Genomic DNA, 115,343 nt, shown 5'->3' with positions numbered 1-115,343 from the left:
GTCACCATCACCGTGGTGGTGCCGACCTTGCGCTGGATGTCGCGCAGCTCGAACTGCATCGCCTCGCGCAGCTTGGCGTCAAGGTTGGACAGCGGCTCGTCGAGCAGCAGCACCGGCGGGCGGATGACGATGGCGCGGGCCAGGGCGACGCGCTGGCGCTGGCCGCCCGACAGCTCGCGCGGGTAGCGGCCGGCGTAGGGCGCCAGATGCACCAGCTCCAGCGCCTCCTCGACGCGGGCGCGCCGTTCGGATTTCGGCACGCGCTGCATCTCCAGCCCGAAGCTGACGTTGTCGAACACCGTCATGTGCGGGAACAGCGCGTAGGTCTGGAAGACGATGCCGAGGCCGCGCGTGTTGGCCTTGGCGCGCGTGATGTCCCGGCCGTCCAGATGGATCGAGCCGGACGTCACGTCGACGAAGCCGGCGATCATCTGGAGGGTGGTCGTCTTGCCGCAGCCCGACGGGCCGAGCAGCGACACGAACTCCCCCTTTTCGACCGACAGCGTGACGTCGGAAACGGCGTTCAAAGTGCCGTAGGTCTTCGTGATGTCTCTCAATTCGAGGAACGACACCGGGGTTACTCCCTCTTGCGACGTTGGGCCTCCTGCGTGGGACGGATGGTTCCGTGTATGACCGTTTCGCGTCAACGGTCATTTCCACGGAGAGAAAAGAATTTGCCAAAGCTTCCAACATGCGGAATAGATGCGCGGAACGAACGACCAGAGCTTACAACGGGGCAAAACCCATGACGGTTGATGATGCGGGTGCGAAATCCAGCCTGCAACGCGGCATCGCCATCCTCCGCCTTCTGGCCGAGGCCAACGAGGCGGGCGCGCGGTTGACCGACGTCGCCCGCGCGCTGAACCTGACGCCGCCCACCGTCCACCGCATCCTGAAGACGCTGGTCGAGGAGGGCATGGTGGAGGCCGACAAGGGCTCCAAGCGCTACCGGCTGGCCATCGACCTGTTCGCCATGGCGGCGCGCGCCGGCAACCCCAACAACCTGCGCGACATCTGCCGCCCGATCATGCTGCGGCTGTCGGCGACGCTGCGCGACACCATCTTCCTGCTGGTGCGCAGCGGCTTCGACGCGGTGTGCCTGGACCGCAGCGAGGGGCCCTTCCCGATCCGTTCCTTCACCGGCGACATCGGCGGCCGGGTGACGCTGGGCATCGGCCAGGGCAGCCTCGCCATCCTCGCCTTCCTGCCGGAGGAGGAGCGCGAGGAGGTCATCCGCTTCAACCTGCCGCGCATGCAGGGGGTGGGCATCCTCGACGAGGTGTATCTGCGCACGGAGATCGCGCGGGTGCGCGATCTCGGCTATGCCAGCCGCTCGACCGGGCTGCTGCCGGGCATGTCCGGCGTCGCGGTGCCGGTGCTCGACCGCGAGGGCCACGCGGTGGCCGCGCTCAGCGTCGGCACCATCAGCGAGCGGCTGAACGAGGAGCGGCTGCCGGTGGTGGTCGACATCCTGCGCCGCGAGGCCGCCGGGGTGCGCAACCAGCTCAACCCCTTCGATCCCGTCCTGCGCCGCCCGGCGGCGGTGCTGGGAAGCGGGGCGGCGTAGGAAGGTTCGGCGACGCACGCCCCCCTCCCCCCCGCAATCCAGCGAGGGGTTAACGCCGTCTCCGGGGCGCCCCTGACTTGGCGCCGCCATTCTCCAAAGTGGTAGACTGGGCGACCGTGGAAACGGAGGCCCGCGCCATGACCGACGACCGCCCCGCTCAGACGCCGGCCCAGCCCCTGGACGACGCCTCGCACGACCTGCTCATGGCGGCCCTGACCGCCTCGGGCCATCATTGGGCGTGGGAATGCGACGCCGCGCTGCGTTTCACCCGCTTCACCGACGGCTTCGCGCTGGCGACCGGACTCGACCCGGCGGAGTTCATCGGCCAGAACAGCGTCAAGGTCCGACTGCGCGGCATCAGCCCGGACTCCGTGGTCCGCCACGTCGCCGACATCGAGGCCCGCCGCCCCTTCCGCGACTTCTCCTACTGCATCCGCGACCCGCGCGGGAAGGCGCATCATTTCACCATCAGCGGCATTCCCTTCTTCGACGCGGAAGGCCGCTTCGCCGGCTACCGCGGCATCGGTTCGGAATCCACCGCTCATTACGAGCGCCGCCTCTACATCGAGCTGCTGGAGCGCGCCAAGGCGGAGAGCGACCGCCGGGTGAAGGCGATCTTCAACGGCGTCGGCACCTTCGTCATGCTGATGCTGATCGACGGCGCGGTGGTCGAGATCAACCGCGCGGCGCTCAGCTTCCGCGGTCTGGCGCGCGAGCAGGTGACCGGCGAGCCGCTGTGGGACGGCCCCTGGTTCGGCGACCAGCAGGCCGCCCGCGCCGCCATCCGCGACGCGGCTGAAACGGCCGCGTTGGGCGAGGCGACCGCGCTCGACCTGGAATTCGCCAACGAGGCCGGCGCCCGCCACGTCTTCGCGGTGAGCTGCAAGCCCGTCCGCTCGGCCGGCGGCGACGTGCATTACGTGCTGCTCGAAGCCCACGACATGACCGAGTTCGTCACCATGCAGGCCCGCAACCGCGAACTGGAGCTGGAGGTGATGCACGGCCAGAAGATGGAATCGCTGGGCACGCTGGCCGGCGGCATTGCCCACGAGATCAACACGCCGATGCAGTACATCGGCGACAACCTGACCTTCGTTCGCGATTCCTTCGCCGACATCGCCATCCGGCTGACCGAGGCGGCCGGTGCGCTCGACGAGGACACCCGCTATCTGGTGGAGGAGATCCCCGCCGCCCTGTCGGAAGGGCTGGAGGGAGTGGAGCGGGTGCGCAGGATCGTCGGCGCGGTCAAGGAGTTCTCCTACCCCGACAGCGGCCAGAAGGGCTGGGCCGATCTGGCCCGCGCGCTGGAGACCACCGCCACCGTGTCGCGCAACCAATGGAAATACGTCGCCGACCTCGCCTTCGACATCGAGCCCGGCCTGCCGCCGGTCTTCTGCGAACTGGGCGAGATCAACCAGGTGATCCTGAACCTGATCGTCAACGCCGCCCACGCCATCGAGGAACGCAACCAGGCCGCTCCCGAGACGGCGGCGCTGAAGGGCCTGATCACGCTGAGCCTGAAGCGCGAGGGCGACGCGGTGGTTCTCGGCGTCGCCGACACCGGGGCCGGAATCCGGCCGGAGCACCGCGACAAGATCTTCGACCTTTTCTTCACCACCAAGCCGCCGGGGCGCGGCACCGGCCAGGGCCTGTCGATCTGCCAGAGCATCGTCGTGCGCCGCCACGGCGGCCGCATCGCCGTGGAGACCGAGGTCGGCCGGGGAACCGTCTTCCGCGTGCAGCTTCCCATCCGGGGGCCGGGCTGCGAGTCCGCGGACGACGGGCAGCAGCAGGCCGCCTGAGCACCCGCTCGGCCGAAAAGCGCGGGTGCCGCGACCGGAGGACGTGTATGCTGCCGCCCCCGCTCCTCCACCCGCCGCGTTCCGTCCCATGCCGCGTTCCGACACGCTGTCCCTTCGCGAGGCCCGCCGCATAGCCATCGCCGCCCAGGGCTTCGCCGCTGCGGCCGCCGGCCCCCAAACCGGGGCCGAAGCGATGGAGGCGGTCGGGGCGCGCCACGCCCGCCGGATGATCGGCCGGCTCGGGCTGGTGCAGATCGATTCGGTCAACGTGCTGGTGCGTTCGCACTATCTGCCGCTGTTCTCGCGGCTGGGGGCCTACGAGGCGCCGCTGCTCGACCGGCTGGCCTATGGCGGCCGGCGGCGGGCGCTGTTCGAATATTGGGGGCACGAGGCCTCGCTGATTCCGGTTGAGCAGCAGCCGCTGTTCCGCTGGCGCATGGCGCGGGCCGAGCGCGGCGAGGGCATCTACGGCGAGCTGGCGCGCTTCGCCGCCGAACGCCGCCCCTACGTCGCCTCGGTGCTGGCCGAGGTGGCGGCGCGCGGGCCGCTCGGCGCCTCGGAGCTGAGCGGGGCCGGCCGGGGGGCCGGCGGCTGGTGGGGTTGGAGCGACGGCAAGCGGGCGGTGGAGTTCCTGTTCTGGGCCGGGCTGGTCACCACCGCCGGACGGCGCGGCTTCGAGCGGCTCTACGACCTGCCGGAGCGGGTGCTGCCCGCCGCCGTCCTCGCCGCCCCGACGCCGGAGGAGGCCGAGGCCCAGCGCGCCCTGCTGCGCATCGCCGCCCGCGCCCATGGCGTGGCGACGGAGCGCGACCTGCGCGACTACCACCGGCTCGACGCCGCCGACGCCCGGCTGCGCGTCGCCGAGCTGGTCGAGGCCGGCGACCTGCTGCCGGTGGCGGTGGAGGGCTGGGCGCAGCCGGCCTATTTGTCGCCCGACGCGCGCCGGCCACGCAAATCCGCCGCCCGCGCCCTGCTCTCGCCCTTCGATTCGCTGATCTGGGAGCGCCAGCGCACCGAGCGGCTGTTCGGCGTCCGCGTCCGGCTGGAGATCTACACCCCGGCCGAAAAACGCGAGCACGGCTATTACGTGCTGCCCTTCCTGATGGACGAGCGCATCGCCGGGCGCGTCGACCTGAAGGCCGACCGCAAGGCCGGCGCCCTGCTGGTCCAGGCCGCCCACCTGGAGGCGGACACCGCCCCCCAGGCCGGAGCCGCCCCCGGCGCGGTGGCCGAGGCGCTGGCGGCCGAGCTGCGGCGGATGGCCGGCTGGCTCGGGCTGGCGCGCGTCACGGTGGTTGGGGCCGGCGACCTCGCCCCGGCATTGGCCGATGCGCTCGGCGTCCCGGCGGGCGCCTCAGTCGAGGTGGGTTAGCGGCAGGCGGGTCTCGAACTTCACCTCCTTCAGGGTCACGCTGGACTTCACATGCGCGACCGCCGGGATGGAGAAGATCCGCTCGCTGAGGAAACGCCCGTAATCCCCGGTCGTCGGCACGACGATGCGCAGCAGGTAATCGGCCTCGCCGGTCACGGCGAAGCATTCCAGCACCTCCGGCATCGCCGCGATGGCGGTCTCGAACTGCTCGACCGCGTTCTCCTTGTGGCGCTCCAGCGTGACGTGGGCGAAGACGCATTCCGCCAGCCCCAGCTTGCGCGGGTCGAGATGAACGGTGTAGCGGCGGATCACGCCGATCTCCTCCATCGACCGCACCCGCCGCCAGCAGGGCGAGGCCGACAGGCCGACCGCCTCGCCCAGTTCCTGCATGGTCAGCCGGGCGTTGTCCTGCAGGGCCGCCAGGATGCCCTTTTCGTGCCGGTCGAGCTTGATCGTCCCCGCCATCCGCCATCCCTCCTGCACCGCCTGAAAAAGCTAAGCACAGCGCCGGGTTCGGGCGAAGCGGGATTCGGCGCTACGGCCGCCCCGCCTATTCACAGAAAATCAGGAAAGGTGCGACATTTTAACTCTACTTTATTAATAGATTTAAATTTGCATGCCACAGACCGATCCGCGCATCATTCCGGGGCGCGCCATGCGCCAATCCGCGATTTCCGAACCGGAGCACCGCCCCCATGACCGCCATCCAGTCCACCATCACCCCGCCGCCGCCCGATTTCCTGTGGTTCCTGCCGACCGCCGGCGACGGCGCCTACCTGGGCTCGGAAGTCGGCCACCGCCCGGTCGATCCGAAATACCTCGCGGAGATCGCGAGGGCGGCCGACCGGCTCGGCTATTTCGGCGTGCTGGTGCCGACCGGCCAGTCGATGGAGGATCCCTGGATCACCGCCGCCGGCATCATCCCGCAGACCGAGCGGCTGCGCTTCCTGCTGGCGCTGCGCCCAGGCGTCTTCACCCCGGCGCTGGCCGCCCGGCAGGCCGCCTCGCTCGACCGCCTCAGCAACGGCCGGGTGCTGTTCAACGTCGTCGCCGGCGGCGCGCCGAAGGAGCTGGCCGGCGACGGCTTCTTCCTCGACCACGACGCGCGCTACGACCACGCGCGGGAGTTCCTGCACATCTGGCGCGGCCTGCTGGCCGGCGAGACGGTGCGCTACGATGGGCGGTACGTGAGGTCGGACGGCGGCAAGCTGCTGTTTCCGCCGGTGCAGCGCCCGCACCCGCCGCTCTATTTCGGCGGTTCCTCGCCAGCCGCGCACCAGCTCGCCGCCGAGCTGCACGACGCCTACCTGACCTGGGGCGAGCCGCCCGAGCAGGTAAAGGCCAAGATCGAGGACGTCCGCGCGCGCGCCGCCGCGCTCGGCCGCACGCTGCGCTACGGCCTGCGCGTCCACCTGATCGTCCGCGAGACCGAGGCCGAGGCCTGGGCCGCCGCCGACCGCCTGATCAGCCACCTGTCCGATGAGACCATCGCCGCCGCCCAGAAGCGCTTCCGCGAGGAGTCCGACGCGGTCGGCCAGCACCGGATGGCCGATCTGCACGGCGGGCGCCGCGACCGGCTGGAGATCAGCCCGAACCTGTGGGCCGGCGTCGGGCTGGTGCGCGGCGGGGCGGGGACGGCGCTGGTCGGCGACCCCAAGACGGTCGCCGCCCGCATCCGCGAGTACCAGGCGCTGGGCATCGACACCATCGTCGCCTCGGGCTACCCGCATCTGGAGGAGGCGCATCGCGTCGCCGAACTGCTGTTCCCCGAGCTGGGCATCCTCCCCGAGGGCCGGCGCGACCTGCCCTCCACCGCCCCGACGCGCACGGAGGCCCGCGTGAACTGGGAGGGCTTCCCCGCCGACGTGCCGCTGGACGCGGCCCCCCTGGCCTCCGCCTCCTGAGCGGCGGGGGACCGGTATAATCGCCCTCTCCCCCCTGGGGAGAGGGAGGGGACCCGCCGCGGAGCGGTGGGGAGGGTGAGGGGGCCGGCGCGCGGCACGCGCGCCGCGAAGGGGCATCCTGCCCCTTCGCCCATTCTCTTTCGCTGATGTCCCGCCATGCATCCCCCTCACCCAACTCTCTCCCCGGGGGGGAGAGGGCTTGCAGGCGGTTCCGGCACGTCGAACACCCAAACGAAAAGCGGGGGAGCGTCTGGGACGCTCCCCCGTCAAGTCGTGCGTGGACGCTAAAGACAACCAAGCCATGTGGGACAAACGGGACACGGAACAGGAACGGAAGAGCGCGTCACACCTCCTTCAGGATGCGGGTTTCGAGGTCGGTCGCCGAGGCGCCGGGACGCTCCCCCGGACGGCCGATGTCGAGGTCCAGCGCCACCCGGCCCTCGCGCAGCACCAGCACGCGGTCGGCCAGCGCCACCGCCTCGGCCACGTCGTGGGTGATCAGGATGGCGCCGAAACCGTGCTCGTCGCGGATGCGACGCAGCAGCCCGTGCATCTCCTGCCGGGTCAGCGCGTCGAGCGCGCCGAACGGCTCGTCGAGCAGCAGCAGGCCGGGGTTGGAAACGAGCGCGCGGGCCAGCGCCACCCGCTGGCGCTGGCCGCCGGAGAGCACCGCCGGCCAGTCGTCGCCGCGCCCGGCCAGCCCGACATCGTCGAGCGCCGCCAGCGCCCGCTCGCGCCAGCCGGGGCCGCGCGCGATGCCGACGTTGCCGGCCACCCGCTGCCAGGGCAGCAGGCGCGGATCCTGGAACAGCAGCCGCACGTCGGGCCGCAGGCCGGAGACCGGGCGGCTGTCCACCAGCACCCGGCCGGCGGTTGGCCGGTCGAGCCCGACGATCAGCCGCATCAGCGTCGATTTCCCGCCGCCGGAGCGGCCGACCACCGCGACGAACTGGCCGGCGGGAACCCGCAGGTCGATGCCGTCGAGCACCCGGCGGCCGGCGAACTCCTTCACCACCCCGTCGAGAACCAGCGGCAGCGGCCGCGCCCGCTCGATGACGGCGTGTTCGGCGGGCGCAGCCGCAGCCGGGAACGGACGGGGGACGGTCAGCGGCAGGCGGCGCAAGGCCTGGGCAAAGGCGCTCATGTGGCGGACTCCAGCGCGGTGTGGAAGGAGGGGTTCCAGGCCAGCGCGCGGCGCTCCAGCCAGCGGGTCGCGGTGTCGGCCAGCTTGCCGAGCAGCGCGTAGACGATGATCCCCAGCAGCACCAGATCGGTCTGCAAAAACTCGCGCGCGTTCATCGTCATGTAGCCGATGCCGGACGAGGCGGAGATCGTCTCGGCAACGATCAGCGTCAGCCACATGATGCCCAGCGCGTAGCGCAGGCCCAGCAGGATCGACGGCAGGGCGCCGGGCAGGATGACGCGGGCGTAGAGCGCCGCCGTGCCCAACCCATAGACCCGCCCCATCTCCACCAGCCCGCGGTCGACCGAGCGGATGCCGTGGAAGGTGTTGAGGTAGATCGGGAACAGCACGCCGATGCTGACCAGGAAGATCTTGGCCTCCTCGCCGATGCCGAACCACAGGATCACCATCGGGATGATCGCCAGGTGCGGCACGTTGCGCAGCATTTGCAGGGTGCTGTCGAGCAGCGTCTCGGCCGGCTTCAGCGCCCCGTTGAGGAAGCCCAGCGCAAAGCCGAGCCCGCCGCCGATCAGCAGCCCCTGCGCCGCCCGGCCGGCGCTGACCGCGACGTGGTGCGGCAGGCTGCCGTCGAGCAGCGTCGTCCAGAAGGCGAGCGCGATGTCGCTCGGCGCCGGCAGCACGCGCGCCGACAGCCAGCCGCCCCACGCCGCCAGCTCCCACGCCGTCAGCACCGTGAGCGGCAGCAGCCAGGGCGCCAGCCGCCCGGCCACCCGCCGCAGGGCCGCGCGCCACAGCGCCGCGTTTGCGATCCCGCGCGGCGCCATCACATCGCCGCCTGCCGCAGTGCGGGCGGCAGGCCGTTGGCGATGCTCTCGCCGAACGGACCGTTGTTGGCCGCCGACCCGCGCGCCCGCCCGGTGGTGGTGGCCAGCGGCAGCAGGGGGAAGACCAGCTCGGCGAAGCGGTAGGCCTCCTCCAGATGCGGATAGCCGGACAGCACGAAGCTGTCGATGCCGATGTCCATGTACTCGCGGATGCGCGCCGCCACCGTCTCCGGGGCGCCGACAAGCGCCGTCCCCGCCCCGCCGCGCACCAGCCCGACGCCGGCCCACAGGTTCGGGCTGACCTCCAGCTTGTCGCGGCGCCCGCCGTGCAGCTCCGCCATGCGGCGCTGTCCGACCGAATCCATCCGGGCGTAGATCGCCTGCGCCGAGGCGATGGTGGCGTCGTCGACGTGGCGGATCAGGTCGTCCGCCGCCGCCCAGGCGGCCTCGTTCGTCTCGCGCACGACGACGTGCAGGCGGATGCCGAAGCTGACCTTGCGGCCCTGCGCCTCGGCCAGCCGGCGCACGCCGGCCAGCTTGGCGGCGACCTGCGCCGGCGGCTCGCCCCAGGTCAGGTACTTGTCGACGTAGGTCGCGGCGACCGCGTTGGCGGCGTCCGACGAGCCGCCGAAATAGAGCGGCGGGCCGCCGGCCTGGACCGGCGGGTAAAACAGCCGCCCGTCCTCGATGCGGATGTGCTCGCCCTCGTAATTGACCGGAGCGCCGGAGAACAGGCCCTTCCAGACGTCGAGGAACTCGCGCGTCACCGCGTAGCGGTCGGCGTGCGACAGGAAGATGCCGTCGCCCTTGTTCTCCACCGGGTCGCCGCCGGTGACGACGTTGATCAGCAGCCGCCCGTTGGACAGCCGGTCGAGCGTCGCCGCCATGCGGGCGGCCAGCGTCGGCGATTGCAGCCCCGGACGCACGGCGACCAGGAAGCGCAGCCGCTCGGTCGCCGGCACCAGCGAGGAGGCGACGACCCAGCTGTCCTCGCACGACCGGCCCGTCGGCAACAGCACCCCGAAATAGCCCAGGCTGTCGGCCGCCTGCGCGATCTGCCGCAGATAGCCCTGGTCGGTCTCCCGCGCGCCGATGGCGGTGCCGAGGTAACGGCCGTCGCCGTGGGTCGGGATGAACCAGAGGATGTTGGCCTCTCGGGCCGCGTGGGGCGAGGTCATGACTTGCTCCCCGGTGCTGCGGCGCTGACGTCGATCTTCTTCGGGATCAGCTTCAGGGCGAAGAAGGTGTCGGCGATGCGCTGCTGCTCGGCGATCACCTCGGCGTCGATCGGGCGCAGGCCGTAGCCCTGGCGGGCGGCGGCGACCTCGAGCACGGAGACCGGCAGGCCGACCTTCGGGCCGAGCTGCTCGGCGACCGCCTTGACGTTCTGGGCGGCCCATTCGTCGACCTCGCGCAGGCCGGCGAGAACGGCGTCGATCGCCGGCTGGTTGGCGGCGGCATAGGGCTTGGCGGCCAGGAAGAACTGGTGGTTCTTCACCAGCCCGGTGCCGTCCGTCAACGTGCGCGCGCCGGTGGCGGCCGAGGCGGAGGCGTAGAAGGGATCCCAGATGGCCCAGGCGTCCACGGCGCCGCGCTCGAAGGCGGCGCGGGCGTCGGCCGGCGGCAGATAGACCGGCTCGATGTCGGTGACGCTCAAGCCCTCCTTCTCCAGCGCCTTGACCAGCAGGTAATGGACGTTGGAGCCCTTGTTGAGCGCGACCTTCCTGCCCTTGAGCTGGGCGACCGACCGGATCGGGCTATCCTTCGGCACCAGGATCGCCTCGCCCTTCGGCGAGGGCGGCTCGTAGCCGACATAGAGCAGCGGGGCGCCGGCCGCCTGAGCGAAGATCGGCGGCGCCTCGCCGGTGGTGCCGAAGTCGAGCGCGCCAACGTTCAGCGCCTCCAGCAGCTGCGGCCCGCCGGGGAACTCGGTCCAGGCGATGGAGTAGCCGAGCGGGGCGAGCTTCTTCTCCAGCAGCCCCTGCTCCTTGAGGATGATGAGCGTGCCGTATTTCTGGTAGCCGATGCGGACCACCTTGTCGGCCGCCGCCGCAGGCAGCGACGACAGCGCCAGCCCGGCCAGGGCGGCGGCGCCGGCGAGCATCCCGAACATCCGTTTCATCGTTTCGTCCCTTCTTATGAATGCCCTCTCCCGCCCCGGGAGAGGGAGGGGACCCATGGCATCGCCATGGGGAGGGTGAGGGGTGACCCAAGGATCGACGCATCTGTTTCTTGGATACCCCCTCACCCTTCCCACGCTTCGCGTGGGCCCCTTCCCTCTCCCGGGGCGGGAGAGGGAGCTTCGTTTGCCCGACCGCCCTCACACCTCGGCCAGCGCCTGCTCCAGGTCGGCGATGATGTCGTCGGGATGCTCGATGCCGATCGACAGGCGGACATAACCGGGGGTGACGCCGCTCGCCAGCTGGTCCTCCGGCGAGAGCTGCGAGTGCGTGGTCGTTGCCGGGTGGATCGCCAGCGAGCGGGCGTCGCCGATGTTGGCGACGTGGTAGAGCAGCTTCAGGCTCTCGATGAAGCGGCGGCCGGCTTCCGCACCGCCGGCCAGCTCGAAGCCGACCAACCCGCCGTAGCCGCCCTTCAGGTAGGCGTCGGCGCGGCGCTTCGCTTCACCGCTTTGCAGACCGGGGAAGATCACCGAGGTCACCTTCGGGTGGTTCTTCAGGAAGTCGGCGACCTTGATAGCGTTCTCGTTGTGCTGGCGGATGCGCAGCGGCAGCGTCTCCAGCCCCTGGATGAGCTGGAAGGCCGAGGCCGGGCTGATCGCGGCGCCGGTGTCGCGCAGCAGCGTCACCCGCGCGCGCAGCACGTAGGCGATGGGGCCGAGCGGCTTGGCCGCCTCCGTCCACACCGCCCCGTGATAGCTGGGGTCGGGCCGGGTCAGCAGCGGGAAGCGGGCGGCGTGCTCCTCCCAGGGGAAGTTGCCGCCGTCGATGATGACGCCGCCGATGGTGGTGCCGTGGCCGCCGATGTACTTCGTCGCCGAATAGAGCGTCACCGCCGCGCCATGCTCGAAGGGCCGCACGGTCAGCGGCGCCGCCGTGTTGTCGACGATCAGCGGCACGCCGAGCGAGCGGCCGATGTCGGCGACCTCGCGGATCGGGAAGACGTTCAGCTTCGGGTTGGGCAGCGTCTCGGCGTAGTAAGCGCGGGTCTTGTCATCCGTGGCGCGGCGGAAATTCTCCGGATCCGACGGATCGACGAAGCGCGCCTCGATGCCGATCTGCTTGAAGGTGTTGGCGAACAGGTTCCAGGTCCCGCCATAGAGGTCGGTCGAGGTGACGAAATTGTCGCCGGCCTGCGCCAGGTTGAGGATCGCGTAGAAGGAGGCTGCCTGCCCCGACGCCACCACCAGCGCCGCCGCCCCGCCCTCCAGCGCCGCCAGCCGCTGCTCCAGCACGTCGGTCGTCGGGTTGGTGACGCGGGTGTAGATGTGGCCCAGCTCGGCCAGCGCGAACAGCCGCTCGGCGTGGCCGGTGTCCTGGAACTGGTAGGAGGTGGTCTGGTAGATCGGCACCGCCACGGCGCCGGTGGCGGGGTCGGAGCGGTAGCTGCCGGCGTGCAGGGCGAGCGTCTCGAAGCGCGGCGAACGGTCGGTCATCGGGGAATCCTCGGAAAAAGGGGGGACTCAGGCTGTCGCGGCCAGCAGGTCGGCGTAGTGGCGCTGCGCCACGTCGGGGTGCGAGCGCAGGCGGCTCTTCAGCGAATTCTCGCCGACGTTCCGGAGCAGCGGGTTGTCGGGGTCGCGCTCCGGCCCGCGCGCCTCGGCGGCGAGGTCCGGCGGCAGCGGCAGCACCGGCACCCGCACGTCGAGGCGGGCGCCGAGGAAGAAGGCGATCGACAGCCGGTCGATGCCGGCGGCCGGCGTCACCACCTGATGGACCGCGGCGCGGAAATAGCCGTCGGTCGCCAGCTCCAGCAGCTCGCCGGCGTTGACCACGAAGGTGCCGGGGATCGGCGGCACGTCGACCCAGCCGTCGGCGGTCTCGGCCTGGAGGCCGCTTTGCTGGTGCTGGAGCACCAGGGTCAGCAGCCCGCTGTCCTTGTGCGGGCCGACGCCCTGCCCCGACACGCCTTCCTCCCGTGTCGTGTCGTGGCCCGGGTAGCGGATCAGCTTGACGAGCTGAGTCGGCGCGTCGGCGATGATGGAGTCGAAGGCGTCCTCCGGCTGGCCGATGGCGAGCGCCACGCCGCGCAGCAGCCGGGTGGTGACGTCGGTCAGCGCGTCCTGTAGGCCCAGCACGGTCGGCCGCAGCTCGGGCAGCGCGTCCGGCCACTGGTTGGGGCCTTGCAGCCGCGCCCAGGCCGGGGCGTCCAGGCCGGTCGGCAGGGTCGGCCGTTCCGAGCCGATGTCGACCTGCTCGCGCCAGTCGGCGCGGCCCCGCGTGCGCTCCCAGCCGGCGCGGGTGTAGCCGCGGAAATGCGGCGAATGGACCATCTCGATCGCCAGCTTGTCGCGTTCCGGCAGGTCGAAGAAGCGGCGCGACAGGGCGAAGGCGTCGTCGAGAGTGCCCTGGCCGACGCCGTGGCCGGTCACGTAGAAGGCGCCGAAGCGGCGGATCGCCGCGCGCAGCTCGGACAGGAACAGCGCGCGCTCGGCCGCCAACCCATCGAGGCGGCTCAGGTCGAGGATCGGCAGCGGCGGCTCGGAGGAACCGGCTGCGAAAGGGGCAGGCTGGGCGGGGGATGTCGCGGTCACGGGAACACTCTCCTTCCGGAAGGGATCAGGCGGCCTTGCGGTGGCGGCACAGCCGCAACCAGGCGCCGCTCAGGTGGCCCCACAGCGTGTCGTCGCCGTCGTCGGCGCCATCATCGTCGGCGCCATTGTTGCGGGCGGCGGACGACACGGAACAGACCGGCAGGGCCATCCCCTCCGGCAGCGGAATCCACACCACGTTGGACGGGGGCGGCGTGTCGGCGGCGGCACGGGCAGTGGCGGGCAAGGCCATTGCTTTCCCTTTCGGAACAATGGGTTGAAAATCAGCGCCGAGACGGTTGAGCCGGCGGCGGCGTGATTTCACGGGATGATGGAATCGAAACGGGCTGTTTGTCTATTATTTTTATCGAGATAGGTGCGGGAATTTTTCCGTATCGCGTAAAAACCATGTATGATTCGAAAAATTCCACAATTCCGTTGACAGGGAGAAATCTCTATAAAATTATTAGAGATATCGCCGATCGCGGCACCGCTCCGTCTCGAGCGTCTCCACAGCACCGATACTGGGCCGATGGACACGAGGCCGGTGCGAGCCTGAAACGCGCGGCAGAAAAACAACAAACCTCACTTGCGGGAATCCACCATGCGTCACTCCCCCTCGTCCTCGCCCTCCACCCCGCCCGCCCGTTCGCCGAGCAAGGGGCCATCGGCGCGCTGGCTGCTGGCCGGCGCGCTCGGCGTGGCGCTCGGCCTCGCGCTGACCGGGGCGGCCAAGGCCGGGCCGACCATCGACGCCATCAAGGCGCGCGGCGCCGTCAAGGTCGGCGTCGGTTCGCAGCCGGGCTTCTTCGCGCCGGACAGCAACGGCCGCTGGCAGGGCTTCTTCGTCGATTTCGGCCGGGCGCTCGCCATCGCGGTCTTCAACGACCCGGAGAAGGTGCAGTTCGTCTCCTCCTCGCCGCAGCAGCGCCTGCCCTCGCTGCAATCGGGCGAGTTCGACATCCTGCTGTCGGGCGTGACCCAGACCTTCACCCGCGCGACCAAGCTGGGCTTCCATTTCGGCCCGGTGGTCTTCTACGACGGCCAGGGGCTGCTGGTGCCGAAGACGCTGGGCGTCAACAAAGGCAAGGATCTGAACGGCGCCACCGTCTGCGTGCAGACCGGCACCACGGGCGAGCTGAACATCACCGACTTCTTCCGGCAGAACAAGATCAGCTTCAAGCCGGTGGTGATCGAGGAGACGGCCGAGAACCAGAAGGCCTTCGCCAGCGGCCGCTGCGACGTGCTGACCCAGGACGCCTCGGATCTGGCGATCACCCGCACCCAGCTTCCCAAGCCCGACGACTACGTCCTGCTGCCCGAGCGCATCTCCAAGGAGCCGCTGGCCCCGGCGATCCGCTACGGCGACGACCAGTGGCTGGAGATCGTCAACTGGGTGGTCAACGCCACCATCCAGGCCGAGGAGTTCGGCATCACCCAGGCCAACGTCGACAGCTTCCTGACCAGCGGCGACCCGTCGATCCGCCGCTTCCTCGGCGTCGATCCCAGCCTGGGCGAGGCCGCCAAGCTCGATCCCAAGACCTTCTACACGATCATCAAGACGGTCGGGAATTACGGCGAGATCTTCGAGCGCCATGTCGGCCCGAAGACCAAGGTCGGTCTGGAACGCGGCTACAACGCGCCGTGGACGCAGGGCGGCCTGCTCTACGCCCCGCCCTTCCGCTGAGCCGGACGGTGTCGTGACGGAAGGCTGAGTCCGGTGCGAAACGAACACGGATCCACACCCGGCTCCGGATCGGCCAGGACGTTGGCCGGGGCGGCCGCCTCCTGGTGGGGCGGCCGTTCCGGCGTCCAGCTCGCGCTGCTTGGCGTCGTGCTGCTGGCGGCGGTCTGGCTGGGGAGCAACACGGTCGCCAGCCTGGAGCGCTTCGGCATCACGCCGGGCTTCGATTTCCTGCGCCGGCCCGCCGGCTTCGAGATCGGCGAATCGGTGATCGCCTACGCCCCGCAGGACAGCTACGGCCGCGCCCTCCTGGTCGGGCTGCTGAACACGGTGAAAGTGGCGGCGGTCGGCTGCGTCCTCGCCACCCTGCTCGGCGTCGCGCTGGGGGTGGCGCGGCTGTCGGGCAACCCGCTGCTGTCGGTGCTGGCGCAAGGTTACGTCGAGCTGATCCGCAGCACGCCGCTGCTGCTCCAGCTCTTCTTCTGGAGCGCCATCGTCCAGGCGCTGCCCGGCCCGCGCCAGGCGCTCAACCCGCTGCCGGGGGTCTTCCTGTGCAACCGCGGCATCCTGCTTCCGGCCTTCGCCGGGGAGGGGACGGGCGGCCGGGTGCTGGCGGCGCTGGCCCTGGCCCTGCTGCTGGCGATGGCGGGGACCGCGCTGCGACGACGCGCGGATCGGGGTGGCGGCACGTTGTCGGCCGTCGCGGTCGCAGCGGTCGCGCTGGGGGTGCCGGCCGGGCTGCTTCTCGGCTCCGGCCTGCCGCTGGCGGTCGAGTTTCCCGAGCTGGCCGGCTTCAACTTCGCCGGCGGGGCCACCGTGTCGCCGGAATTCTCGGCGCTGCTGGTCGGGCTGGTGGTCAACGCCACCGCGATGATCTCCGAGATCGTGCGCGGCGGCATCCAGGCGGTGCCGTCCGGCCAATGGGAGGCGGCGCGGGCGCTCGGCCTGACGCGCGGGCGGACCATGCGGCTGGTGGTGGTGCCGCAGGCGCTGCGGGTGATCGTGCCGCTGATGACCAGCAGCCACCTCAACCTGATCAAGAATTCGAGCCTCGCCGTGGCGATCGGCTTCCCCGATCTGGTCAGCGTCATCAACACCAGCGCCAACCAGACGGGTCAGGTGCTGGAAACCATGGCGATCATGATGGGCGCCTACTTGGCGGTGAATCTGGCGGTATCGGCCGTGATGAACCTTTACAACCGGCGGCTCGAACGGCGGGGGCGGCGATGACCGATCAAGCCCTCGGCGGGCTGGCGCCGCCGCGCATTACCCCAGAGCCGCGCTGGCGAAGCTTGCGCGACGGGCTGTTCGGCTCAAAGCGGAACGCCGTCATCACGCTGCTGTGCCTCGGGCTGCTCGCCTGGGCGGTGCCGCCGCTGCTGCGCTGGACCCTGCTCGACGCGGTGTGGTCCGGCCCCGCCGACCGCTGCGCCGAGGCGGCCGGCGCCTGCTGGGCCTTCATCGGCGAGAAGCTGCGCTACATCCTGTTCGGCTTCTACGACGCCGACCGGCACTGGCGGCCGGCGGCGGCGCTGGCGATCCTGGCCGGGATGACGGCGCTGAGCGCGACGCCGGCGCTCTGGCGGCGGACGACGCCCTTGCGCTGGGTGGCCGGCTGGAGCGCCGGGCTGGCGGTGGTCGTCCTGCTGCTGGCCGGCGGACCGGACGGTCCGTCGGTGCCCACCGAGCGATGGAGCGGCCTGCCCGTGAATCTGCTGCTGGCGACGGTCGGCATGATCGGCGCCTTCCCTCTGGCGGTCCTCTTGGCGCTGGCCCGGCGCAGCCCGCTGGGCGGGGTGCGGCTGCTGGCGGTCACGTTCATCGAGGTGATGCGCGGCGTGCCGCTGATCGCCGTGCTCTACGTCGCCACCCTGCTGCTGCCGCTGATGCTGCCGTCGGGCTCGGCCATCGACAAGCTGCTGCGGGCGCAGATCGCCATCATCCTGTTCGTCTCGGCCTATCTGGCGGAGATCGTCCGCGCCGGCTTGCAGGCGATTCCGCCGGGCCAGCACGAGGCGGCGCGCGCGCTGGGGCTCGGATACTGGGCGGCGATGCGGCTGGTGATCCTGCCGCAGGCGTTGCGCACGGTGATTCCGGCCATCCTCAACCTCGCCGTCGGCCTGTTCCAGGACACCACGCTGGTCATCGTCATCGGCCTGTTCGATGTGCTGAACACCGCGCGCAACGCGGCGAAGGATCCGGCCTGGCTCGGTTTCTACGACGAGGCCTTCGCCTTCGCCGCCGTGATCTACCTAATCTTCTGCGTGCTGGCCTCGCGCTACAGCCTGTGGCTGGAGGCCCGGCTGCGGCGCGGCGCCTGACCCGCTCCGCCGGTGAGTGAAGACGACGCGTCGGACCGGCGGAACCGCGCCTTCCCCGAACCGTTCCTCCGGGGCATGCAACCGCAGGAGCGTAAGCCTTGAGCGACGCCATCGGATACAACGGAGCGCCGGTGCCCGAACCGCTGCGCCCGATCCTGACACGGATCGACGGGATCGACGCGCACCTCCACGACGCCTGCACCGGCAGGGCCGGTGCGGTGGAGCAGGCCATTGCCACCGCGGGCCGTTACGTCATAAAGCGGCACATCCTGATTCCGGGCTTCGCCGCCACCTGGTGCGTCGGAATGCTCGCCGGAAACGACCGGCTGCGCCGGGCCGGGGGAGTGGGCGTGGTCGGGCTGATGGCGACCGCCGCCGCCAGCCGCTCCATCAAGGCGCGGATCCGCCGCCGCCGTCCCGACGAATGCCACCCGCGCCTGAGGGACGGCTACCGCATCAGCGCGCGCTCCTTCCCCTCCGGTCACGCGGCGAGCGCCTTCGCCGCCGCGACCGCCATCGCCTCGGCCGTGGCCACGCCGGGAGAGGCGGCGCTGGTCTATGGTTGCGCGACGGTCCTTGCAAGCGGACGCGTCATGCGTCACCGCCATTGGGTGTCGGATGTGATGGCCGGCGCCCTGCTCGGCACCGCCGTCACGCTGCTGGCACGAACCCTGTTGCCGGGATTGGCAGGAAACGACACGGACCGCTGAACGAGGAGCGGTCCGCCTCCACCATTCCCCGCCGCCGCTCAGTCCTCGTTCAGCGGCAGCGACACCTGCGCCGCGTCGGCGAGCAGCCGCCGGGCGCGCTTGCCGCGCATCTCGACCGCGTCGGTGGTCTTCAGCGGCACGAACCCATCCGGACGGCCGACATTGCCGACGATCGCCTTGAGCAGGTCGATGTTGGTCTTCTGCACGCGGCGGCCGCGACGCACCTGGTCGAGGAACTTGGCGGACGGCGTCAGCAGATAGTCGATGGCGTCGATGCGCTTGCCGACCTTGGTGTATTCCTTGTCGGCCCGGTCGAGGATGCCCTCGTCGACCAGCGCGTCCACCGCGGCCGTCACCACCCGCAGCGTGTCGCGCAGACGCGACCACTCGTTCATGCCGCTGTTCTTGATGATCTCGTCGGCGCTGATGGCGACCGGCTTGGCGTCGTCCTCGGCGGTGTCGTATTCGATCGACAGCCGGTTGTAGAGCCAGCGCGACACCGGCGACTTCAGCTTCATCAGCCAGGCGTAGGAGACCGGCTTGAACTCCAGGTCGCGGATGGCGGCGGAGACCAGCGGGTTGAACTCCAGATAGGTTTCCTCGACGCCGCCCTCCTCGTCGGTCAGGTCGGGGCGCGAGCGGATCGCCAGCACCGGGAAGGCGGTCGATTCCAGGATGTTCTGGCCCCGGCTCTTCTTTCCCGGCTCCGGCGTCGGGCCGGTGGAGATGATGATGCGCGAGCGCGCCAGGATGGTCAGCGATTCGCGGATGTCCTGGATCGACAGGGTGTGGTTGACCGCCCGCAGTTCCCGTTGGATCTCATAGAGGCTGAAGCGCATCTGCACCTTGTCGCGGTTCTCGCCGGTCAGCGACAGGCGCGAACGGTCCATGGCGAGGCGGCGCACCACCTGCTCGACCACCTGCTCGCGCTCCGACGGGAAGATCTCGACCTCAACCAGATCCGGGGGCGCGCCGGGCGCGCGCTCGCCCCCGCGCGGCGGGCCGTTGCGGTCGATGCGGGCGGGCTGCACGGTCAGGCGATAGTTGCGGCCGCGGAAGGAGAACTCGCGCCGCACCGACTTGATGAAGCTGTCCTTGGTGACGAGTTCGCCCTTGTCCCTGGCCGTCTTGTCCTTGGCGTCGTTGTCGCGCGAGACGAAGACGAAGCGCGGCGCCAGATCGTACAAAGCGATCAGGTGCGACTGCGACCGGTCCTCCAGCTCGAACAGGATGAGCTGGGCCGCGCTGGTCGGGGCCATCTTGGTCATTCGTCGTGTCTCCGCGTGTCGGCGACCACCATGGCGCGGCGGTGCCGACGGCGCAACAGAACCGAAAGATTCACCACCGGCGGGATGGAGCGGCAGCCCGCGATCATGACGCCTTTCCCCGCGATGCTGGAGCTTTTGCCCGCGATCATGGAGCGACAGCCCGCGATGGACGGCCCGCCGCCGCGAATCCGGGACATGACAGCGCCGACTCCGGAGCAACTCCGGAAGGAACCGATGGAATCGCGGGCTGCCGCTCCATGCGCTCTCCCCGGCGGGCGGCGCATTGGCGGGAATCGCGGGCAAAGGCTCCAGCGATCGGCAGTCCCCCTCCCTCCACCGCCACGCCACGGCCATGCTCAGGTCAAAACGGCTGGAATCGCGCGTGATGCCGGACGAACCTCCCCTCATTTCTTGCATCGGATGCCTGTCATCCTGCGCCGCGCCCGCGCTGTTCATGCCGGTCTTCGCCTTGATCTGACTCGCGATTTCGCCGGATTTCGGGAATCGCGGGCAAGCGCTCCATGGCTGGGGCAGCCAATCGCGGGCAAAGGCTCCAATTCCGCGGGGAACCGCGCCAGGATCCCGATTCGGGCGGCAAACGCGGGCAAGAACTCCAGGGTCGCGGGCTGTCGCTCCAAGGTCGCGAGGAAAGACTTCCGGTGTGCGGGCAAAGGCTCCATGGAGCGGTTGCCCGCGATTCGACTTTCCCGCCGCCCGCTCCGAATCCTCCGCACCGACTAGGAGCCCGCGACGGGTGGAGGACAGCAGCAGCATGACCGATCTTTGCAAGCACACAACGGCCGAACGGCCTGCCGGCGAACGCTGGGGCCGGATTCCGGCCTGGTGGCTCGACCACCCCGATCTCGACGCCGACGGGCTGGCCGTGCTGGCGGCGCTCAGCACCTTTGCCGACGAGGCCGGGGTGTGCTGGCCGTCGCAGGCGACGCTGGCCGCCAAGCTGAAGCGCAGCCGCCCCACCGTGAACCGCATCCTGGGCCGGCTGGAGGCTCTGGGCCTCGTCGCCATCGAGCATCGCAGCGCAACCAACGGCGGCCGCCTGAGCTGCCGCTACCGGCTCAGCCTCAGCCCCATCGCGAGCCGGGACTCCATGCCCTGCGGCCGAACTCCCCCTGACTCGGGGACTGACTCCCCCTGTCCAGCGGCGAGTCAGGAACAACCTCATCCAGAACAAATTCCGGACTCGCTCTCCTCAGGCGCGCCGGGTGGGCATCCGCGAGCAAGCCGACGGCCGGACATCGCCGTCGCCCGGACGGTGCCGGCCGACTGGATCCCGGGCGACGCAGACCGGCTCTGGGCGGCGAGCCGCTTTCCCGATGCCGATCTCGATGCCCACGCCGAACTGTTCGTTCGCCGTTGCCAGGCCCACGGCTACCGTTACCACGACGTCGGCGCCGCATGGCGCTCCTGGCTGTTGCAGGACATGCCGAAGACCGCCCCGCGGGCATCCCACACCCGCAAGACGGTTCCATCGGTCTCCGCGCCGGCCCAGCGAGCCGCCGAGGCCGAACAGCGCGTCTCCGCCTGGGCCAGCGTCGCGGCCCAACTGAACGGCAGCCTGGCGCACGCCGTTCCCACCTCTTCGCCCTGCCCCTCCTCGCCCCCTTCCTCGCCCTGGATGTGACATGAGCATTCCGCAACCGAGCCCCCTGCACACGCTGCCAGCCGCCTCGCCGCTGCCCTTCGACCCGGCGATGGCCCCGGCCCAGCGCAGCCGGATGCTGACCGAGGCGCTGCCCGAACCGCTGCGCGCGCTGCTCGCCGGCGGACGGGTCGAGCGGCGCAGCCGCTTCACCGACGACGGCTTCACCGGCATCGCCGAGGAATGGACGCCGCCCGACACCGTCACCCCGCGCCACGCCGCGATGGCCCGCCGCGCCCTGGCGGAGATCGACGGCGACATCCTGGCGCCCGCCCCGGCCAACCATCTGCTGGGCCGCGTGCTGGCCCTGCTCAGCCATTACCCGGCCAAGGCGACGACCCCGGATGTGGAGCGTTTGCTCGCGATGGACTGGGCCGACGATCTCGGCGAGTTTCCCGCCTGGGCCATCGACCACGCCGCGCGCGTCTGGCGCCGCTCGCGCAAATGGCGGCCGAGCATCGCCGAGATCCGCGACCTGTGCGAGGAGGCCTGCGCCGCCGAACGCGCGCTCGCCGACCGTCTGCGCGCCGTCGCGCAGGCCGGGGAGGCCGCCTCCAGCGACCGGCCGGCGCCCGTCCACCGTCTGGTGACCGGGGCGGTCCGCCGGATGCCGCGCTGACGGAACGCTCGGGCGCGTTCCCCTGCGGTCAAAGCTAAGACATGTCTTAGGTTTGAACCGTGGCGCGCGTCTGCTACACATCGGTCGAACGGTTCTTCTGCGAAAAAGGGTGTCGGGAATGACGGACGGCAAGGGCGCGGCGCCGGTCAGACGGTTGCTGGTCAACGGTCCGAAGGGCGGAATCGGCAAGACGACGCTGAGCCGCAACATCGCGGTGGCGGCGGCGCTCGACGGCTGTTCGGTGGCGACGCTCGATCTCGACCCGCAGCGCAGCCTGACCAAATGGTTCGCCAAGCGCCCCGACGGCATGGTGCCGATCACGCATTTCGAGGCGGGCATGACCCCCTCCGACATCCGCGACGCGCTCGCCGGGATCGAGGGCTTCGACCTGCTGGTGATCGACACGCCGCCCTCCATCGAGGACCATCCGGAGGAGTTCAAGCTTCTGGCGCTGTCCTCCGACCTGATCGTCGTGCCGACCGGCCAGTCCGACGACGACCTGGATTCGGTGCGGCCCTGGATGCGCTTCGTCCGCCGCTACGGCAAGAACGCCGCCTTCGTCATGAACCGCGTCAAGCCGCGCACCCGCGGCTTCACCGAGGCGCAGCGCAAGCTGCTCGGCGACGGCCGGATCTGCCCGGTCGAGGTGCCCGACTACGAGGACATCCAGTTCACCGCCGGGCGGGGTCTGGGCTTGCTGGAGCTGAAGGGCGGCAAGGGCGTCGAGCACATGGCCGGCGTCTGGGCCTTCGTCCGTCACGAGCTGGAGCTGATGCAATGAGCGGGTTCAAGCAGGTTTCCAAGGCGCAGGCCCGCCGTCACATGGCGGTGGACGAGCGGATCGAGCGCATGGCGGAAGCCCCGCTGGATCTGATCCGCCGCGAGGAGTTCGTCCACGAGATCGCGACTCTGTGGCGCAGCGCGCAGGAGAGATTCCTGCTGATCGGCCGTTACCTCGTGCAGGCACGCAGCCGGCTGCCCCATGGCGAGTTCCAGGCGATGGTCGAGAACGAGCTGCCCTTCGGCTATCAGGTCGCCTACCAACTCCGCATGGTCGCCGAGGCGGTGGACAGCGGCCGCCTGCCCGGCACCAAGCTGCCGCCGAGCTACGCCACCGTCTACCAGTTGGCGACCCTGACGACGGAGCAGCTCCGGCTGGCCGACCAGCGCAACCTGATCCGCCCCGACGTGACCCGGCCGGAGATCGTCCGTTTCAAGCGCGATCTGCGGCAGGCCGGCGTGATGGCCGCCGCCGGTCTGCCAGAGGCGCCCGGCCGCCGCGAGGCGCTGCTCGCCGAACGCGAGCGCCTGCGCGCCCGTCTGGCCGCGGTCGAGGCGGAACTGGCCGAACAGGCCGGGGACTGAGGGGGGATCGATTGGACGCCGCTCCAGCGCTTGCCATGCTATGCTGCGGTCCGTTCTGAACGCGGGTATGGGCGGTGGGGCGGGCGATGCTGGATCTGAAGTCGCTGGAGACCTTCATCTGGACCATGCGGCTCGGCGGGTTCCGTCGGGCGGCGGAGCGGCTCAACACGACGCAGCCGGCGATCTCCGCCCGCATCGCCCAGCTTCAGGACGAGCTGGGCGTCCTGCTGTTCGAGCGGGTCGGGCGCCGCGTCGCCCCGACCCCGCAGGCGATGGTGCTGCTGACCTACGCCGAGCGGATGATGGCGTTGCGCGCCGAGCTGCTCGACGCCGTCGCCGACCGCCAAGCCATCCGCGGCGTCATCCGGCTGGGCGTCGCCGAGACCGTCGTCCACACCTGGCTCAGCCGGCTGATCGAGCGGCTGAACGCGCTCTATCCCGGCGTCTCGCTGGAGATCGAGGTCGAGACCTCGCCCAGCCTGCGCGAGGCGCTGCTGCGCCATGAGCTCGACGTCGCCGTGATGCTCGGCTCCTACACCGACATCCGCTTCAAGACGGTGCCGGTCGGCAACTACCCGCTGGGCTGGGTCGTCAGCCCGTCGCTCCCCATCCCGGCGGAGCCGGTCTCGCTCCAGGATCTCGCGGCCTGGCCGATCATCACCTTCTCCCGCACCACCCAGCCCTACGGCGTGATCCGCGAGATGTTCTCCTCCATCGGGCTGCCGGTGCGGATGTTCGGCAACAGCTCGCTGGCCAGCGTGGTGCGGATGGCCCTCGATTCCGTGGGCGTCAGCGTCATTCCCACCGCCATCGTCCAGCGCGAGCTGGCCGACGGGCGGCTGCGGCTGGTCCGCTCGCAGTCGCCGCTGCCGAACCTGTCCTTCTCCGCCGCCTACCCGGCCAACCAGGACAACCACATGGCGGCGGTCGTCGCCCGGCTGGCGGTCGAGGTTGCCGCCGAGTACGGCGCTCTGCACGCGCTGACGGACACCGGGCAGGCGGCCGTCGAGCAAGGGGCAGGCGATCTGGCGGCCGATTGATAGAACCCGCTTATCAATCCGGATCAAAAGAAACGATTGGACGGCATCGTTACTGTTCGTGGCATCATTCGTTCAGGGCGCACTCACATCAGCCGCAAAGGCACGCGCCCCCGCCAGCGACGAAGAACGACGGCACTGAACAGAGGAGCATTCACGATGCGGTTTACGGTTGCGAAGGCCATCGGCCGGGGCGCCACCCGCCGGCAGGCGATCACGCGGATGATGGCGACAGCGGCCTTGTTGGCGACCACGGCCTTGGGGGGCCTGACGCTTGGTGTGGGCAGCGCGCGTGCGCAGGAGGAGATCCGCATCGGCGTGATCTACCCGCTGACCGGTGCGGCGGCCTCCACGGGGGTGGAGCTGAAGGCGGCGGCGGAACTGGCCGCCTCCATCGCCAACGGCGAGATCCCGGCCCCGCCCGGCCTGGTCGCCGGCGCCGGCATGCCCCGCATGAAGGGCGCCAAGATCAGGCTGATCTTCGGCGACCATCAGGGCAACCCGCAGGTCGGCGCCACGGAAGCGGAGCGGCTGATCACCAGCGAGAAGGTCGTCGCGCTGACCGGCGCCTACTTCTCCAACGTCACCGCCACCGCCAGCCAGGTCGCCGAACGCTACGGCGTGCCCTTCCTGAACGGCGAATCCTCGTCGGCGACGCTGACCCAGCGCAATTTCAAATGGTTCTTCCGCACGACGCCGCACGACGACCTGTTCGTCACCAACTTCTTCACCTTCCTCGGCGACATGGAGAAGAAGACCGGCAAGGAGCTGCGGACCATCGGCCTGTTCAACGAGAACACGCTGTGGGGCAACGAGACGACCAAGCTCCAGGTCAAGCTGTCGGACGAGCGCAAGTTCAAGATCGCCGAGAAGATCCTCTACCCGGCCAAGACCACCCAGATGACGTCGGAGGTGCAGCGCCTGAAGGCCGCCAACCCGGCGATCATCATGCAAAGCTCCTATCTCGGCGACGCCATCCTGTCGATGAAGACCTACAAGGAGCTGGGCTTCTCGCCGAGCATGCTGCTGGCCAACGACGCCGGCTTCAACGACAGCGAGTTCCTGAAGACGCTCGGCAAGGACGGCGAGTACATCATCAGCCGCGAGGTCTGGGCGCTCGACCAGGCCGAACGCAACCCGCTGATCCGAAGCGTCAACGAACTGATGCTGGCGAAGGCCGGGGTGAACTTCAACGGCAACTCGGCGCGCGCCTTCACCGGCATCGCCGTGCTGGTCGACGCCATCGACCGCGCCGGGGCGACGACGCCCGACGCCATCCGCAAGGCGTTGCAGGAGACCGACATCCCGGCGAGCGGCCTGATCCTGCCCTGGAAGGGCGTGAAGTTCGACGCCAGCGGCCAGAACGAACTGGGGCAGGGGATCATCGTCCAGGTGCAGGACGGCAAGTACGTGACGGTGTGGCCGTTCGACGTGGCGACCAAGGACATCGTCTACCCGATGCCCGCCTGGGACAAGCGCTGAGGCGCCGAGCCTTTTCCAAGTGGGGGTTCACTCCCTCTCCCGTCCTGGGAGAGGGAAGGGGCCCGCGGAAAGCGGGAAGGGTGAGGGGCGACCGGCGGCATGGATCAAGCCGCACGCCCGACAGCCCCTCACCCTCCCCACCGCTTTCGCGGCGGATCCCCTCCCTCTCCCGGGACGGGAGAGGGCGTGTCCTGAGCCCTCCGGCCCACCTTGTCTTATGGGGGCGCGGCAATGACCGCCGACATACTTCTCCAAGTGCTCGTCTCGGGCCTGCTGATCGGGCTGATCTACGCCCTGGTCGCCGTCGGCCTGACGCTGATCTTCGGCGTGATGGACATCGTCAACTTCGCCCATGGCGAATTCCTGATGCTCGGCATGTACGCCAGCTTCTGGGCCTTCGCGCTGTTCGCCATCGACCCCATCGTGGCGCTGCCCTTCACCGCGCTGCTGCTCTTCGCGGTCGGCGTCATCGTCTACCAGACGGTGATCCGCCGCATCCTGAAGGCGCCGATGCTGTCGCAAATCTTCGCCACCTTCGGGCTGATGATCCTGCTGCGCGGGCTGGCGCAATTCTTCTGGAAGCCCGATCATCGGCTGATTCCGCACACGCTGGTCAGCGGCAACGTGGTCCTCGGCCCGGTCCAGTTCGGCCTGCCGCAGGTCGTGGCGGCGCTCGGCGCGGTCGGCGTCACCGGGGCGCTGTGGTTCTTCCTGCACCGCACCCGGCTCGGCACCGCGCTGGAGGCGACCGCCATCGACCGCGAGGCCGCCACCCTGATGGGCATCGACGGGCAGAAGATGTTCGCGCTGGCCTGGGGCATCGGCGCGGCCTGCGCCGGCATCGCCGGCGGGCTGATCGCCACCTTCTTCCCGATCTTTCCGGAGGTCGGGGCCAACTTCATCCTGATCGCCTTCGTCGTCGTCGTGCTCGGCGGCTTCGGCAGCGTCACCGGCGCCTTCCTGGCCGGCATCATCGTCGGCCTGATCGAGGTGATGGGCGGCTTCCTGATCGGTCCGGAATACAAGACCGCGCTGGTGCTGTCGCTGCTGCTGGTCGTGCTGCTGGTGCGCCCGAAGGGCCTGTTGGGGAAAGCGTGATGACGAACGGACACGTCACTGATTGGCGCAAGGCGGCGGGGGCGGTCGCCCTCCTCGCCGGCGCCGCCCTGCTGCCGCTGCTGATCAGCGACCCGGCGCGGCTGAACTTCCTGGTCCTCATCCTGATGGCCGCCCAGATGGGCGTCGCCTGGAACATCGTCGGCGGCTACGCGGGGCAGGTCTCGCTCGGGCACGCGGTGTTCTTCGGCATCGGCGCCTACACCTCGACCATGCTGGCGATCGGGCTCGGGCTGACGCCCTGGCTCGGCTGGCTGGCGGGCGGCGCCGTGGCGGTGCTGTTCGCGCTGGCCATGGGCTGGCCCTGCTTCCGCCTGAAGGGCCATTATTTCGCGATGGCGACCATCGCGGTGGCCGAGATCGTCCAGATCCTCGTCACCAACAGCGAGTTCCTGGAGGGCGCCGTCGGCCTCTCCCTGCCGATGGACCGCAGCGGGCTCGGCGCCATGGTCTTCCTGTCCAAGCTGCCCTACTACTACATCATCCTCGGGCTGCTGGTGGTGACGGTGCTGGTCGCCTGGGCCATCGAGCGCAGCCACATCGGCTATTATTTCCGCGCCATCAAGGACGAGCCGGAGGCGGCCCGCGCGCTGGGCGTCAGCCTGACCCGCTACAAGCTGATCGCGCTCAGCGTCTCGGCCTTCCTGACGGCGATGGGCGGCAGCTTCTACGCCCAGAAGGAGATGTTCATCGATCCGGGCTCCGTCCTGGCGACCTCGATCTCGATCAAGATCGCGCTGGTCGCCATCCTCGGCGGGGTGGGGACGCTGCTCGGCCCCGTGCTCGGCGCGGCGATCCTCATCACCATCGAGGAGTACAGCCGCACCCTGTTCGGCAGCACCGGATCCGGCACCGACATGATCATCTACGCCGCGATGATCGTCCTGGTCGCCGTCTTCAGCCCGTCGGGCGTGCTCGGCCTGCTGTCCGATCTGCGCCGCCATCTGGGCCGCTACCTTCCCGGGGGCGGCGCCAAGCCGAAAAAGGCGTCGAAGAGCGCGGAGATCCGGCCATGAATGCTCCCCATCTGCTGGCCGTCGACGGGCTCGGCAAATCCTTCGACGGGCTCGTCGCCAACCGCGACATCAGCTTCGTCATCCACGCCGCCGAGATCGTCGGGCTGATCGGCCCCAACGGGGCGGGCAAGACGACGCTGTTCAACTGCCTCGCCGGCTTCCACACCCCCACCACCGGCCGCATCGCCTTCGAGGGCCGCGACATCACCGGCACCACGCCGGAGGCCGCCGCCGCGCTCGGCATCGCCCGCACCTTCCAGATCGTCCGCGTCTTCCAATCGATGACGGCGCTGGAGAACGTGATGGTCGGCGCCATGCTGCGCAGCAAGCGGGTGCCCGAGGCGCGGCGCAAGGCGGAAGCCGAGCTGGCCTTCGTCGGCCTGACCCACCGGGCGGACAGCCCGGCGTCGGATCTCACCGTTTCGGAGCAGAAGCGGCTGGAGGTCGCCCGCGCGCTCGCCACCGAGCCGAAGCTGATCCTGCTCGACGAGGTGATGGCGGGTCTGAACCCGACCGAGGTGCGCGAGGCCTCGCAGCTCGTCCACCGCATCCACCGGCGCGGCATCGCCAGCATCATCGTCGAGCATGTGATGGAGGGCATCATGCCGATCGCCCACCGCATGCTGGTGCTGGACTACGGCGCCAAGATCGCCGACGGCACCCCGGCGGAGATCGCCGAAAACCCGGCCGTGATCGCCGCCTATCTGGGGGAGTGAGCGCGATGCTCGAGGTCCGCAACATCCAGTCCAGCTACCGCCGCGTCCCCGCCATCCGCGACGTCAGCCTGACGCTGAACAAGGGCGAGGTCGTCGCCATCGTCGGCGGCAACGGCAACGGCAAATCGACCACGCTGCGCGCCATCGCCGGGCTGAACGCGCTCGACGGCGGCTCCATCACGCTGAAGGGTCGGAATCTGGCGAGCGTCCCGGCGCACGACCGGGTCCGCCAGGGACTCGTGCTGGTGCCGGAGGGGCGCCGCCTGTTCCCGCGCCTGACGGTGGAGCAGAACCTGATGCTGGGCGGCTTCACCACGACCGACGCCCACAAGCGGCAGGAGACGCTGCAATTCGCCTACGACACCTTCACGGTGCTGGGCGAGCGGCGGCGCCAGCAGGCCGGCACGCTGTCGGGCGGCGAGCAGCAGATGCTCGCCATGTGCCGGGGCCTGATGAGCCAGCCCGACCTGCTGATGCTCGACGAGCCCTCCTGGGGTGTGGCGCCCAAGCTGGTGACCCGCATCTTCGAGACCATCCAGACGATCCGCGCGCGCGGCATCACCATCCTGCTGGTCGAGCAGAACATCCACCGCGCGCTGGAGATCGCCGACCGCGGCTACGTCATCCAGACCGGCCGCGTGGTGATGGAGGGCACCGGCCACGACCTGCTCGGCAACGACGAGATCCGGCAGGCGTATCTCGGCATGTAACTCCAAGTCGTTTCTTCTTCCCCTTCTCCCCCCTGGGGAGAAGGCCGGGATGAGGGGGGCGGCGCAGCCGAAACCGTCCGGCAAGCGCAACCCCCTCACCCCAACCCTCTCCCCGGGGGGGAGAGGGGGCTATCACCCCAATCCCCGGACACGCATGATGACCAACATCACCCCCCTCTCCGCCGCCGACGAGCGCCAGCGCATCCGCTCCGGCGCCCACGCCGGCCCGACCGCCGGGCTCGCGCCCGGCCATGTCCAAGCCAACCTCGCCATCCTGCCGGCCGACTGGGCGGGCGACTTCCTGCGCTTCTGCCAGGCGAACCCGAAGGCCTGCCCGGTGCTGGCGGTGTCGGAGCCCGGCGACCCGGCGCTGCCGACTCTCGGCCGGGACATCGACATCCGCACCGACGTGCCGCGCTACCGCGTCTACCGCGACGGCGTGCTGACGGAGGAACCCACCGACATCACCGCCCTGTGGCGCGGCGATTTCGTCAGCTTCCTGATCGGCTGCTCCTTCTCCTTCGAGGAGGCGCTGCTGGCCGACGGCGTGCCGGTGCGCCACATCGCGCTCGACCGCAACGTGCCGATGTACGAGACGAACATCGCTTGCGTCCCGGCCGGCCGCTTCTCCGGCGGCATGGTGGTGTCGATGCGGCCGATGGTTCCGCGCGACGCGATCCGCGCCATCCAGATCACCTCGCGCTTCCCGTCGGTCCACGGCGCCCCGGTCCATTTCGGCGACCCGGCCGCCATCGGCATCCGCGACATCGCCGCCCCCGAGCACGGGCAGGCGGTGCCGATCGAGCCCGGCGAGGTCCCGGTCTTCTGGGCCTGCGGGGTGACGCCACAGGTCGCGATCCGCAACGCCCGCCCGCCCATCGCCATCACCCACAGCCCCGGCGCCATGCTGATCACCGACCTGCTGAACACCCAGCTCTCGGTGCTGTGAGCCCGTCCGGACCGCAGGAGGAGCCATGAGCGAACACCCTCCGTCATTGCCAGTCCTCTCCCCCCGCCTGCTGCCGGCGGGCGACGGCGCGCTGGTGGTCGAGCTGGGCGAGGGCATCGCCCCCGCCCTCAACGCCGCCGTCCACCGGCTCGACCGCCGCATCGCCGACGCCGGCCTGCCCGGCGTGGTCGAGACGGTGCCGACCTACCGCTCGGTGCTGGTCGTGTTCGACCCGGCGGCGACGGATCCCGACAGCCTCGGCCGCGCCCTGCTGGGGCTGGCCGGGGGATTGTCGGAGGCGGCGACCGGACCGCAGCGGCGCTGGATCGTCCCGGTCTGCTTCGGCGGCGTCCATGGCGAGGATCTCGACGAGGTCGCCCGCCGTGCCGGCTTGACCACGGCCGAGGTGGTCGCCCTGCACTGCGCCGCCGACTACCGGGTCTACATGCTGGGCTTCTCCCCCGGCTTCGCCTATCTCGGCGGGTTGCCGGAGAGCCTGCACCAGCCCCGCCGCGAGAATCCCCGCATGATGACGCCGGCCGGCAGCGTCATCCAGGGCGGCGCCCAGGCGGCCATCTCCCCCACCGCCATGCCGAGCGGCTGGCATCTGCTGGGACGCACGCCCGTGAGGATCTTCGACCTGCGCCGCGACCAGCCTTTCCTGCTGGCGCCCGGCGACCGCGTCCGCTTCGCCGCCGTGCCGGCCGCCGAGTATGACCGGCTGGCCGCCCGCGACGGTCTGCTGCCTGACCGCGAGACGGTCACGGACGATGCCCCCACCGACCGAGGAGCGGCGGCATGACCGGCAGCCATTTGCGCGTCGCCGCCGCCGGTCCAAGCTCGACCGTGCAGGACCGCGGACGGATCGGCTACCAGCGCTACGGTGTGTCGGTGGCGGGGGCGGCCGACCCGCTGCTGCACGCCGCCGCCAACGCGCTGGTCGGCAACCCGGCCGGCGAGGGCGCCGTCGAGTTCACCCTGGCCGGCGACAGCCTGACGGTCGAGGGCGGCCCGGTCCGCCTCGCCGTTGCCGGCGCCGCCGCCCTCACGGTCGACGACGAGCCGGTTCCGGCCTGGACCAGCCTGCGGCTGCGCGATGGCCAGACCCTGCGGATCGGGGCACTGCGCGAGGGCGTGCGCGGCTATTGGGCGGTCGAGGGCGGCTTCGCCCTGGCCCCCGTGCTGGGCAGCGTCGCCACCCACGCCCGCACCGCACTCGGCGGGCTGACCGGCGGGGCGCTGAGGGCCGGCGACCGGCTGCCGCTATGCCTCGATACCGCAACCGACCGGGGGGAGCTGACGCTGGACCCGTCACTGCTGCCGGCGCGGGGGGATGAGCTGCGCGTCGTGCTCGGCCCGCAGGACGACGCCTTTACGCCGGCGGGCATCGCCGCCTTCCTGGAGGAGAGCTTCACCGTCAGCCACGAGGCCGACCGCATGGGCTACCGGTTGAACGGGCCGGCCATCGAGCACGCGCGCGGATTCAACATCACCTCGGACGGAATTCCGCTGGGGGCGGTGCAGGTGCCGGGCACCGGCCGGCCCATCGTGCTGCTGGCCGATCGCCAGACCACCGGCGGCTATCCGAAGATCGCCTGCGTGATCGGCCCGGACGTGGCGGCCCTGGCCCAGAAGCGGCCGGGTGAGTCCGTTTGGTTCCGGAGGATCGCCCCGGCCGACGCCCGGACGCTGCACGCCCGCCACCGTGCCCTTCTGGCCAGCCTGCCCTCCCTGCTGCGCCCGGCCGGCGGTTTCGCCCTGACCGACAGCGCGCGCATGTTGGGTTTCAACCTGATTGGCGGCATGGTGACGGGCTGGGAGTGAGCGGACGAGGACTGGAACGCAACGAGGAAAGGACCATCGCATGACGGCCATCGATCTGAACTGCGACATGGGGGAGGGGTTCGGCGCCTGGGCGATGGGCGACGACCGGGCGATGCTCGACATCGTCACCTCGGCCAACATCGCCTGCGGCTTCCATGCCGGCGACCCGTCGATCATGGCGGAAACCGCCGGGCTGGCGCGGGAAAAGGGGGTGCGCATCGGTGCGCATCCCGGCTTCGACGACCGCGCCGGCTTCGGCCGCCGCACCATCCGGGGCGACGGCCCGGCGGCGATCGAGCGGATGGTCGCCTACCAGATCGGCGCGCTCCAGGGCTGCGCGGCGCTCGCCGGGCACCGCGTCACCCATGTGAAGCCGCACGGCGCGCTCTACAACATGGCGGCGGTCGAGGCGGATCTGGCGGCGGCCATCGCCCGCGCGGTCAAGGCGGTGGATCCGTCCCTGCTGTTCGTCGTCCCGCCGCTCAGCGAAATGGACAGGGCCGGCGAGGCGTTGGGGCTGCGCGTGCTGCGCGAGGCCTTCGCCGACCGCACCTATGAGGACGACGGCACGCTGACACCGCGCTCGGTCTCCGGATCGGTCATCCACGACCCAGATCTGGCGGCGGAGCGGGTGGTGCGCATGGTGCTGGATGGGGCGGTGACCAGCCGGCACGGCACCCGGCTGCCGATCGCCGCCGACACCATCTGCGTCCACGGCGACACGCCATCCGCCGTCGCCATGGCCGGTGCCGTTCGCCGCGCGCTGGAAGCGGCCGGCGTCGCCGTCCGCCCGCCGGCACCGTGACGGCCGTCGGCGATGGTACGGCGGACCTTCCCGGCCGCCACGCGCCGCCTCCTGGATGAGAAGCCGGATGGGCGTGTCGGGCATGCCCGGCAGGCGCGGGGAGTCGACGGCACTGGCGGTGCGGCCTGTCATCGGGTAGAGACGGCGCCGCTGCCACGGACGGACGCGCCATGATCCTGATTCCCGTCGAGTATGCCTGCCCGGCGCAGGCCTTCCGCCGCTGGAGCGGCGCGCCTTGGGCGATGCTGCTCGACAGCGCCGCCCGGCATCCGGAGCATGGGCGTTTCAGCTACCTCGTCGCCGACCCGGTCCGCACGGTTGAAGCCGTGGACGGCCGTCTGCTCCTGGACGGCGCGCCGGCCGCCGGCTGCCCCTTCGACGCGCTGACCGCCCTGTTGGCGCAGGCACCATCGATGGCGCGGCCGGATGCCGGTCCGGTGCCCTTCACCGGCGGGGCGGTGGGCTTTCTCGGCTACGAAGCGGGGCGCTTCCTGGAGCGGCTGCCGGCCCGTCACGGCAACCCGGGAGGCCAGCCGGATCTTGCCTTCGGCCTCTACGACGTGGTCGCCGCCTTCGACCACGCCGAGCAGCGGGCCTGGGTGATCGCCGCGACGCCGCAGGCCGAGCCCCGCGCCCGCGCCATGGCCGCCCGCTTCGCCGACCCTGTCCCGCCGCCCGGACGGATCGTCCCGGCGTCCTGGCGCGGCGAACTGACCCGTGACGAATACCGCGCGAAGATCGAGCGAGTGCTGGCCTACATCCGGGCCGGCGACATCTATCAGGCGAACTTCACCCAGCGCTTCCTGGCCGACCGTCCGGCCGGCTTCGATCCTTACGCCCTGTTCGAGCGGCTGCGCGGTCTCAGCCCGGCGCCTTTCGCCGCCTTCCTCAACCTTGGTCCCCGCCTCGCCCTGGCCAGCGCCTCGCCGGAGCGCTTCCTGCGGCTGGAGCCCGACGGCCGGATCGAGACCCGTCCGATCAAGGGCACCCGTCCGCGTCGTGCCGACCCGGCCGCCGATGCGGCGGAGGCGGCGGCCCTGTGTGCCAGCGTCAAGGACCGGGCGGAGAATCTGATGATCACCGACCTGCTGCGCAACGACCTGGGCCGGGTGGCTCGGGTCGGCAGCGTGCGGGTGCCTGTGCTCTACGGGCTGGAGAGCTTCGCCTCGGTCCACCACCTTGTCTCGGTCGTGACGGCGGCGCTGCGTACCGGGTTGGGGCCGGTCGACCTGCTGCGAGCGACCTTCCCCGGCGGCTCGATCACCGGGGCGCCGAAGATCCGCGCCATGGAGATCATCGACGAGCTGGAGGTCGCCCGGCGCGGAGCCTATTGCGGGGCGATCGCCTGGATCGGTTTCGATGGCGCGATGGACAGCAGCATCGTCATCCGCACCCTGTCGGTGACGCCGGATCAGGTGATCGCCCAGGCCGGTGGCGGCATCGTCGCCGATTCGGATCCACTGGCCGAGCACGGCGAGATGATGGTGAAGCTGCGCCCTCTGTTGCGCAGCTTGGAGGAGTTTTTCTGGATGGAACCATAAAGTGATACGAGAGCACCCATAACCTGCACTCTGAGATGATGTGGTGGACGGCCCTTATCACCGGGAAACGGTGTCAAGCTGAGGTTGTTGAAGAAACCACCTTACAGGAGGGGCTGGTGACCACGCTTGTGACGATCGGTCTGGATCTGGCGAAGACTGTCTTCCAGGTTCATGGTATCACCGCCGAGGGAAAGGTTCTGGTTCGCCGGCAACTGCGTCGTGGCGAGGTGCTGAAGTTCTTCCAGGGCGTTCCGTCGTGCTTGGTCGGAATCGAGGCTTGCGGCACGGCGCACTATTGGGCCCGGGAGATTGCGGCCTTGGGGCATACGGTGAAGTTGATGCCGCCCGCCTACGTCAAACCTTATGTGAAGCGCGGCAAGACCGATGCGGCGGATGCCGAGGCAATCTGCGAAGCGGTGACGCGACCGACGATGCGGTTCGTCGCCATCAAGACGACCGACCAGCAGGCGGCTTTGATGCTGCACAAGACCCGCGATTTGCTGGTTCGACAACGGACAATGCTGGTCAACGGGTTGCGGGGGCACCTTGCCGAATTCGGTATCATCGCGGCGAAAGGGCTTGGCGGCGTGAAAACGATCATCGAAGCCCTGCATGAGGCACAGGATCAGTTGCCGGAACTGGCGCAGCTGGCGCTGCACGGGATCGTCGAGCAACTTCGCCATCTCGGCACCGAGATCGAACGGTTGGAAGCGCGCATCCTGGCTTGGCATCGGGCCAGCGATGTCAGCCGACGCTTGGCGACCATTCCCGGCATCGGCCCGATCACCGCCAGTGCGATTGCGGCTGCCGTGCCGGACGGAACCCTGTTCCGATCCGGCCGTCAGTTCGCCGCGTGGCTTGGTCTGACGCCGAAGGCGCACAGCAGCGGCGGCAAGGAGCGGCAGGTTGGCATCAGCAAGCAGGGCGACGGTTACCTCCGGCGCCTGCTCGTCGTCGGCGCCACAGCGGTCATGCGTCTGGCCCGCAAAGACAACGCCAGCCGAAGCTGGGCGACGAAGCTGTCGGAGCGCAAGCCGGCGAAGCTGGCCACCGTGGCCTTGGCCAACAAAACCGCTCGCATCGCCTGGGCGGTGATGACACGAGGAAAAACCTACGAGGCGCCGTCCGCCGCGTAGTCGCTGTTCACCCGGCGAAGCGAGAGATTGCTCGGCGGGTGGATGTGCCAGGGTGATGAGACGTGATGACGAACCGGCTGGGCCGGGGATCGATCAAACCCACGGGGACCAAGCGCCATTGAGCGCGTTGAGATGATTTGGGCGTCGATCCGCGGAATTCATCAAGGCCAGCAGCCACCCGCTGCGACAACAGGCCGGACACATGGATGCATCCTATCGGCTGTCACTGCGGATTTCACTCTTGCACCGGAGGGGCCGTCCACACATGGGGACATCGACAATCGATCGTCCTCCCCCATCCCAGGGCCACCCTCACACCCGCAGCGCGGCCTTGCGGGCGTCCTTCATCAGGGCGGCGCCGCGCTCGGCGATCATCACGGTGGGCGTGTTGGTGTTGCCCGAGGTCAGCGTCGGCATGATCGAGGCGTCGATCACCCGCAGGCCCCCCAGCCCCTTCAGCCGCAGTTCCGGATCGAGCACCGCCTCGGGGTCGTCGGCACGGCCCATGCGGCAGGTGCCGACCGGGTGGAAGATCGTCGTGCCGATGTCGCCGGCCGCCCGCGCCAGCTCCTCCTCGCTCTGGAAGGAGGGGCCGGGCAGATACTCCTGCGGGTGGAAGGGGGCGAGCGCCGGCTGGGACACGATGCGGCGGGTCAGCCGCAGCGCCTTGGCCGCCCGCGCCCGGTCGGCCGGGTCGCTCAGGTAGCGGGGCGCTATGGCCGGCGCCACCGCCGGGTCGGCCGAAACGACGCGCACCGAGCCGCGCGAGGCCGGGCGCAGGTCGCAGACGCTGGCGGTGAAGGCCGGGAAGGCGTGCAGTGGATCGCCGAACTTCTCCAGCGACAGCGGTTGCACATGGTATTCCAGATCGGGGGTCGCCGCCTCCGGCCCGGAATGGGCGAAGACGCCGAGCTGGCTCGGCGCCATGGCCAGCGGCCCGCGGCGGAACAGTGCGTATTCCAGCCCCATCATCGCCTTGCCGAACAGGCTGCCGGCCCGCTTGTTCAGCGTCACCACCCCATCGACCTTGTAGATCATGCGCAGTTGCAGATGGTCCTGCAAATTGCCGCCGACGCCGGGCGCGTCGAGCACCACCGGGATGCCCAGGCTGCGCAGATGCGCGGCCGGGCCGATGCCGGAGCGCTGGAGGATGGCCGGCGAACCGATGGCGCCGGAGGCCAGCACCGTCTCGATCCGCGCCGAGGCGCGGGCCGGCTGGCCCTTCACCGAGAACAGCACGCCGGTGACGCGGCCATCGGCGACCTCCAGCCGGTCGATCGACGCCTCGATGGCGAGCTTCAGATTCGGCCGGTCGAGCGCCGGGCGCAGGAAGGCCTTGGCGGCGCTCCAGCGGATGCCGTTCCTCTGGTTCACCTCGAAGGCGCCGACCCCGGCGTTGTTGCCGCGGTTGAAGTCGTCGGTCGCCGGGATGCCGGCCTGCTGGGCGGCCTCGGCGAAGTGGTCGAGCAGGTCCCAGCGCAGCCGCTGCCGCTCGACCCGCCATTCGCCGCCGGCGCCGTGCAGGTCGTCAGCGCCGCGCCAGTAATCCTCGCTGGCCTTGAAGACCGGCAGCACGCGGTCCCAGCTCCAGCGCGGATCGCCGGTCATCGCGGCCCACTCGTCGTAATCGCGCGCCTGGCCGCGCATGGCGATCATGCCATTGATCGAGGAACAGCCGCCCAGCACCTTGCCGCGCGCGTAATGGATGCTGCGGCCGTTCAGGCCCGGCTCCGATTCGGTCTTGAAGCACCAGTCGGTGCGAGGGTTGCCGATGCAGAACAGATAGCCGGCGGGGATGTGCAGCCAGACCCAGTTGTCCTTGCCGCCGGCCTCCAGCAGCAGGACGGTGACGTCGGGATCGGCCGACAGCCGGTTGGCCAGCACACAGCCCGCCGTGCCGCCCCCGGCGATCACGTAGTCGAAGCTTCCGAAATCGAGCCTGTCCGCCATCGCCTGAACGTCTCCCACCGGTTCGTTTTTGTGGGAGCATTAAATTGCCGGACAGGCCAGCAATTCAATGATTTATCGCAAGCGACCGGAAGATGGGGCCGGGCCGTCCGTCGCCGACCGCAACGCCGTCGACCGCCACCAGGGGACGCAGGCCGAGGCTGTTGGTCAGGAACGCCTCGTCGGCCCCGGCCAGATCGGCCAGGGTCAGAGGATGCTCCTCCACCGGCAATCCGGCGGCGTGGTCCTCCAGGACCAGGGCACGGGCGATGCCGGGCAAGGCGCCCTCCGCCACCGGCGGGGTCAATAGGCGGTCGCCACGGCGCAGGAACAGGTTGGCCGCGCTCGCCTCTGCCAGCCGGCCGGCCGTGTTGAGCAGCAGCGCGTCGTCGGCGCCGCGCCGCGCCGCCTCCTGCCGGGCCAGGATGGCGTCGAGATAGTTCAAGGTCTTCAGGCGCGACAACGGGGAGTGCTCGTTGCGGCGGGTGACGGTGGCGACGACCGCCCGCACCGGCCCGTCGGGCGGCAGGCCGCCCCGGGTGATCAGAAGGCTTGGGCTGGGGGCCGCCGGCGGCAGCACGCCGCGCGCGGCGACCCCGCGCGTCACCGTCAGCCGCAGCGAGCCCTCGCGCGGACCGGTCGTGGCGGCCAGCAGCCGTTCCATCGCCGCCGCGAGTTCGGCGTCGCTCCAGGGCAGCGGCAGGTCGAGCAGCGCCGCCCCCGCGCGCAGCCGGGCGAGATGACGGCCGAGGTGGCGGGGGGTGTCGTCGGACACCCGCAGCGTCTCGAACAGCCCGTCGCCGAGCGTGAAGCCGCGGTCGGCCGGATCGACGCGCGCCGCGGATTCCTCCAGCAGCGCGCCGTTCAGCCACAGGATTGCCGACGTCATGGGCGGTCCTCTTCCGGTCGTTTCGCAGGGAATCATACAGTGCCTTACGATAGCGTCCGTCAAGGTGGTGGAAATTCGGTGGGTGAACCGCGCCGGTTTTCCCGGAGGCTGATTTGGTTGAGTCACGCCGCCATGGCGCCATCCTCGGCTTGGGCATAGCAGCGTGCCTCGGCCTCGGCGGCGGGATGTTTCCGATGGGTTCGAGCAGGTGCCGCTGGTTGAACCAGTCCACCCATTACAAGGTGGCGAACTCGACGGCTTCCGGGGTGCGCCATGGTCCGCGGCGCCGGATCACCTCGGTCTTGCAGAGACCGTTGATCGTCTGCGCCTCGCCGGACTGCCCGGCGGGGAAAAAACGAGCGATGCGGGCCGCCTCCGCAGCCGACCCTCCCCGCAGTCCGTCAGGCCATTCTCGCGCAAATCCAAGCCACCGCACCCGTTCGATGTTCGTGCTGTCGGTCTTGGCTGATCCCGCACAGGCGCGAGTAGAATTGCCAAAGTAGTGAAGAGGTATCGGGAAACTCCTCCGGCAAAGGAGTTTCCGTTCCATGAGAACAGGATACCGCAAACTGCGGATGCGCACGAGAAAACCAGGCACCCAACGATTGTGCGCGTCCGTGCCGGCGGCCGGCCGGAGGTTCGGGGCCGGTGGCCGGCAAACCGGGTCGGCGCATGCTGAAAAGGTCTCCTGCTCAGTGCCGAGCGCTTTCGCAGGAAGAACCTTCGCCTCACACCTCGATCAGGGCGTAGGGGCGGCCGGTGTCCTTCGGGATGGTCTGCGCCACGTTGTAGACCGGCGTGCCGCGCAGCGTGTGGCCGCTGTAGGTGCCGTGATGGGCATGGCCGTGCACCACCGCGCGGACCGTCTCGAAGCGATCGATCGTCTCGGCCAGCCGCGAGGAGCCGAGGAAGGGGAAGATCTCGCTCGGCTCGCCCTCCACCGTCGCGGCGATCGGGGCGTAGTGCAGCACGACGACGATGCGCTCGGTCTCCAACTGGCGCAGCGCGCTTTCCAGCCGCATCGCCTCGTTCACCGATTCATGGACGAACTGCTTGATCGCCGGCTCGCCGAAGCTGTCGAGCATGCGGTTGCCGAAGCCGCCGCCGAAGCCCTTCACCCCGGCGAAGCCGACGCCGTGGATCTCCTGCGGCGCCCCGTCGAGGAAGCGGACGCCGGCCTGCTCCAGGATGCGCTGGCTCTCCTCCGACTGGCCGCACTCGTGGTCGTGGTTGCCCAGCACGGCGACCACCGGGATGCCGATGGCGCGCAGATCCTCGGCCAGGATCTCGGCCTCGCGCGGCTTGCCGTGGTTGGTCAGGTCGCCGGCAAGCGCCAGCACGTCGGCCCGCCCGGCGATCTCGTGGAACAGCTCGCGGTAGGGGTGGGCGGTGGTCTCGCCGACATGGATGTCGCCGATGGCGGCGACGGTCAGCCTTTCCTTATGCATGGCCCGGCTCCTCCCCGACGACGTCGGCAAACCCCCATTCGGTCACGTCGATCCGGTAATCCTCGCGCGAGAACAGGCGGCCCCGGCAGATGCGGGTCTGCGCCACCGGCAGCTTGGCACGCTCCCTCATGCGGTCGACCAACTCGTCGATCAGCCAGTCGGGAATGCGGTCGCGCTCCGTCGGGTAGATGAAGCGGAAGTTCAGGGCGTGGATCAACAGGACCTCCCAATGCTGTTCCATGTGGGCGAGCAGGCGTTTCCAGTCGATCTGGTCGTGCTGCTTCAGGATCAGGTGGACGACGTCGGGGCCGTCGTACTTGTGGCGCATCTGCACGAAGGACTTGGAGAAGATCATCTCGGTCGGCGCCACCAGCTGCACGTCGGCGCCGCAGATCAGCGCGCGGTGCTCCTCCTTGAACCAGCGGTCGGTGACCGGGTTGATCGCGGCGGCGGAGTTGAAGATCACGTCGAAGAACAGGTCGCCGTGCTTGACCTTGCCGATCCAGCGCTCGTCCTCGATCTCGGTGGCGAATCCGTGGTCCTGGAAATGGCCGAGGATGCGCGGGAAGTCGCCGCCCCGGCAGAAGACGTCGATGTCCTTGGTCGGCCGGGTGATGCCGGTGTAGGCGCTGACCGCGTAGGTGCCGCCGAGCAGGAAGGGGATGCCCGACTCGACCAGAAGCCGCATGCTCTCTGTGTAGAAGGCCTCGGCCTCCGGGCTGACGGTGGCGCTTCCCACGCGGGGGTCGGTCATGGCGGTCTCCCTTGTTTCGTCCCCTTGCACAACAGGCGAAACGGCAAAAAGCCTCCCCGCAAGACGGTGGTACTATCCCGGAACGGAGAGACGGAAAGGGTGGGTTGCCGCGCGCGGCAAATCTGATCATCCTTTGTTCCCGGATTCGGTCCGGGCCGGCCGGCCGGAAGCCGGCGTGCGGGGGAGGGGATGATCGTGAACGGATGGGTGACGCGACGGGCCGTCGCTGTGCTGACGCTGGGCCTGATGCTGGGGATGGGAGTCACGACGGGACCGGCGCGGGCCGCCGACCCGGTGCGCGTCGGCTCCAAGCTCGACGCGGAGAGCGGGCTGCTCGGCACCATGATCCTCCAGGTGCTGGAGGCCAACGGGGTGGCGACCGTCAACAAGGTCCAGCTCGGCCCGACCAAGATCGTGCGCGGCGCCCTGCTCGCCGGGGAGATCGACCTCTACCCGGAATACACCGGAAACGGCGCCTTCTTCTTCAACATCGATGGCGATCCGGTGTGGAAGAACGCCGGCGCCGGCTACGAGAAGGTGAGGCAGCTCGACCAGGAGAAGAACGGAATCGTCTGGCTGAAGCCGGCGCCGGCCAACAACACCTGGGCCATCGCCGTGCGGCGCGACGTGGCGACCGCCAACAAGCTCGCCACCATGGAGGATTTCGCCAAATGGGTGGCGGGCGGCGCGGCGAAGATCGCCGCCTCGGCCGAGTTCGTCGAAAGCCCGGCGGCGCTGCCGTCCTTCCAGGGCACCTACGGCTTCGCGATGAAGCCGGAGCAGATCCTGGTGCTGGCCGGCGGCGACACCGCCGCCACCATCCGCGCGGCGGCGGAGGGGACGTCGGGCGTCAACAGCGCGATGGTCTACGGCACCGACGGGGCCATCGCGGCGCTCGATCTGGTGGTGATGCGCGACACCAAGGGCGCGCAGATGGTCTATGAGCCGGCTCCGACCGTGCGGGCCGCCGTGCTGGAGAAGAACCCGGGGATTCGCGAGGCGCTGGAGCCGGTCTTCGCCTCGCTGGACGCCGAGACGCTGCGCGGCCTGAACGCGAAGATTGCGGTGGAGGGCCAGGACCAGAAGCAGGTCGCCGCCGCCTACCTGAAGGCGAAGGGCTTTTTGAAGTGAGCGGGTGGGGTGGGGCATGCTGTCCCTCTCCCGTCCCGGGAGAGGGAAGGGGCCCGCGAAGCGGGAAGGGTGAGGGGCTATCGGTGGCGGGACGCGATCCATGTTCCGATAGCCCCTCACCCTCCCCATGCTGACGCATGGGTCCCCTCCCTCTCCCGGGGCGGGAGAGGGACATGTCCGCAACCGGGTGGCGCTGCTGCTGGCCTTGGTCGCCGTCGCCGCCGCGCTCGCGCTTCCCTTTCTCGGCTTCGCGCCGAACCGGCTGCTGTCGGGGAAGCCCGTGCCGCTGTGGGACGCGCTGGACGCGGCGTCCGCCTCCGGCTGGGCGGTCTTGGCGCCCGCTGCGTTGCTGCTCGCCGCTCCCTTCCTGCCGCCGTCGCGTCCGCTCCTGTCGGCTTCGGCGGCGGCCGGCGGGCTGTTCGCCGCCGGGCTGGTGTGGCTTGCCGGCAGCCACGCCGCGACGCTCGCGGCGACGGCCTCCCCCGCCGCGCGGACCTCCTTCGGGGCGGGGTTCTGGGTGCTGGCGGCGGTGGGGCTGCTCGCCATGGCCGACGCGCTGCGGCGGCTCCGCCTGGGCGCCTGGAGCGGGGCGTGGGCGCGCTTCGCCGCCGGCGGGGCGGTTGCCGGGCTGGTGGCGCTGGAGCTGGCGGCCGGGCGGCTCGACCAGCTCTCGATCCTCAAGGAATACGCCAACCGCAGCGACGTCTTCGCCGACGCGGTGCTGCGGCACGGTGCGCTGGTGCTGGCGGCGCTGCTGCCGACCCTGCTGATCGGCGTGCCGCTGGGGATCCTGGCGCAGCGCTCGCCGCGCGTCGGGCGGTTGGTGTTTCCGGTGCTGAACCTCGTGCAGACCATCCCGTCGATCGCCCTGTTCGGGCTGCTGATGGCGCCGCTCGCCGCCCTCGCCACGCTCCTGCCGGGGCTGGGGATCAGCGGGATCGGGCCGGTGCCGGCGGTGATCGCGCTGACCGTCTATTCGCTGCTGCCGATCACCCGCAACATGGCGGTCGGGCTGGAGGGCGTGTCCGACGACGTGCGGCAGGCGGCGCGAGGCATGGGAATGACGCCGCGCCAGATCTTCCTGCGCGTCGAGCTTCCGCTGGCCCTGCCGGTGTTCCTGACCGGGCTTCGGGTGACGCTGGTGCAGGCGGTCGGGCTGGCGGCGGTGGCGGCGCTGGTCGGCGCCGGCGGGCTGGGGGCGATCATGTTCCAGGGGCTGTTCGCCAACGCGCTCGATCTGGTGCTGCTGGGGGCCGTGCCGGTCATCCTGCTCGCCGTCGCCGCCGACGCGCTGCTGACGCTCGCCGTCGCCCTGACCGCCGGGAACCGGGACTGGGCCATGACCAGGGGAGCCCCCGCATGATCGCGCTGGAGCGGGTGACCAAGCGCTTCGGGTCCTGGACCGCCGTCGACGCGGTCTCGCTGACGGTGGAGGAGGGTGAGTTCCTCGTCCTCGTCGGTCCGTCCGGGTCGGGGAAATCGACGCTGCTGCGGATGATGAACCGGCTGATCGCGCCGGATTCGGGGACCATCCGCGTCGAGGGCGCCGACATCGCCGGGCTGCCGCCCGAGGCGCTGCGGCGGCGCATGGGCTACGTCATCCAGTCGGTCGGGCTGTTCCCGCATTGGACGGTGGAGCGCAACATCGCCACGGTGCCGGATCTGCTCGGCTGGCCGAAGGCGCGGGTGCGCGACCGGGTGACGGAGCTGTTGGAACTGCTGAAGCTCGACCCCCGGCGCTTCCGCGCCGCCTACCCGCACCAGCTCTCCGGCGGGCAGCAGCAGCGGGTCGGCGTCGCCCGCGCGCTGGCCGCCGAGCCGCGCGTCCTGCTGATGGACGAGCCCTTCAGCGCGCTCGACCCGATCACGCGCGGCGCCTTGCAGGGCGAGATGGCGGCGATTCACCGGGGGACCGGGACCACCATCGTGTTCGTCACCCACGACATGGACGAGGCGCTGGCGCTGGCCGACCGCGTCGCGGTGATGGACCATGGCCGGCTGGTCCAGTGCGCGCCGCCGCTCGCCATCCTGACCGACCCGGCGAGCGGGATGGTGCGCGATCTGGTCGGGCGCGAGGAGTGGGGGCTGAAGCGGCTGGCGGTGGAGACCGTCGCCCAGCGCGCCCGGCCGGAGCCCGCCGTCCCCGGCGTCCCGGTGTCCGGCGCCACGCCGCTGCACCGCGCCCTGTCGGAAATGGTGGCGCGCGGCGCCGACCGCCTGCCGGTGGTCGATGGCGAGGGGCGCCCCGCCGGGGTTCTGCACCTCGCCGACCTCGTGCGCGATCCTTCGGCGCCCCCCGTATCGCCCCCGGTGTCGCCGTGACGACCGGCGCGATGCGTCTCGATCCGCTGACCGGGCGGCTGATGCTGGCCCTGCTGGCGCTGGCCGCGCTGGTGCTGGGCATGCCGGCGCTGAAGCCGCTGTTCGCCGCGCTCTACCCGGCGCTCGACCGGCCGCTCTACGAGGCGGAGACCTTCCTCACCCTGACCCTCGACCATATGGCCTTGGTCGGCGCGTCGAGCCTGATCGCGGTGGCGGCCGGCGGCCTCGCCGGGATCGCCGTCACCCGGCCGTGGGGCGCGGAGTTCCGTGGCCTGCTGGAGGCGGTGGCGACCATGGGCCAGACCTTTCCGCCGGTGGCGGTTCTGGCGCTCGCGGTGCCGTCGATCGGCTTCGGCCCGCTGCCGGCGCTGATCGCGCTGTCGCTCTACGCCCTGCTGCCGGTGGTGCAGAACACCATCGCCGGGCTGGAAGGCGTGCCCGACGCGGTGCGCGAGTCGGCGCGCGGCCTCGGCATGGGGCCGTGGGAAACGCTGTTCCGGGTCGAGCTGCCGCTGGCGGCGCCGGTGATCCTGGCCGGGGTGCGGACGGCGGTGATCGTCAACACCGGCACCGCCGCCATCGCCTCGACGGTGGGGGCGAAGACCCTGGGGCTGCCGATCATCGTCGGGTTGAACGGCTCGAACCAGGCCTACGTCATCCAGGGTGCCCTGATCGTCGGCGCGCTGGCGCTGGTGCTCGACGCCGGTTTCGAGCGGCTGACGGCCTGGAGCGTGCGCTGGCGGACGGAGGGCTAGGAGGGAGCTATCGCCACTCCCCGTCGCGCGTCAGCCCGGCCAGCAGGTCGGTCAGGATGGCGTGGACGGCGCGCGCCGCCGCCGGCATCGGGCGGCCGGTGGCGTGGGCCAGCAGGATCTTGCGGTCGATCCGCGGATCGGCGATCGGCAACCCGGCAAGCCGCTCGGCGACCGGACCGTAGCGCGCCACCCGCTCCGACAGCACGGTGTAGCCGCAGCCCTCGGCGACCAGCGCCTTGATCTGCTCCAGCGCGTCGATCTCCATCGCCACCGTCACGGCGCCGCGTGCCAGCAGCGCCGCGTGCTCGACCTCCTCGCGCACGCCGTGGGGGCGGCCGGGCAGGATCAGCGGCAGGGCCAGCGCCTCGCCGAAGGGGATCGACTCGCGCCCGGCGAACAGCGGGTCCTCGGCCGGTCCGACCAGATGCAGCGATTCCCGCGCCACGAACTCGGCGGTCAGCCCGCCCATGTCCTTGGCTCCGAACACCAGCGCCACGTCGAGCTGTCCCGACAGCACCCACTCCAGCATGTGGCCCGACAGCCCCTCGACCACGCGCAGGCGGATCTGCGGGTGGGTGCGGCGCACCGCCAGCGCCAGCGGCACCGTCAGCACCGGCCCCAGCGAGGTCGGGATGCCCACCGTCGCCGGGCCGGCCGGCACCGCCTCGACCGCGCGGACCTCGTCGCGCAGGCTGTCCATGGATTCGATCAGGGTGACGGCGCGCTGGGCCAGCCGCCGGCCGCTTTCCGTCGGCACCACGCCGCGCGCCGTGCGCAGCACGAGCTGGCAGCCGAAATCCTCCTCCAGCCGCTTCAGGTGCAGGCTCAGCGCCGGCTGCGCCACCCGCAGGACATCGGCCGCGCGCGAGATCGAGCCATGCTCGACGATGCCGAGGAAATAGCGGAGCTGCCGCAGATCCATCGCGCCTGATTCTCCCGCCGATCAAAAAAGCCCTATCGAATCAAACCTAACGATAGCTTGGCATTATGACCTATACCCCTCAATCCGGCCACCCGCCACTCTTCATCCGTATCCCTTCTTCCCCCTCTTGATCGGGACTTTTGCGTTAACCATTTGAGTCCCGAGGCGCCGGATGGCCGCGCATGAGGCGGGCCGGCAAGGGCGCTCCCCGCGCCTGTGGACAGGGCGGGACACTGGAAACGGAGTGCCGAATGGACTTCGGTCAATTCACCGACCGTGCGCGCGGCGTCATCCAGGCCGCGCAGATCGCCGCGCTCGCCGGACGCCACCAGCAGCTTCTGCCCGAGCATCTTCTGAAGGCCCTGATCGACGACGCCAACGGCGTCGCCGCCCGTCTGGTGCGCGACACCGGGGGCGACCCCGACCTGCTGAAGAGCGCCACCGAGGAGCAACTCGCCCACGCCGCCGTGCAGAGCGGCGACGGGCCGCACCCGATCTACATGTCGCCGGCGCTCGCCGCCGTGCTCCAGGGCGCCGTGGAATCGGCGCGTTCCGGCGGCGACCGCTTCGTCAGCGCCGAGCGGCTGCTGGAGAGCCTCGCCCGCCAGAGCGGCCCGATGCGCGCCCTGTTCCGCCGCGCCGGTGTCGATGCGTCGGCCTTGGCCGACGCCGCCGACGCCCAGCGCAAGGACCATCCCGCCGCCGCGGAGACCGAGACGACAGGCGGCGAGGCGCTGGCCCGCTACGCCCGCGACCTGACCGAGGAGGCCCGCCAGGGCCGGCTCGACCCGGTGATCGGCCGCGACGACGAGATCCGCCGCACCATCCAGGTGCTGGCGCGGCGCACCAAGAACAACCCGGTGCTGATCGGCGAGCCCGGCGTCGGCAAGACCGCCGTGGTCGAGGGGCTGGCCCAGCGTCTGGCCTCGGGCGACGTGCCGGAGGGGCTGAAGGACCGCCGGGTGCTGGCGCTCGACCTGACGGCGCTGCTCGCCGGGGCCAAGTTCCGCGGCGAGTTCGAGGAGCGGCTGAAGTCCGTTCTGGCCGAGGTGCAGGAGGCCGCCGGCCGCATCATCCTGTTCATCGACGAGCTGCACACGCTGATCGGCGCCGGCCGCACCGACGGCGCGATGGACGCCGCCAACATGCTGAAGCCGGCCTTGGCCAGAGGCGAGCTGCGCTGCGTCGGCGCCACCACGCCCGACGAGTACCGCCGCTACATCGAGAAGGACGCGGCGTTGGCCCGCCGCTTCCAGCCGGTGACGGTGGACGAGCCGTCGGTCGACGACGCGGTGTCGATCCTGCGCGGCATCAAGGGCAAGTACGAGGTCCACCACGGCGTGCGCATCGCCGACGCGGCGGTGGTCGCGGCGGTGAGCCTGTCGGCGCGCTACATTTCCGACCGCCGGCTGCCCGACAAGGCGATCGATCTCGTCGACGAGGCGGCGAGCCGCCTGCGCATGGCGATCGACAGCAAGCCCGAGGCGCTCGACGCGGTGGACCGCCGCGTCGCCCAGCTCAAGATCGAGCGCGAGGCGCTGAAGGGCGAGCCCGACGCGGCCTCGCGCGAGCGGCTGGGCGTGCTGGAGCGTGAGCTGGCCGAGGCGGAAGGCCGCCAGACCTCCATGGAGGAGGAGTGGCGCGCCTCGCAGTCGCGGCGCACCGAGGGCCGCCGCCTGAAGGAGGAACTGGACCAGGCCCGCACGAAGCTGGAGCGCGCCCGGCGTGACAACGACTGGGCCAAGGCCGGCGAGCTGGCCTACGGCGTCGTGCCGGACCTGGAGAAGCGTCTCGCCGAGGCCGAATCGCGTGCCAGCACCGAGCGCGAGGAGGTGACGGCCAAGGACATCGGCGCCGTCGTCACCCGCTGGACCGGCATCCCGGTCGAGCGGATGCTCGAGGGCGAGCGCCAGCGGCTGAAGGGCATGGAGGACAAGCTCGCCGAGCGCGTCGTCGGGCAGCATGACGCGGTGCGCGCGGTGTCCAAGGCGGTGCGGCGGGCGCGGGCCGGGCTGAAGGACCCGACGCGGCCGACCGGCTCCTTCCTGTTCCTCGGCCCGACCGGCGTCGGCAAGACCGAGCTGGCGAAGGCGCTGGCCAAGTTCCTGTTCGACGACGAGACGGCGATCACCCGGCTCGACATGTCGGAGTACATGGAGAAGCACGCGGTCAGCCGGATGATCGGCTCGCCGCCCGGCTATGTCGGGTACGACGACGGCGGCTCGCTGGCCGACCGCATCCGCCGCCGGCCCTATCAGGTCGTGCTGCTGGACGAGGTTGAGAAGGCGCATCCGGACGTGTTGAACGTGCTGCTCCAGGCGCTCGACGACGGGCGGCTGACCGACGGGCAGGGGCGGACGGCCGACTTCCGCCACGCCATCCTCATCATGACCTCCAACCTCGGGGCGGACGCGCTCAGCGCCTTGGGCGACGACGAGGACGTGCGCGGGGCGACGGTCGAGGTGATGGACGCGGTGCGCAAGGCGTTCCGGCCGGAGTTTCTGAACCGGCTGGACGACGTGCTGATCTTCCGCCGGCTGGGCCGCGACCAGATGGCGCGGATCGTCGACATCCAGCTCGCCCGCGTCAACGAGCGGCTGGCCGAGCGCGGCCTGACGCTGGTGGCCGACGAGGCGGCCAAGCGGCGGCTGGGCGATCTCGGCTGGGATCCCGCCTTCGGCGCCCGTCCGCTGAAGCGGGCGGTGCAGGGGCTCGTCGAGGATCCGATCGCCGAGCGGCTGCTCGACGAGGAGGTCGAGGCGCGGACCACGTTGGCCCTGTCGGTGGTCGACGGCCGTCTGGCGCTGGACGGCGTGCCGGTCGAGGAGGACCGCCCGCACGGCTTCAAGGCGCCGGAACGCCCGCCGCTCGGCTTCGCCCTGCCGGCGGTGGCTCCGGCGGCGGTGCGGCAGGAGGCGTCGGTGCATTGAGGGCGGCGGTGATGCGCTGATCCCTTGATGCGATGAACGGAGTCCGCGAGGATCGAGGGGAGCGCGCCCGGCCGGGCGCGCTCCCCTTGTTTTTTTGGGCGTTTTTTTGGCGCTTCTGGGTGCCGGTGGGAGGAGGGGGATGGACAGGATACCCGTCGCGGCGATGAGCTTCACCACGCCGCGCCTGGAGCTTCGGCCGCTGGCCCTGCCCGACGCCCCGGCGATCCAGCGCCATTTCCCGCATTGGGAGATCGTGCGCTTCCTGAACGACCGTGTTCCCTGGCCCTACCCGGCGGACGGCGCCCTTGTCTTCATCCGCGACGTCGCCCTGCCGGCGATGGAGCGGGAGGAGGCGTTCCACTGGACGCTCCGCCTGCGGGAACGGCCGGAGGAGGTCATCGGCGTGATCAGCCTGATGACCGAGGAGGACAACAACCGCGGCTTCTGGCTCGGCCTGCCCTGGCAGGGACGGGGGCTGATGGAGGAGGCCTGCGGACCGGTGACCGACGTCTGGTTCGACGCGCTGGGGCATGGGGTGCTGCGCGTGCCGAAGGCGGTCGCCAACCGGGGCTCGCGGCGCCTCTCGGAGCGCAGCGGCATGCGCGTCGTCCGTACCGACGTGCGCGCCTATGTTTCGGGTCGGCACGAGAGCGAGCTTTGGGAGATCACGCGCGCTGAATGGCGCGCGCATCGATCCGCCGGGCAAGCCGCCAACCGGGCCGCCAACCGGGCCGCTGGCGGGGGCGCATGAGCGAGGCCATGCCAGCCCCCGTCCCCGCCGTTCAGGCGGCCGGCCGCCAACCGGCCAGCGTTTCCAGCAGCGGGACCAGCACGCGTTGCAGCCGCCCGGCCCGGTCGGGGCGGTAGGCGAAGGCGGGACCGTGCCCGGTGCCGCCCTCGTCCTCCTCGTTCATGTAGCGGTCCTGCGTCAGCTCCATTTGCAGGGCGTGGACGTTCTCCACCGGGCGGCCGTAATGGCGGGTGATGTGGCCGCCGACGAAGCGGCCGTCGGCGACGCAGCTCAAGCCCTCCGCCGCCGAGGCGCGCTCCATGGTGGCGACCGTGCGGGCGATCAGATCCGGGGCGGCGCTGGCGCCGCGCGCGGTGCCGAGGTTGAGGTCGGGCAGCCGCCCCTCGAACAGCCGGGGCACCCGGCTGCGGATCGAATGGGCGTCGTAGAGGATGGCGAAGCCGTGGCGCGCCTTCACCCGCTCCAGCTCCGCCGCGAGCGCGTCGTGGTAGGGGCGCCAATAGGCTTCGACCCGCTCGGCGATCTCCGCCGCGTCCGGCGCCGCGCCGTCGCGGTAGAGCGGGCGGCCGTCGAACAGGGTCTCCGGGCACAGGCCGGTGGTCGCCTGTCCGGGATAGAGGCTCTCGCCCCCCGGCGGCCGGTTGAGGTCGACGACGAAGCGCGAGAAGCGGGCGCTCAGCAGCGTGGCACCCAGCCCGCCGGCGAAACCGTAGAGGCGGGGGATGTGCCAGTCGGTGTCGCACAGGGTGCGCGCCTCGGGCGTCAGCCGCTCGGCCAGCCCCGGCGCCAGCTCCGTGCCGCAATGGGGCATGCTGACCACCAGCGGGCCGTCGCCGCGCGTCAGCTCTAAGACGGGAGAGGGGGCAAGGGCCGTCATCGCGCGGCCTCCAGGTCGAGCGGGATCAGGTCGTCGAGCGCGCCGCCGCGCACCAGCGCGCCGATGGCCGCCAGATCCGGGGCGAAGTAGCGGTCGACCTCGTAGCGCGGCACCACCGCGCGCACGGTGGCGATGGCGTCCTCCAGACGCGGCGAGGTCGTCAGCGGCCGGTGGAACTCAAGCCCCTGGATCGCGGCCAAAAGCTCTATGCCGACGATGTCGGCGACGTTGCCGGAAATCTCGCCGAGCCGCCGCGCCGCGAAGGTCGCCATGCTGACATGGTCCTCCTGGTTGGCGGAGGTCGGCAGGCTGTCGACGCTGGCCGGGTGGGCGTGGGTCTTGTTCTCCGACGCCAGCGCCGCCGCGGTGACGTGGGCGATCATGAAGCCGGAGTTCAGCCCCGGCTCGGCGACCAGGAAGGGCGGCAGGCCGCTGATGGTGGTGTCGATCAGCATGGCGATGCGGCGTTCCGACAGCGCCCCGATCTCCGACGCGGCGATGGCGAGCTGGTCGGCGGCCATCGCCACCGGCTCGGCGTGGAAGTTGCCGCCGGACAGAACCTCGCCCGTATCCACCAGCACCAGCGGGTTGTCGGTGACGCCGTTGGCCTCGATCACCAGCGTGCGCGCCGCCTGCCGCATCTGGTCGAGCACGGCGCCCATCACCTGCGGCTGGCAGCGCAGGGAATAGGGATCCTGCACCCGGTGGCAGTCGGGGCCCTGGTGGGCGGCGTTCAGCGGGCTGCCGGCCAGCGTGTCGCGGAACAGCGCGGCGACCGCGATCTGGCCGGGCTGGCCGCGCAGCGCGCTGATGCGGGCGTCGAAGGGGCGGTGGCTGCCCATCACCGCCTCGACCGACAGGGCGCCCGCCACCAGCGCCGCCTTGAAGCCGCGCTCGATCTCGAACAGCCCGGCGAGCGCCAGCCCGGTCGAAACCTGGGTGCCGTTGATCAGCGCCAAGCCCTCCTTGGCCTTCAGCTCGATCGGCGCGAGGCCGGCGATGCTCAGGCCCTCGGCGGCGGTGACGGTCTTGCCCTCGACGCGGGCGTGGCCGATGCCGAGCAGGATGCCGCAGAGATGCGCCAGCGGCGCCAGATCGCCCGACGCGCCGACGGAGCCCTTGGACGGGATCATCGGCAGCACGTCGGCTTTGTAGAGCGCCAGCAGCGCGTCGACCAGCTCGGGCCGCACGCCCGACGCGCCGACCGCGAGGCTCGCCGCCTTGATGACCAGGATCAGCCGCACCACCGCGTCGGGCAGCGGCTCGCCGACGCCGGTCGCGTGCGACAGGATCAGGTTGCGCTGGAGCTTCTCCAGGTCGGCCGCCGCGATGTGGGTGTGGGCCAGCTTGCCGAAGCCGGTGTTGACGCCATAGACCGCCTCGTCGCCGCCGGCGATGGCGTCGATCAGGTCGCGCGAGCGGATCATGCGCGGGTAGGCCGCCGGGTCGAGCGTCAGGGCCGGGCGGTTCCGGTAGATCGCGCGCAGCGTGTCGAGCGACAGCGCGCCCGGAACCAAAGTGATGGAGGCGGTGTCGCTCATCCCAGAAGTCTCCCTAGGGTGTGTGTGAAGCGTTCGGCGATCGCGTCCTCCCGCGGGTGGCGGCGGTCGCGGACGACGGTCCGTCCGGCGATCACCACGTCGCGCACGAGGTTGGCGTTGCCGGCGAAGATCCAGCTGTCGAGCAGCGCGTCGCCCTTGCGGGCGGCGAGCAGCGGGTGGGCGGTGTCGAGCACGACGATGTCGGCGCGCCGGCCGGGGGCGAGGCGCCCGGCCTCGAAGCCGGTGGCCTGCGCGCCACCGGCCTGGGCGTCCTCGACCAGACGGCGGGCGGTGGAGCGGCGCGGGCCGCCGGCCAGCACGGTGCGCCGCCCGCTGGTCAGCCGCGCGCCGTATTCGAGCCAGCGCAGATCCTCGACCGGGCTGACCGAGATGTGGCTGTCCGATCCGATGCCCCAGCGCCCACCCCGCGCCATGTAGGAGTCGGCGGCGAAGAAGCCGTCGCCGAGGTTGGCCTCGGTCGTCGGGCAGAGGCCGGCGACGGCGCCGCTGGCCGCGACGGCGGCGACCTCGGATTCCGTCATGTGGGTGGCGTGGATCAGGCACCAGCGGCTGTCCGGCGCGTGGCGCTCCAGCAGCCACTCGACCGGGCGGCGGCCAGAGAAGGCGAGGCTGTCCTCGACCTCCTTGCGCTGTTCGGCGATGTGGATGTGGATCGGGCCGGCCGGATTGGCGGCCGTGTGGGCGGCGACGGTCTCGGCGAGCAGCGCCTCGGGGACGGCGCGCAGCGAATGCGGGGCGATGCCGAGCCGCACGTCGTCGGCGTCGCCGTAGGCGGCGCGCAGGCGCTCGGTCAGGCGCTGGAAGCCGTCGCCGTCGTGGATGAAGCGGCGCTGCCCGGCGGTCGGCGCCGCGCCGCCGAAGCCGGACGCGTTGTAGAGCACCGGCAGCAGCGTGATCGGCAGCCCGGCGGCGCGCGCGGCGGCGACGGCGCGGTGGCTCGTCTCGGCCGGGTCGGCGTAGGGACGGCCGTCGCGGTCGTGGTGCAGGTAATGGAACTCGGCGACGGCGGTGAAGCCGGCCTTCAGCGTCTCCACATAGAGCTGGGCGGCGACCGCCTCGAAATCGTCGGGATCCATGCGGTCGAGCGCGCGGTACATCACCTCGCGCCAGCTCCAGAAGCTGTCGGAGCCGTCGCCGGAGGATTCCCCCAGCCCGGCGATGGCGCGCTGGTGGGCGTGGGAGTGCAGGTTGGCGATGCCGGCGACGGCGGCCCCGGCGAAGCGCTCGGCGCCGGGCGGGCAGGGGGCGCCGGTCTCGATCGCGGCGATGCGGCCCCGGCCGTCGAGGCGGACCAGCACGTCCTCGGCCCAGCCCCGCGGCAGCAGCGCCGAGGCAAAAAACAGGTTGCTCATGCAAGCGCCCTCGTTATTATAGACAACACTATACAAGTATAGGCAACCCGCTGCCAAGAGGGTTGACCGGGTTGTTTTCGGCCTCTCCCGCCCCGGGAGAGGGAGGGGACCCGCGGCGCCAGCCGTGGGGAGGGTGAGGGGTGATCGGGCGTGGTGCGCAATCCATGTTCCGATCGCCCCTCACCCTTCCCATGCTCCGCATGGGCCCCTTCCCTCTCCCGGGGCGGGAGAGGGAACCGTTCGAAGGAAACGCCGATGCCGATCATTGCGCCCTGGGACACCCTGTGGATCGACCTGTCGGTCGCCACCATGGCCGACGCCGGGGGCTCCGGCGCCGACGGCTATGGTGCCATTCCCGACGCCGCCATCGGCATCAAGGATGGCCGCATCGCCTTCGTCGGCCCGCGCGCCGACCTGCCAGGCCCCATGGAGTCTTTGGCCGCGGATGTCCGTTCCGGCGGGGGCGGCTGGATGACGCCGGGACTGATCGACTGCCACACCCACCTCGTCCACGGCGGCAACCGGGCGCGCGAGTTCGAGATGCGGCTGAACGGCGCCAGCTACGAGGAGATCGCGCGGGCCGGCGGCGGCATCGTCTCCACCGTTGCGGCGACCCGCGCGGCGGACGAGGATTCGCTGCTGGCCGCCACCCTGCCGCGCCTCGACAGCCTTCTGGCGGAGGGCGTCACCACGGTCGAGGTGAAGTCCGGCTATGGCCTCGACACCGACACCGAGCTGCGCATGCTGCGCGTCGCCCGCCGGCTCGGCGAGGTCCGCCCGGTCGGCGTCCGCACCACCTTCCTCGGCGCCCACGCCCTGCCGCCGGAGTTCAGGAGCGACCCGGACGGCTACATCGGGCAGGTCGTCGGCACGACCCTGCCGGCGGTCGCCGCCGCCGGGCTGGCCGACGCGGTGGACGCCTTCTGCGAGGGCATCGGCTTCTCGGTGGCGCAGACCCGCCGGGTGTTCGAGGCGGCGCGCGCCCACGGCCTGCCGGTGAAGCTGCACGCCGAGCAGCTCAGCAACCTCGGCGGGGCGCGGCTGGTGGCCGAGTATGGCGGGCTGTCGGCCGACCACATCGAGCATCTCGACGAGGCCGGCGTCGCCGCGATGGCGGCGGCCGGCACGGTCGCGGTGCTGCTGCCCGGCGCCTTCTACGCCCTGCGCGAGACGAAGATGCCGCCCATCGAGCTGCTGCGCCGCCACGGCGTCGCGATGGCGCTGTCGACCGACAACAACCCCGGCACCTCGCCGGTCTGCTCGCTGCTGCTGATGCTGTCGATGGGCTGCACCTTCTTCCGGCTGACCCCGGCGGAGGCGCTGGCCGGGGTGACCCGCCACGCCGCCCGGGCGCTGGGCTTGGCCGACCGCGGCGTGATCGCGCCGGGGATGCGGGCCGATCTGGCGCTGTGGGGGATCGACCATCCGGCGGAATTGTCCTACGCCATCGGGTTCAACCCCTGCCGGGCGGTGGTGAACGCGGGCGTGGCCCGCGCCCCGCGCGCCCTGTCCTGAGAGAACGGGTCCGCCGATGAACGCTGTCTCCGTCGCGCAGCCGCGCTACGCCCAGATCAAGGAGACGATCCGCCGCCGCATCCGCTCCGGCGACTGGCCGGAGGGATTCCAGATCCCGTCGGAGCACAGGCTGCTGGAGGAGTTCTCGGTCAGCCGCATGACGGTCCACCGGGCGCTGCGCGACCTGACCGACGAGGGGCTGCTGACCCGCGTGCAGGGGCTTGGCACCTTCGTCGCCGAACGGCCACCCAGCATGGAGGTGGTGGAGCTGCGCAGCATCGCCGACGAGATCGCGGCGCGCGGCAACCGCCACTCGTGCAGCGTGGAGCGTTTGCTCGCGATTTCCGCCGATTCCGGGCTGGCCCGCCGCTTCAACCTGCCGGTCGGGGCGACCCTGTTCCATTCCGTGGTGGTCCATCGCGAGAGCGACGTGCCGGTGCAGCTGGAGGAGCGCTGGGTCAACCCGGCGGTGGCGCCGGCCTATCTGGAGCAGGATTTCTCCCGCCAGACCCCCGGCGACTACCTGATCCGGCTGGAAGCCTCGCCGCAGGTCGAGCACGTCATCGAGGCGGTGGCGCCGAGCGCGGAGATCGCGGCGCTGCTGGAGATCCCGCCGGCCGAGCCCTGCCTGCGCGTCACCCGCCGCACCTGGGTCAACGCCCATGGGGCTCAGAATTGCGTGGTGACGGTGGCGATGCTGGTCCATCCGGGCAGCCGCTACCGGCTCGGCGCGCGCTTCCAGATGCCGCCGGGCTGAATCCCAACCTTTCACCCTCCCACCAGGAGTCCATCGTCATGCCGTCCGCCATGCCGCCGTCCCGTCTCGACAACCAGCGCGTCATCCGCGCGCCGCAGGGCACCGAGCTGAGCTGCAAGAGCTGGCTCGCCGAGGCGCCGCTGCGCATGCTGATGAACAACCTCGACCCCGACGTCGCCGAGCGGCCGCAGGAGCTGGTCGTCTATGGCGGCATCGGCCGCGCCGCGCGCGACTGGGACAGCTACGACCGCATCGTCGCGGCGTTGCGCGAGCTGAACGACGACGAGACGCTGCTGGTGCAGTCCGGCAAGCCGGTCGGCGTCTTCCGCACCCACGCCGACGCGCCGCGCGTGCTGATCGCCAACTCCAACCTCGTGCCGCGCTGGGCCAACTGGGAGCATTTCCACGAGCTGGACCGCAAGGGGCTGGCGATGTACGGCCAGATGACCGCCGGCTCCTGGATCTACATCGGCAGCCAGGGCATCGTGCAGGGCACCTACGAAACCTTCGTCGAGGCCGGGCGCCAGCATTACGACGGTGACCTGAAGGGCAAATGGATTTTGACCGGCGGGCTCGGCGGAATGGGCGGCGCGCAGCCGCTGGCCGCGACGATGGCCGGGGCCAGCATGCTGGCGGTCGAATGCCGGCCGAGCAGCATCGAGATGCGCCTGCGCACCGGCTATCTCGACCGCCACACCGTCGACCTCGACGAGGCTCTGGGCTGGATCAACGAGGCCTGCGCCAAGGGCGAGGCGCTGTCGGTCGGCCTGCTCGGCAACGCCGCCGACGTCTTCCCCGAGCTGGCGCGCCGCGCCGCCAGCGACCTCACCGCCCGTCCGCACATCGTCACCGACCAGACCTCCGCCCATGATCCGGTCAACGGCTACCTGCCGCAGGGCTGGACGCTGGCCGAGTGGGACGCGGCGCGCGAGAGCCAGCCGGCCGCCGTTGCCGCCGCCGCCCGCAAGTCGATGCGCGTGCAGGTCGAGGCGATGCTGGCCTTCCACGGCATGGGCGTGCCGACCGTCGATTACGGCAACAACATCCGCCAGATGGCCAAGGAGGAGGGGCTGGAGAACGCCTTCGATTTCCCCGGCTTCGTCCCCGCCTACATCCGGCCGCTGTTCTGCCGTGGCGTCGGGCCCTTCCGCTGGGCCGCCCTGTCGGGCGATCCCGACGACATCCGCAAGACCGACGCCAAGGTGAAGGAGCTGATTCCCGACGACGCGCACCTGCACAACTGGCTCGACATGGCGGCCAAGCGCATCCAGTTCCAGGGCCTGCCGGCGCGCATCTGCTGGGTCGGCCTGGGGCAGCGCCACCGGCTGGGCCTCGCCTTCAACGAGATGGTGCGGTCGGGCGAGCTGAAGGCGCCGATCGTCATCGGCCGCGACCATCTCGACAGCGGTTCGGTCGCCAGCCCGAACCGCGAGACCGAGGCGATGCGGGACGGCTCCGACGCGGTGTCGGACTGGCCGCTGCTGAACGCGCTGCTCAACACGGCGAGCGGGGCGACCTGGGTCAGCCTGCACCATGGCGGCGGCGTCGGAATGGGCTTCTCGCAGCATTCCGGCATGGTCATCGTCTGCGACGGCAGCGACGACGCGGCCCGGCGAATCGGCCGCGTGCTGTGGAACGATCCGGCGACCGGCGTCATGCGCCACGCCGACGCCGGCTACGACATCGCCATCGACTGCGCGCGCGAGCAGGGCTTGAACCTGCCCTTCCTGAAGTAACGGCGCGCACGCGCGTTCTTCCGGTTGCGAAGGCCGCCCATCCGCCGTTGGGGGAATGGGCGGCCTTTTCATTCGAGAGGTGGCTCCGGCATCGTTGGTGTACCTATGGATTGATGGTGCTCGAATTTATACCCGTGATGCGATACTCGGTTTTAATTTTGCCCTGCTAGACGGGATTCGGTGCAACCGTCCGACGAAGGGCAGAATCATGACCAAGTACAAGTACGGGACCAGCGGCGCCGATACCATCTTCAGCGACTCCCAGTATTACGATCTCGAAGCCACCTATGTGTTTGGCGGGGCGGGCAACGATTCCATCTTCGGAGGAACGGGGACCGATTACCTGTACGGCGAGGATGGAAACGATTACCTGGACGATCATTCCGGCACCGGCGCTTTGTTCGGCGGAAACGGGAACGACACGCTGGTCGCCGGAATCGGGCACACCACGCTGAACGGCGGGGACGGAAATGACCTTTTCGTCTTCACGAACGGCAGCACCGGCTACTTCCATCTTCAGGGCGGCGCCGCGGCCGACACCGACCGGATCGTCGCGCTGACGAGCAACACCCGGATCGGGCTGAAGTCGATCGCCAACATCGACAGCATCGAAGGCGGCGGCTACGGCAACGTCACCATCGAGACCTATTCCGATGGCGGCGTCTTCGATTTCTCCAACGTCACCCTGACCGGCATCGCGGCGATCAACGGCGGCAGCGGTTCCGACACCATCATCGGCTCGGCGGGCGACGACCTGATCTTCGGCGGCTGGGTGGGCGACGACGTCCTTCAGGGCGGGGCCGGCAACGACACCCTGAAGGGGGATGGCGGCACGGTCATAACCGGCGGCATCGGCGCCGACCTGTTCGTGTGCTCCGCCAGCGGGCTGGTCGTCACCGACTTCAACGCGGCGGAGGGCGACCGCATCGGGCTGCCCTCCGGCGCGGCCTGGACCGCCACCGACGTCGCCGGGGGAACCCAGCTCGTCGCCACCTTCGGCACCAGCTCGATGCGGTTCATGACGCTGAACGGCGTCACGGCCGATCAGGTCCAGTCGAGCTGGTTCATCACCGCCACCTGACGCGGCGGCCGGGAATTCGCGGGTTCGCCGCAGAACGTCCTTGGCCCCGGCGGGCGGGTCCGCCACCCTGCACGGATCCGCCCCCATTCCGTCCGGCGCGACGATCATGCCCGCGATCTATCTTGACCATCTCGCTTCCACGCCGCTCGACCCGCAGGTGCTCGACGCCATGCTGCCCTGGTGGGCGCCTGATGCGGCCGGCAACCCACAGGCCGCCCACCCCGCCGGCTGGCGCGCCGCCGACGCCATCGAGGAGGCGCGCGGCCACGTCGCCGCCCTGGTCGGGGCCCGGCCCGGCGCGGTCGTCTTCACCTCCGGCGCCACCGAGGCGAACACGCTGGCCCTGCTCGGCACGCTGGCGCCGGGGGCGGCCTGCCTCGTCTCGGCGGTCGAGCATCCCAGCGTGCTCGGCTGCCTGCCGGAACTGCGGCGGCGCGGGCACCCCACGACCATCGTCCCGGTGGACGCGGACGGGCGTGTCGACCCGAACGCCCTGGAGCGGGCGCTGGCGGTGGCGGCGGCGGCCGGCACCGGCCCGGCCCTGGTCTCCGTCATGGCGGCGAACAACGAGGTCGGCACCATCCAGCCGCTGGCCAGGGTCACCGCCCTCGCGCGGCGCCACGGCGCCCTTGTCCACAGCGACGCGGTGCAGGCGCTGGGCACGCGGGCGCTGGACATGCCGGCGTTGGGGCTCGACCTGCTCAGCCTGTCCGGCCACAAGCTGAACGGCCCGATGGGCATCGGCGCCCTGCTGGTGCGCGACGGTGTGCGGCTGGCCCCGCCCTCGGCGGGTGGCGGCCAGCAGGGGGGGCGGCGGCCGGGCACCTTGCCGACCGCGCTCTGCGTCGGGCTGGGCGCCGCCTGCCGGCTGGCGCGGGCGCGGGCGGAGGAGGACGGGCGCCGCATCGCCGCCCTGCGCGACCGGCTGTGGGCGCGGCTGGAGGCGGAGCTGTCGGGCATCCGGCGCAACGGCGCCGCCAATGGTCTGGCCGGTTGCCTGAACGTCACCGTTTCCGGCATCGACGCCGCAGACCTGCTGCTCGGCCTGCCGGAGCTGGCGCTCGCTACCGGCTCGGCCTGCCGCAGTGGCGACGCGGAGCCGTCGCACGTGCTGCTGGCGATGGGCCGCTCGGCGGAGGACGCCCACGCCAGCCTGCGCTTCGGCCTCGGCCGCACCACCCGCGCGGAGGAGGTTGACGAGGCCGCCGCCCGGCTGGTGGCAGCGGTCAGAACAGCAGGCGGGTGCCCACCGTGACCACCGCCTCCGGTGATCCGCCGGCGGCGGCGATGTCGGTGTCGGCCACCAGCTGCCAGCGCGGGGTGAGCTGGTAGGCGGCGTCGGCCCGGTAGAGGCCGGCCACCGGCTCACCCTCCACCCAGCTGCGCCGCAGGTTCAGCGACAAGGTGACGTTGCCGGCGCCATAGGCCAGCGCGGTGTTCCAGACGCGCGAGGCGGCGCCGTCGGCCGTCACCTGCTGGCGCAGGTCGCTGTCGAGCCGGACGGCCTCCCAGCCGACCTGCGCCCCGGCCATCCAGGACTGGCGGGGCACCCGCCGGGAATCGGCGCGCACCCGCGCGCGGCTGGTGCCGGCGGTCAGGCGGACGGTGGCCTTGCCGATGCGGGTCTTCTTGCGGATGGCGGCCTCCACCATGTGGCGGGCATCGCGCGGGTCGGGCAGCGCCTCGGTGCCGCGCGGCATCGGGGTGTAGCTCGCTCCCACCTCGAAGCCGCGCACCGGCGGCGTGTAGTAGGTCAGCCGGGCGGATTCGTCACCGGGTCCGCTGGCCATGATGGAGCCCAGCGCCGCCAGCCGCCGCCGCGCGCCCTCGGTCTGGCCGAGTTCCAATTGCCCCCAGCCGCCGCCGACCTGCAAGACCGGCTTGGCATCCGGATCCAGGCTGCGGTTGTAAACGACGTCCGCCGACGCCGAAACGGCGGGAAACGAGACGACAAGCGCCAGAAGACGCGCGAGGAAAGGCCGCTTCATCGGCTACACCTTTGGTCGTTTGTCCAGGATCGACTGTGCGTCCGGTCGATGGCTCCCATCTTGTCTTGGCGGGCTCGAGGGATGTTCGGAAAAATTTTCGACAAAATTGTGGCTGGACGCAAAAAAAGGCCGGACGCGGAGGCGTCCGGCCTTTCTCCCGGCGAAGGACGACGGGTGAACGGGTCAATAGCCGACGGTGAAGCGGCGACGGCTGTGGCGCGGGGTTTCCAGCTCGTCCACCAGGGCGATGGCGTAGTCCTCCATCGAGACGTGGCTGTTGCCGGCGCCATCGACGAGCAACTGGTCGGTGCCCAGGCGGAAGCGGCCCGTGCGCTCGCCGGGGGCGAACAGGGCCGACGGCGACAGGAAGGTCCAGTCGAGGCTCTCCGTCCCGCGCAACGTGTTCAGCGCGTCGCGGCCGGCCGAGGCCTCGGCCTTGTAGGCGGCCGGGAACTCCGGCGTGTCGATCAGGGCGACGCCCGGCGCCACCTCCAGGCTGCCGGCGCCGCCGACCATCAGCAGCCGCGGCACGCCGGCCGTGGCGATGGCGTCCAACAGAACCTGCGGGTCGGTCGACTGGAAGCGGGTGCTGCTGATGACGGCGTCGTGGCCGGCCAGCAGCGGCGCCAGCGCGGCGGCGTCGTTGACGTCGCCGCTCTTGACGGTCAGGCCGTCGCGCGGGGCGAGCGAGGCGGTGTTGCGGGCGATGGCGGTGACGCGGTGGCCGCGGGCCAGCAGTTCGGCGAGGATGCGCGAACCGGCGTTGCCGGTGGCGCCGAGCAGGACGACGTTCATGATGAGGCTCCGGATAAGTCGGGTTGGTTCGGATGGAGGGTCAGGCGGACGCGGCTTGGCGAAGCGCCGCGATCAGCCGGTCGGTGTCCCGGTAGAGCCCGTCGCTGGGCAGGGCGGTGGCGCCGTCGGCGGTCCGCAGCACCAGGGTGGGGACGCCGTTGGCGCGGGTCTCGGCCATCAGCGCACGCCCTTCGGCCAGCCGCCGGTCGAGCGTCTCGTCGTCCACGCCGGCCGCCGCCGCCTCGGCGAGCCCAAGGCCGGCCAGGGTTTCGGACAGCACGGCGGGGTCGGTGATGTCGCGCCCGTCGACGAAGCGCGCGTGCTGGATGGCTTCCAGCGCCTCGGCCTCGCGCGTCGGGGCGAGACGGTGGACGGCGGTGAGCGCGCGGGTCGCCGGGGTGGAATCGAAGGGCCGGTCGAACCGCGCCAGTGGGCCGTCGCGGTAGGCGTCGCTGAAGATCTGTCCGGTCAGTTTGGCGATGCGCTGGTCGTTGCTCCAGGCGTAGGCGGCGAAGGCGCGGTCCATCGGCCGGGCGCCGCGTCCGGCGAACAGGCCGGTCGGGTGCAGGGTCAGCGGCGGCAGCCCCGCCGCCGTGGCCAGCGCGCGCAGGCCGGGTGCGGCGCCGTAGCACCAGCCGCACAGCGGATCGTAGAGATAATGAAGGGTGGCGGTCATGGCGGGCGGCGCCTCGGCTGGTTTGCTGGACGGCTTCACTCTGCGCCATCGCCATCGTCAGGCAAAGCCGCCGCGTTTTTGACAAACCGTCAGCTCAAGCCATACAATCGACGAACGGCATCCGACGGGCACCCCGATGACCAACGGCCTGAACCTGAACCGGATCGCCCATTTCGTGGCGGTGGTGGATTGCGGCTCCTTCACGGCGGCGGCGGACCGGCTGGGCGTCACCAAGGCGGTGGTCAGCCAGCACGTCGCCCGGCTGGAGCAGGAGCTGCGCACCACCCTGCTGGTCCGCACCACCCGCCGCCTGACTCCGACCGAGGCCGGCGCCGCCTTCCACCGCACCTGCGCCGCCATCCTGCAACAGGCGGAGGAGGCGGTCGCCTGCCTGTCCTCGGCGTCGGGCGCGCCGACGGGGACGGTGCGGGTGACGGCGCCCTTCGACTACGGCACGGCGATCCTCGCCCCGGCGGCGGTGCGGCTGGGCCGGCTCCATCCCGGTTGCCGCGCCGAACTGGTGCTGACCGACCACAGCCTGGATCTGGTGGCCGAGAAGCTGGACATGGCGATCCGCATCGGCTGGCTGGCCGACAGCAGCCACCAGGCCCGGCGGCTCGGCGGCTTCCGGCAATGTCTGGTCGCCGCGCCCGAACTGGCCGACCGGCTGGCGCTGCGCACGCCTCACGACCTTGCCGCCGTGCCGTGGGTCGCCCAGAGCACCCTGCGCACCCCGCTGCGCTGGACCTTCACGCACGCCGACGGCGGCACGGCGACGGTGGAGGTGGCCGCCGCCATCGCCGCCAACGCCACCCCCGCCGTGCGCGCCTGCGTGCTGGCCGGGGCCGGCGTGTCGGTGATCCCCGACTATCTGGTCGGGCCGGACATCGAATCCGGGCGGCTGCGCGCCCTGCTGCCCGACTGGCGCCTGCCGGAGGGCGGCATCCACGCGGTCTTCCCGTCGGCGCGTTTCCGTCCCGGCATCGTCCGCGCGCTGGTCGATCTGCTCATCCAGCCGGCCGGAGAGGCGGGCGGCTGGCCGGGCTGACGCGGGTGGGGCCGCGAAGAAGACGCTTGAGAAGCGCGGTGTATCCTGTCGTATCGTTTCTCCGGCTGGGACGAGTGGCGTGGACGGCGATCGGGGGACGGCGCGACATGACCGGATTCGGTGGGGGGAGGCGGGCTGCCGGCCGCCAGGTACGGCGTCGGGCGGGGCTGGCGCTGGCCGCGTTCGTGCTGTTCACGCCGGCCAGTCTGCCGGCCGTCGTCGTCCTGGACAGCACATGGCGCGAGGAGGGCGGCGCGCGGGGCCGCGAGGCCGACGGCTTCGGCGCCCACGTCCGGCTGGCCGGCGAGCCGCAGTTCCGCTCGCTGATGACCCTGTCCTACGACGGGGGCGAGACCTGGGGCGACGGTTCCGCCACCTGGATCGGCAACGACGAGTCGCATGGCTACGCGCTGACCTCGGCGCACAATTTCGACGAGGCCACCGCCCGCGATGTGCTGTTCCGCACCGACGGCGGTGCCGTGATCCGGGCCGACCGCGTCTGGCTCCATCCCCGCTACGACCCGGATCCCGACGGGGACCGCACGGGCGTCGACGCGGCCATCGTCCGTCTGGTCCGTCCGGTCCGCGACTCCGGTCCGGCGCCCCTGCTCTACGCCGGACGGGCGGAGCAGGGGAGGACCATCACCTTCGTCGGATTCGGGACGCGCGGAATTGGCTCCGTCGGCGAGGACGAGCGCTACAATCGGGGCAGCGGCAAGGCCGCCGCCCAGGGCGTGGTCGAGGAGGCGGTGGCGTTGCGGCGCTCCAGCGCCGCGGAGGATGCCGGCAACTATTTGACGGTCTTCCTGCCCCGCGAGGATGGCCGCATCGAGAACCCGTTTGGCGGCGCCCGGCGGCCGGCGTCGCGGCTGGCCGGACTGCTCGGCGCCGGCGACAGCGGGGGTTCGGCCTGGATGCCGCTGGGCGATGCACCGGACGACGGCTGGGCCGTCGTCGGCATCAACACGTCGGGCGACGGAAAGGCGCAGTATGGCGACAGCTCGTGGTTCGTCCGGGTGTCGGGGCTCCGCTCCTGGGTGTCGTCCGTCTTTCCCGGCGCCCGCTTCGCCGCCGAGCCCGAATCGGCGTCGCGGAGCCGGGAGCCCGAGCCGGCCGTCGCGGCGTGCGAGCCGCGCGCGCGGGTCTTCGCCTTCTCGGACGGCGCCTGGTACCCGGCGCGGGTGCTCGGCCCCGATGGCCGGTCGAAGGGTGGGGCCGATGGCTGCCGGGTCCGATTCGACGGTTATTCGTCCGACATGGACGAAATCGCCGGGCGGGACCGGCTGATTCCCTGGACGGCCGACGGTCCCGGCGCCGAGCTCGACGGCTGCCGTCCGGGCGCGGCGGTGGTCGCCGAGGAGGACGAGGTCTGGTACCCCGCGACCATCCGCAAGGCGGGCGGCAAGGCGTGCGTCGTGCGGTACCGCGACGGGGATTACGACGACGAGGCCCTGCCGCTGGCCCGGCTGCGCCTGCTGCGCTGACGCGGGAACGTCGCGAAAAGCGGATAGTGGCGTCGGAGAAAGCTGTCGAAGCGGACGGTTGCTGCTATTGTCGGGCGAAGATGCCGGCGTTCCGCTCGCACCGTTCGAATCGCGGCACGCTCCGGCGCAGATTCACCCCGCCGATACGGAGAGGACCGATGGTCAAGGAGAGTTTCGAGAGCGCGTCCACGGGCGCGTCCACGACGGCCGAGGAGCCGGCGGCGTCCACCACCCTGGTGGAGGAGAGCATCGCCGTCGGGCTGACCGCCGACAACGTGATCAAGGATCATGTGATCGCGTCGGTGGCCGTCGCCACGGTTCCGCTTCCCCTGGTCGATGTCGCCGGCATCGCGGCCATCCAGCTCCGCATGATCCAGAAGCTGTCGCAGCTCTACGGCAAGCCCTTCAGCGACTCGCTCGGGCGCTCGGTGATCGCCTCGCTGGCCGGCAGCGTCGGTGGCCTGACCGCCGGCGCCCTGGCGAGCAGCCTCGTGAAGGTGATTCCGGGCGTGGGCTGGGCGCTGTCGGTCGCCACCCTGCCGCTGGTGGCCGGCTCCTCGACCTACGCGATCGGCCGGGTCTTCGTGAAGCACTACCAGGCCGGCGGTTCGCTCGCCGATCTGGACGCCGCGAAGTTCAAGGCCTTCTACCGCGAGCAGTTCGAGAAGGGCAAGGAACTGGCCAGGCGCGCCAAGGACGAGGCCAAGCTCCGCGCCGCCGCCGTCAAGGACGCGGCCTCCGGAGCCACGCCGGCCGGCGCCTCCTCCACCGCGACCCCCTGAACCGGGCGCGCTCGCAAGCCCTTCTCCTCTCGCGGGAGAAGGGCTTCTGTTGCTGCGCGCGCCCCCTGTCGGATCACCCCGCCTGCGGGTGCTCCATGGCGACGAACTCGCCGTAGTCCAGCTTCACCAACTGCTGGCACTGGCCGAAATAGCGGTCGTCGTGGGTCACGGCGATGATGGTTTTCCCTTCCGCGCGCAGGCCCGGCAGGATGACGTCGTAGAATCGGGCGCGGAATTCCGGATCCTGGTCGGCCGCCCATTCGTCGAAGACATGGATCGGCTTGTCCTCCAGCAGGGCGCCGATCAGCGCCAGCCGCTTGCGCTGGCCGGTCGACAGGTCGAGGTTGGTGAAGCGCCCATCGCGGTATTCGGTCTTGCCCCCCAGCCCCATGTCGGCGATCAGCGCGTTGATCCGCGCCGGATCCGTGCCCTCCAGCCCGTACAGCCGGTCGAACAGGTGGAAGTCGGCGAAGATGCAGCCGAACAGTTCGCGGTAGGACGGCAGCGCCGCCGGCGCCACGTCCTGCCCGTCGATGACGATTCGGCCCGACTGCGGCTGGTAGAGGCCGGTCAGCACCTTCAGCAGGGTGGATTTGCCGCAGCCGTTGCCGCCGACGATGAAGGTGGTCTGGCCGCGTTCGATCGTCAGGTTCAGCGGGCCGATCTGGAAGGTGTGCTCGCTGCCCGGATAGCGGAAGACGACGTTGCGCAGCTCCAGCGTCCGGAAATCGGCGAAGCGCGCCGGATCGGGATCGGCGGCGAGATCCTCGCGGTCGAGCGCGCGGTCGAGCGACCGCTCCAGCGCCTGGATGCTGCGCAGCGAGACCTGGGCCTTCAGGTGGAAGTGCGAGGCGAACTGCACGTTCTCCAACGGCGCCACCAGGAAGAGGACGGCGGCCGTCAGCTTCATGATGGTTTCCGGCTTCGACCATTCCAGGCTCGGCAGCACGAAGACCAGCACGGCGAGGATCAGGTAGATCAGCGTCTGCGACACCACCAGATGGTTGGTGTAGCGCCTGACCACCCGGACCATGATCGCCTCGGTCTCGCGGGCGACGTGGCTGATCCGGTCGAACACGTCGTCGTTCTTGCGGTGGTTGATCTTCACTTCCTTGAAGCCGTCGACCAGATGGCCGAGCGCGTCGAAGAACTCGGTCTCCTTCGCCACCGCGACCTCCAGGTCGCGCATGGTGGTGCGCTGGCGTTGCAGGAAGCTCCAGGCCGCCGCCATCAGGAAGGCCAGCGTCATCAGGAAGGCGTCGAGCGAGATCGTCAGCACGTAGCCGAGCCCGGCCAGCACGATGACCAGCGATTGCAGGCCGTTGAAGATGACCGGCATGCTCTGCGAGATGGTGCTCGTGTCCTGGGTCAGCCGGGCGTAGATGTCGCCGTGCCCGGTGTGCTCGACGAACAGCAGCTCCGAGCGGCGCAGCTTCTCGGCCATCTCGATGCGGATGTCGCAGATCGCCCGCTCGGCGGCGACCGAGGCGTCGGTCATCGACTTGCGCTTGGAGACGACGAACAGGGCGAGCGCCGCCGCGAACAGCACGACGATGCGCAGCTCGACCTTGCCGTTCGACGCCATTTCGGCGGCGGTGTTCACGACGCTCAGCATCAGGCCGCTGCTGAGCCCCGACAGGAGGACCAGCGCGATGACCGCGCGCTGCGAGCTGCGGCTGCGTTCGATCAGGAAGCGGTAGAGATCCATGCGTCGGAACCGGCCCCCGTCAGAACCGGCCGGCCGGTCGCGGCCGGTCGTCGGAGGCGAGAAGCACGATGATCCCGACCAGCGGGCTGAACAGGAAGGACACCAGGAAATTCCCGATGAAGCCGAAGCGCTTGTTGCGGCCGAGCAGCCCGATGAGGACGCTGAGCAGAAGCCAGAGCAGCAGCAGGAGCGGGTGCACGAGGAACATCAGTTCGCCTCCATCGGCTGGCGGAACGTGGGAATGACCGCACCGGTCTCCGGCTCCGGCGTCGAGGCGCTGGGAGTCGTGGTGGTGTGGTTGTAGCCGGCGACGGTGCGGAAGACGGTGCCGTCGTGGCGCAGGATGAAGATGTCGGTGTCGGTCGCCTGCCCCGCGGCGTTGAAGACGACCCTGCCGGTGGCGCCCTGCAACGGGTTGCCGTAGCGCATGATCCGGATGGCGTCGGCCATCACGCCGGCGTCGAGATCGTGGGTCGCCGCCGCCGCATGGGCGACCAGCATCACCGCGTCGTGGCCGAGCGCGGCGGTCGGTGACGGCGCCGTGCTGAAGCGGGCGCGGAAGCCCTGGTCGAACGCCCGGACCTCCGGCGCGTCGCCCCGGACGTCGAAGGCGGAGACGGCGATCACCTCCAGCATCGCCGACCCCGCCTGGGCGCTGACCGCGACCGAGGTGAGGGTGTCGGTGCCGAGGATCGGGATGCGGACGCCGAGCTGGCGGGCCTGGAGGATGAAGGCGGCGTTGTCGGCCGGGTTGACCGAGGACAGGAAGATGCCGTCCAGGTCGCCGATCGGGAAGAGCGTGTTGTCGAGCAGGAACAGCAGCAGCGCGTCGATGCTGCGCTTGCCGCTGTTCAGCATCCCATGGTGCAGGATGGCGCCGCCGCCCTGGGTGACGGCCTGGGCGAAGAAACCGGCGCTTTCCTGGCCGTAGGAGGTCTCGTCGTTGAAGATCACGAAGCGGCGCATGCCCCGTTCGGCGGCGTAACGGGCGAGCAGCAGCGTCGCCTCGCGGTCGTTCGGCAGCATGGCGAAGACGCGGGAGAATCGGGTGGCGGTCAGCAGCAGGCTGCTGGCGTAGGTCGCCAGGAACAGCGTGTTGGCCTGCTCGTAGATCGGCGCGGCGGTGATCGCGGTGGTCGAGGAGGGGTGGCCGATCACCGCGACGACCCGGCCGTCGTCGGCGATGCGCGACGCGGTGTCCAGCGTGCCGGCGACCACGCGGGTCAGCGTGGCGCGGTTGTTGAAGGGCGGCTCCTCGACGAAGCGCAGGGTGACCGGCCGGCCGAGCAGGCCGCCGTCCGCGTTCACCCGCTCGACCGCCAGGGTGACGCCCTCGAAGAACAGGTCGCTGGGGATGCCCGGCCGCTTCTGCCGGCCGACGGCGACGATGACCGGCGGGCCGTCGGGCCGCCGTCGCGTCAGGACGGTGGCGCCGGCCGCCGCCGTGCCGGCCAACGCGGCGCACAGGGCCAGGAGCCGGCGCCGGGAGGGGCGGAAACGCAAGGTGGGGAAACGCATCGGGGGCCGCGCGCCGGTCAGCGGTCGTTGCCGAGGATGAGCGGCAGCCCGTCCTTTCCGGCCCCGACGATGATGGTCTTGGTGTTGGGCGACTGGGCGAGGTCGCGCGTCGCCTCGACCCCCTGCCAGCGCAGCAGGTCCGGCGTCAGCGTCCGGGCCAGCGTGCTCTGGTAGGCGGCGATGCCGGCGGCCTCGATCTCCTTGCGCTCGGCCTCCTTGCGCTCGATGCCCAGGCGGTGGACGTAGGCCTTCTCCTGCTCCTGGAGGACCAGCTTGCGCTCGACCTCCTCGCGCAGGGCCTGGGGCAGCTCGATCGACTTGACCAGCACGTCGTCGATGATGACGAAGCGGCTCTCCGCCTGGGTCAGGCTGCCCATCAGCACCGATTCGAGGAAGCCGCGCTTGCTGGTGTAGACCTCCTCCGGGTCGTACTGGCCGACGTAGCGGCGCAGCACCGCCTCGGTCTCCGGGAAGACGACCTTGTCGAGGTAGTTGGGGCCGACGGCGACGTGGAGCTGCGGCAGCATGCGCAGGTCGGGCTGGTAGCGGATGGCGACCCGCAGGGTCAGCGGCAGCCCGGTGCGGGTCAGCAGGGTGTACTCGCGCTCCTGCGTCTGGAGGCGGATGTCGTAGACGACCATGCTGTCCCAGGGGAGGGTGACATGGACGCCCTCGTCGAAGACCCGGCCGCGCTCGGTGCCGCTGAACCAGCGGAACAGGACGCCGGCCTGCCCGGAGCCGATGTTGACCACCATGCGCGGCCACAGAATGGCGGCGACGATGACCAGCGACAGCACGAGGACCAGGAGGGTGGGGCTCTTCCGGCGCAGCCAGCTCTCGGTGGCGTCCTCCTCCGGCTGAGGGATGTCACGCTTCACGCTTGCCTGCGCCATGTGGTTGTCATCTACCCCTTTTGGAACGCGCCGCATTATGCCGACGGGGCGGCGGGGACGCCAGCGGAGATGCTTGGACCGTTCCGACAACCAGCGCGCCGGCATGACCGCGGGCCGGGCCGATCAGGACTCCATCGCGGCGCGCATCCTGTGGCATAAGGGGCCCGACACGCCACGGGAAGCCAGCCGGACATGATTCGTTTCGACAACATCAGCAAGCACAACAGCCACCGGATCCTCTTCCTGGACGCCTCCGCCGCGCTGAACCGGGGCGAGAAGGTGGGACTCGTCGGCCCCAACGGCGCCGGGAAGACGACTCTGTTCCGGATGATCACGGGCGAGGAACTGCCGGACGCGGGCCAGGTGGCGATCGAGAAGCAGGTCACGATCGGCTATTTCAACCAGGACGTCGGCGAGATGTCGGGCCGCAGCGCGGTCGCGGAGGTCATGGATGGGGCCGGGCCGGTCAGCCTCGTGGCGTCGGAGCTGGCGGAGCTGGAGGCGGCCATGGCCGACCCCGGCCGCGCCGACGAGATGGACGCCATCATCGAGCGCTACGGCGAGGTCCAGGCCCGCTTCGAGGAGCTGGGCGGCTACGAGCTGGAGGGCCGGGCGCGCGAGGTGCTGGCCGGGCTCAGCTTCAGCCAGGAGATGATGGACGGGGACGTCGGCGGCCTGTCGGGCGGCTGGAAGATGCGTGTGGCGCTCGGCCGCATCCTGCTGATGCGGCCCGACGCCATGCTGCTCGACGAGCCGAGCAACCATCTGGACATCGAAAGCCTGATCTGGCTGGAGGGCTTCCTGAAGGGCTACGAGGGTGCCCTGCTGATGACCTCGCACGACCGCGAGTTCATGAACCGGATCGTCACCAAGATCATCGAGATCGACGACGGCTCGCTGAGCAGCTACTCCGGCGACTACGAGTTCTACGAGCGGCAGCGCGCGCTGAAGGAGAAGCAGCAGGAGGCCCAGTTCGAACGGCAGCAGGCCATGCTGGCCAAGGAGCTGAAGTTCATCGAGCGCTTCAAGGCGCGGGCCTCGCACGCCAGCCAGGTGCAGAGCCGGGTGAAGAAGATCGACAAGATCGAGCGCGTCGAGCCGCCCAAGCGCCGGCAGGTCGTGGCCTTCGATTTCCCCCCGGCACCGCGCTCGGGTGAGGACGTCGCCGTCCTCAAGAACGTGCACAAGGGTTATGGCGGCCGGACCATCTACCAGGGGCTCGACCTGACGATCCGCCGCAAGGAGCGCTGGTGCGTCATGGGTGTCAACGGCGCCGGCAAGTCGACGCTGCTGAAGCTGATCGCCGGCTCGACCCAGCCGGATTCCGGAACCGTCACCGTCGGCGGCAGCGTGAAGATGGGCTATTTCTCCCAGCACGCCATGGAGCTGCTGGACGGCGACCAGACGGTGTTCGAGTCGCTGGAGGCCTCCTTCCCGCAGGCGAACCAGGGCGCGCTGCGGGCGCTGGCCGGCTGCTTCGGCTTCTCGGGCGACGACGTGGAGAAGAAGTGCCGGGTCCTGTCCGGCGGCGAGAAGGCCCGCCTGGTGATGGCGATCATGCTGTTCAACCCGCCGAATTTCCTGGTGCTCGACGAGCCGACCAACCACCTCGACCTCGACACCAAGCAGATGCTGATCACGGCGCTGGCCGCCTACGAGGGCACCATGCTGTTCGTGTCGCACGACCGTCACTTCCTGGCGAAGCTGTCCAACCGGGTGTTGGAACTGACGCCGGACGGCATCCACCAATATGGCGGCGGCTACACGGAGTATGTGGCGAGCACCGGGCAGGAGGCGCCCGGATTGCATGGCTGATCCGGCGTAAGGCGGTGTGCCGGACGGCGGCGGGAGGCCGGGCCGGACCGTCGGTGTCCGGTCGGCCTCTTCATGGCCCTGCCGGAACCGAAGGCGGCGCTTGCGCGACGCCGGAAGGCAGGGCGGCCATTTCCCGCCGGGCGTGGGCGAGGCAATCCTCCCGGCCCGGCCGGAAATCCTCGGCGATCCACCACGCCTCGACCGCCTTCAGCAGCCGGCCGACCTCGGGGCCGCGCCCGAGCCCCAGCGCCAGCAGATCGCGCCCGGCGACGGGCAACCGCAGCGCCGGCAGGTCGGCGGCTGTGGCGAGGGCGGCGCGCAGCAGCGTCAGGTCGAGCGGCCCGACTCCGGCCCCGACTCCGGCCACCGCCGCCATCAGCATGAGGTCGCGGTAGAGGTCCGCGTCGCCGATCCGGTAGAGCGCCTGCCGGCGCTTCACCGGATCGTCGGAGACCGCCAGCGACGCCGGCGGCTCGACCAGGGCGGCCAGGCGGTCGCGCTCGCTGTTGGACAGGCGCAGGGTCTCCGCCACCGCCAGGGCGCCGGCGCGGTCCGCCTCCAGCACGGCGGCGAGGCGGCGGGTCGGGTCGGGCGCGATCTCCAGATCGTGCTCCAGCCGGGCCAGACGCTCCAGCCGGTCGGTCGCCGCCGCCAAGGGCAGCAGATGCGCCATCACCCCCCGGTCGATCATCAGCCGCCAGATCGAGGCGGCGCCGGGGGCGGTCAGCAGGCGGAACAACTCGCCGCGCACCCGCTCGCCCGACAGGGACGGCAGGCGGGGCGCCAGCGCGACGCAGGCGGCCAGCGCCTCGGCGTCCGGCTCGCCGCGCCCGTAATGGGCGTGGAAGCGGAAGAAGCGCAGCAGCCGCAGCACGTCCTCCTCGATGCGGCGCCGGGCGTCGCCGACGAAGCGCACCCGCCCGGCCGCCATGTCGGCCAGCCCGCCGAACGGGTCGTGGACCAGCCCGTCGGGGGTGCAGCTCAGCGCGTTCATCGTCAGGTCGCGCCGCGCCGCGTCCTCGATCCAGTCGTCGGTGAACTCGACCCGCGCGTGACGGCCGAACGTCTCGACGTCGCGGCGCAGCGTGGTGATCTCGTAGGGCTTGCCGCCGGCCAGGGCGGTGACGGTGCCGTGGGCGATGCCGGTCGGGATGGCGCGGATGCCGGCGGCGGCCAGCAGCTCCATCACCCGCTCCGGCTCGGCGTGGGTGGCGATGTCGATGTCCTTGACCGGGCGGCCGAGCCACGCGTCGCGCACGCAGCCGCCGACGAAGCGCGCGTCGGCGCCCCCGGCGGCGAGCGCCGCGATCACGGCGCGGCTTTCGGTGGCGGTCATCCAGGGTTGCGGCGCGAGGCGGGCGGCGACGGTCATGGCGCGACGCTACCCGATCGGCGGCGGCACGGCACGGGAAACATCGGCACGGGAAACTAGCCTTCCTGCCGGGCCGCCCGGTCCGCTGCCTGATCCGCCCCCAGTTCCGCCCCCAGTTCCGAGGACGCCCGCTCCAGCGCCGCCCCCAGCACGTCGCGGAGGTTGACCAGCATGCCGGCGGTCGCCCCCCAGATGTAGCGCTGCTCGTAGGGGAAGGCGTAGAAGAAGCGCGGCTTGCCGAGGAATTCCCGGCTGTGGCGCTGCGGGTTGGCCGGGTCGAGGATGAAGGACAGCGGCACCTCGAAGACCTCCGCCACCTCGGTCGGGTCGGGGGTGAGGATGAAGGGCGGCGTCACCACGCCGACCACCGGCGTCACCCGGAAGCCGGTCCGCGTCACGTAGGTGTCGAGCCGGCCGACGATCTCGATCCGCCCGCGCTCCAGCCCGATCTCCTCGGCGGTCTCGCGCAGCGCGGTGTCCTCCGGGCTCTCGTCCTCCGGCTCCATGCGGCCGCCGGGGAAGCTGATCTGCCCGGCGTGCGCGGTCAGCGTCGCGGTGCGCTGGGTGAAGATCACGGTCGGCCCGTCGGTCCGGTCGACCAGCGGCACCAGCACGGCGGCCTCGCGCAGGCCGCCGGGCGGCGGGCCGAAGCCCGGATTGAGGTCGTGGTCGCCCCGGATCTTGATCGGGTGCGGCGCCCCGCCCGGATGCCCCTTGGCCTGATTGGCCGGGAAGCGCCGCCGGACATCCTCCAGCGTCAGTCGCCAGGCAGCCTGCCCAGCGCGAAGAAGACCTTGTTGCTCCATACACCCACCTCGGTCTCGCCGGTCTCGGTTCGCCGCGTCTCTCCGCGTTCGACCATGTCGTAGAACACGGGCCGCAGAATGCGCGCGTCCAGACGGCTCTTGATTTCTATGTAGGGGGACGGCTCTCCGGTTTCAGGATGGTCGGCGACGCGGATCGGGTGGTCGGGACCGGCCTCGACCCAGTGGTCGAGGTTGGTGCGGAAGGCCAGGATCTGGTCGGCGCCGCTGCCCGACACCGTCATCTCCACGGCGACGAAGGGTGAATCCTCGACCACGATCCGGCCGCGCTCGGCCGGGGTGATCAGCCAGTAATCCCCCGCGTCGTCCCGTTTCAGGACGGTGGAAAACAGCTTCGCCAGTTCGATCCTGCGGATCGGGTCGCCATTGTGGAACCAGGTGCCGTCACGCGCAATGCGTATGTCGTACGATTCCTCCGTCGGTATACGCGGGGGTAGGGGGATCGTTCCCTCTGCGCCATCTGCGCGCTTGCCATTCGTGCCTTCGCCACCGACCTTCATGGAACTGACCCGTTTTGCCGCTTCACCGTTACGTATTTTCGCCACACTCGGCCGTTAGGTCCACTAGAGTTGGCTTTTCTGGATTTGGTTATCGGACCCCGCCTCGAACAGTCTTCAGTGACAACAGGCCCAACCGCCAAAAGGCCCAACAGACAGGGAGCTGCGGATCGTGAGCGCACAGGACAGCCTGCGGGGCCATTCCCCCACCTCCGCCGTCACGGCCGCCACGGAGGACCCCCAGCGCCTGATGGCGGAGATCGAGGCGCTTGGCGACCGGCTGGGGTTGGTCCGCGAGCGCATCGGCCGCATCATCTTCGGCCAGCAGGAGGTGGTGGACCGCACGCTGGTCACGCTGCTGGCCGGCGGCCACGTCCTGCTGATCGGCGTTCCCGGCCTCGCCAAGACGCGGCTGGTCGAGACGCTCGGCACCGTGCTCGGCCTCGCCGAAAAGCGCATCCAGTGCACGCCCGACCTGATGCCCGCCGACATCCTGGGGTCGGAGGTGCTGGAGGAGGGCGAGAATGGCCGCCGTTCCTTCCGCTTCCTGCCCGGCCCGGTGTTCAGCCAGCTGCTGATGGCCGACGAGATCAACCGCGCCAGCCCGCGCACCCAGTCGGCGCTGTTGCAGGCGATGCAGGAGCACCGCGTCTCGGTCGCCGGCCAGTACCACCCGCTGCCGCAGCCCTTCCATGTGCTGGCGACCCAGAATCCGCTGGAGCAGGAGGGCACCTACCCGCTGCCCGAGGCGCAGCTCGACCGCTTCCTGATGCAGATCGACGTCGACTACCCCGACCGCGAGGCCGAGCGCCGGATGATGATCGCCACCACCGGCGCCGCCGACGAGCGCGCGGTGACGGTGCTGTCCGCCGCCGACCTCCAGATTGCCCAACGGCTGGTCCGCCGCGTGCCGGTGGGCGAGAGCGTGGTCGACGGCATCCTCGACCTCGTGCGGCGCGGCCGTCCCGACAGCTCCGATCTGGTCGAGGTGCGACGCCACGTCGCCTGGGGGCCGGGACCGCGCGCCAGCCAGGCGCTGATGCTCGCCGCCCGCGCCCGCGCCGTGCTCGATGGCCGGCTGGCGCCCTCGCTCGACGACGTGGTGGCGCTCGCCAAGCCGATCCTCAAGCACCGCATGGCGCTGAACTTCGCCGCGCGCGCCGACGGGGTGACGCTGGACGACGTCATCGACCGCCTCTGCGCGCCGCTCGCTTAACCTTCCACTGGACAGCCGATGCCGCGAAGCCCCGCCCCGCAAACCACGACGCTGCTGGCCCGCCACCGGGCGGAGGAGCTGGCCTCCGCCCTGCCGCCGCTGCTGGTCGCGGCGGAGCGGGTGGCGGCGACGGTGGCGCAGGGCGTCCATGGCCGGCGCCGGGTGGGTTTGGGCGAGACCTTCTGGCAGTTCCGCCGCTACCAGCCGGGCGACGCCCCGTCGATGATCGACTGGCGCCAGTCGGCCAAGACCCAGCCGGTCTATGTCCGCGAGAACGAGTGGGAGGCGGCGCAGAGCGTCTGGCTGTGGCGCGACCGCTCGGCCTCGATGGATTTCCGTTCGGCCGCCGGCCTGCCGACCAAGCGCGAGCGCGCCGACCTGCTGACGCTCGCCACCGCCGTGCTGCTGGCGCGCGGTGGCGAGCGGGTGGCGCTGCTCAACAGCGGGACGCGGCCCGACCACGGCAAGTCGGCGGTCGACCGTCTGGCCCGCCTGATGGCCGACCCGCAGGCCGCCGCGGCGCCGGAGCCATTGCCGCGGGTCGAGCCGCTGCCCCGCCACGCCCAGGTGGTGCTGATCGGCGACCTGCTGTCGCCGCTGCCCGAGATTCACGCCGCCGTCACCGGTCTGGCCGGGCGGGGGCTGCGCGGCCATCTGGTCCAGGTGCTCGATCCCGCCGAGGAAACCCTGCCCTACGACGGCCGGGTCGCCTTCGAGGGGCTGGAGAACGAGGCGGGTCTGCTGGTTCCCCGCGTCGAGGCGGTGCGCGAGGCCTACCGCGAGCGCTTGCAGGCGCAGCGCGACGGGCTGTCGGCGCTGGCCCGCACCACCGGCTGGAGCTTCGCCACCCACCGCACCGATCGTCCGCCGCAGACCGCCCTGCTCGCCCTGTGGGGCGCGCTGGCGCAGGAGCCGGTGTGAGCGGGGGGCGAACACTCAAGCGTTCCAGGAAGCCCTTCTCCCCTCGCGGGAGAAGGGGTGGGATGAGGGGGATTCCGCCGCAGGCGGAAAGGACAAGGGTATTTCTGGCCGGCTGGCGCCGGCTCCCCCTCACCCCAACCCCTCTCCCGCGAGGGGAGAGGGGCTTTCCAGCGCCTACGGATCGAACGCCATCATCCCACAAACCCCACCACCAGCCTTCCCCCAGGTAAGAACCGCCGCCAATGCTGGGCTTCGCACCGATCGCTTTCGCCGCCCCCTGGGTCCTGACCGCGCTGGCCGCCCTGCCGGTGCTGTGGTGGCTGCTGCGCGTCACGCCGCCGGCTCCGCGCACGGTGCGCTTCCCCGCCATCCGCCTGCTGCGCGACCTGACGGCGGCGGAGGAGACGCCGGCCCGCACCCCCTGGTGGCTGCTGCTGCTGCGCCTGATCGTCGCTGCCCTGGTCATCCTTGCCCTGTCCGGCCCGCTGTTGAACCCGCGCGCGGCGCTGCCCGGCGGCGGGCCGCTGCTGCTGGTCGTCGACAACGGCTGGGCCGCCGGCCGCGACTGGCCGGCCCGCAAGCGCGCGATGGACGAGCTGATCGCCCAGGCCGACCGCCAGACCCGCCCGGTCGTCCTGCTGACCACCGCCCCGCCGGCCGGCGGCGAGAAGCCGCAGCCGTCTCCGGTCCTGCCGGCGCCCGAGGCGCGGCGTCTCGCCCAGGCGCTGGAACCGCAGCCCTGGCCGACCGACCGTGCCGCCGCGCTGGAGTCCGTCCGCGCGCTGGCCGGTCAGCGTACCCTGCAAGGGTCCGTCCACGCGGTCTGGCTCAGCGACGGGCTGGGCGACCCGTCGGCCCGCGCGTTGGCCGAGGCGCTGCAACGGCTGGGCTCCGCCGAAATCCTCGACGATTCCGCCGAGAAGCCGCCGCACCTCCTGCTGCCTCCAGCGACCGAGGGCACCGCGCTGACCGCCCGCGTCACCCGCGCCGACCCGTCCCGCCCCGAACCCGTCACCGTGCGGCTGAGCGCCGCCGACGGCCGTCTGCTGACCCGCCAGACCGTGGCCTTCGAGCCCGGCCAGACGACCCGCGAGGTCCGGCTCGACGTGCCGACCGAGCTGCGCAACGACGCCGCCAGCTTGCGCGTCGAGGGCGACACCACCGCCGGGGCCACCGTGCTGCTCGACGAGCGCTGGCGCCGCCGCCCGGTCGGCCTCGTCTCCGGTCGGCCGGAGGGGGAAAGCCAGCCGCTCCTCTCCGACCTCTATTACCTCGACCGCGCCCTGTCGCCCTTCAACGAGGTGCGGCGCGGCAGCACGCTCGACCTGCTCAAGCGCGACCTCGCCGTGCTGATCCTGTCGGACATCGGCGCCCTGACCGCCGGCGAGGCGCAGGGCGTCGAGGAGTGGGTGCGCAAGGGCAACGTCCTGCTGCGCTTCGCCGGCCCGCGTCTGGCCCAGCACGCCGACCAGCTCGTGCCGGTGCGGCTGCGCATCGGCGACCGCGCGTTGGGCGGGGCCCTGTCCTGGTCGGAGCCGGCCAAGCTCCAGCCCTTCCCGCCCAAGACCCCGTTCGAGGGGCTGGCGATTCCCCCCGACGTCCAGGTCAACCGGCAGGTGCTGGCTGAGCCGGCGCTCGATCTGGCCGAGCGGACCTGGGCGCGGCTGGCCGACGGCACGCCGCTGGTGACGTCGGAGAAGCGCGGCGACGGCTGGATCGTGCTGGTCCACACAACCGCCAGCCCGGACTGGTCGAACCTGCCGCTGTCCGGCCTGTTCGTCGACATGTTGCGTCGGCTGGTCGCGCTCAGCGGCGGTGTCACCGGCGCCGCGCCGACGGCGTCGCTTGACCCGGTGGAACTGCTCGACGGCACCGGCCGCCTCGTGCCGCCGCCGCCGACCGCCTTCCCGATCCCCGGCAACGCGACCGCCTCGGTGATCGGCCCGCGCCACCCGCCGGGCTTCTACGGGACCGACGACGCGCGGCGCGCGTTGAACCTGTCGTCCGCCGTCACGAGGATCGAGCCGCTCGGCGCCTTGCCCGGCGGGGTCGCCCGGTCCGGCTATGGCGGCCGGGGGGAGGTGCCGTTGAAACCGACTCTGCTGGGCGTCGCGCTGGCGCTGCTGACCGTCGACCTGCTGATCGCGCTGGCCCTGCGCGGCCTGCTCGGCCGCCCGACCCTGCGCCCGACCGCGCGCGGGGCCGGCGGGGCGACCGCCGCCGGCCTGCTGCTGGCCGTGGCGCTCACGGCGGCCCCCGTCGGCACCGCCCGCGCCGCCGACGACGAGCAGTCCGTCAAGGTCACGGCGGAAACCTACCTCGCCTACGTTCAGACCGGGGACGGAACGGTCGACGACACCGCCCGCGCCGGGCTGGAGGGGCTGGTCGGCGTGCTGAACCTGCGCACGGCGGTCGAGACGATGGGCGCCGTCGGCGTCGATCCCGAACGTGACGAGCTGGCCTTCTTCCCGCTGCTCTACTGGCCCGTTTCGGACCAGCAACGGCCGCTCACCGATCAGGCGCGCACCCGCGTCAACGCCTATCTGCGCGGCGGCGGGACCATCCTGTTCGACACCCGCGACCAGTCGCCCGGCGGCGGCTCGGCGGTGCTGCAACGGCTGGTCGACGGGCTCGACATCCCGCCGCTGGCCCCGGTGCCGCCCGACCATGTGCTGCGCAAGTCCTTCTATCTGATGGCGGATTTCCCCGGCCGCTCGGCCGGCGGCGAGCTGTGGATCGAGGCGCGCGAGGGGCCGGCCAACGACGGTGTCTCGCCGGTGGTGATCGGCGGCAACGACTGGGCCGCCGCCTGGGCGGTCGGCCGCACCGGCCAACCTTTGTTCGCCGTCGTTCCGGGTGGGGAACGGCAGCGGGAGATGGCCTATCGTTTCGGGGTCAATCTGGTGATGTACGCGCTGACCGGCAATTATAAGGCCGATCAGGTCCATGTCCCCGCCATCCTGGAAAGGCTTGGACAGTAGATGCCCGTCGATCTGTTCTCCGGCACCTCCGTCGCGTTGGCGCCGCTGCTGCCCTGGGCCTTGCTGGGCCCGCTGCTCGGCGTGGCGCTGCTGGTGGTGCTGGTCGCGGCGTTCCGCCGGGCGCGCGGCGTGGCGCTGCGCCTGCTGGCCGTGCTGGTGCTGGCGCTGGCCCTCATCAACCCCTCGCTGGTCCAGGAGAAGCGCGAGCCGATCAAGGACGTCGCGGTCATCGTCGTCGACGATTCGCCGAGCCAGGCCATCGGCGACCGCCGGGTGCGCGCCGAACAGGCGCTGGCCGGACTGACCGAGCGGCTGAAGGCGTTCGACGATCTGGAGCTGCGCGTCGTGCGGGCCGGCGACGGGGCGGGCGACGCCACCGCCATCAACGAGACGCACCTGTTCGACGCGCTGAACCGCGCGATGGCCGACGTGCCGCGCCGCCGCATGGCCGGCGCCGTGCTGATCACCGACGGCCAGATCCACGACATCCCGGAAAACGTCGCCAAGCTGGCCGAGATCGGCCCGATCCACACGCTGCTGACCGGCGACCGCGACGAGGGCGACCGCCGCATCGCCATCGTCCAGGCGCCGAGCTACGGCCTCGTCGGCAAGCCGGTCGATCTGACGATCCGCGTCGACGACATGCCGGGCCGCCAGTCCGCCGACGCGGCGGTGACGCTGCGCCAGGACGGCGGTGCCCCGCGCAGCATCCGCGTGCCGGTCGGCCGCGACATCCGCATCGACCTGCCGGTCACCCACGGCGGCCAGAATGTGCTGGAGTTGGAGGTCGAGGCGGCGCGGCAGGAACTGACGCTGGCCAACAACCGCGCCGCGGTGGTGGTGAATGGGGTGCGCGACCGGCTGCGGGTGCTGCTTGTCTCCGGTGAGCCGCACGCCGGCGAGCGGACGTGGCGCAACCTGCTGAAGGCCGACCCCTCGGTCGATCTGGTGCATTTCACCATCCTGCGTCCGCCCGAGAAGCAGGACGGCACGCCGATCCGCGAGCTCTCGCTGATCGCCTTCCCGATCCGCGAGCTGTTCGAGGTCAAGCTCGACGAGTTCGACCTGATCATCTTCGACCGCTACCGCCGGCGCGGTGTGCTGCCGCAGATGTATCTGGAGAACATCGCCGAGTATGTCCGCAAGGGTGGTGCCCTGTTGGAGGCTTCCGGGCAGGGCTACGCGACGCCGCTGTCGCTCTACCGCACGCCGCTCGGCTCGATCCTGCCGGCGGCCCCGACCGGCCAGACCATCGACCGCCCCTTTCTGCCGAGCGTGACCGAGACCGGCCGCCGTCATCCCGTCACCGCCGGCCTGCCCGGCGACCAGGGCGCCGATTCCGCCCCGCAATGGGGCCGCTGGTTCCATCAGGTGGAGGTGACGCCGAACGGCGGCGCGGTGGTGATGCAGGGGGCCGACGAGCGGCCGCTGCTGGTGCTCGACCGTGTCGGCAAGGGCCGGGTGGCGCAGCTCGCCTCCGACCAGATCTGGCTGTGGAGCCGCGGTTTCGAGGGTGGCGGCCCGCAGGCCGAGCTGCTGCGCCGTCTGGCCCACTGGCTGATGAAGGAGCCGGAGCTTGAGGAGAACGACCTGCGCGCGCGGGTCGACGGCAACCGCATCACGGTGGAGCGCCGCTCGCTGGAGCCCGACCCGCGCCCGGTGACGCTGACCTCACCATCCGACGAAACCAGTCCGCTGACCCTGACCGACGACCGGACCGGCCGCGCCGTCGCCACGGTGACGGCGAGCGCTCCCGGCATCTACCGCATCTCCGACGGCGAGCGGACGGCGCTGGCGGTGGTGGGGGCGGTGAACCCGCCCGAACTGGCCGATGTCCGCACCACCGGCGACCGCATGGCTCCGGTGACCGAGGCGACGGGCGGCGGTGTCCACTGGATCGTCGACACCGCGACCGGCCCGCGTCCGGGCGTCGAGGTCCGCCGCACCCGTCCCGACCGCGACCAGACCGGCTCGGGCTGGATCGGCCTGCGCGCCAACGGCGACTTCACGGTGACCGGAGTGACCGATACGCCTTTGCTGCCGGTCGGCGCGGTGCTGGCGCTGGTCCTGGGCGCGATGCTGATGGCGTGGCGGCGGGAGGGACGCTGAGCGTGAAATTTTTCATTCGCAGCCTGTTGCGCTTGGCGGCCTCTCCGTCTATGGTGCCGCTCCTTCCGGCGATGACTGATCGCCGTGACGGTTGGGGCGTCGCCAAGCGGTAAGGCAGCGGTTTTTGGTACCGCCATTCCCAGGTTCGAATCCTGGCGCCCCAGCCAATTTCCAGCTCCCCAGAAAATTTAAAGCTGAAACAACAACGGCTTCGGTTTCGCCGCCATTGCCATGACGGTCGTTCGAATGGACGGCTGGCGGGCAGCCTGGAGGCTGCTCGGTCGCATCGGAGCTGTGGAAGACGAGGGCGTAGGACGGCCGAACCTTTTTCACCGCCATCAAAAACATGGTGGGGCGGGTTTCCACTGCCGGTGCCGGGATGCCCGCTCAAACAGGGTGGATGCACAGCCACACCCCAAGGGCCGGAATTCAGAACAGCTCCAGATTGCAGCCTTGTCAGGCAAGAAGGTCGTGGGACATCGCCGGGGTGTCATCCATCAAGCGCGTAAAAACGGACTCCTGCCGATTCGGAACGCATCGGCGGAACGCTTGCCTATTACAAAAGGCATATTGGCGCGAGCGGCCAACCCTGCTAAGCAAACGATCCGGTTTTCTTTTGGAAGTTGGGGGGCCGCATGCGTTCGAAATGCCTGCTGAAATCTCCCACACCGGCCAACCGTTAGGTCGTCCGACCGCGAGGTCCGACCGCGGGCTGCTTGAGCCCGGCAACGGTCATCGATATTCCCATTCATTGGACGGTGCCGTCCGGCCCTGAACGCGCCATAGCCATGGCTGCGTCCCGGCCGGTCCGCCGTGGAGACGGCGTGTCGTCGCGCCGGACGTGATCATGGCTGTCTTGAAAAAATCCGGCCGGACGGATGCGATCCGTGCCGTTCTCGCCTTCACCTTTCAACACTGGCGCCGTCAGGTGCCGCTGGTGGCCTGGATCGCCGGCACCATCGCCCTGGCGACGCTGGCCGACGTCTTCATGCCGCTGTTCGCCGGCCGTCTGGTCGATGCGCTGGCGCTGCTGTCCGCCGATCGGGAGACGGCGCGCGACGCCGCCCTGAGCGCCTTCGCCGCCATGGTGGCGCTCGGCGCCGGCATGGTCGTGCTGCGTCACGTCGCCTGGAGCGGCGTCATCCCGCTGACCCTGCGCATCATGGCCGACGTCGGCCAGGACAGCTTCCACCGGGTCCAGCGCTTCTCGACCGACTGGCATGCCAACAGCTTCGCCGGCTCCATCGTCCGCAAGATCACGCGCGGCATGTGGGCGCTCGACACGCTGAACGACACGCTGCTGCTGGCGCTGTGGCCGTCGCTGGTCGTGCTGGCCGGGACGATGGTCCTGCTCGGCCTGCAATGGCCGGTGATGGGGCTCGTCATCGCGCTGGGGACGGCGGTCTACATCGGGCTGACCGTCGTCTTCGCCACCCTCTACATCGCCCCGGCGGCGCGGCTGTCCAACGCCTGGGACACCCGGCTGGGCGGCACGCTGGCCGACGCCATCGGCTGCAACGCGGTGGTCAAGGCGTTCGGCGCCGAGCCGCGCGAGGACGACCGGCTGGCCCGGATCGTCGGCAAATGGAGCCGCCGGACCAACCGCACCTGGACGCGCCACACCCGCCACAGCACCGCCCAGCTCGCCATCCTGCTGCTGATCCGCACCGCCGTGGTGGCCACCGCCCTGTGGCTGTGGTGGCGCGGGCAGGCGACGCCGGGCGACGTCGCCTATGTGCTGACCACCTATTTCGTCGTGCACGGCTATCTGCGCGACATCGGCATGCACATCAACCATCTCCAGCGCTCGATCAACGAGATGGAGGAGCTGGTGGCCATCCACGCCGAGCCGCTGGGGGTGGAGGACCGGCCGGGCGCCGTGCCGCTCCGCATCACCGCCGGCGAGGTGCGCTTCGACCACGTCACCTTCCGTTACGGAGGCCATGCGACGCCGCTCTACCACGACCTCTCGGTGACGATCCGCGCCGGCGAGCGGGTCGGGCTGGTGGGGCCCTCGGGATCGGGAAAGACCACCTTCGTGAAGCTGATCCAGCGGCTGTACGACGTGACCGGCGGGCAGGTCCGCATCGACGGGCAGGACGTGGCCGGGGCGACCCAGCACTCGCTGCGCTCGCAGATCGCCATCGTCCCGCAGGAACCGATCCTCTTCCACCGTTCCCTGGCCGAGAACATCGCCTACGGCCGTCCCGGCGCGACGCTGGCGGAGATCGAGCGCGCCGCAAGGCTGGCCAACGCCCATGATTTCATCGGGCGCCTGCCGAAAGGCTACGCCACGCTGGTCGGCGAGCGCGGCGTCAAGCTGTCCGGCGGCGAGCGCCAGCGGGTGGCGCTGGCCCGTGCCTTCCTGGCCGATGCGCCGGTCCTGATCCTGGACGAGGCGACCTCCAGCCTGGATTCGGAATCGGAGGCGCTGATCCAGGAGGCGATGGAGCGCCTGATGCAGGGGCGCACGGCCATCATCATCGCCCACCGCCTGTCCACCGTGCGTACCCTGGACCGCATCCTGGTCTTCAAGCAGGGCCGGGTGGTGGAGGAGGGGACCCACGCCGCCCTGCTCCACCGCCCGTCCGGCCTCTACCGCCGCCTGTTCGAACAGCAGTCGGCATCGGAGCCGGGCCGGCGGGTCGGCGGCTGAAGAGGGAGGGCCGGCGCCTGGGCTTCCGGGGCGCCGGCCGGGAAGCAAGGCAGGGGCCGGAGCCGCCGGGGTCATTCCCCGGCGTTGCAGAACCCTTCCACCGCCAGCTCCTCCCAATGGCCGGCGATGAGCCGGGCCGAGGGATCGGCCAGGATCGAGAAATGGTCGCCCGGCAGCGTGCGGGCGGCCAGCGGGCCGTCGCTGTAGCGGCTCCATCCCAGATCGTCACCGGCCAGCGCGGCCGGCAGGCGGTCGCGGTCCGGCCGCGCCAGCGTCTCCGCCGCCCGCAGCAGCAGCAGGCGGACCGGCCGGGCGTCGGCGGGGGCGTAGTCCATCCCGGCGCAGCTCCGCATGACCCGGAGCATCCCGCGCAGATGCGCACGGCCGAGCGCGGGCAGACCATGCTCCCGCATCATCGCCAGCGCCCGGTCGACGGCGTCGTCGTCGTCCAGCCCGGCGAAGCGGTCGCGGTCGGCCGCCAGCGGCCGGCCGGCGGTGGCCGCCAGCTCCTCCACCAGCGCCGCCAGCCAGTCCGCCTCCCCGAGGGCGGCGGTGCCGGCCAGCGGGTTGGGGCCGGGGGCATAGCCGTCGATGACGGTCAGCCGCTCGACCGTCTCGCCGTCGCGCAGCAGGCGCTGGGCGACGGCGAAGGCCACCTTCGCCCCGAAGGAGTGGCCGCCCAGCCAGTAGGGGCCTTGGGGCTGGACCTCGCGGATCGCCCGCAGCGCGCGATCGGCCATGGCCTCCATGTCGGGATCGGGCGGGCCGAGACCGTCCAAACCAGCGGGTTGCAGGCCGTAGACCGGCCGTCCGCCGCCCAGATGCCGGGCCAGCGGGGCGAAGGCCATGACGCTGCCGCCGGCGCCGGGAATCCAGAAGCAGGGGGGATTGTCCCCGTTCCCATCGCCGCCGGCCAATGGGACCAGCGGCGACCAGACCTCGCCCTCTCCGATATTGCGGCCGTTTCCGGCACTGTGGCCGTCGCGGCGCAGCAGGACGGCAAGCGCGCCGACGGTCGGATGCCGGAACAGGGCGGTGAGCGGCAGGGCGACCCCGAATTCCCGCTCGATCCGCGCGATCGTCTCCACCGCCAGCAGCGAGGTGCCGCCGGCGTTGAAGAAGCTGGTGGCCGTTCCGATGCGCGGGACGCCCAGCACCGCCTCCCACAGGGCGCAGAGCGCGGCCTCGACCGCGTCGAGCGGGGGGCGGTGTTCGTCGTCGGCGAAGACGCCGCGCGGGTCGGGCAGCCGGTCCCGGTCGAGCTTGCCGCTGGCGTTCAGCGGCAGGGCGTCCAGCGTCACGAAGAAGCCGGGGACCATGTAGTCGGGCAGCACCGCCGACAGGTCGGCGCGCAGCCGGGCGGACAGCCCGTCGGCCGGCACGCCGGGGCTCGGCACCAGATAGGCGGCGAGGTCGCCGGGCTCGTGGCGCGGATGGCCGACCACCGCCGCCTGGGCGATTGCCGGATGCCGTCGGAGATGGGCCTCGATCTCGCCCGGCTCGACGCGGAAGCCACGGACCTTGATCTGCTCGTCGATGCGGCCGAGGAACTCGATGGAGGCCGGGGCGCCGTCCTCCCCCCGCCGGAACGCCACCCGGTCGCCGGTGGCGTAGAGCCGTTCGCCGGCCAGGGGGTGAAGGGCGAAGCGCTCGGCGGTCAGCTCGGGGCGCTCCCAATAGCCGCGCGCCAGACCGGCCCCGCCGATGTGCAGCTCTCCCGCCACACCGGCCGGAACCGGGTTGCCGGCGGGGTCGAGGACGAAGACCGACCAGCCGGCGAGCGGGCGGCCGATCAACGGCTTCCGCCCATCCGTTCCGCAAGGGGCGAGCGTGGCGCAGACCGTGGTCTCGGTCGGGCCGTAGGCGTTGACGACGACGCGCCCCTCCGCCTCCCACCGCTTGGCGAGGTCGGCGGGCAGGGCGGCCCCGGCGGAGACCAGCAGGCGCAGGGCGGGCAGCGGCCGGTGCGGCAGGGCGGCCAGCGCCGAGGGGGTGATGGTCAGGTGGGTGACGGCCTGTTCGTCGAGAAGCCGAGCCAGTCCGGGTCCGGGCATCAGCGCCTCGGCCGGGGCCATCACCAGCTCGGCCCCCGCCCCCAGCGCCATGGCGAATTCCCACACCGAGGCGTCGAAGCCGCTGCTGGCCATTTGCAGCACCCGGTCGCCCGGCCGCGCGCCGAACAGCCGGCGCTGTTCCAACGCAAGGGCGAGCAGCCCGCCATGGGTCAGCATCGCCCCCTTCGGCCGTCCGGTCGAGCCGGAGGTGTGGATGATGTAGGCGAGGGCGTCGGGCGCAGGAGCCGCCATCGCCGCCATCGGGCCGGAAGGCGGCGGGGCGGACAGGATCGCGGCGACCAGATCGGCGGTCAGGGTCGGGGGGTGGCGCAGATCCTCGCGGATGCCCTCCTGCCGGGCGGCCGGCGCCGCCGGATCGAGCGGGGCGTAGACCTTGCCCGCCTTGAGGATGCCGAGGAAGGCGATCACCAGCTCCGGCGCGCGCGGCATCGCCACGCAGACCGGGGCTTGGTCGGGCAGGCCGAGGCCAGCGAGATGGGTGGCCACCCGCTCGGCGCTCCGCTTCAGCTCGGCGTAGGTCAGGCGGCGCTCGCCGAAGCGGACGGCCACCCTGTCCGGCTGGCCGGCGGCGATGCCGTCGAACAGGTCGACGACGTTGCCGTGGGGAGCGGCGGGGGGAGGCGGCGGGACGACACCCGCCGGGATGGGGGCCGGGTCGCGGCTCCAGCGCTCCAGAATGTCCTGTAGCTCGTCGGCAGGCAGCAGGGGCAGCCGGGCGAGCGGCGTGTCGGGGGCGGCGACCGCGCCGTCCAGCAGGGTGCGGTACTGCGCGGCCATCCGCTCGATGCTGTCCTGGCGGAACAGCTCGGTCGCGTATTCCAGGCTGAGGACGAGGTCGCCCCCCGCCCCGGTGTCCGCTTCCGTGATCGAGCAGAGCAGGTCGAAGGGGCAGGCGTTCTTGCTCGCCTCGACGAAGCCGATCTCCAGCCCGTCCGGTGAACGGCTCTCGTAGGGCAGATTCTGCAAGACGAAGCCGATCTGGGCCAGCGGGTGCTGGTCGGGCCGCCGCCGTGGCCGCAGGGCCTCCACCACCGCCTCGAAGGGGACGTCCTGGTTGGCGTAGGCCTCCAGCGCGGTCCTGCGGACGTCGTCGAGCAGGGCGCGGAAACCGGTGTCGGGCCGGGGCCGCGCCCGCAGCACCAGCATGTTGACGAAGAAGCCGAAAATCTCCTCCTGCCAGTGCCGGGTGCGGTTGGCGACGCTGATCGCCACCGCCTGGTCGTCGATGCCGGTGTGGCGGAACAGCAGGCTGTGGAAGGCCGCCAGCAGGACCATGAAGGGGGTCGCCCCCTCGGCCTGGGCGAAGGCGCGGACCCGGCGGGCGAGGTCGGCCCCCAGCGGAAGGGTCACGGTGGCGGAGCGGAACGTGCGCTCCGCCGGCAGGGGAAAGTCGCCGAGCAGCCCGTGGCGCTCGGGCAGCCCGTCGAGCCGTTCCCGCCAATAGGTCGACTGCCGCGCCAGGGTGTCGGCCTCCAGCCCGTTGCGCTGCCAATGGGCGAAGTCGGCGTATTGCGCGGCGGGGTCGGGCAGCGGCGAGGGACGGCCTTGCGCGAAGGCCTCGTAGAGCGCCACCAGCTCCTTCATGAGCAGGCTGATCGACCAGCCGTCGGTGGCGATGTGGTGCATCACCAGCAGCAGCACATGGTCATCGGGCCCGCTTTCCAGCAGGAGGGCGCGGATCGGCGGTCCGTTCTCCAGGTCGAAGGGGCGGGAGGATTCGGCGTCCAGCGCCTCCCGCTCGGCACCCGCCAGCGCGGCGCCGGCGAGAGGACGCAGGGACAGCACGGGCAGGGGCAGGGGAGTCGGCGCGATCTCCTGGCGCGGGGCGGAGTCGTGGACGGGGAAGCGGGTGCGCAGCGCCTCGTGGCGGCGGACGATCTCGTCGAGCGCCCGGCCGAGCGCGTCGCGATCCAGCCGTCCGGTCAGCCGCAGCGCCAGCGGCACGTTGTAGGCGGCGCTGCCGGGGGCGAGCCGTCCGGCGACCCAGAGCTGGCGCTGGCCCCAGGACAGTGGTGCCGGTTCCCCGGCCGGCCGGCGGGGAGGCTCGGCGGTGTCGGCGGTCGTGCCTGTGCCCGTGCCCGCCCGCGCCACCTCCACGGCTTCGGCCATGGCGCGCACGGTGGGCGTGCGGAACAGGACGCTCATCGGCAGGGCGACGCCGAAGCGGTGGCGGATCTGGGAAAGCATCTGGGTCGCCAGCAGCGAATGGCCGCCGAGATCGAAGAAATTGTCGTCCGGCCCGATCCGCTCGTGGCCGAGCAGCGTGCGCCACACCGCGGCGATGCCGCTTTGGATCCCGTCGCCGCCGGTTTCCGGGGCGGCGGGAGTCGTTTCCGGGGCGGAGGCTTCCTCGCGCGGCGGCAGGTCGACCCATTGCCGCAAGCGCGGCTCCAGGTCGCCGCGGGTGACGATGGTCTGCGCCGCCGTGCCGTGATGAAGGACCCGCAGGAAGGCGTCCAGCCCCTCCGCCGCCGACATCTCCAGCGCGCGCAGAAGCTGGCCCGGCCCGCGCCCGTCGTCGCCGCGCACCTGCCAGCTGTCCCAGTTCATGGCGATCCAGCGGCCGGGATCCCGTTGCTCGGCCCGCTGGGCGGCGGTGTCGAGCGCGGCGTTGGCGGCGGCGTAGGCGGCGAAGCCCAGTCCGCCCAGCACCGACGCCATCGAGGACATCAGCACGCAGAAATCCACCGCGCGGCCCTCCGAGGCACGGCTGGCCAGCAGCCGGTCGAGCACCCGCACGCCGTCCAGCTTCGGGGCGAACTGCTCGGCGCATTGCGCCGGGTCGTGCTCGTCGAGCGGCTGGTGCATGCGCGTGCCGATGGCTCCGGCGGCATGGACCACCCCGTTGACCGCTCCCCATTCCGCCTCGGTCGCGGCGAACACCGCCGCCATCGCGTCCAGCCGGCCGGCGTCGGCGCCGTGCAGGCGGATCTCGGCCCCCGCCGCCTCGAAGGCCAGCAACCGTTCGAGGAGCTTGCGGGTGGGATCGTCGGGGCCGTGCGTGGCGATCCAGCCCTCCCAGTCGGCGCGTGCCGGCTGGTTGCGGCGGCCGACCAGCACCAGCCGGGCCTGGACCGCGCGCGCCAGATGGCCGGCGATCTCCAGCCCGAGCCCGCCCAGGCCCCCGGTGATCAAGTAGACCCCGCGCGGGCGCAGCGCCCGGCGTTGCGGGCCGGCGGTGTCGAGCCGCTGGGGCGCGTGATCGGGCAGCCAACGATGGGCGCCGCGCAGGCAGAGCCGCGCCGGCCGTTCGGCGGCCCGCAGCTCCTCGCGGATGCGGTCGACCAGCGCCGCGGTCGCGGCGTGTGAGCTGCCGGGTTCGGGCGGCACGAGGTCGATCAGATGGGTGCGCAGGCTGGGGTATTCCTGCGGGATGACCAGGGCCGGCCCGGCGATCAGGCTCTTGTCCGGGCACAGGATCTCGTCGCCGGTCACGTCGAACAGGCCCGCCGTCAGCACGGTGACGTCGTGCGGAGCCCCGCCTCCAAGCGCGCGGCCGAGCAGGGACAGGCTGTGGAAGCCGAGCCGCCGCTCGGCCGCCGACTCCGCGTCGTCCATCGCCTTCGGCGGTTGGATCAGCGACCAGGCGTGGACGACCGTCCGGGGGGCCGGGCCGATGTCGGCCAGCAGGCGGCGGTAGTCCTCGGGGCTGTCGGGGCGCAGGGTGGCGGCGCCGTCGGCCGGCGGGGCGTAGGCGTCGCCGGGACGCACGCGGAGGACGGCGCAGCCGTCGGCCTCCAGCCGGGCGGCCAGTGCTTCGCCCAGCCCTTCCCCCCGCCCTTCCCCGTCAGGCCCGGCGGGCCCGGTGAACAGCAGGATCCGCTCCGGCCCGTTGCCGGTCATGGCCGCGAACGGCGGGCTGCGGCGCCAGACCGGGGCGAGGAACCAGTCGGCCGGGTCGTCCTTGCGGCGGACGCCGCCGGGCGCGCGGGCCGTGGCGCTTGGGACGGCGCCGGGGAGGGCGGCCGGCTCCGGCGGGTCGATCCAGCAGCGGCGACGCTGGAACGGGTAGGTCGGCAGCGGCACCTTGCGCCGCGCCTGGCCGGTCCCGCGACCGCTCCAATCGACGGCGACCCCGGCCTGCCACAGCCGTCCGAGGGACTGGGCGATGAGGGCATCCTCCTCCATCCCCTCCTGCCGCTGCTGGGGGTGGGGAAGCGAGGCCGCCACCGGCCGCGCCGGATCGAAGCCGGGATGGGCGCGGGCGAAGGTACCGAGCGCGTTGCCGGGGCCGATCTCCAGCAGTGCCGTGTCGGACTCCGCCAGCACCGTGCCGATGCCGTCGGCGAAGCGCACCGCGTCGCGCAGGTGCCGCACCCAGTAGTCGGGCCGCGAGACCAGCGCCGCGTCCACCCGCCCGCCGGTCGTGCCGGAAACGTAGGGAATGCGCGGCGGATGGTAGGCGACGGCGCCCGCCGCCTCGGCGAAGGCCGCCAGGATGCTGTCCATGGTGCAGGAGTGGGCTCCCCGCGACACCTGGAGCCGGCGCGTCTCCACGCCGATTCCGGCGAGCCGGGCCTGGAACGCCCCCAGCGCGTCCTCATGGCCGGACACCACGCACAGGTCGTGGGCGTTGACCACCGCCAGCGACAGCCGGTCGTTGAGGAAGGGGCGGATCTCGCTCTCGCTGTTGCGCAGCGCCACCATGCCGCCGGGGGCGGTCTCGTCCATCAGCCGGCCGCGCGCCGCGACCAGCCCCAGGGCGTCCTCCTCCGCCAGGATGCCGGCGAGGCAGGCGGCGGCGTATTCGCCGCTGCTGTGGCCGATCACCCCCTGGGGCTCGATCCCCCACGACGCCCACAGCCGGGCGAGCGCCATCTGGACGATGAACATCGCCGGCTGGCTGACGCCCATCCGCTGCAACTGCCGGTCCGCCCACTCCTCGCGGCCGGGGGCGGGGTGGAGAACCGCCAGCGCGTCGATGCCGGTCCTGGCGGCCAGGGCCGCCGCCCGCTCGCGCAGGGCCTCGCGGAAGACGGATTCCGTCTCGAAGAGGCGGCGGGTCATCCCGACCGACTGCCCGCCATGGCCGGTCAGCAGGAAGGTGACGCCGCGCCCGGCCTTGGCCTCCGTTGCGGCGGGGGCGTCGCCGAGGGCGCGGCGCAGCTCGTCGGCGGTGCGGCCGACGGCGGCGAGACGGTAGGGGAACAGCCTGCGCCCGGTCTGGAGGGTGTGGGCGGCGTCGGCCGGGGCGGGCGCGTCGGCCTCGGCCAGCCGGGCGGACAGGTCGGCGGCCATGCGGGCCAGCGCCTCGGGCGTGCGTGCCGACAGGGGGAGGATGTGCCAGCGCCGCTCATCCCGGCCGGCATCGGCATCGGCAGAGGCAGCGAAGCGGTTTTCCGCCAGCACGACATGGGCGTTGGTGCCGCCGATGCCGAAGGAGCTGACGGCGGCCACCCGGCTGCCCGGCTCCGCCGCCCAGTCGATCAGCCGGTCGTTGACGAAGAAGGGGCTGCCGGCGAGGCCGAGCGCCGGGTTGGGCGATTGGAAGTGCAGGGTCGGCGGGATCTGCCGGTGCAGCAGGCAGAGCGTCGCCTTGATCAGGCCGGCGACCCCGGCGGCGGCCCCGGTGTGGCCCATGTTGCTCTTCAGCGAACCGACCGCGCAGGTGCCGACGGCGCCGCTGCGGGCGCGGAACGCCTTGGTCAGCGCCGTGATCTCGATCGGGTCGCCGAGCGGGGTGGCGGTGCCGTGCGCCTCGACGTAGCCGACCTGGTCCGGGTGCACGCCGGCGATGTCCAGCGCCTCGGCGATGACGCGGGCCTGCCCGTCCGGGCCGGGGGCGGTGTAGCCGACCTTGCGGGCGCCGTCGTTGTTGACGGCGCTGCCCTTGATGATGCCGAGGATGGTGGAGCCCTGCGCCAGCGCGTCGGCCAGCGGCTGGAGCAGCACGACGCCCGCCCCCGCCCCGTTCAGGGTGCCGGCGGCCTGCGCGTCGAAGGGGCGGCAGCGCCCGTCGGGGGAGAGGATCATCCCCTCCTGGTGCCGGTAGCCCAGATCCTGCGGGGTGGAGACCGCGACGCCGCCCGCCAGCGCCAGATCGCATTCGCCGTTCAGCAGGCTCTGGCAGGCCATGTGGACCGCCACCAGCGAGGTCGAGCAGGCCGTCTGCACCGTCACGCTTGGTCCGGTGAGGTTCAGCTTGTACGAGGCCAGCGTCGCCAGATAGTCCTTGTCGTTGGCCAGCATCACCTGGAAGCTGCCGAAGGTGTCGAGGATCTCGGCGTTGCCGGCCAGATTGTTGAGGAAGTAGGTGTTGACCCCCGCCCCGGCGAAGACGCCGATGTCGGGCTTTGCAGTGTCCCGCCCCTCCGTCTCCCCGGCGTAGCCGCCGGATTCCAGCGCCTCCCACGCGCATTCCAGGAACAGCCGGTTCTGCGGGTCGAGCAGCGCCGCCTCTTGCGGGGCGTAGCCGAACAGGGCGGCGTCGAACGTCTCGATGTTGTCCAGCACCGCGCCGCGCTTGACGTAGGCCGGGTCGGCGAGCTGCTCCGGCGGGACGCCGCGCGCCAGCAGGTCCTCGTCGGTGAAGTCGGCGATGGCCTCCACCCCGTCGCGCAGCATCCGCCAGAAACCGGCGATGGTGGGAGCGCCGGGGAAGCGGCAGGCCATGCCGACGATGGCGATCTCCGTCGCCTCCGGCCGCGGCGTCGTCGTCCCAGCGGTCATCGCGTGCTCTCTCCCAAATCCGGTGTGTCGGTGTCGGTCGCCCCGTGGCGCAGGGCGGTGCGGCGGCCGCGCGCCTGGGCGCGGCCCTCCTGGCGGGCGGCGCGGACCGCCGCCCGGTGGCGGATTGCCGGCCCCTCCCGGGAGCCGTCGATCAGGCGGGCCAGGGCCTTGACCGTCGGGTGCTCGAACAGGCCGACCATGGTGACGTGCCCGGCGTCGGGGAAGCGCCGCCGGATCTCGGCCAGCACCCGCAGCAGCAGGAAGGAATAGCCGCCGAGGTCGAAGAAATTGTCGTGCAGCCCGACCGGCGGCCCTTGCAGGACCGACCGCCAGATCTCGGCGACCGCCCGTTCGGTGGCGCTGCCGGGCTGGGCCGAGGGGGCGGCCGGCCGGGCGGCGCCGCTGCCGGGCGGCGGCAGGGCCTTGCGGTCGATCTTGCCGCTGCGGGTCTGCGGCAGGGCCGGCAGCGGCACCCACAGGGTCGGGACCATGTAATCCGGCAGAACCGCCGACAGCCCGTCGCGGACCATGCGCGGGTCGGCGGCCTCGGGGCTGGCGGGGACGTAATAGGCGACCAGCCGCTTCTCGCCGCGGTCGTCGGCCCAGGCGACCACCGCCGCCTCGCGCGCGCGGGCCTGGGCGACGATGGCGCGCTCGACCTCCTCGGGTTCGATGCGGTAGCCGCGGATCTTCACCTGCTGGTCGATGCGGCCGAGGAAGTCGATCTCCGGCGGCCCGCCCCCCTCGTCCCAGCGGACGCAGGCGAGGTCGCCGGTGGCGTACATCATGCCCCCCGGGGACTTCGGTCCGAAGGGGGCGGGACGGAAGGCGGCTTCCGTCAGGTCGGGGCGGCCGAGATAGCCGTGGCTGACCGCCGCGCCGGCGATCCACAGCTGCCCCGGCACGCCGGGCGGCAAGGGCCGCCCCTCCTCGTCGAGGATGTGGACGGCGGTGTTGGCGACCGGCCGGCCGATGCGCGGCAGCTCCGGCCAGACGGCCGGGTCGTCGGGCAGCACCAGCGCGGTGGCGACGTGGGTTTCGGTCGGACCGTACTGGTTGACCAGCCGGCAGCCGGGCAGATCCCCGAACATCCGCCGCAGCGCCGGCGTCACCTGCAACCGCTCGCCCGCCGTGAGAAGCTCGCGCAAGGTTGCCGGCCGCGTGGTGGCGAGCGGCCAGGCCTCGGCCATCTGCTGAAGCGCGGTGAAGGGCAGGTAGATGCGCTGGATGCCCCAGCCGGCGGCCTGCGCCAGCATCGCCGGGACGTCGCGGCGCAGTGCCTCGTCCATCAGCACCAGGGTGCCGCCCGAGGCCCAGGTGGCGAACATCTCCTGGCAGGCGACATCGAAGCCCAGCGTGGTGAATTGCAGGGTGCGCAGCCCCGGCCGGAAGGACGGCTCCGCCACCTGCCAGCGGATCAGGTTGACCAGCGCCCGGTGCGGCATCCGCACCCCCTTGGGCTGTCCGGTCGAGCCCGAGGTGTAGAGCACGTAGACGAGGTCTTCCGGCGACAGGGGTGTGTCGGGGTTGCCGGCCGCTTCGCCCTCTTCCGGCTCCGGCCCGGCCGGGACGCTGCGCGCGCCGTGCGGCAGGGCGTCAAGCCCGTCGGGCAGCGGGGCGTCGCCGACCACCAGCCCGACCCCGGCGTTGCCGATGATGAAGTCCAGCCGCGCCGCCGGCAGGGCGGGGTCGAGCGGCAGGTAGGCGCCGCCGGCCTTGAGGATGCCGAGCACCGCCGCCACCATCTCCAGCGACCGCTCCTGCCGCACGCCGACCGGGCTGCCCGGCCGCAGTCCCAGCGCCGTCAGCCGCCGGGCCAGCGCGTTGCCCCAGCGGTTCAGCGCCGCGTAGCTCAGGCTCCGCCCGGCGAACTCGACGGCGACCACAGCGGGGTGGCGGGCGGCGGCCTCCTCGAACAGGCGGTGCAGCGTCCCGTCGCCGCCGCCCGCCACCGCCGGTCCCCGGCAGGCGGCCAGCAGCCGGTCGCGCTCGGCGTCGGAAAACAGCGGCAGCTCGCGCAGCCGCCGTTCGGGCGCCTCGGCCACCGCGCGCAGCAGGGCGACATACTGGTCGACCATCCGCTGGGCGGTGGCCGGGTCGAACAAGTCGCTGCTGTATTCCCAATGGCCGTCCAGCCCGCCGTCGGTTTCGATCAGGCTGAGCAGCAGGTCGAACTTGGCGGTGCGGCTGTCGACCTCCAGCGGCGCGAGCGTCAGGCCGGGCAGCTCGACCGGCTCGACCGGCGTGTTCTGAAGGTTGAACATGGCCTGGAACAGCGGCGCGTGCGACAGGCTGCGCGGCGGGTCGAGCACGTCCACCAGCTTTTCGAAGGGCACGTCCGGGTTGGCGAAGGCGTCGAGCGTCATGCCGCGCACCGAATCCAGGAACTCGGAGAAGCGCGGGTTGTCCGCCATGCGGCCGCGCAGCACCAGGGTGTTGGTGAAGAAGCCGATCAGCCCCTCCAGCGCCGCGTCGGACCGGCTGGCGACCGGGGTGCCGACGAGGATGTCGTCCTGGCGGGAATGGCGGTGCAGCAGCACCATGAACACCGCCAGCAGCGTCATGAACAGGCTGGCCTGGACCGTCTGTCCGACCGCCAGCAGCCGGCGGGCGAGACCGGAATCGACCTGGAAGCGCAGGGTGGCGCCATGGAAGCTCTGGCGGTGCGGGCGCGGCCGGTCGGTGCAGAGGTTGAGGTGCGGCGGTGCGCCGTCGAGCTGGCGCGTCCAGTGGTCGAGCTGCGCCTTGAAGCCCGGACTGGCCAGCCATTGCCCCTGCCAGGCGGCGTAGTCGGCGTACTGCACCGGCAAGGGTGGCAGGGGCGGCGGAAGGGGCGGCGGCGAGGCGGCGGCCGCGTCCCGCCCAGCCAGTTCGGCGGCGTAGAGGGCGCCGATCTCGCGGACGAAGACAGCCAGCGACCAGCCGTCGGACGCGATGTGGTGCCAGGTCAGCACGCCCAGATGGCGATCCGGCGCCAGTTCGATCAGGGTGAAGCGGAGCGGCGGCTCGCGCGACAGGTCGATCGGGCGGGCGGCCTCGTTCAGCGCCAGCTCGGCCAGCGTCGCGTCGTCGGTGCCGGGGGTGGCCGCCCTTGTCCGGGCGAAGGGCGGCGGTCCGGGCGGCAGGATGCGCTGCCACGGTTCGCCGTCGCGCAGCAGGAAGCAGGTCCTCAGCGACTCGTGGCGGCGCATCAGGGCGTCGAAGGCGCGGGCGAGGGCCGGAGCCTCCAGCCGTCCGGTCAGCCGGAAGGCGCCGATGGTGGTGTAGGCCCGGCCGCCGCCCTCCAGCCGGTCGAGGAACCACAGGGAGCGCTGGGAGTAGGAGACCGGCATCAGCGCCGACCCGTCCGGCTCGGTCCGGCGGGGCAGCGCGACCAGCGGCGGGCGGGCGGCGGGCGGGCGGTCCTGCTCCAGCCGGCGCGCCAGTTCGGCGCCCAGTTCGGCGACGGTCGGGAAATCGAACACGTCGCGCGCCGACGTCGCGACCGGCCAGCCGGCGCGGATGCGCGAGACCACCTGCACCGCCATCAGCGAATGACCGCCCAGTTCGAAGAAATTGTCGTGGACGCCGATGGAGACGGTTTTCAGCACCTCCCGCCAGATCGCCAGCAGGCGGCTTTCGGTCTCGTTGCGCGGCGGCGTCCGTTCGGCGGGCGGGCCGGGCTCGGCCAGGGCGGGGAGCGCCATGGCCTCCAGCCGGCGGCGGTCGATCTTTCCGCTCGACGCCAGGGGCAGGGCGTCCACCGCGACGAAGTGGGCCGGGACCATGTGGTCGGGCAGCGTGCGCTTCAGCGCCGCGCGCAGGGCGGCGGCGTCCGGGCCGTGTCCGGCGACGAAGGCCACCAGCCGATGGTCGCTGTCGCCGGGACGGCGAACGCCGATCACCGCGCTCTCGCGCACCGACGGGACGGCGTTCAGCGCCGCCTCGATCTCGGCGGTCTCGATGCGGAAGCCGCGCACCTTGACCTGCCGGTCGGTGCGGCCGAGGAACTCCAGCCCCTTCGGTCCCAGCCGCACGCGGTCGCCGGTGCGGTACATCCGCTCCGCGCCGCCGGCCAAGGGATCCACGAGGGGGCCCGCGAAGGGATCGGGCAGGAAGGCGGCGGCGGTCAGGTCCGGCTCGTTGAGGTAGCCGTTGGCGAGTCCGGCGCCGGCCAGGACCAGTTCCCCCGCCATGCCGTCCGGCACCGGCCGCAACCGTTCGTCCAGCACATAGGCCCGCAGATTGTCCACCGGCCGGCCGATCGGCACCGTGCCCTGCCGCAGCCCCGGCCGGCATTCGCGGAAGACGGCGTCGATGCAGGTCTCGGTCGGGCCGTAGAGGTTGAAGATACGGGCCGGTGCCGCCTGGGTCAGCAGCCGGTCCTGCAAGCCGGTCGCCAGCGCCTCGCCGCCGGAGATCACCACCCGCAGCGACGGGCAGCCGGCCAGCAGCTCCTCGTCCACCATCACCTGGAGCAGCGCCGGCACCGCCTGGAACAGGGTGATCCGGTTGGCGCGGATCAGGTCGCGGAGGGCGCCGGGCTCCTTTTCGCAGCCCGGCGGGGCGACGACCAGCCGGCCGCCGGAGACCAGCGGCGCGAAGAACTCGATGACCGAGGCGTCGAAGTCGAAGGAGGTCATCTGCAACAGCGCGTCATCGGCGGTCAGGCCGAATTGGCGGCGGAACCAGAGCTGGTGGTTGACGATCGCCCGGTGCGGCACCGCCACCCCCTTGGGCGTGCCGGTCGAGCCGGAGGTGAACATCACGTAGGCCGGCCGGTCGTCCCGCGCCGGCACCGCCGGCGGGCTGTCGGGGTGGCCGGCGATGGCCTCCGCCTCGGCGTCGGGATCCAGAAGAACGGCCGGGGTGTCGGGCAGCGGAAAGCCGGGCTCGGCGACGACGATCACCGGCCGGGAGGCGCGGATCACCGTCGCCGTCCGCTCGGCCGGGTGGGCCGGGTTGAGCGGGACATAGGCGCCGCCGGCCTTGAGGATCGCCAGCAGGATCACCGGCAGGTCGAGCGAGCGCCGCCGCCAGACCCCGACCAGCCCGCCGGGCTCCAGCCCCAGCGCGATGAGGTGATGCGCCAGCCGGTTGGCCGACGCCTCCAGCGCGCCGTAGCTCAGAACGGCGTCGCCGTGGGACAGGGCGGTCGCCGCCGGGGCACGGCGCGCCTGTTCGGCCACCAGCTCGTGCAGGCCGAGGCCGGGCGGGCGGGGGTGGACGCTTCCGGCCAGGCCGGGTGGGCGGGCGCGCTCCCCGGCGTCGCGCAGGTCGATGGCCTCGACCGGCTGGTCCGGGTCGGCGAGGACCGCCGCCAGCAGGATGTTCAGCCAGCGACCGAAACGGGCGACGCTGTCGGGGTGGAACAGCTCGCTGTTGTATTCCAGGCTGCCGGCGAAGCCGCCGCTCGACGGCTGCACCGTCAGGGTCAGGTCGTGCTTGGCGAAGGGCGAGTCCCAGGGAACCGGCTCCGCCGTCACCCCCGGGAGGGCGAGGGCGGCCGGGGGTTCGTCCTCCACCGCCAGCATCACCTGGAAGAGGGGGGTGGTGTCGAGCCGGCGGTTGGGCTTCAGCGCCTCGACCAGCGTGGTGAAGGGAAGATCCTGGTGGTCGAACGCCTCCAGCACCGTGCGCCGCGCCCGCTCCAGCAGGGCGGAGAAGGGCTCGTCACCGCCTGCCGGGCTGTCCGGGGAACCGTCCAGCGGGGTGCGCAGCACCAGGGTGTCGGCGAAGAAGCCGACCAGCGATTCGACGCCCCGGTGGTGGCGCCCGGCGATCGGGGTGCCGACACCGAAATCCGCCTGCCCGGTCATCCGGTGCAGCAGGGCGGCGAAGACGGCGTAGAACAGCATGAAGCGGGTGGCGCGCCGCTCCCGGCACAGGCGGTCCACCGCCGCCGGGTCGGCGTCGATGGCGAAGACCGCCGTCGCCCCACGGTTGCCGGGAACCGCCGGGCGCGGGAAGTCGGCCGGCAGTTCCAGCCCGTCGGGCATGCCGTCGAGCTTGCCCCGCCAGTAGCCGAGCAGCCGCTCCAGCCGCTCCCCTTGCAGCCAGGAGCGGTGCCAGTCGGCGAAATCCTGGTACTGCACGGCCAGCGGCGGCGGGGCCGGGCGGCCGGCGCACAGCGCCTCCACCTCGCGCAGGAACAGCGCCACCGACCAGCCGTCGCACACCAGATGATGCATCACCACCTGGAGGTAATGCTCGCATGGGCCGACCCGCAGCAGGGTGGCGCGCAGCGGCGGGCCGCGCTCCAGATCGAAGGGCGCCTCCGCCCCCTCGGCGAGCAGGCGGGGCGCCTCGTCGGCGGTGCAGTCGCGCGTATCCAGACGGAAGCCGGTGTCGGCGATGTGGTGGACGGCCCGCCCGTCCCGCTCGGCGAAGACCGCCGACAGGCTGTCGTGGCGGCGGACGACGGCTTGCAGCGCCGCCTCCAGCGCGGCGGTGTCGAGGGGGCCGAGCAGCCGGTACTGGCCCGGCACGTTGTAGGCCCCGCCCATCGGCAGCAGTTTTTCCAGCACCCACAGCCGTTCCTGGGCGTGGGACAGGGGCAGGTCGCGGTGGCCGAGGTTGCGTGGGGCCAGCGGCGGGCCGGCGTTCCCGTCGCCGCCCCCGTCCTCCGCCGGCCGGTCGATGAGGCGGGCCAGCGAGTCCAGCGTGGGGTGCTCGAACACGCTGCGCACCGGCAGCGCGTCGGGCCGGCCGGCGGCGGCCAGCGCCTCGCGGACCCGCGCGATCATGCGGATCGCCGACAGCGAGTTGCCGCCGCGCTCGAAGAAGTGGGTGGTCCGGTGGATCGCCCCGTCCCCGAGGATGCCGGCCCAGACCCCGGCCAGCAGGCGTTCGGTGGCGCTGGCCGGCGCCTCGCCGGCCGGTTCGGCATCCACCCGGTAGCGGTCGGAGGCGAGCGCCTTGCGGTCGATCTTGCCGGCGGGCGACACCGGCAGCGCGTCGAGCGCCACGAACCGGCTGGGCAGCATGTGGTCCGGGAGGCGCCGGGCCAGGGCGCCACGGTGGTCGGCGTCGGGCGCCGCGTCCGCCTTCGGCACGTAGTAGGCCACCAGCCGGGGCCCGCCCTCGTCGTCGCGGACGACGACGGCGCATTCGGCGACGCCGGGCAGGCCGTCGAGCTGCGCCTCGACCTCGCCGGGCTCGATGCGGAAGCCGCGGATCTTCACCTGCCGGTCGATGCGGCCGAGGATGTCGACGACCAGTTCGCCGGTGGCGGGGTCGGGAACCCAGCGGGCGAGGTCGCCGGTGCGGTACAGCCGCTCCGACCAGCGCTCGCCGGCGAGATCCAGCTCCAGCGTGACGAAGCGTTCGGCGGTCAGCTCGGGCCGCTCGTGATAGCCGATGGCCAGCCCGTCGCCGCCGGTCAGCAGCTCGCCGGCCACGCCCGGCGGCACCGGGTTGCCGTGGGGATCGAGGATGTGGACGCTGGTGCCGGCGATCGGCCGGCCGGCCGGGAACAGCGCCGCCGGTCCCTTGGAGAAGCGGTGGCAGGTGGTGAAGGTGGTGTTTTCCGTCGGGCCGTAGCCGTTGATCAGCGTGGTGCCGGGCAGCCGGGCCAGCGCTTCCGCCGCGTGCCGGCGCGATAGGGCCTCGCCGCCGGTCAGCAATTGCCGAACGCCGCGCAGGTCGTCGGGCGCGGTGTCGATCATCAGGGTGAACAGGCCCGAGGTCAGCCACAGGGTGGTGACGCCGCCCTCGCGGACGATCCGCCCGAGCGCAAGCAGGTCGTTCTCCAGCGGCGGGGCGATCAGCAGCGTGCCGCCGTTCAGCAGGCTGCCCCAGATTTCGAAGGTCGAGGCGTCGAAGGACACCGGGGCGAGCAGCAGCATCACCTCGGACGCGTCGAGCCGGGCGTAGTCGGCCCCCTTCACCAGCCGGACCACGCCACGGTGGGGGACGACCACCCCCTTGGGCAGGCCGGTGGAGCCGGAGGTGTACATGATGTAGGCCGGGCTGTCGGGGCCGAGGCCGGGTCCGGGGTGGTGCCCGGCGGCGGGGGCTGGCGGGTTGTCGTCGTCGGTTTCGGGCAGGCCGTCCATCAGCAGCCGGGGAACCGCCGTCCAGCCGATGCCGGCATCCCCGGCGCTGTCGGTGACGAGCAGGCCGATGCCCGAATCCTCGGCCATCCAGGCCAGCCGTTCCGCCGGGTAGCCGAGGTCGAGCGGCACATAGGCCGCCCCCAGCCTGAGGATCGCGAGCAGCCCGGCGATCAGCTCCGGCGAGCGGCCGAGCGCGATGCCGACCCGGTCGCCCGGACAAACCCCCCGTTGCCGCAGCCGGCCGGCCAGCCGGTCCGCCTGCCGGTCGAGCGTCCGGTAGTCGAGCCGGCGGTCGCCGAACCGCAGGGCGGTGGCCTCCGGCGTCGCCGCCGCCTGCCGGGCGAACAGGCCGGCGATGGTGGCTTCGGCGAAGGGGCCGGGGCCGCGCGGACGGTTCGACGCCCGCAGCAGCGCCCGTTCGTCCTCGGGGGTCAGCAGGGCCAGCGCGTGGACCGGCCGTTCGGGGGCCGCCAGCGCGTCGGCCAGCAGGAGGGCGAAGCGGCGGGCGATGCCCGCCACCGTCGACTCGTCGAACAGGTCGCTCTGGAAATCCCAGCAGAGCAGCGGCCCACCCGGCTCGTCCGGGAGGATGGTCAGCATCAGCGGGTATTTGCCGGTGTCGGCGCGCAGCGGGTGGGGGGCGAGGGCGACGCCGCCGAAGGACAGCTCGGCCATCTCCACGTTCTGGAGGACGATCATCGCCTGGAAGACCGGCGGGTGCGACGCCCCGCGCTCCGGCCGCAAGGCGTCCACCAGCAGGCCGAAGGGCAGCTCCTGATGCTCGTAGGCGGCGAGCGCCGTGTCGCGCACCCCGGCCAGCAGGTCGCGGAAGGGCGCCCGTCCGTCCACGTCGCTGCGCAGGGCCAGCGTGTTGACGAAATAGCCGGGCACCGCCTCCAGATCCGGGCGCAGCCGGTTGGCGATGGGGGTGCCGACCACGATGGTCTCCTGCCCGGTGATCCGGTGCAGCAGCGCCGTGAAGGCGGCGGTGAAGACCATGAAGGGAGTCGTCCCCTCCCGCCGGCACAGGGCGTCCACTGCGCTTTGCAAAGCGGGATCAAGCGGCATGGCGACGCGGCCGCCCCGGTGGCTCAGCCGGGCGGGATAGGGGCGATCGGTCGGCAGGGCGAGCAGCGGCGGCGCGTCGGCCAGGGCTTGGCGCCAGTAGGTCAGCAGCGCCGCGCCGCGTTCCCCCGCCAGCCGTTCGCGCTGCCAGCGCGTGTAGTCGCCGTACTGCGCCGCCGGGGCCGGCAGCGGCGACGGGCGCCCGTCGCGGGCGGCGTCGTAGAGGGCCGACAGCTCCGCGACCAGCAGGGCGATCGACCAGCGGTCGGTGATCACATGATGTTGGCTGAACACCAGGATCCAGTCGCGCGCGCCGGTGCGCAGCAGATGGACGCGCAGCAGCGGCGGCCGCTCCAGGTCGAAGGGCGCCCAGGCGATTGCGTTCACCCGCGCGTCGAGCGCCGCCGCGTCCAGGCCGGCGGCGTCCTCCACCGGGACGGGCACGGCCAGGGGGGGGGCGACCACCTGATGGAGGGCGCCGTCGCGCAGCTCCAGCCGGGTGCGCAGGCTGTCGTGGCGGCGGCACAGCGCGCCGACCGCCGCCTCCAGAGCCGCGACGTCGAGGTCGCCGTGCAGCCGGGCCGCCCGCGCCTCGATGTAGAGGGCGGGGCAGCCGGTCTCCAGCCGGTCGAGCGACCACAGCATCTCCTGGTTGGCTGAGGCCGGGATCACCGCGTCGCGGGGCGTCTCCGTCGCGGCGGAAAGCCGGGCGATCAGGTCGGGCTTGCGGGCGATCAGCGCGTCGCGCAGGGCGCCCTGGATCACCCCCTTGGGGGCGGAGAAGCGGAGCTGCCCCTCCTCCACCCACAGCCGGACGTTCAGGCTGTCCAGTTGCCGCAGCAGCGCGTCGAGCCCGTCGCTCATAGGGTTCCCTCTTCCCGGTCCTCGTCGGCGTCGCCGCCGGCCGGTGCCGGCGCGGCGGCGTCCTCGATCCGGCGGGCCAGCGCCTCGATCGTCGGACCGGCGAAGAAGGCGCGGATCTCCAGTGTGACGCCGTAGGTCTCGCGGATGTGCGACAGGATGCGGGTGGCGCCCAGCGAGTTGCCGCCCAGCTCGAAGAAGCTGGCGTCCGGAGCCGGGGGCGGGCCGCCGAGGATCCGCTGCCACAGGCCGGTCAGGGCGGTGCGCACGTCCGCCGCCGCCGGTCCGCCGGTCGCTGCCGGGGCGGCGGCCGGAACGGGCGCGGTCGGGGCAGCCGCCGTCCCCGCCGCCGTCCCCGCCGCTGTCCGGGCGCGCGAGACCAGCAACTGCGGGGCGATGCCGACGGGCAGCCTGCGGAAGAGGGCGGTTCCCTCCTCCGGCGTGATGCTGTCGGCTTCGAACGGGTTGCCGTGCAGCCCGTCCCGCGTGACGGCGGCGGGCGGCGGCGGTTCGGCGGAAGGCGCGGCCAGCGTGTAGCCGTCGATCTCGGCCAGCGTGCGGCCCTCGCGATCGGCGATCGCCAGATCCCAGCGCAGCGTTCCGGCGCCGGCGGGGCCGGCGGACGGGCGGGCGACGCTGACCAGATGCGCCCCCAGCGGCCGGTACACCCGCAGGCGGCGGTAGCCGACCGGCAGATGCAGGGCGTCCGGTGCCCGGAGATGGCCGTGGACGCTGGTCGCGATGTCCAGCAGCGCCGGGTGCAGCGGGGTCGTCGCCAGATCGCCGTGGAAGCGGTCGTCCAGGCTCAGCTCGGCGACGCTGCGCGCCCCGCCCCCTTCATCGCCGCTCACCCGCGTCAGCGAGCGCCAGCGCGGCCCCAGCTCCAGATCGGCCGGCGCCTGGTCCGGCAGGGGGTACGGACGGGCGGCCGGGCCGGCGGCCGTGGGCGGCGCCACGCCGGCCAGCGGGTGCAGGGTGCCCTGGCCGTGCAGCAGCGGGGCGGTGTCCGGCGCCACGCTCTCCACCCGGAAGGCGGCGCCCTCGGCGTCGGGGATCAGGCTGACCCGGAGGCTGGCGCCCCCGCCGGCTTTCGGCGCCCAGGGGCGGACCAGCGCGACGTCGCGCAGCTCGACCGGCCGGAAGCCGTCCCCCTCCGCCCGGTCATGCTGGAAGGCCGCCAGGGCCAGTTCGACCACCCCGGTTCCCGGCAGGGTCGGCCGCCCGAACAGGCGGTGCTCGGACAGCCGCCAGTCCCGTTCCGGATCCAGGCGGGCGCGGTAGCGGATCTCGCCGTCGGGCATCCGGGTCCGTTCGGCGAACAGCGGATGGTCGAGGGCGGCGGTCTCGGCTTGGCGGTTCCAGACGTCCTGCGCCATGCCGACCGTGCGCCAGGAGTTCCAGTTGACCGCGATCACCGGCATCGGGTTGTCCGGCCGCTGGGCCAGCGCGTCCAGCACCGCGTTGGCGGCGGCGTAATGGCCCTGCCCGACCGTCGGCGCCACGGCGGCCAGCGACGAGCAGAGGACCAGGAAATCCGGCGGGTCGTCGCGCAGCGCGTCGATCAGCGCGCAGGCCCCGGCCACCTTCGGCGCCATCACCGCCCGCACCTGCTCGGCGTCCAGCGCGTCCAGCGTGGTGGCGCCCGGCAGGCCGGCGGCGTGGATCACCCCGTCGATGCGGCCGAAGCGGGCGCGGGCCTGCGCCACGGCGCGGGTGATCTGGGCCGGTTCCGCCGCGTCGGCGGCGAGCGCCAGAACCTCCGCGCCTTGGGCGCGCAGCGCCTCCAGCCGGCGGGCCTTGTCGCCGGTCTCGCCGGGGGCGGGGATGCCGCGCGACAGCAGCACCAGCTTCGCCGCCACCGTCCGCGCCAGATGGGCGGCGAGCGTGTGGCCGATGCCGCCCAGCCCGCCGGTGATCAGATAGACCCCGCCCGGCCGCAGCATCCCGGCCAGCGTCTCGGCCTCCAGCGGCATGTGTTCGCTGGCCGGCGCCCAGCGCTGGCTCCCGCGCAGGGCGGTCTGTGCCGGGGCGCCGTCGCCGGGGGGTAGGCGCAGCTCCGCCGCCAGGGCGCCGGCCGTCACGCCGGGGCCGGCGTCGAGCACGCGGCAGCTCCGTTTCGGGTATTCCTGGGCCGCCACCGCCGCCAGGGCCGGCAGAGTCGCCAATTCCGGCCGGACCGGGTCGGCGCCGGTCACCTGGAACAGGCCGGAGGCGACGGCGTGGATGGCGAAGGGCTTGTCGGGCCACACCCCGTCCACCGCCCGGATCCAGCGGTGCAGGTCGAGGAAACCGGCCAGCGCCTGTTCGGCGACGTCCGCGCCGGCCGGATCGGCGCACAGGATCAGCGCCGCCGGCTCCCAGATCTTCAGGCGGGTCAGCAGGCGGTCGAGCTGCTCCGGCCGGCCGGCGTCGACGGTGTAGCGCCGCTCGGCCGGGTTCGTCGCCTGCTCCCCGGCGGCGATGCGGATCACCGTGTCGCCTTGCGCCTCCAGCGCGTCGGCCAGCCTTTCGCCCAGGCTTTCGCCAAGGCCGGCGCGGTCCAGAACGACGATGCGGCAGCACGCTCCGCCATCCGCCGGCATGCGCGGCGGCAGCCGGCGCCAGGACGGCACCAGACAGGCGGGGGGAGGTTCGGCGGCGGTGGCCGGCTCCGCCACGGGCGGCGTGGGGAAGGCTTCGTCCGCGGCGGCGCTCCCCTCGGATCGGGCCATTTCGGATTGGGCGTCGAGCCAGTGGCGCTCCCGCTCGAACGGGTAGGTGGGCAGGGCGAGGCGGTGGGCAACGGCGCCGTCATGGACGGCGCTCCAGTCCGGCTCCACCCCGGCGAGCCACAGCCCGCCCAGCATCCGGGCGAGCCCGCCGTCGCCATCGGCGCCACCGGGCAGTTCGATGGCGAGCCGCAGGTCGGCGGGATCCAGGGCGTCCGCCGGGGTCAGCAGCGGAAGGCCGCCGGGCCGGCCGGCGGGAAGGCCACCCCGGCCGGCGAGCCGGTTCAGCGCCTCCTCCGGTTCGACGATCCCGGCGACGCAGCCGGCCGCCAGCCGGGCGGCGCCGTCGGCGCGCAGGCTGGCTGGCTCGATCCCCCAGGCGATCAGGCAGCGGGCCAGGGCCTGATCGAACAGCAGCCGGGCCGCCGCGTCCGGCAACCCGTCGAGGATGTCGCCGAAGGGCAGGGCGCGGCCCTCGTCCAGCAGCCGGCGGAGGGTGGGGGCGCTCGCGTAGGCGGCGCGGGCGGCGGCGCGGTCGAGCGGCGCCTCGGAAAAGACGAAATGGACGGGCGGGTTGCGCCGGGTGGCGGTGGCGGTGGAGTCCGGTGCCGCGTCGCGCAGCCGGCGCGCGACCTCGGCGGTGCTGCCGCCGACGACCAGCCGGCGGTGGTTGAAGCCGTGGCGGCCGGTCTGGAGGGTGCGGGCGACGGCGGCGAGCGGCTCGCCGGGATGGCGCTCCAGATGCCCGGCCAGCCGGGCCGCGACGGCGTCCAGCGCCGCGGGCGTGCGGGCCGACAGCAGGATCGGGTGGGGGCGGGCGCCATGGGGATGGGCGGCCTCGGCCGGGCGGGGGCGCTCCGGCGCCTCCTCCAGCACCATGTGCACGTTGGTGCCGCCGTAGCCGAGCGAGGTCACGCCGGCCCGCCGGGGGCCGTCCGCCGCCTCCCACGCGCGGGTGCGGTCGTTGACGTGGAAGGGGGAATCCGCGAAGTCGATGCGCGGGTTCGGGCTGCGGAAGTTCGGCAGGCCGGGCAGGGTGCGGTGGCGCAGGCTGAGCGCCGCCTTGATCAGCCCGACCACGCCCGAGGCGCGGTCGGCGTGGCCGATGTTCGGCTTGGCCGAGCCGACGGCGCAGTAGCCGCGCCGCCCGGTGAAGACGCGGAAGGCCTTGGTCAGCGCCGCGATCTCGATCGGGTCGCCCAGCAGGGTCCCGGTGCCGTGGCATTCGACGTAGCCGATGCTGTCGGCCGGTACCCCGGCGTCGCGCAGCGCCTGGACCACCACGCGGGCCTGCCCGTCGACGCTGGGGGCGTTGTAGCCGGCCTTGCGGTTGCCGTCGTTGTTGGCGGCCGAGCCGCGGATCACCGCGTCGATGCGGTCGCCGTCGGCCAGCGCGTCCTCCAGCCGCTTCAGCAGCACGGCGCCGACGCCGTTGCTGAACAGGGTGCCGTTGGCCCCGGCGTCGAAGGCGCGGACCACCCCGTCGGCCGAATAGAGGCTGTCGGGCATGTGCAGGTAGCCCTGGGTCTGCGGCACCCGCACCGAGGCGCCGCCGGCCAGCGCCATGTCGCACTCCCCCTCCAGCAGGCTCTGGCGGGCGAGATGCACCGCCAGCAGCGAGGTCGAGCAGAAGGACTGCACGGTCAGCGCCGGCCCGCGCAGGTCGAGCTTGTAGGCGATGCCGGTGCTGAGGAAGTCCGGGTTGGCGAAGAAATCCAGACCGACGTCGAGCGCCGTCAGGTTGGGCGCCACGTTGTTGCGCCAATAGCTGTCGACGCTCTGGCCGAAGAACAGGCCGGTGCGGCCCGGCGTGCCCTTGGGGTCGTAGCCGGCCTGCTCCAGCGCCTCCCAGCAGCATTCGAACAGCAGGCGGTTCTGCGGGGCGAGGCATTCGGCCTCGCGCGCGGTGAAGCCGAAGAAGCCGGCGTCGAAGCGGTCGATGCCCTCCAGCACGCCGCCGGCCGGGACATAGTCGGGGCGGGTGAACTCGGCCTCCGGCACCCCGGCCGCCCGCAGCTCGTCCGGCGTGAAGCGGGCGATGGAGCAGACGCCGTCGCGCAGGTTGCGCCAGAAGGCGTCGGGCGTGTCGGCGCCCGGCACGCGCAGGCCCATGCCGATGATGGCGATGGCGCCGTCCAGATCGTCGTCGCTGCTGGTCATGCTCATGGCAGGAAATCGTCCCGTTTTCTGTCGCGCCGCGCCCGGCGGCTGTCCTGACGGCCGGTCTCGGCGGTGGGCGGGGGCCTCCGCGCCGGGGCATCTTCCGATGGAGCCGTCTCCGCCGGATCGAGCCGGCGGGCCAGGCTTTCCACGGTCGGGGTCTCGTAGAGGGTGACCGCCGGCAGGCTCGCCCCGAACTCCCGGTTCAGCCGGGCGACCAGCCGGGAGCCGACCAGCGAATCGCCGCCGAGGTCGAAGAAATTGTCCCGGATTCCGACCGTCCGGATGCCGAGGATCTCCTGCCACAGCGCGGCGACCCGCCGTTCCGCCGGGGTGCCGGGGGCGACGAAGGATGTGGCGAGGTCGGGCCGTTCGTAGACCGCCGGTTCCGACGGCGGCTCTCCCGCCTCCTCCCTCCGGCCGGCGGTGGCGATCTCGCCCATCAGGGCGTTGAGGTCGGTCGGCGAGACCAGGACGTGGGGCAGGCCCGGCCGGCCCAGGATGCGGGCGAAGGCGTCGAGCCCCTCCGCCACGCTCAGCGCCTGGGCCGCCTGCTTGCGGCTGACCCCGCCCTGGAAGGCGCCGCGCGACAGGCCGGTGTCGGCCCAGGCGTCCCAGCCGATGGCGAGGGTCGGCAGGCCGGCGGCGCTGCGCCGGTGGGCGAAGGCGTCGAGGAAGGCGTTGGCCGCCGCGTAATCCAGAAGCCCGGCCGCGCCCAGCACGGCGCTGCTCGACGAGAACAGGGCCAGGAAGTCCAGCGGGAGTCCGGTCAGCGCGTCGGCCAGGGCCAGCGTGCCCTCCAGCTTCGGCGCCAGCACCCGCGCCATGCCCTCGGGAGTCTTGGCGGTGATGGCGCCATGGCCGCCGGTGCCGGCGGCGTGGACGACCCCATGCAGCGCCCCGTGCTCGGCCAGGACGCGGGCGACCAGCGCCGCCATGGCGCCGGGATCGGTGACATCGGCGGCCACCACGGTGACGGCGGCCCCGAGCCCGGCCATCTCCCGCAGAATCTCCTGCCGGGGATCATCGGGGGCTGGGGTGCCGCGTCCGCACAGGATCAGCCGGGCGCGGCAGCGCCTTGCCAGGAAGCGGGCGACCTCCAGCCCGATGCCGCCGAGCCCGCCGGTGATCAGATAGACCCCCTCCGGGCGCAGCCCGGCGGGAACGCCCTCCGCGCCGCCGGCATCGCCGTCCTCGATGGTCAGCGGTTGGAAATCCCGGACCCAGCGGCGGTTGCGGCGGTAGGCCACCAGCCGGTCACCGCGCGGGTCGTCGAGTTCCGCCAGGATGCGCCCGGCCGTCCGCTCCGGGTCGTCCCGGAGGGGATCCAAATCGAGCAGCCGCGCCCCGACCCACGGGCATTCGCGCGGAATCACCAGGGCGGGGCCGAGCAGCAGGGCGGCCTGGGCCGGGACCGGCTCGTCGGCCGCCACGTCCTGCACCCCGGCGCCGACGATGACCAGCTCGACCGGCTCCTGGCTCGCGGCCAGCGCCTGCCCGAGGAACAGGAGGCTTTCCAGGCCCAGGGTCCGGACGCGGGTGGGCGGGCCGCCAAGGGTCCAGGCGTGGACGATCCGCCGCAGCGGTCCCTGGCGGCGCAGCGAGGCCAGCAGCTCCGCGTAGGCGTCGGCCCGGTGGGGCAGGGCTTCGGCGTCCGGGTGGACGGTCACGACCCGCCAGCCCTGCGCGCGCAACCGCAAGGCCAGCCTTTCCGCCACCCCGGCCGCGTCGGCGAAGACCAGGCAGAGATCCCCGTCCACGGTCCGGGTGGGGGGTGGCGGCAGGGAAGTCGCGCTCCAGCGGGGAACGTAGAAGCGCCGGGCCGGGTCGGCCCGTTCCGGCAGGGTGGCGGGCGGCGGCAGGGCGGCGGCCTGTCCGGGCCGGGGAGCCTCCACCCAGTAGCGCCGCCGGTCGAACGGGTAGAGGGGCAGCGGCACGCGCCGCCCCGCCGGCTCGCCGCCGGGCCGGCGCCACCTCACCTCCACCCCGGCGGTCCACAGGGCGGCCAGGGCGGAGAGCAGGCTGTCCCGGTCGTCGCGGCTCTCGTTTTCCCGGCGGGCGCTGGCGAGGATGAGGAGGCTTCCGTGTTCCGCCGTTTCCCGGCTCTGGGCGATCCTCTGGGCCTGGGCGCTCAGCGTGCGTCCCGGCCCGACCTCCAGCAGCAGCCGGCCGGGGGCGGCCAGCAGGGTTTCCACCCCCGGCCGGAAGCGCACGGTGCCGCGCAACTGCCGCACCCAATAGTCGGGATCGAGCGCCTGGTCGTCGGTCAGCCACTCCCCGGTCAGGCAGGAGACGATGGGCACGCGCGGCGGCCGGCGCTCGACCCCGGCGACCAGCCGGCGGAATTCCTCCAGGATCGGGTCCATCATCGCCGAATGGAAGGCGTGCGAGGTGGCGAGCGCGTGGGTGGTGACGCCCCGCGCGGCGAGGGCGCGGGCGGCGGCGGCGATGGCTTCGGCCGGGCCGGACAGCACGCATTGGGTGGGGCCGTTGTCGCCGGCCAGACCGACCTCGCCCGTCAGCAGGTCCGCGACCTCCGCCGCCGGCAGGTTGACCGCCAGCATCGCGCCGGGCGGCAGCCCCTGCATCAGCCGGCCACGGGCGGCGACCAGCCGCAGGGCGTCCTCGTAGGCGAAGATTCCGGCCAGGGCGGCGGCCGCGTATTCGCCGACGCTGTGGCCGATCATCGCGGACGGCTCGACCCCGAACCCCTGCCACAGCCGGGCCAGCGCGTGCTCGACGATGAACAGGATCGGCTGGGTGTAGCGGGTCTGCCCGAGGAAGGCTGCGGCCTCCGCCCGGTGCTCGGCATCAGGGTGCAGCATGGTCCGCAGCGTCCCGGCCGGGGTGCCGTCGAGCGCCGCGAGCAGCGCCAGCCCGCGGTCGATCTCGCGCCGGAACTCCGGCCACGCCTCGCAGAGCCCGCGCAGCATGCCGGGATGCTGCGCGCCCTGGCCGGGGAAGAGGAAGGCCACCTCGGGCGTCCCGTCCACCCGCCTGCGGGGCGCGCGGGCCAGCGCGGCCCGCGCCTCCGCGACGCTGCGGACCACCACGGCGGCCCGGTGGGCGAAGGCGCTCCGCCCCTCCTGGAGGGTGAAGGCGGCGTCGGCGAGCGGCGGGGCGTCGGGCCGTTCCAGCCGCGCCGCCAGAGCCCGAAGGGCGTCGTCGAGTCCGGCGGCGCTGCCGGCCGACACCGGCAGCACCTGCCAGTCCTCTCCGCTGACGCCGGACTCCGGACGCGGCGGCGCCTGCTCCACCACCACATGCACGTTGGTGCCGCCGATGCCGAAGGAGCTGACGCCCGCCCGGCGGGGCGACGGCCCCTCCGGCCAGTCGCGCAGCTCCGCGTTGACGGCGAAGGGAGAGCCGGCGAAGGGGATCTCCGGGTTCGGGGTGCGGACATGCAGGCTGGGCGGGATGCGCCCGTGGCGCACCATCAGCACCGTCTTGATCAGGCCGGCGACGCCGGACGCCGCCCCGAGATGACCGATGTTGCCCTTGACCGATCCCAGCAGGCAGGGATTCGGCGGCCGGGGCCGGTCGCCCCAGGCCTGGATCAGCCCGGACACCTCGATGGGGTCGCCGAGCGGGGTGCCGGTCCCGTGGGCCTCGATGCAGCCGAGGTCGGCCGGGGCGATGCCGGCGTGCGCCCAGGCGTCGGCCAGCGCCCGCGCCTGGGCGTCGGCGTTGGGGGCGGTGTAGCCCAGCTTGCGCGAGCCGTCGTTGTTGAGCGCCCAGCCCGCCAGCACGGCGTGGACGGTGTCGCCGTCGGCCAGTGCGCGGGCCAGCGGCTTCAGCAGCACCACCCCGACGCCGTTGCCGTTGACGGTGCCGCTGGCCCCGGCGTCGAAGGGCCGGCAATGGCCGTCGGCCGAGGCGACCATCCCCTCGCGGTGGGTGTAGCCCTGGATCTGGGGAAGCTGGATCGACACGCCGCCGGCAAGCGCCATGTCGCAGTGTCCCGCCGCCAGCGCGTCGCAGGCCATCGCCACGGCGCTGAGCGAGGTCGAGCAGGCGGTCTGCACCGTCAGCCCCGGCCCCCGGAGATCCAGCGCGTAGGAGGCGCGGGTCGCCAGGAAATCCTTGTCGTTGGCGAGGCTGAGGGCGTAACCGCCGTTCATCTCCGCCGGGTCGAGCCGGGAGGCGAGGTTGAACAGCAGGTAGTTGCTGATCTCCGACCCGGCATAGACCCCGACCCGCGCCGCGAGGCCCCGGCGGCCGTAGCCGCCATGCTCCAGCGCGTGCCAGACGGTCTCCAGGAACAGCCGGTGCTGGGGATCCAGCGTCTCCGCCTCGCGCGGGGAATAGCCGAAGAAGCCGGCGTCGAACGCCTCCACCCCGTCGAGCACGCCGTTGGCCGGGACGTAGGCCGGGTCGTCGAGCAACGACGGCGGCACGCCGGCGGCCAGCAGCTCGTCGCGCGGGAAGCGGCGGATGCTCTCGACCCCGCGGGTCAGGTTGTCCCAGAAGGCGTCGATGTCGGCGGCGCCGGGCAGACGGGCGGCCATGCCGATCACCGCGACGGCGTGGGACCCGGCGTTGGCCCGCGCGGCGCGGGGCGTCGCCGACATCGACGCCTCCGCCGTTTCCGCCGCCTCCGCCGTTGTCGCGGCGGGCTTCCCGGCCGACAGACGGGCGGCGAGGCTGGCGACGGTCGGGTGGCGGAACAGCTCCGTCATCGGCACTTGGCCGAAGCCGGCCTCCTCCAGCCGCCAGCGCAGGCGGGCCAGCATCAGCGATGTGCCGCCGAGGTCGAAGAAATGCGCGTCGCGCGTCACCGCCGGCAGGTTCAGCAGGTCGCGCCAGATCGCCGCCACCGCCGCTTCCGCATCGGTTGCCGGGCTCGCGGTCACCGGGCTCGCCGGCGTCGCGCCCGGCGCCGGGTCGGCCACGCGCCGGGCCAGTGCCGCGCGCAGGTGGCGGTCCACCGCCGCGCCGTCGATCTTGTCGTGGGCGGTCAGCGGCAGGGCCGGCAGGCTTGCCCACAGCCGGGGCACCATCCAGCCGGGCAGGCGGTCCTCCAGAAAAGCCGCCGCCTCCCCGTCCCGCAACCCGGCGTCCGCCACGGGCACCACGCAGGCCCCGAGCAGCGGTTCGCCCGAGGGAGCCTCGACCAGCCGCACCGCCGCCTGGGCGATGCCGGGGTGCCGGCGCAGGGCGGCCTCGACCTCGCCGGTCTCCAGCCGCATGCCGCGCAGCTTGACCTGATGGTCGGCCCGGCCGAGGAACTGGAGCGTAAGCCCGCCGTCCGGGGCGGCGACCAGCCGCGCCATGTCGCCGGTGCGGTAGAGCCGCGCGGCGGGATCGGCCGAGAAGGGATCAGGGACGAAGGCCCGTTCCGTCAGGTCCGGTCGCCCGAGATAGCCCCGCGCCAGACAGCGGCCGCCGATGTGCAGCATCCCCGGCACGCCGACCGGCAGCGGCGACAGGCCCTCGTCCAGCACATGGAGCCGGCTGTTGGCGATCGGGCCGCCGATCATCACCGCCGCGTCGCCGTCGGGATCGTCGGGGCAGGTCCAGGCCGAGACCAGCACCGTCGCTTCGGTCGGGCCGTAGACGTTGAGCAGCCTGGCGCCGGGCAGCGTCCGGCGGAAACGGCGGATCAGCGCCGCCGGCAGCGGCTCGCCGCCGCAGGCGACCCAGCGCAGCGCGGTGCAGGCGGCGATGCCCGGCTCGTCCAGATAGACCCGCCATTGGGAGGGCACGCTGAAGACGGCGGTGATCCGCTCCCGCGCCATCAGATCGACCAGATGGGCGGGATCCCGGTGGCCGTCGGGCTTGGCCAGCACCAGCCGGGCGCCGACAATCAACGGCCAGAAGATCTCGGTCACCGAAGGGTCGAAGCTGGTCGGCGTCTTGCCGAGCATGGCGTCCCCGGCGTCCAGCGGGTTCGCGTCCTGAAGCCAGTCCAGGCAATTGGCGACGCTGCCGTGCGCGACCATCACGCCCTTGGGCGTTCCGGTGGTGCCGGAGGTGAACAGCACATAGGCGAGGTCGTCCGCCGTGACCGTCGCCGCCGGGGCGTCGTCGCGTTCGTCCCCATCGCCGCCCTCGCCGCCGGCCGGCAGGATGCGGTCCGGGCCGAGGGCCGCGAAGCGCTCCATGCGGTCGGGCTGAGCCAGCACCAGGGCGACGCCGGCCTCGCGCGTCAGCGCGGCCAGCCGGTCGGACGGATCCTCGGGCGACAGGGGGACGTAGGCGGCGCCCGTCTTCAGCACCGCCAGCATCCCGACCACCATGGCCACCGACCGCTCGACGCAGATCCCGACCAGCGCGCCCGGCCCGGCGCCACGGGCGGCCAGACCATGGGCCAGCGCGTTGGCCCGGCGGTCGAGCGTGCGGTAGGTCAGGCTCTCCGCCCCGGCGGTCAGCGCCACCGCGTCGGGCGTGCAGCGGGCCTGGGCCGCGAAGCGCCGGTGGATGACGCCGCCGGCCGCATCGGCGCGGGGGCGCGCGGTGTCGTGCCAGCGCGCCAGCGCCGCCCGGTCGGAGTCCGTCAGCAGATCGATGGAGCGGACCGCCGCCGTCGGCCGGCGCAGCAGATCGGACAGCAGCGCCACGTAATGCCCGGCCACCGCCGCCGCCGCCGCGTCGTCGTAGCGGCCGGTGTCGTGCTTGAGGACGCCGTGCAGTTGGCCCTCGGCCTTGAACCACTCCATGGTCAGGGGGTACTGGCCCTCCTGCTGGTCGAGGAAGAAGGGTTCGATCTCCAGCGGGCCGAAGGGGATGCGGGCGGTCCGGCCGGGGATGAAGGCGTTCCCGAACGGCCCCATCTCCTCCAGGTTGCGCAAGTGGAACAGGGTGGTGAAGAGCGGGTGCAGCCCGTCGCGCTCGGCCTCCGGAGCCAGCGCGGCGATCTCGGAGAAGGGCAGATCCTGGTGGGCGATGGCGTCGAGCACCGCCCGGCGCACCGCCCGCACAAGCTCGGGCCAGGACGGATCGCCGGACAGGCTGGCGCGGATCGGCAGCACGTTGACGAAGAAGCCCAGCGTGTCGGTCCAGGCGCGCTCGCTGCGGCCCAGCGCCGGGGTGCCGACGATCACGTCGTCCCGGCCGCTCAGCCGCCCGACCAGCAGCAGCCAGGCGGCGAGCAGCGTCACGGTCAGCGTGGTGCCGTTCTCCTGGCTCATCCGCTCCAGCTCCGCCGTCCGCTCGCGGTCGAGGGAGAAATGGAGCGACCGCCCGCCCAGCGCCGGCTGGCCGTCGGTCCGGCTGGCCAGCGGCGGGGCGGCGGCCGGGGGGGCGCCGGCCAGCCGCTCGCGCCAATGGTCGCGCAGGACCCGTCCCCGCTCGCCCGCCAGCAGGTCGCGCTGCCAGCGCACGAAATCGCCGTAGCCGTGGGCGGGCGGCGGCAACGCCGCCGTTTCACCCCGGAGCAGGGCGGCGTAGGTGCGCTTGACCTCGTCCAACAGCCGTTCGAAGGACCAGACGTCGATGCTGATGTGGTGCACCGCGATCAGCAGGATGTGGTCGTCCTCCGCCCGCCGCCACAGCGCGACGCGCATCGGCAAGGCGCTGTCCAGCCGGAAGGGGCGGCGGTAGGCGTCGGCGACCAGAGCCCGCAACGCCTCCTCGTCCGCATCGGCGGCCTCGGCCCGTTCGATGGCGAAGCCGTCCGCCGGGGCCGGATCCTGGCGCGGGATTCCGTCGGGAGCGGTGAAGCGGGCGCGCAACGCCGGGTGGCGGTCGAGCAGCAGCCGGAACGCCCGCTCCAGCGCGCCGACATCCAGGGCGGAGCGGATGCGCGCGGTGAAGCAGGTGTGGAAGGCGGCGCTGTCGGGGGCGAGCTGCTGGAGGAACCACAGCCCCTGCTGCCCGGCGCTCAGCCGGGTTTCCCCACCGGCTTCGCCTGGTCGGGCGGCGGATGCCGCGACCGTCGGCACCCGATCCGCCGCCGGATCGGCCGGCGCCGTGTTCGCGATGGCGTCGCACAGCCGGGCGATGGTCGGGTGATCGAACAGGATGGTGGCGGGCAGGCTGACCTCGAGTTCCCCTTCGATGGCGTTGCGCATCCGCAGCGCCATCAGGGAATCCAGCCCCAGCTCGAACAGGTCCTGGTCGGCGTCGATGGTGGTGCCGGGGGTGGCGCCCAGCGCTTCGGCCGCCGTGCGGGCGAGGAAGGCCGCCAGCCCGGCCCGGTCCGCCCCCACGCCCGTTGCCGCCGCCGCCAGCCTGGACGGCTCCGCGTCCGGCAGCACCCCCCGCAGCAGCTCCGGCACCGCACCGGCCGGCAGCGCGCGGCGGTAGCGCCGCCAGTCGACCGCCAGCGCCACCGCGTGGCTCCAGCCGGCTGCCAGCAGCCGCTCGAGCGTGTCGAGCGCCGCGGCCGGGGGCAGGGGGGTGAAGCCGAGCCGCTCCATCCCGCGCGCGACGTCGGTGCCGGCGGCCATCCCGCCTCCGGCCCACGGTCCCCAGCCGACGCTGGCCGCAACCAGCCCCGCCCGCCGGCGCCGCGCCGCCAGCGCGTCGAGGAA

The 115,343-nt window shown here is 72.0% G+C and carries 77 protein-coding genes, 1 tRNA gene and 1 pseudogene (2 of these 79 cut by a window edge); 45 read left to right on the top strand and 34 right to left on the bottom strand.

Annotated features, from left to right (window positions below; genetic code table 11):
• A protein-coding gene (locus tag JN22_RS31140) for an ABC transporter ATP-binding protein (protein ID WP_085557784.1) crosses the window boundary here: on the bottom strand, positions 1-572 show its 5' portion. It extends 550 nt beyond the left edge of the window; only the first 572 of its 1,122 coding nucleotides appear in the window; the start codon lies at positions 570-572; its stop codon lies beyond the left edge, outside the window.
• A gap of 173 nt (positions 573-745) precedes the next feature.
• Here JN22_RS31140 and JN22_RS31135 point away from each other — a divergent pair, with 173 nt between their 5' ends.
• From JN22_RS31135 to JN22_RS31125, 3 genes are all read left to right on the top strand, one after another.
• Positions 746-1,567 carry an IclR family transcriptional regulator gene (locus JN22_RS31135; RefSeq protein WP_085557783.1) on the top strand — a complete coding sequence of 274 codons (822 nt, stop codon included), beginning with the start codon at positions 746-748 and terminating at the stop codon, positions 1,565-1,567.
• 137 nt (positions 1,568-1,704) lie between these two features.
• Positions 1,705-3,369, top strand: coding sequence for a PAS domain-containing sensor histidine kinase (locus JN22_RS31130; RefSeq protein ID WP_085557782.1), 1,665 nt, complete (start codon positions 1,705-1,707; stop codon positions 3,367-3,369).
• Positions 3,370-3,457: 88 nt separating this feature from the next.
• On the top strand, positions 3,458-4,741 hold the full coding sequence (locus tag JN22_RS31125) for a winged helix-turn-helix domain-containing protein (RefSeq protein ID WP_085557781.1): 1,284 nt from the start codon (positions 3,458-3,460) through the stop codon (positions 4,739-4,741).
• Here JN22_RS31125 and JN22_RS31120 read toward each other — a convergent pair.
• Positions 4,724-5,206, bottom strand: a complete 483-nt coding sequence (locus JN22_RS31120; RefSeq protein ID WP_143268933.1) for an Lrp/AsnC family transcriptional regulator — start codon at positions 5,204-5,206, stop codon at positions 4,724-4,726. The two genes, JN22_RS31125 and JN22_RS31120, sit on opposite strands and share 18 nt — an antisense overlap.
• Before the next feature lie 230 nt (positions 5,207-5,436).
• Between JN22_RS31120 and ssuD (JN22_RS31115) the strand changes: the two genes are divergently transcribed.
• Positions 5,437-6,645, top strand: a complete 1,209-nt coding sequence (ssuD, locus tag JN22_RS31115) for an FMNH2-dependent alkanesulfonate monooxygenase (protein ID WP_085557780.1) — start codon at positions 5,437-5,439, stop codon at positions 6,643-6,645.
• Between the two features lie 343 nt (positions 6,646-6,988).
• Here the strand turns inward: ssuD (JN22_RS31115) and JN22_RS31110 are convergent, their stop codons facing one another.
• The 7 genes from JN22_RS31110 to JN22_RS31080 form a co-directional block, all read right to left on the bottom strand.
• Positions 6,989-7,789, bottom strand: coding sequence for an ATP-binding cassette domain-containing protein (locus tag JN22_RS31110; protein WP_085557779.1), 801 nt, complete (start codon positions 7,787-7,789; stop codon positions 6,989-6,991).
• Positions 7,786-8,613, bottom strand: coding sequence for an aliphatic sulfonate ABC transporter permease SsuC (gene ssuC, locus JN22_RS31105; protein ID WP_085557778.1), 828 nt, complete (start codon positions 8,611-8,613; stop codon positions 7,786-7,788). Before ssuC ends, JN22_RS31110 begins: the two co-directional genes overlap by 4 nt.
• On the bottom strand, positions 8,613-9,791 hold the full coding sequence (ssuD, locus tag JN22_RS31100; RefSeq protein WP_085557777.1) for an FMNH2-dependent alkanesulfonate monooxygenase: 1,179 nt from the start codon (positions 9,789-9,791) through the stop codon (positions 8,613-8,615). Before ssuD (JN22_RS31100) ends, ssuC begins: the two co-directional genes overlap by 1 nt.
• Positions 9,788-10,735: a sulfonate ABC transporter substrate-binding protein gene (locus tag JN22_RS31095; RefSeq protein WP_085557776.1), complete on the bottom strand. Its 948-nt coding sequence runs from the start codon at positions 10,733-10,735 to the stop codon at positions 9,788-9,790. Before JN22_RS31095 ends, ssuD (JN22_RS31100) begins: the two co-directional genes overlap by 4 nt.
• A 198-nt stretch (positions 10,736-10,933) precedes the next feature.
• A complete protein-coding gene (locus tag JN22_RS31090; RefSeq protein ID WP_085557775.1) occupies positions 10,934-12,229 on the bottom strand; it encodes an O-acetylhomoserine aminocarboxypropyltransferase/cysteine synthase family protein in 1,296 nt (431 codons plus the stop codon).
• Between the two features lie 27 nt (positions 12,230-12,256).
• Entirely contained in the window at positions 12,257-13,327 is a 1,071-nt protein-coding gene (locus JN22_RS31085; RefSeq protein WP_143268930.1) for an isopenicillin N synthase family dioxygenase, read from the bottom strand.
• 25 nt (positions 13,328-13,352) lie between these two features.
• Positions 13,353-13,571: a hypothetical protein gene (locus JN22_RS31080; protein ID WP_143268928.1), complete on the bottom strand. Its 219-nt coding sequence runs from the start codon at positions 13,569-13,571 to the stop codon at positions 13,353-13,355.
• 357 nt (positions 13,572-13,928) lie between these two features.
• On the opposite strand from JN22_RS31080, the gene JN22_RS31075 reads away from it, so the two are divergent.
• The 4 genes from JN22_RS31075 to JN22_RS31060 all read left to right on the top strand — a co-directional run bounded on the left by JN22_RS31075 (position 13,929) and on the right by JN22_RS31060 (position 18,039).
• Positions 13,929-15,011 (top strand): amino acid ABC transporter substrate-binding protein, encoded by a 1,083-nt coding sequence (locus JN22_RS31075; protein ID WP_085557773.1) that lies wholly within the window; start codon positions 13,929-13,931, stop codon positions 15,009-15,011.
• 33 nt (positions 15,012-15,044) lie between these two features.
• The gene (locus JN22_RS31070; RefSeq protein WP_143268922.1) at positions 15,045-16,238 is read left to right on the top strand and encodes an amino acid ABC transporter permease; all 1,194 of its coding nucleotides are present in this window, start codon (positions 15,045-15,047) and stop codon (positions 16,236-16,238) included.
• Positions 16,235-17,329, top strand: coding sequence for an amino acid ABC transporter permease (locus JN22_RS31065; protein ID WP_085557772.1), 1,095 nt, complete (start codon positions 16,235-16,237; stop codon positions 17,327-17,329). Before JN22_RS31070 ends, JN22_RS31065 begins: the two co-directional genes overlap by 4 nt.
• A gap of 98 nt (positions 17,330-17,427) precedes the next feature.
• Positions 17,428-18,039 carry a phosphatase PAP2 family protein gene (locus tag JN22_RS31060; protein WP_085557771.1) on the top strand — a complete coding sequence of 204 codons (612 nt, stop codon included), beginning with the start codon at positions 17,428-17,430 and terminating at the stop codon, positions 18,037-18,039.
• A gap of 38 nt (positions 18,040-18,077) precedes the next feature.
• On the opposite strand, the gene JN22_RS31055 is transcribed toward JN22_RS31060, so the two are convergent.
• Both JN22_RS31055 and JN22_RS31050 read right to left on the bottom strand, forming a co-directional pair.
• A complete protein-coding gene (locus JN22_RS31055; RefSeq protein ID WP_085557770.1) occupies positions 18,078-19,307 on the bottom strand; it encodes a plasmid replication protein in 1,230 nt (409 codons plus the stop codon).
• Entirely contained in the window at positions 19,304-19,504 is a 201-nt protein-coding gene (locus JN22_RS31050; RefSeq protein ID WP_143268920.1) for a hypothetical protein, read from the bottom strand. The genes JN22_RS31055 and JN22_RS31050 overlap by 4 nt, the downstream gene beginning before the upstream one ends.
• 575 nt (positions 19,505-20,079) lie before the next feature.
• On the opposite strand from JN22_RS31050, the gene JN22_RS31045 reads away from it, so the two are divergent.
• The 16 genes from JN22_RS31045 (at position 20,080) to JN22_RS30970 (ending at position 35,283) form a co-directional block, all read left to right on the top strand.
• A complete protein-coding gene (locus JN22_RS31045; RefSeq protein WP_085557769.1) occupies positions 20,080-20,949 on the top strand; it encodes a helix-turn-helix domain-containing protein in 870 nt (289 codons plus the stop codon).
• Position 20,950: 1 nt separating this feature from the next.
• Positions 20,951-21,586: a hypothetical protein gene (locus JN22_RS31040; protein WP_085557768.1), complete on the top strand. Its 636-nt coding sequence runs from the start codon at positions 20,951-20,953 to the stop codon at positions 21,584-21,586.
• A gap of 118 nt (positions 21,587-21,704) precedes the next feature.
• Entirely contained in the window at positions 21,705-22,367 is a 663-nt protein-coding gene (locus JN22_RS31035; protein ID WP_085557767.1) for a ParA family protein, read from the top strand.
• Complete coding sequence (locus tag JN22_RS31030; protein WP_085557766.1) at positions 22,364-22,951, top strand: hypothetical protein; 588 nt, start codon at positions 22,364-22,366, stop codon at positions 22,949-22,951. Before JN22_RS31035 ends, JN22_RS31030 begins: the two co-directional genes overlap by 4 nt.
• 86 nt (positions 22,952-23,037) lie before the next feature.
• Positions 23,038-23,991, top strand: a complete 954-nt coding sequence (locus JN22_RS31025; protein ID WP_085557765.1) for a LysR family transcriptional regulator — start codon at positions 23,038-23,040, stop codon at positions 23,989-23,991.
• A 156-nt stretch (positions 23,992-24,147) separates the two neighbouring features.
• Positions 24,148-25,470 carry an ABC transporter substrate-binding protein gene (locus JN22_RS31020; protein WP_211099721.1) on the top strand — a complete coding sequence of 441 codons (1,323 nt, stop codon included), beginning with the start codon at positions 24,148-24,150 and terminating at the stop codon, positions 25,468-25,470.
• Positions 25,471-25,701: 231 nt separating this feature from the next.
• Positions 25,702-26,568 carry a branched-chain amino acid ABC transporter permease gene (locus JN22_RS31015; RefSeq protein WP_085557764.1) on the top strand — a complete coding sequence of 289 codons (867 nt, stop codon included), beginning with the start codon at positions 25,702-25,704 and terminating at the stop codon, positions 26,566-26,568.
• Positions 26,568-27,602 (top strand): branched-chain amino acid ABC transporter permease, encoded by a 1,035-nt coding sequence (locus JN22_RS31010; RefSeq protein WP_085557763.1) that lies wholly within the window; start codon positions 26,568-26,570, stop codon positions 27,600-27,602. The genes JN22_RS31015 and JN22_RS31010 overlap by 1 nt, the downstream gene beginning before the upstream one ends.
• Entirely contained in the window at positions 27,599-28,318 is a 720-nt protein-coding gene (locus tag JN22_RS31005) for an ABC transporter ATP-binding protein (protein ID WP_085557762.1), read from the top strand. Before JN22_RS31010 ends, JN22_RS31005 begins: the two co-directional genes overlap by 4 nt.
• Before the next feature lie 5 nt (positions 28,319-28,323).
• Positions 28,324-29,028 carry an ABC transporter ATP-binding protein gene (locus tag JN22_RS31000; protein ID WP_211099720.1) on the top strand — a complete coding sequence of 235 codons (705 nt, stop codon included), beginning with the start codon at positions 28,324-28,326 and terminating at the stop codon, positions 29,026-29,028.
• A gap of 154 nt (positions 29,029-29,182) precedes the next feature.
• Positions 29,183-29,977 (top strand): putative hydro-lyase, encoded by a 795-nt coding sequence (locus JN22_RS30995; protein WP_211099719.1) that lies wholly within the window; start codon positions 29,183-29,185, stop codon positions 29,975-29,977.
• Between the two features lie 25 nt (positions 29,978-30,002).
• On the top strand, positions 30,003-30,779 hold the full coding sequence (gene pxpB / locus JN22_RS30990) for a 5-oxoprolinase subunit PxpB (RefSeq protein WP_085557760.1): 777 nt from the start codon (positions 30,003-30,005) through the stop codon (positions 30,777-30,779).
• Positions 30,776-31,801 (top strand): 5-oxoprolinase subunit C family protein, encoded by a 1,026-nt coding sequence (locus JN22_RS30985; RefSeq protein ID WP_085557759.1) that lies wholly within the window; start codon positions 30,776-30,778, stop codon positions 31,799-31,801. The genes pxpB and JN22_RS30985 overlap by 4 nt, the downstream gene beginning before the upstream one ends.
• Positions 31,802-31,841: 40 nt before the next feature.
• Positions 31,842-32,606, top strand: a complete 765-nt coding sequence (locus JN22_RS30980; protein ID WP_085557758.1) for a LamB/YcsF family protein — start codon at positions 31,842-31,844, stop codon at positions 32,604-32,606.
• A gap of 170 nt (positions 32,607-32,776) precedes the next feature.
• Positions 32,777-34,147, top strand: coding sequence for an aminodeoxychorismate synthase component I (gene pabB, locus JN22_RS30975; protein WP_085557757.1), 1,371 nt, complete (start codon positions 32,777-32,779; stop codon positions 34,145-34,147).
• 116 nt (positions 34,148-34,263) lie between these two features.
• Positions 34,264-35,283 carry an IS110 family RNA-guided transposase gene (locus tag JN22_RS30970; protein WP_143268918.1) on the top strand — a complete coding sequence of 340 codons (1,020 nt, stop codon included), beginning with the start codon at positions 34,264-34,266 and terminating at the stop codon, positions 35,281-35,283.
• A gap of 312 nt (positions 35,284-35,595) precedes the next feature.
• Here JN22_RS30970 and JN22_RS30965 read toward each other — a convergent pair whose 3' ends face one another.
• From JN22_RS30965 to JN22_RS30945, 5 genes and pseudogenes are all read right to left on the bottom strand, one after another.
• Positions 35,596-37,233, bottom strand: a complete 1,638-nt coding sequence (locus JN22_RS30965) for a GMC family oxidoreductase (protein ID WP_085557756.1) — start codon at positions 37,231-37,233, stop codon at positions 35,596-35,598.
• Between the two features lie 64 nt (positions 37,234-37,297).
• Complete coding sequence (locus JN22_RS30960) at positions 37,298-38,119, bottom strand: aminotransferase class IV (protein WP_085557755.1); 822 nt, start codon at positions 38,117-38,119, stop codon at positions 37,298-37,300.
• A gap of 122 nt (positions 38,120-38,241) precedes the next feature.
• Positions 38,242-38,447: pseudogene (locus tag JN22_RS30955) on the bottom strand (IS3 family transposase); the annotation flags it as partial.
• A 400-nt stretch (positions 38,448-38,847) separates the two neighbouring features.
• The gene (locus JN22_RS30950; RefSeq protein WP_085557754.1) at positions 38,848-39,567 is read right to left on the bottom strand and encodes a metallophosphoesterase family protein; all 720 of its coding nucleotides are present in this window, start codon (positions 39,565-39,567) and stop codon (positions 38,848-38,850) included.
• Positions 39,560-40,321 (bottom strand): nucleotidyltransferase family protein, encoded by a 762-nt coding sequence (locus tag JN22_RS30945; RefSeq protein WP_085557753.1) that lies wholly within the window; start codon positions 40,319-40,321, stop codon positions 39,560-39,562. Before JN22_RS30945 ends, JN22_RS30950 begins: the two co-directional genes overlap by 8 nt.
• A gap of 189 nt (positions 40,322-40,510) precedes the next feature.
• Between JN22_RS30945 and osmF the strand changes: the two genes are divergently transcribed.
• The 4 genes from osmF (at position 40,511) to JN22_RS30925 (ending at position 44,529) form a co-directional block, all read left to right on the top strand.
• The gene (gene osmF, locus JN22_RS30940) at positions 40,511-41,452 is read left to right on the top strand and encodes a glycine betaine ABC transporter substrate-binding protein OsmF (RefSeq protein WP_085557752.1); all 942 of its coding nucleotides are present in this window, start codon (positions 40,511-40,513) and stop codon (positions 41,450-41,452) included.
• A gap of 187 nt (positions 41,453-41,639) precedes the next feature.
• On the top strand, positions 41,640-42,815 hold the full coding sequence (locus JN22_RS30935) for an ABC transporter permease (RefSeq protein ID WP_223677993.1): 1,176 nt from the start codon (positions 41,640-41,642) through the stop codon (positions 42,813-42,815).
• Positions 42,812-43,774 (top strand): ABC transporter ATP-binding protein, encoded by a 963-nt coding sequence (locus tag JN22_RS30930; RefSeq protein ID WP_085557750.1) that lies wholly within the window; start codon positions 42,812-42,814, stop codon positions 43,772-43,774. Before JN22_RS30935 ends, JN22_RS30930 begins: the two co-directional genes overlap by 4 nt.
• A gap of 11 nt (positions 43,775-43,785) precedes the next feature.
• A complete protein-coding gene (locus JN22_RS30925) occupies positions 43,786-44,529 on the top strand; it encodes an ABC transporter permease (RefSeq protein WP_085557749.1) in 744 nt (247 codons plus the stop codon).
• A gap of 7 nt (positions 44,530-44,536) precedes the next feature.
• Here the strand turns inward: JN22_RS30925 and JN22_RS30920 are convergent, their stop codons facing one another.
• Positions 44,537-45,451: a LysR family transcriptional regulator gene (locus JN22_RS30920; protein ID WP_085557748.1), complete on the bottom strand. Its 915-nt coding sequence runs from the start codon at positions 45,449-45,451 to the stop codon at positions 44,537-44,539.
• Positions 45,452-45,702: 251 nt separating this feature from the next.
• On the opposite strand from JN22_RS30920, the gene clpB reads away from it, so the two are divergent.
• Both clpB and JN22_RS30910 read left to right on the top strand, forming a co-directional pair.
• A complete protein-coding gene (clpB, locus tag JN22_RS30915; RefSeq protein ID WP_085557747.1) occupies positions 45,703-48,381 on the top strand; it encodes an ATP-dependent chaperone ClpB in 2,679 nt (892 codons plus the stop codon).
• 139 nt (positions 48,382-48,520) lie between these two features.
• On the top strand, positions 48,521-49,132 hold the full coding sequence (locus JN22_RS30910; RefSeq protein ID WP_085557746.1) for a GNAT family N-acetyltransferase: 612 nt from the start codon (positions 48,521-48,523) through the stop codon (positions 49,130-49,132).
• A 31-nt stretch (positions 49,133-49,163) separates the two neighbouring features.
• On the opposite strand, the gene hutG is transcribed toward JN22_RS30910, so the two are convergent.
• From hutG to JN22_RS30895, 3 genes are read right to left on the bottom strand one after another with little or no spacing between them, the layout of a single operon-like run.
• Positions 49,164-50,009, bottom strand: coding sequence for an N-formylglutamate deformylase (gene hutG / locus JN22_RS30905; protein WP_085557745.1), 846 nt, complete (start codon positions 50,007-50,009; stop codon positions 49,164-49,166).
• A complete protein-coding gene (hutH, locus tag JN22_RS30900; protein WP_085557744.1) occupies positions 50,006-51,550 on the bottom strand; it encodes a histidine ammonia-lyase in 1,545 nt (514 codons plus the stop codon). The genes hutG and hutH overlap by 4 nt, the downstream gene beginning before the upstream one ends.
• The gene (locus tag JN22_RS30895) at positions 51,547-52,923 is read right to left on the bottom strand and encodes a formimidoylglutamate deiminase (RefSeq protein ID WP_085557743.1); all 1,377 of its coding nucleotides are present in this window, start codon (positions 52,921-52,923) and stop codon (positions 51,547-51,549) included. Before JN22_RS30895 ends, hutH begins: the two co-directional genes overlap by 4 nt.
• 255 nt (positions 52,924-53,178) lie before the next feature.
• Between JN22_RS30895 and hutI the strand changes: the two genes are divergently transcribed.
• The 5 genes from hutI to JN22_RS30870 all read left to right on the top strand — a co-directional run bounded on the left by hutI (position 53,179) and on the right by JN22_RS30870 (position 59,267).
• Positions 53,179-54,438, top strand: coding sequence for an imidazolonepropionase (gene hutI / locus JN22_RS30890; protein WP_085557742.1), 1,260 nt, complete (start codon positions 53,179-53,181; stop codon positions 54,436-54,438).
• Positions 54,439-54,454: 16 nt separating this feature from the next.
• Positions 54,455-55,195, top strand: coding sequence for a histidine utilization repressor (gene hutC / locus JN22_RS30885; RefSeq protein WP_085557741.1), 741 nt, complete (start codon positions 54,455-54,457; stop codon positions 55,193-55,195).
• A gap of 50 nt (positions 55,196-55,245) precedes the next feature.
• The gene (gene hutU, locus JN22_RS30880) at positions 55,246-56,931 is read left to right on the top strand and encodes a urocanate hydratase (protein ID WP_085558011.1); all 1,686 of its coding nucleotides are present in this window, start codon (positions 55,246-55,248) and stop codon (positions 56,929-56,931) included.
• 208 nt (positions 56,932-57,139) lie between these two features.
• Positions 57,140-58,012, top strand: coding sequence for a calcium-binding protein (locus tag JN22_RS30875; RefSeq protein WP_179166319.1), 873 nt, complete (start codon positions 57,140-57,142; stop codon positions 58,010-58,012).
• 106 nt (positions 58,013-58,118) lie between these two features.
• On the top strand, positions 58,119-59,267 hold the full coding sequence (locus tag JN22_RS30870; protein ID WP_085557739.1) for a cysteine desulfurase family protein: 1,149 nt from the start codon (positions 58,119-58,121) through the stop codon (positions 59,265-59,267).
• Here the strand turns inward: JN22_RS30870 and JN22_RS30865 are convergent.
• The 3 genes from JN22_RS30865 to JN22_RS30855 all read right to left on the bottom strand — a co-directional run bounded on the left by JN22_RS30865 (position 59,239) and on the right by JN22_RS30855 (position 61,471).
• The gene (locus JN22_RS30865; RefSeq protein ID WP_223677992.1) at positions 59,239-60,000 is read right to left on the bottom strand and encodes a porin; all 762 of its coding nucleotides are present in this window, start codon (positions 59,998-60,000) and stop codon (positions 59,239-59,241) included. The two genes, JN22_RS30870 and JN22_RS30865, sit on opposite strands and share 29 nt — an antisense overlap.
• Positions 60,001-60,183: 183 nt before the next feature.
• A complete protein-coding gene (locus JN22_RS30860; protein ID WP_085557738.1) occupies positions 60,184-60,795 on the bottom strand; it encodes an NAD(P)-dependent oxidoreductase in 612 nt (203 codons plus the stop codon).
• Positions 60,796-60,835: 40 nt separating this feature from the next.
• The gene (locus JN22_RS30855; RefSeq protein WP_085557737.1) at positions 60,836-61,471 is read right to left on the bottom strand and encodes a DsbA family protein; all 636 of its coding nucleotides are present in this window, start codon (positions 61,469-61,471) and stop codon (positions 60,836-60,838) included.
• Between the two features lie 136 nt (positions 61,472-61,607).
• Between JN22_RS30855 and JN22_RS30850 the strand changes: the two genes are divergently transcribed.
• The 3 genes from JN22_RS30850 to JN22_RS30840 all read left to right on the top strand — a co-directional run bounded on the left by JN22_RS30850 (position 61,608) and on the right by JN22_RS30840 (position 64,785).
• Positions 61,608-62,519, top strand: a complete 912-nt coding sequence (locus JN22_RS30850; RefSeq protein WP_085557736.1) for a LysR family transcriptional regulator — start codon at positions 61,608-61,610, stop codon at positions 62,517-62,519.
• Positions 62,520-62,626: 107 nt separating this feature from the next.
• Positions 62,627-64,003, top strand: coding sequence for an agenet domain-containing protein (locus JN22_RS30845; protein WP_085557735.1), 1,377 nt, complete (start codon positions 62,627-62,629; stop codon positions 64,001-64,003).
• Positions 64,004-64,161: 158 nt separating this feature from the next.
• Positions 64,162-64,785, top strand: a complete 624-nt coding sequence (locus tag JN22_RS30840; protein ID WP_179166318.1) for a YcjF family protein — start codon at positions 64,162-64,164, stop codon at positions 64,783-64,785.
• A gap of 73 nt (positions 64,786-64,858) precedes the next feature.
• On the opposite strand, the gene JN22_RS30835 is transcribed toward JN22_RS30840, so the two are convergent.
• The 4 genes from JN22_RS30835 to JN22_RS30820 are packed head-to-tail and all read right to left on the bottom strand — an operon-like array spanning position 64,859 to position 68,904.
• On the bottom strand, positions 64,859-66,493 hold the full coding sequence (locus JN22_RS30835) for a cyclic peptide export ABC transporter (protein WP_085557733.1): 1,635 nt from the start codon (positions 66,491-66,493) through the stop codon (positions 64,859-64,861).
• Positions 66,494-66,512: 19 nt separating this feature from the next.
• Positions 66,513-66,701, bottom strand: coding sequence for a hypothetical protein (locus tag JN22_RS30830; RefSeq protein ID WP_085557732.1), 189 nt, complete (start codon positions 66,699-66,701; stop codon positions 66,513-66,515).
• On the bottom strand, positions 66,701-68,011 hold the full coding sequence (locus tag JN22_RS30825) for an ABC transporter substrate-binding protein (RefSeq protein ID WP_085557731.1): 1,311 nt from the start codon (positions 68,009-68,011) through the stop codon (positions 66,701-66,703). The genes JN22_RS30830 and JN22_RS30825 overlap by 1 nt, the downstream gene beginning before the upstream one ends.
• A 17-nt stretch (positions 68,012-68,028) precedes the next feature.
• Positions 68,029-68,904 (bottom strand): prohibitin family protein, encoded by an 876-nt coding sequence (locus tag JN22_RS30820; protein ID WP_211099718.1) that lies wholly within the window; start codon positions 68,902-68,904, stop codon positions 68,029-68,031.
• Between the two features lie 192 nt (positions 68,905-69,096).
• On the opposite strand from JN22_RS30820, the gene JN22_RS30815 reads away from it, so the two are divergent.
• Entirely contained in the window at positions 69,097-70,719 is a 1,623-nt protein-coding gene (locus tag JN22_RS30815) for an ABC-F family ATP-binding cassette domain-containing protein (protein ID WP_085557729.1), read from the top strand.
• 70 nt (positions 70,720-70,789) lie between these two features.
• Here the strand turns inward: JN22_RS30815 and JN22_RS30810 are convergent, their stop codons facing one another.
• Genes JN22_RS30810 through JN22_RS30800 form a run of 3 tightly spaced genes read right to left on the bottom strand, consistent with a single transcriptional unit; the run spans position 70,790 to position 73,415 of the window.
• Positions 70,790-72,091: a CCA tRNA nucleotidyltransferase gene (locus JN22_RS30810; protein WP_085557728.1), complete on the bottom strand. Its 1,302-nt coding sequence runs from the start codon at positions 72,089-72,091 to the stop codon at positions 70,790-70,792.
• Positions 72,092-72,147: 56 nt separating this feature from the next.
• Positions 72,148-72,897 carry a CoA pyrophosphatase gene (locus JN22_RS30805; protein ID WP_179166316.1) on the bottom strand — a complete coding sequence of 250 codons (750 nt, stop codon included), beginning with the start codon at positions 72,895-72,897 and terminating at the stop codon, positions 72,148-72,150.
• Positions 72,849-73,415 (bottom strand): DUF1285 domain-containing protein, encoded by a 567-nt coding sequence (locus JN22_RS30800; protein WP_085557727.1) that lies wholly within the window; start codon positions 73,413-73,415, stop codon positions 72,849-72,851. The genes JN22_RS30805 and JN22_RS30800 overlap by 49 nt, the downstream gene beginning before the upstream one ends.
• Before the next feature lie 247 nt (positions 73,416-73,662).
• On the opposite strand from JN22_RS30800, the gene JN22_RS30795 reads away from it, so the two are divergent.
• The 6 genes from JN22_RS30795 (at position 73,663) to JN22_RS30770 (ending at position 83,295) form a co-directional block, all read left to right on the top strand.
• Entirely contained in the window at positions 73,663-74,628 is a 966-nt protein-coding gene (locus JN22_RS30795; RefSeq protein ID WP_085558008.1) for an AAA family ATPase, read from the top strand.
• Between the two features lie 18 nt (positions 74,629-74,646).
• Complete coding sequence (locus JN22_RS30790; RefSeq protein ID WP_085557726.1) at positions 74,647-75,549, top strand: DUF58 domain-containing protein; 903 nt, start codon at positions 74,647-74,649, stop codon at positions 75,547-75,549.
• Positions 75,550-75,791: 242 nt separating this feature from the next.
• Positions 75,792-78,530, top strand: coding sequence for a DUF4159 domain-containing protein (locus JN22_RS30785; protein WP_085557725.1), 2,739 nt, complete (start codon positions 75,792-75,794; stop codon positions 78,528-78,530).
• Entirely contained in the window at positions 78,531-80,639 is a 2,109-nt protein-coding gene (locus JN22_RS30780; protein ID WP_085557724.1) for a hypothetical protein, read from the top strand.
• Positions 80,640-80,731: 92 nt separating this feature from the next.
• Positions 80,732-80,806 (top strand) — tRNA-Gln (locus JN22_RS30775).
• Positions 80,807-81,486: 680 nt separating this feature from the next.
• On the top strand, positions 81,487-83,295 hold the full coding sequence (locus tag JN22_RS30770) for an ABC transporter ATP-binding protein (protein WP_085557723.1): 1,809 nt from the start codon (positions 81,487-81,489) through the stop codon (positions 83,293-83,295).
• 71 nt (positions 83,296-83,366) lie between these two features.
• Here the strand turns inward: JN22_RS30770 and JN22_RS30765 are convergent, their stop codons facing one another.
• The 4 genes in view from JN22_RS30765 to JN22_RS30750 are tightly spaced (each overlapping or abutting the next) and all read right to left on the bottom strand, a layout consistent with a single transcriptional unit that may run on beyond the window.
• Entirely contained in the window at positions 83,367-92,039 is an 8,673-nt protein-coding gene (locus JN22_RS30765) for a hybrid non-ribosomal peptide synthetase/type I polyketide synthase (RefSeq protein WP_085557722.1), read from the bottom strand.
• Positions 92,036-102,004 carry a non-ribosomal peptide synthetase gene (locus JN22_RS30760; RefSeq protein ID WP_085557721.1) on the bottom strand — a complete coding sequence of 3,323 codons (9,969 nt, stop codon included), beginning with the start codon at positions 102,002-102,004 and terminating at the stop codon, positions 92,036-92,038. Before JN22_RS30760 ends, JN22_RS30765 begins: the two co-directional genes overlap by 4 nt.
• The gene (locus JN22_RS30755; protein WP_085557720.1) at positions 102,001-106,875 is read right to left on the bottom strand and encodes an SDR family NAD(P)-dependent oxidoreductase; all 4,875 of its coding nucleotides are present in this window, start codon (positions 106,873-106,875) and stop codon (positions 102,001-102,003) included. The genes JN22_RS30760 and JN22_RS30755 overlap by 4 nt, the downstream gene beginning before the upstream one ends.
• Positions 106,872-115,343: the 3' portion of a non-ribosomal peptide synthetase/type I polyketide synthase gene (locus JN22_RS30750; protein ID WP_143268913.1), read on the bottom strand. Its footprint extends 3,876 nt past the window's final position; only the last 8,472 of its 12,348 coding nucleotides appear in the window; its start codon lies off the right edge, out of view; its stop codon occupies positions 106,872-106,874. The genes JN22_RS30755 and JN22_RS30750 overlap by 4 nt, the downstream gene beginning before the upstream one ends.

Origin of the sequence: Azospirillum agricola, assembly GCF_020005195.1 — a bacterium.
In the GTDB taxonomy this organism is placed as follows: domain Bacteria; phylum Pseudomonadota; class Alphaproteobacteria; order Azospirillales; family Azospirillaceae; genus Azospirillum; species Azospirillum agricola.
Note: the sequence above shows the minus strand (reverse complement) of the source record. Positions and strands in the feature narration are given on the sequence as shown.

Bases quoted from the DNA above. Each gene is read 5' to 3' on its own strand.
- JN22_RS31020 (WP_211099721.1), top strand. From the start codon at position 24,148: ATGCGGTTTACGGTTGCGAAGGCCATCGGCCGGGGCGCCACCCGCCGG.
- clpB (WP_085557747.1), top strand. From the start codon at position 45,703: ATGGACTTCGGTCAATTCACCGACCGTGCGCGCGGCGTCATCCAGGCC.
- JN22_RS30835 (WP_085557733.1), bottom strand. From the start codon at position 66,493: ATGGATCTCTACCGCTTCCTGATCGAACGCAGCCGCAGCTCGCAGCGC.
- JN22_RS30925 (WP_085557749.1), top strand. From the start codon at position 43,786: ATGCGTCTCGATCCGCTGACCGGGCGGCTGATGCTGGCCCTGCTGGCG.
- hutC (WP_085557741.1), top strand. From the start codon at position 54,455: ATGAACGCTGTCTCCGTCGCGCAGCCGCGCTACGCCCAGATCAAGGAG.
- JN22_RS30950 (WP_085557754.1), bottom strand. From the start codon at position 39,567: ATGCATAAGGAAAGGCTGACCGTCGCCGCCATCGGCGACATCCATGTC.
- JN22_RS31010 (WP_085557763.1), top strand. From the start codon at position 26,568: ATGACGAACGGACACGTCACTGATTGGCGCAAGGCGGCGGGGGCGGTC.
- JN22_RS31045 (WP_085557769.1), top strand. From the start codon at position 20,080: ATGACCGATCTTTGCAAGCACACAACGGCCGAACGGCCTGCCGGCGAA.
- JN22_RS30930 (WP_085557750.1), top strand. From the start codon at position 42,812: ATGATCGCGCTGGAGCGGGTGACCAAGCGCTTCGGGTCCTGGACCGCC.
- JN22_RS31125 (WP_085557781.1), top strand. From the start codon at position 3,458: ATGCCGCGTTCCGACACGCTGTCCCTTCGCGAGGCCCGCCGCATAGCC.
- JN22_RS30830 (WP_085557732.1), bottom strand. From the start codon at position 66,701: ATGTTCCTCGTGCACCCGCTCCTGCTGCTGCTCTGGCTTCTGCTCAGC.
- JN22_RS31120 (WP_143268933.1), bottom strand. From the start codon at position 5,206: ATGGCGGGGACGATCAAGCTCGACCGGCACGAAAAGGGCATCCTGGCG.
- JN22_RS30980 (WP_085557758.1), top strand. From the start codon at position 31,842: ATGACGGCCATCGATCTGAACTGCGACATGGGGGAGGGGTTCGGCGCC.
- JN22_RS30760 (WP_085557721.1), bottom strand. From the start codon at position 102,004: ATGAGCGACGGGCTCGACGCGCTGCTGCGGCAACTGGACAGCCTGAAC.
- JN22_RS31035 (WP_085557767.1), top strand. From the start codon at position 21,705: ATGACGGACGGCAAGGGCGCGGCGCCGGTCAGACGGTTGCTGGTCAAC.
- JN22_RS30985 (WP_085557759.1), top strand. From the start codon at position 30,776: ATGACCGGCAGCCATTTGCGCGTCGCCGCCGCCGGTCCAAGCTCGACC.
- JN22_RS31075 (WP_085557773.1), top strand. From the start codon at position 13,929: ATGCGTCACTCCCCCTCGTCCTCGCCCTCCACCCCGCCCGCCCGTTCG.
- osmF (WP_085557752.1), top strand. From the start codon at position 40,511: ATGATCGTGAACGGATGGGTGACGCGACGGGCCGTCGCTGTGCTGACG.
- JN22_RS30790 (WP_085557726.1), top strand. From the start codon at position 74,647: ATGCCGCGAAGCCCCGCCCCGCAAACCACGACGCTGCTGGCCCGCCAC.
- JN22_RS30785 (WP_085557725.1), top strand. From the start codon at position 75,792: ATGCTGGGCTTCGCACCGATCGCTTTCGCCGCCCCCTGGGTCCTGACC.
- hutH (WP_085557744.1), bottom strand. From the start codon at position 51,550: ATGAGCGACACCGCCTCCATCACTTTGGTTCCGGGCGCGCTGTCGCTC.
- JN22_RS30960 (WP_085557755.1), bottom strand. From the start codon at position 38,119: ATGACGTCGGCAATCCTGTGGCTGAACGGCGCGCTGCTGGAGGAATCC.
- JN22_RS31135 (WP_085557783.1), top strand. From the start codon at position 746: ATGACGGTTGATGATGCGGGTGCGAAATCCAGCCTGCAACGCGGCATC.
- JN22_RS30860 (WP_085557738.1), bottom strand. From the start codon at position 60,795: ATGAACGTCGTCCTGCTCGGCGCCACCGGCAACGCCGGTTCGCGCATC.
- JN22_RS31130 (WP_085557782.1), top strand. From the start codon at position 1,705: ATGACCGACGACCGCCCCGCTCAGACGCCGGCCCAGCCCCTGGACGAC.
- ssuD (WP_085557780.1), top strand. From the start codon at position 5,437: ATGACCGCCATCCAGTCCACCATCACCCCGCCGCCGCCCGATTTCCTG.
- JN22_RS30855 (WP_085557737.1), bottom strand. From the start codon at position 61,471: ATGACCGCCACCCTTCATTATCTCTACGATCCGCTGTGCGGCTGGTGC.
- JN22_RS31030 (WP_085557766.1), top strand. From the start codon at position 22,364: ATGAGCGGGTTCAAGCAGGTTTCCAAGGCGCAGGCCCGCCGTCACATG.
- JN22_RS30810 (WP_085557728.1), bottom strand. From the start codon at position 72,091: ATGACCGTCGCCGCCCGCCTCGCGCCGCAACCCTGGATGACCGCCACC.
- JN22_RS30870 (WP_085557739.1), top strand. From the start codon at position 58,119: ATGCCCGCGATCTATCTTGACCATCTCGCTTCCACGCCGCTCGACCCG.
- JN22_RS30910 (WP_085557746.1), top strand. From the start codon at position 48,521: ATGGACAGGATACCCGTCGCGGCGATGAGCTTCACCACGCCGCGCCTG.
- ssuD (WP_085557777.1), bottom strand. From the start codon at position 9,791: ATGACCTCGCCCCACGCGGCCCGAGAGGCCAACATCCTCTGGTTCATC.
- JN22_RS31025 (WP_085557765.1), top strand. From the start codon at position 23,038: ATGCTGGATCTGAAGTCGCTGGAGACCTTCATCTGGACCATGCGGCTC.
- JN22_RS31055 (WP_085557770.1), bottom strand. From the start codon at position 19,307: ATGACCAAGATGGCCCCGACCAGCGCGGCCCAGCTCATCCTGTTCGAG.
- JN22_RS30875 (WP_179166319.1), top strand. From the start codon at position 57,140: ATGACCAAGTACAAGTACGGGACCAGCGGCGCCGATACCATCTTCAGC.
- JN22_RS30755 (WP_085557720.1), bottom strand. From the start codon at position 106,875: ATGAGCATGACCAGCAGCGACGACGATCTGGACGGCGCCATCGCCATC.
- hutI (WP_085557742.1), top strand. From the start codon at position 53,179: ATGCCGATCATTGCGCCCTGGGACACCCTGTGGATCGACCTGTCGGTC.
- JN22_RS30815 (WP_085557729.1), top strand. From the start codon at position 69,097: ATGATTCGTTTCGACAACATCAGCAAGCACAACAGCCACCGGATCCTC.
- JN22_RS31065 (WP_085557772.1), top strand. From the start codon at position 16,235: ATGACCGATCAAGCCCTCGGCGGGCTGGCGCCGCCGCGCATTACCCCA.
- JN22_RS31095 (WP_085557776.1), bottom strand. From the start codon at position 10,735: ATGAAACGGATGTTCGGGATGCTCGCCGGCGCCGCCGCCCTGGCCGGG.
- hutG (WP_085557745.1), bottom strand. From the start codon at position 50,009: ATGACGGCCCTTGCCCCCTCTCCCGTCTTAGAGCTGACGCGCGGCGAC.
- JN22_RS31050 (WP_143268920.1), bottom strand. From the start codon at position 19,504: ATGTCCCGGATTCGCGGCGGCGGGCCGTCCATCGCGGGCTGTCGCTCC.
- JN22_RS30945 (WP_085557753.1), bottom strand. From the start codon at position 40,321: ATGACCGACCCCCGCGTGGGAAGCGCCACCGTCAGCCCGGAGGCCGAG.
- JN22_RS30800 (WP_085557727.1), bottom strand. From the start codon at position 73,415: ATGAAGGTCGGTGGCGAAGGCACGAATGGCAAGCGCGCAGATGGCGCA.
- JN22_RS30895 (WP_085557743.1), bottom strand. From the start codon at position 52,923: ATGAGCAACCTGTTTTTTGCCTCGGCGCTGCTGCCGCGGGGCTGGGCC.
- ssuC (WP_085557778.1), bottom strand. From the start codon at position 8,613: ATGGCGCCGCGCGGGATCGCAAACGCGGCGCTGTGGCGCGCGGCCCTG.
- JN22_RS31110 (WP_085557779.1), bottom strand. From the start codon at position 7,789: ATGAGCGCCTTTGCCCAGGCCTTGCGCCGCCTGCCGCTGACCGTCCCC.
- JN22_RS31090 (WP_085557775.1), bottom strand. From the start codon at position 12,229: ATGACCGACCGTTCGCCGCGCTTCGAGACGCTCGCCCTGCACGCCGGC.
- JN22_RS30995 (WP_211099719.1), top strand. From the start codon at position 29,183: ATGATGACCAACATCACCCCCCTCTCCGCCGCCGACGAGCGCCAGCGC.
- JN22_RS30840 (WP_179166318.1), top strand. From the start codon at position 64,162: ATGGTCAAGGAGAGTTTCGAGAGCGCGTCCACGGGCGCGTCCACGACG.
- JN22_RS30820 (WP_211099718.1), bottom strand. From the start codon at position 68,904: ATGGCGCAGGCAAGCGTGAAGCGTGACATCCCTCAGCCGGAGGAGGAC.
- JN22_RS30765 (WP_085557722.1), bottom strand. From the start codon at position 92,039: ATGACCGCTGGGACGACGACGCCGCGGCCGGAGGCGACGGAGATCGCC.
- JN22_RS30965 (WP_085557756.1), bottom strand. From the start codon at position 37,233: ATGGCGGACAGGCTCGATTTCGGAAGCTTCGACTACGTGATCGCCGGG.
- JN22_RS30850 (WP_085557736.1), top strand. From the start codon at position 61,608: ATGACCAACGGCCTGAACCTGAACCGGATCGCCCATTTCGTGGCGGTG.
- JN22_RS30825 (WP_085557731.1), bottom strand. From the start codon at position 68,011: ATGCGTTTCCCCACCTTGCGTTTCCGCCCCTCCCGGCGCCGGCTCCTG.
- pabB (WP_085557757.1), top strand. From the start codon at position 32,777: ATGATCCTGATTCCCGTCGAGTATGCCTGCCCGGCGCAGGCCTTCCGC.
- JN22_RS30865 (WP_223677992.1), bottom strand. From the start codon at position 60,000: ATGAAGCGGCCTTTCCTCGCGCGTCTTCTGGCGCTTGTCGTCTCGTTT.
- JN22_RS30805 (WP_179166316.1), bottom strand. From the start codon at position 72,897: ATGGAGCAACAAGGTCTTCTTCGCGCTGGGCAGGCTGCCTGGCGACTG.
- JN22_RS31005 (WP_085557762.1), top strand. From the start codon at position 27,599: ATGAATGCTCCCCATCTGCTGGCCGTCGACGGGCTCGGCAAATCCTTC.
- JN22_RS30845 (WP_085557735.1), top strand. From the start codon at position 62,627: ATGACCGGATTCGGTGGGGGGAGGCGGGCTGCCGGCCGCCAGGTACGG.
- JN22_RS31000 (WP_211099720.1), top strand. From the start codon at position 28,324: ATGCTCGAGGTCCGCAACATCCAGTCCAGCTACCGCCGCGTCCCCGCC.
- JN22_RS31015 (WP_085557764.1), top strand. From the start codon at position 25,702: ATGACCGCCGACATACTTCTCCAAGTGCTCGTCTCGGGCCTGCTGATC.
- JN22_RS30795 (WP_085558008.1), top strand. From the start codon at position 73,663: ATGGCGGAGATCGAGGCGCTTGGCGACCGGCTGGGGTTGGTCCGCGAG.
- pxpB (WP_085557760.1), top strand. From the start codon at position 30,003: ATGAGCGAACACCCTCCGTCATTGCCAGTCCTCTCCCCCCGCCTGCTG.
- JN22_RS30780 (WP_085557724.1), top strand. From the start codon at position 78,531: ATGCCCGTCGATCTGTTCTCCGGCACCTCCGTCGCGTTGGCGCCGCTG.
- JN22_RS30770 (WP_085557723.1), top strand. From the start codon at position 81,487: ATGGCTGTCTTGAAAAAATCCGGCCGGACGGATGCGATCCGTGCCGTT.
- JN22_RS31040 (WP_085557768.1), top strand. From the start codon at position 20,951: ATGAGCATTCCGCAACCGAGCCCCCTGCACACGCTGCCAGCCGCCTCG.
- JN22_RS30920 (WP_085557748.1), bottom strand. From the start codon at position 45,451: ATGGATCTGCGGCAGCTCCGCTATTTCCTCGGCATCGTCGAGCATGGC.
- hutU (WP_085558011.1), top strand. From the start codon at position 55,246: ATGCCGCCGTCCCGTCTCGACAACCAGCGCGTCATCCGCGCGCCGCAG.